The sequence below is a fragment of the Acidithiobacillus ferrooxidans ATCC 23270 genome, from assembly GCF_000021485.1.
GTDB classification, from domain to species: Bacteria; Pseudomonadota; Gammaproteobacteria; order Acidithiobacillales; family Acidithiobacillaceae; genus Acidithiobacillus; species Acidithiobacillus ferrooxidans.
Genome location: NC_011761.1, coordinates 2283910 through 2398196 on the forward strand (window position 1 = coordinate 2283910; position 114287 = coordinate 2398196).

The 114287-nt window shown below is 58.9% G+C and carries 117 protein-coding genes, 3 tRNA genes and 1 pseudogene (2 of these 121 only partly in view); 52 read left to right on the forward strand and 69 right to left on the reverse strand.

Features of this window, described 5'->3' with window-relative positions; genetic code table 11:
- The 4 genes in view from AFE_RS11765 to AFE_RS11780 are tightly spaced (at most 14 nt apart) and all read left to right on the forward strand, a layout consistent with a single transcriptional unit that may run on beyond the window.
- A protein-coding gene (locus AFE_RS11765; protein WP_012537262.1) for a YbeD family protein crosses the window boundary here: on the forward strand, positions 1 to 67 show its final stretch. 200 nt of this gene lie to the left of the window's left edge; only the last 67 of its 267 coding nucleotides appear in the window; its start codon lies beyond the left edge, outside the window; it ends in the stop codon at positions 65 to 67.
- On the forward strand, positions 64 to 702 hold the full coding sequence (lipB, locus tag AFE_RS11770) for a lipoyl(octanoyl) transferase LipB (RefSeq protein ID WP_012537263.1): 639 nt from the start codon (positions 64 to 66) through the stop codon (positions 700 to 702). The genes AFE_RS11765 and lipB overlap by 4 nt, the downstream gene beginning before the upstream one ends.
- 2 nt (positions 703 to 704) lie before the next feature.
- On the forward strand, positions 705 to 1658 hold the full coding sequence (gene lipA, locus AFE_RS11775; protein WP_012537264.1) for a lipoyl synthase: 954 nt from the start codon (positions 705 to 707) through the stop codon (positions 1656 to 1658).
- 14 nt (positions 1659 to 1672) lie between these two features.
- Positions 1673 to 2473, forward strand: a complete 801-nt coding sequence (locus tag AFE_RS11780) for a YdcF family protein (RefSeq protein ID WP_012607473.1) — start codon at positions 1673 to 1675, stop codon at positions 2471 to 2473.
- A gap of 30 nt (positions 2474 to 2503) precedes the next feature.
- Here AFE_RS11780 and AFE_RS11785 read toward each other — a convergent pair whose 3' ends face one another.
- Positions 2504 to 3589 (reverse strand): L,D-transpeptidase family protein, encoded by a 1086-nt coding sequence (locus AFE_RS11785; RefSeq protein WP_012537266.1) that lies wholly within the window; start codon positions 3587 to 3589, stop codon positions 2504 to 2506.
- Positions 3590 to 3702: 113 nt separating this feature from the next.
- On the opposite strand from AFE_RS11785, the gene AFE_RS11790 reads away from it, so the two are divergent.
- The 10 genes from AFE_RS11790 (at position 3703) to AFE_RS11835 (ending at position 12846) form a co-directional block, all read left to right on the forward strand.
- Positions 3703 to 4134, forward strand: coding sequence for a hypothetical protein (locus AFE_RS11790; protein WP_012537267.1), 432 nt, complete (start codon positions 3703 to 3705; stop codon positions 4132 to 4134).
- An 82-nt stretch (positions 4135 to 4216) separates the two neighbouring features.
- Positions 4217 to 5689 carry a type IV pilus assembly protein FimV gene (locus tag AFE_RS11795; RefSeq protein WP_012537268.1) on the forward strand — a complete coding sequence of 491 codons (1473 nt, stop codon included), beginning with the start codon at positions 4217 to 4219 and terminating at the stop codon, positions 5687 to 5689.
- Positions 5690 to 5698: 9 nt separating this feature from the next.
- Entirely contained in the window at positions 5699 to 6868 is a 1170-nt protein-coding gene (locus AFE_RS11800; protein WP_012537269.1) for a response regulator, read from the forward strand.
- Positions 6869 to 6927: 59 nt separating this feature from the next.
- A complete protein-coding gene (locus AFE_RS11805; RefSeq protein ID WP_012537270.1) occupies positions 6928 to 7494 on the forward strand; it encodes a GTP-binding protein in 567 nt (188 codons plus the stop codon).
- Positions 7491 to 8129 (forward strand): roadblock/LC7 domain-containing protein, encoded by a 639-nt coding sequence (locus tag AFE_RS11810; RefSeq protein WP_009563650.1) that lies wholly within the window; start codon positions 7491 to 7493, stop codon positions 8127 to 8129. Before AFE_RS11805 ends, AFE_RS11810 begins: the two co-directional genes overlap by 4 nt.
- 45 nt (positions 8130 to 8174) lie before the next feature.
- A complete protein-coding gene (locus AFE_RS11815; protein ID WP_012537271.1) occupies positions 8175 to 8537 on the forward strand; it encodes a roadblock/LC7 domain-containing protein in 363 nt (120 codons plus the stop codon).
- An 89-nt stretch (positions 8538 to 8626) separates the two neighbouring features.
- Positions 8627 to 9511 (forward strand): glycine--tRNA ligase subunit alpha, encoded by an 885-nt coding sequence (gene glyQ / locus AFE_RS11820; protein ID WP_012537272.1) that lies wholly within the window; start codon positions 8627 to 8629, stop codon positions 9509 to 9511.
- Positions 9498 to 11582 (forward strand): glycine--tRNA ligase subunit beta, encoded by a 2085-nt coding sequence (gene glyS / locus AFE_RS11825; protein ID WP_012537273.1) that lies wholly within the window; start codon positions 9498 to 9500, stop codon positions 11580 to 11582. The genes glyQ and glyS overlap by 14 nt, the downstream gene beginning before the upstream one ends.
- Complete coding sequence (gene gmhB / locus AFE_RS11830; RefSeq protein ID WP_009567476.1) at positions 11582 to 12121, forward strand: D-glycero-beta-D-manno-heptose 1,7-bisphosphate 7-phosphatase; 540 nt, start codon at positions 11582 to 11584, stop codon at positions 12119 to 12121. The genes glyS and gmhB overlap by 1 nt, the downstream gene beginning before the upstream one ends.
- Entirely contained in the window at positions 12118 to 12846 is a 729-nt protein-coding gene (locus AFE_RS11835) for a lysophospholipid acyltransferase family protein (RefSeq protein ID WP_009567477.1), read from the forward strand. The genes gmhB and AFE_RS11835 overlap by 4 nt, the downstream gene beginning before the upstream one ends.
- Here AFE_RS11835 and AFE_RS11840 read toward each other — a convergent pair.
- On the reverse strand, positions 12794 to 13702 hold the full coding sequence (locus tag AFE_RS11840) for an ATP-grasp domain-containing protein (RefSeq protein WP_012537274.1): 909 nt from the start codon (positions 13700 to 13702) through the stop codon (positions 12794 to 12796). The genes AFE_RS11835 and AFE_RS11840 overlap by 53 nt on opposite strands.
- 2 nt (positions 13703 to 13704) lie before the next feature.
- Positions 13705 to 14025 (reverse strand): hypothetical protein, encoded by a 321-nt coding sequence (locus AFE_RS11845; protein WP_012537275.1) that lies wholly within the window; start codon positions 14023 to 14025, stop codon positions 13705 to 13707.
- Between the two features lie 177 nt (positions 14026 to 14202).
- On the opposite strand from AFE_RS11845, the gene AFE_RS11850 reads away from it, so the two are divergent.
- The 3 genes from AFE_RS11850 (at position 14203) to AFE_RS11860 (ending at position 16974) form a co-directional block, all read left to right on the forward strand.
- Positions 14203 to 15555, forward strand: coding sequence for a heterodisulfide reductase-related iron-sulfur binding cluster (locus AFE_RS11850; RefSeq protein ID WP_012537276.1), 1353 nt, complete (start codon positions 14203 to 14205; stop codon positions 15553 to 15555).
- 177 nt (positions 15556 to 15732) lie between these two features.
- Positions 15733 to 16035, forward strand: a complete 303-nt coding sequence (locus AFE_RS11855; RefSeq protein ID WP_009567612.1) for a hypothetical protein — start codon at positions 15733 to 15735, stop codon at positions 16033 to 16035.
- 237 nt (positions 16036 to 16272) lie between these two features.
- Positions 16273 to 16974 carry an epoxyqueuosine reductase QueH gene (locus tag AFE_RS11860; protein ID WP_009567611.1) on the forward strand — a complete coding sequence of 234 codons (702 nt, stop codon included), beginning with the start codon at positions 16273 to 16275 and terminating at the stop codon, positions 16972 to 16974.
- Here the strand turns inward: AFE_RS11860 and AFE_RS11865 are convergent.
- From AFE_RS11865 to gstA, 6 genes are all read right to left on the reverse strand, one after another.
- The gene (locus AFE_RS11865) at positions 16908 to 17498 is read right to left on the reverse strand and encodes a hypothetical protein (RefSeq protein ID WP_009567610.1); all 591 of its coding nucleotides are present in this window, start codon (positions 17496 to 17498) and stop codon (positions 16908 to 16910) included. The two genes, AFE_RS11860 and AFE_RS11865, sit on opposite strands and share 67 nt — an antisense overlap.
- The gene (ampD, locus tag AFE_RS11870) at positions 17488 to 18042 is read right to left on the reverse strand and encodes a 1,6-anhydro-N-acetylmuramyl-L-alanine amidase AmpD (RefSeq protein ID WP_012537278.1); all 555 of its coding nucleotides are present in this window, start codon (positions 18040 to 18042) and stop codon (positions 17488 to 17490) included. Before ampD ends, AFE_RS11865 begins: the two co-directional genes overlap by 11 nt.
- Complete coding sequence (locus AFE_RS11875) at positions 18039 to 18374, reverse strand: thioredoxin domain-containing protein (RefSeq protein ID WP_012537279.1); 336 nt, start codon at positions 18372 to 18374, stop codon at positions 18039 to 18041. The genes ampD and AFE_RS11875 overlap by 4 nt, the downstream gene beginning before the upstream one ends.
- A gap of 260 nt (positions 18375 to 18634) precedes the next feature.
- A complete protein-coding gene (locus AFE_RS11880) occupies positions 18635 to 18859 on the reverse strand; it encodes a hypothetical protein (protein ID WP_012537280.1) in 225 nt (74 codons plus the stop codon).
- A gap of 110 nt (positions 18860 to 18969) precedes the next feature.
- Complete coding sequence (locus AFE_RS11885; protein WP_012537281.1) at positions 18970 to 19389, reverse strand: hypothetical protein; 420 nt, start codon at positions 19387 to 19389, stop codon at positions 18970 to 18972.
- A 57-nt stretch (positions 19390 to 19446) separates the two neighbouring features.
- A complete protein-coding gene (gene gstA, locus AFE_RS11890) occupies positions 19447 to 20061 on the reverse strand; it encodes a glutathione transferase GstA (protein WP_012537282.1) in 615 nt (204 codons plus the stop codon).
- Between the two features lie 228 nt (positions 20062 to 20289).
- On the opposite strand from gstA, the gene AFE_RS11895 reads away from it, so the two are divergent.
- Positions 20290 to 20664, forward strand: a complete 375-nt coding sequence (locus AFE_RS11895; protein WP_009560939.1) for a winged helix-turn-helix transcriptional regulator — start codon at positions 20290 to 20292, stop codon at positions 20662 to 20664.
- 84 nt (positions 20665 to 20748) lie between these two features.
- Here AFE_RS11895 and AFE_RS11900 read toward each other — a convergent pair whose 3' ends face one another.
- Together AFE_RS11900 and AFE_RS11905 are read right to left on the reverse strand one after the other, a co-directional pair.
- The gene (locus tag AFE_RS11900) at positions 20749 to 22290 is read right to left on the reverse strand and encodes a 2-isopropylmalate synthase (RefSeq protein ID WP_009560940.1); all 1542 of its coding nucleotides are present in this window, start codon (positions 22288 to 22290) and stop codon (positions 20749 to 20751) included.
- Between the two features lie 74 nt (positions 22291 to 22364).
- Positions 22365 to 23684, reverse strand: a complete 1320-nt coding sequence (locus AFE_RS11905) for a sigma-54 interaction domain-containing protein (RefSeq protein ID WP_009560941.1) — start codon at positions 23682 to 23684, stop codon at positions 22365 to 22367.
- Positions 23685 to 24082: 398 nt separating this feature from the next.
- Here AFE_RS11905 and AFE_RS11910 point away from each other — a divergent pair, with 398 nt between their 5' ends.
- The 8 genes from AFE_RS11910 (at position 24083) to AFE_RS11940 (ending at position 30380) form a co-directional block, all read left to right on the forward strand.
- On the forward strand, positions 24083 to 24469 hold the full coding sequence (locus AFE_RS11910) for a DsrE/DsrF/DrsH-like family protein (RefSeq protein WP_012537283.1): 387 nt from the start codon (positions 24083 to 24085) through the stop codon (positions 24467 to 24469).
- A 43-nt stretch (positions 24470 to 24512) separates the two neighbouring features.
- Positions 24513 to 24743, forward strand: a complete 231-nt coding sequence (locus tag AFE_RS11915; protein WP_009566820.1) for a sulfurtransferase TusA family protein — start codon at positions 24513 to 24515, stop codon at positions 24741 to 24743.
- 42 nt (positions 24744 to 24785) lie between these two features.
- Positions 24786 to 25925 (forward strand): NAD(P)/FAD-dependent oxidoreductase, encoded by a 1140-nt coding sequence (locus tag AFE_RS11920; protein ID WP_009566821.1) that lies wholly within the window; start codon positions 24786 to 24788, stop codon positions 25923 to 25925.
- Between the two features lie 12 nt (positions 25926 to 25937).
- Positions 25938 to 26564, forward strand: a complete 627-nt coding sequence (locus tag AFE_RS11925) for a hypothetical protein (protein WP_012537284.1) — start codon at positions 25938 to 25940, stop codon at positions 26562 to 26564.
- A 479-nt stretch (positions 26565 to 27043) separates the two neighbouring features.
- Positions 27044 to 27655, forward strand: a complete 612-nt coding sequence (locus AFE_RS11930; RefSeq protein ID WP_012537285.1) for a class I SAM-dependent methyltransferase — start codon at positions 27044 to 27046, stop codon at positions 27653 to 27655.
- Between the two features lie 147 nt (positions 27656 to 27802).
- A complete protein-coding gene (locus tag AFE_RS16390) occupies positions 27803 to 27958 on the forward strand; it encodes a hypothetical protein (protein WP_009568826.1) in 156 nt (51 codons plus the stop codon).
- An 89-nt stretch (positions 27959 to 28047) separates the two neighbouring features.
- Positions 28048 to 28947 carry an ABC transporter ATP-binding protein gene (locus tag AFE_RS11935; RefSeq protein ID WP_225487194.1) on the forward strand — a complete coding sequence of 300 codons (900 nt, stop codon included), beginning with the start codon at positions 28048 to 28050 and terminating at the stop codon, positions 28945 to 28947.
- A complete protein-coding gene (locus tag AFE_RS11940) occupies positions 28944 to 30380 on the forward strand; it encodes a hypothetical protein (protein ID WP_012537287.1) in 1437 nt (478 codons plus the stop codon). Before AFE_RS11935 ends, AFE_RS11940 begins: the two co-directional genes overlap by 4 nt.
- A 724-nt stretch (positions 30381 to 31104) precedes the next feature.
- Here the strand turns inward: AFE_RS11940 and AFE_RS11945 are convergent.
- The 31 genes from AFE_RS11945 to tldD form a co-directional block, all read right to left on the reverse strand.
- Positions 31105 to 31181, reverse strand: a tRNA-Pro gene (locus AFE_RS11945).
- A 37-nt stretch (positions 31182 to 31218) separates the two neighbouring features.
- Complete coding sequence (locus AFE_RS11950; RefSeq protein WP_009567032.1) at positions 31219 to 31671, reverse strand: MerR family transcriptional regulator; 453 nt, start codon at positions 31669 to 31671, stop codon at positions 31219 to 31221.
- Positions 31646 to 31945, reverse strand: a complete 300-nt coding sequence (locus tag AFE_RS16215; protein ID WP_012537288.1) for an integration host factor subunit alpha — start codon at positions 31943 to 31945, stop codon at positions 31646 to 31648. The genes AFE_RS11950 and AFE_RS16215 overlap by 26 nt, the downstream gene beginning before the upstream one ends.
- Before the next feature lie 9 nt (positions 31946 to 31954).
- Positions 31955 to 34354, reverse strand: a complete 2400-nt coding sequence (gene pheT / locus AFE_RS11960) for a phenylalanine--tRNA ligase subunit beta (protein ID WP_012537289.1) — start codon at positions 34352 to 34354, stop codon at positions 31955 to 31957.
- Between the two features lie 9 nt (positions 34355 to 34363).
- Positions 34364 to 35386, reverse strand: a complete 1023-nt coding sequence (pheS, locus tag AFE_RS11965; protein WP_012537290.1) for a phenylalanine--tRNA ligase subunit alpha — start codon at positions 35384 to 35386, stop codon at positions 34364 to 34366.
- A gap of 20 nt (positions 35387 to 35406) precedes the next feature.
- Positions 35407 to 35766 carry a 50S ribosomal protein L20 gene (gene rplT, locus AFE_RS11970; RefSeq protein ID WP_012537291.1) on the reverse strand — a complete coding sequence of 120 codons (360 nt, stop codon included), beginning with the start codon at positions 35764 to 35766 and terminating at the stop codon, positions 35407 to 35409.
- A gap of 18 nt (positions 35767 to 35784) precedes the next feature.
- Positions 35785 to 35982, reverse strand: coding sequence for a 50S ribosomal protein L35 (gene rpmI / locus AFE_RS11975; RefSeq protein WP_012537292.1), 198 nt, complete (start codon positions 35980 to 35982; stop codon positions 35785 to 35787).
- Positions 35983 to 35991: 9 nt separating this feature from the next.
- Positions 35992 to 36492 carry a translation initiation factor IF-3 gene (gene infC, locus AFE_RS11980; protein ID WP_012537293.1) on the reverse strand — a complete coding sequence of 167 codons (501 nt, stop codon included), beginning with the start codon at positions 36490 to 36492 and terminating at the stop codon, positions 35992 to 35994.
- Positions 36493 to 36526: 34 nt separating this feature from the next.
- Complete coding sequence (gene thrS / locus AFE_RS11985; RefSeq protein WP_012537294.1) at positions 36527 to 38461, reverse strand: threonine--tRNA ligase; 1935 nt, start codon at positions 38459 to 38461, stop codon at positions 36527 to 36529.
- A 52-nt stretch (positions 38462 to 38513) separates the two neighbouring features.
- Positions 38514 to 38588: transfer RNA gene (locus tag AFE_RS11990), tRNA-Val, on the reverse strand.
- 156 nt (positions 38589 to 38744) lie between these two features.
- Complete coding sequence (gene nuoN / locus AFE_RS12000; protein ID WP_012537295.1) at positions 38745 to 40190, reverse strand: NADH-quinone oxidoreductase subunit NuoN; 1446 nt, start codon at positions 40188 to 40190, stop codon at positions 38745 to 38747.
- 12 nt (positions 40191 to 40202) lie between these two features.
- Entirely contained in the window at positions 40203 to 41687 is a 1485-nt protein-coding gene (locus AFE_RS12005; protein WP_012537296.1) for an NADH-quinone oxidoreductase subunit M, read from the reverse strand.
- A 3-nt stretch (positions 41688 to 41690) separates the two neighbouring features.
- Positions 41691 to 43673 carry an NADH-quinone oxidoreductase subunit L gene (gene nuoL, locus AFE_RS12010; protein WP_012537297.1) on the reverse strand — a complete coding sequence of 661 codons (1983 nt, stop codon included), beginning with the start codon at positions 43671 to 43673 and terminating at the stop codon, positions 41691 to 41693.
- Between the two features lies 1 nt (position 43674).
- Positions 43675 to 43992 (reverse strand): NADH-quinone oxidoreductase subunit NuoK, encoded by a 318-nt coding sequence (gene nuoK / locus AFE_RS12015; protein WP_012607483.1) that lies wholly within the window; start codon positions 43990 to 43992, stop codon positions 43675 to 43677.
- Complete coding sequence (locus AFE_RS12020; RefSeq protein ID WP_009565427.1) at positions 43992 to 44588, reverse strand: NADH-quinone oxidoreductase subunit J; 597 nt, start codon at positions 44586 to 44588, stop codon at positions 43992 to 43994. The genes nuoK and AFE_RS12020 overlap by 1 nt, the downstream gene beginning before the upstream one ends.
- 15 nt (positions 44589 to 44603) lie before the next feature.
- On the reverse strand, positions 44604 to 45095 hold the full coding sequence (gene nuoI / locus AFE_RS12025) for an NADH-quinone oxidoreductase subunit NuoI (protein ID WP_012537299.1): 492 nt from the start codon (positions 45093 to 45095) through the stop codon (positions 44604 to 44606).
- Between the two features lie 10 nt (positions 45096 to 45105).
- Positions 45106 to 46131, reverse strand: a complete 1026-nt coding sequence (gene nuoH, locus AFE_RS12030; RefSeq protein WP_009565424.1) for an NADH-quinone oxidoreductase subunit NuoH — start codon at positions 46129 to 46131, stop codon at positions 45106 to 45108.
- An 11-nt stretch (positions 46132 to 46142) separates the two neighbouring features.
- Positions 46143 to 48491, reverse strand: coding sequence for an NADH-quinone oxidoreductase subunit NuoG (nuoG, locus tag AFE_RS12035; protein WP_012537300.1), 2349 nt, complete (start codon positions 48489 to 48491; stop codon positions 46143 to 46145).
- A complete protein-coding gene (gene nuoF, locus AFE_RS12040; protein ID WP_012537301.1) occupies positions 48491 to 49774 on the reverse strand; it encodes an NADH-quinone oxidoreductase subunit NuoF in 1284 nt (427 codons plus the stop codon). Before nuoF ends, nuoG begins: the two co-directional genes overlap by 1 nt.
- Complete coding sequence (gene nuoE / locus AFE_RS12045) at positions 49764 to 50255, reverse strand: NADH-quinone oxidoreductase subunit NuoE (protein WP_009566653.1); 492 nt, start codon at positions 50253 to 50255, stop codon at positions 49764 to 49766. The genes nuoF and nuoE overlap by 11 nt, the downstream gene beginning before the upstream one ends.
- Positions 50256 to 50258: 3 nt before the next feature.
- Positions 50259 to 51512, reverse strand: a complete 1254-nt coding sequence (locus AFE_RS12050; RefSeq protein WP_012537302.1) for an NADH-quinone oxidoreductase subunit D — start codon at positions 51510 to 51512, stop codon at positions 50259 to 50261.
- On the reverse strand, positions 51496 to 52104 hold the full coding sequence (locus AFE_RS12055) for an NADH-quinone oxidoreductase subunit C (RefSeq protein WP_009566652.1): 609 nt from the start codon (positions 52102 to 52104) through the stop codon (positions 51496 to 51498). The genes AFE_RS12050 and AFE_RS12055 overlap by 17 nt, the downstream gene beginning before the upstream one ends.
- A 3-nt stretch (positions 52105 to 52107) precedes the next feature.
- Entirely contained in the window at positions 52108 to 52584 is a 477-nt protein-coding gene (locus AFE_RS12060) for a NuoB/complex I 20 kDa subunit family protein (RefSeq protein ID WP_009566651.1), read from the reverse strand.
- Positions 52575 to 52931: an NADH-quinone oxidoreductase subunit A gene (locus tag AFE_RS12065; protein WP_009566650.1), complete on the reverse strand. Its 357-nt coding sequence runs from the start codon at positions 52929 to 52931 to the stop codon at positions 52575 to 52577. Before AFE_RS12065 ends, AFE_RS12060 begins: the two co-directional genes overlap by 10 nt.
- 130 nt (positions 52932 to 53061) lie before the next feature.
- Positions 53062 to 53146 (reverse strand) — tRNA-Leu (locus AFE_RS12070).
- Between the two features lie 40 nt (positions 53147 to 53186).
- The gene (secG, locus tag AFE_RS12075) at positions 53187 to 53588 is read right to left on the reverse strand and encodes a preprotein translocase subunit SecG (protein WP_012537303.1); all 402 of its coding nucleotides are present in this window, start codon (positions 53586 to 53588) and stop codon (positions 53187 to 53189) included.
- 4 nt (positions 53589 to 53592) lie between these two features.
- Positions 53593 to 54354, reverse strand: a complete 762-nt coding sequence (gene tpiA / locus AFE_RS12080) for a triose-phosphate isomerase (RefSeq protein WP_215905524.1) — start codon at positions 54352 to 54354, stop codon at positions 53593 to 53595.
- Between the two features lie 118 nt (positions 54355 to 54472).
- Positions 54473 to 55837, reverse strand: a complete 1365-nt coding sequence (gene glmM / locus AFE_RS12085; RefSeq protein ID WP_009566647.1) for a phosphoglucosamine mutase — start codon at positions 55835 to 55837, stop codon at positions 54473 to 54475.
- Positions 55838 to 55875: 38 nt separating this feature from the next.
- A complete protein-coding gene (gene folP / locus AFE_RS12090) occupies positions 55876 to 56652 on the reverse strand; it encodes a dihydropteroate synthase (RefSeq protein WP_012537304.1) in 777 nt (258 codons plus the stop codon).
- A gap of 53 nt (positions 56653 to 56705) precedes the next feature.
- Positions 56706 to 58631 (reverse strand): ATP-dependent zinc metalloprotease FtsH, encoded by a 1926-nt coding sequence (gene ftsH / locus AFE_RS12095; protein ID WP_009564125.1) that lies wholly within the window; start codon positions 58629 to 58631, stop codon positions 56706 to 56708.
- Between the two features lie 97 nt (positions 58632 to 58728).
- Positions 58729 to 60174, reverse strand: coding sequence for a metalloprotease TldD (tldD, locus tag AFE_RS12100; RefSeq protein ID WP_012537305.1), 1446 nt, complete (start codon positions 60172 to 60174; stop codon positions 58729 to 58731).
- Positions 60175 to 60498: 324 nt separating this feature from the next.
- On the opposite strand from tldD, the gene AFE_RS12105 reads away from it, so the two are divergent.
- From AFE_RS12105 to AFE_RS12135, 8 genes and pseudogenes are all read left to right on the forward strand, one after another.
- On the forward strand, positions 60499 to 63345 hold the full coding sequence (locus AFE_RS12105) for a ribonucleoside-diphosphate reductase subunit alpha (RefSeq protein WP_012537306.1): 2847 nt from the start codon (positions 60499 to 60501) through the stop codon (positions 63343 to 63345).
- A 126-nt stretch (positions 63346 to 63471) separates the two neighbouring features.
- Positions 63472 to 64500, forward strand: a complete 1029-nt coding sequence (locus tag AFE_RS12110; RefSeq protein WP_225487671.1) for a ribonucleotide-diphosphate reductase subunit beta — start codon at positions 63472 to 63474, stop codon at positions 64498 to 64500.
- A 357-nt stretch (positions 64501 to 64857) separates the two neighbouring features.
- Positions 64858 to 64938, forward strand: a pseudogene (locus AFE_RS17115) (alkaline phosphatase family protein); the annotation flags it as partial.
- A 53-nt stretch (positions 64939 to 64991) separates the two neighbouring features.
- The gene (locus tag AFE_RS12115) at positions 64992 to 65261 is read left to right on the forward strand and encodes a hypothetical protein (protein ID WP_009565762.1); all 270 of its coding nucleotides are present in this window, start codon (positions 64992 to 64994) and stop codon (positions 65259 to 65261) included.
- Entirely contained in the window at positions 65258 to 65614 is a 357-nt protein-coding gene (locus tag AFE_RS12120) for an ArsR/SmtB family transcription factor (protein ID WP_012537308.1), read from the forward strand. Before AFE_RS12115 ends, AFE_RS12120 begins: the two co-directional genes overlap by 4 nt.
- Entirely contained in the window at positions 65611 to 66888 is a 1278-nt protein-coding gene (locus AFE_RS12125) for an MFS transporter (RefSeq protein ID WP_012537309.1), read from the forward strand. The genes AFE_RS12120 and AFE_RS12125 overlap by 4 nt, the downstream gene beginning before the upstream one ends.
- Positions 66885 to 67226, forward strand: a complete 342-nt coding sequence (locus AFE_RS12130) for a DsrE family protein (RefSeq protein ID WP_012537310.1) — start codon at positions 66885 to 66887, stop codon at positions 67224 to 67226. Before AFE_RS12125 ends, AFE_RS12130 begins: the two co-directional genes overlap by 4 nt.
- A gap of 53 nt (positions 67227 to 67279) precedes the next feature.
- Positions 67280 to 68032 (forward strand): MBL fold metallo-hydrolase, encoded by a 753-nt coding sequence (locus tag AFE_RS12135; protein WP_009561385.1) that lies wholly within the window; start codon positions 67280 to 67282, stop codon positions 68030 to 68032.
- A gap of 215 nt (positions 68033 to 68247) precedes the next feature.
- Here AFE_RS12135 and AFE_RS17120 read toward each other — a convergent pair whose 3' ends face one another.
- From AFE_RS17120 to AFE_RS12150, 3 genes are all read right to left on the reverse strand, one after another.
- A complete protein-coding gene (locus AFE_RS17120; RefSeq protein ID WP_230959335.1) occupies positions 68248 to 68382 on the reverse strand; it encodes a hypothetical protein in 135 nt (44 codons plus the stop codon).
- Between the two features lie 29 nt (positions 68383 to 68411).
- Complete coding sequence (locus AFE_RS16400) at positions 68412 to 68699, reverse strand: hypothetical protein (protein WP_158303830.1); 288 nt, start codon at positions 68697 to 68699, stop codon at positions 68412 to 68414.
- A 1073-nt stretch (positions 68700 to 69772) separates the two neighbouring features.
- On the reverse strand, positions 69773 to 69958 hold the full coding sequence (locus tag AFE_RS12150; protein WP_012537313.1) for a hypothetical protein: 186 nt from the start codon (positions 69956 to 69958) through the stop codon (positions 69773 to 69775).
- A 770-nt stretch (positions 69959 to 70728) separates the two neighbouring features.
- Here AFE_RS12150 and AFE_RS12155 point away from each other — a divergent pair.
- The 3 genes from AFE_RS12155 to AFE_RS12165 all read left to right on the forward strand — a co-directional run bounded on the left by AFE_RS12155 (position 70729) and on the right by AFE_RS12165 (position 73072).
- A complete protein-coding gene (locus AFE_RS12155; protein ID WP_009564021.1) occupies positions 70729 to 71163 on the forward strand; it encodes a hypothetical protein in 435 nt (144 codons plus the stop codon).
- A gap of 431 nt (positions 71164 to 71594) precedes the next feature.
- The gene (locus AFE_RS12160) at positions 71595 to 71969 is read left to right on the forward strand and encodes a copper resistance CopC family protein (protein WP_012537315.1); all 375 of its coding nucleotides are present in this window, start codon (positions 71595 to 71597) and stop codon (positions 71967 to 71969) included.
- Between the two features lie 8 nt (positions 71970 to 71977).
- Entirely contained in the window at positions 71978 to 73072 is a 1095-nt protein-coding gene (locus AFE_RS12165; protein ID WP_009562049.1) for a copper resistance D family protein, read from the forward strand.
- Positions 73073 to 73690: 618 nt separating this feature from the next.
- Here the strand turns inward: AFE_RS12165 and AFE_RS12170 are convergent.
- On the reverse strand, positions 73691 to 73978 hold the full coding sequence (locus tag AFE_RS12170) for a hypothetical protein (RefSeq protein WP_012537316.1): 288 nt from the start codon (positions 73976 to 73978) through the stop codon (positions 73691 to 73693).
- Between the two features lie 408 nt (positions 73979 to 74386).
- On the opposite strand from AFE_RS12170, the gene dinB reads away from it, so the two are divergent.
- Positions 74387 to 75523 carry a DNA polymerase IV gene (gene dinB / locus AFE_RS12175; protein ID WP_012537317.1) on the forward strand — a complete coding sequence of 379 codons (1137 nt, stop codon included), beginning with the start codon at positions 74387 to 74389 and terminating at the stop codon, positions 75521 to 75523.
- A complete protein-coding gene (locus AFE_RS12180; protein ID WP_009563282.1) occupies positions 75524 to 75910 on the forward strand; it encodes a type II toxin-antitoxin system VapC family toxin in 387 nt (128 codons plus the stop codon).
- A gap of 69 nt (positions 75911 to 75979) precedes the next feature.
- Here AFE_RS12180 and AFE_RS12185 read toward each other — a convergent pair whose 3' ends face one another.
- Together AFE_RS12185 and AFE_RS16965 are read right to left on the reverse strand one after the other, a co-directional pair.
- Positions 75980 to 76717, reverse strand: coding sequence for a DUF72 domain-containing protein (locus AFE_RS12185; protein WP_009563284.1), 738 nt, complete (start codon positions 76715 to 76717; stop codon positions 75980 to 75982).
- 8 nt (positions 76718 to 76725) lie between these two features.
- Entirely contained in the window at positions 76726 to 76851 is a 126-nt protein-coding gene (locus AFE_RS16965; RefSeq protein ID WP_009563286.1) for a hypothetical protein, read from the reverse strand.
- A gap of 241 nt (positions 76852 to 77092) precedes the next feature.
- Between AFE_RS16965 and AFE_RS12190 the strand changes: the two genes are divergently transcribed.
- From AFE_RS12190 to AFE_RS12200, 3 genes are read left to right on the forward strand one after another with little or no spacing between them, the layout of a single operon-like run.
- A complete protein-coding gene (locus AFE_RS12190) occupies positions 77093 to 77296 on the forward strand; it encodes a BrnT family toxin (RefSeq protein WP_012537319.1) in 204 nt (67 codons plus the stop codon).
- Complete coding sequence (locus AFE_RS12195; protein WP_012537320.1) at positions 77265 to 77567, forward strand: BrnA antitoxin family protein; 303 nt, start codon at positions 77265 to 77267, stop codon at positions 77565 to 77567. Before AFE_RS12190 ends, AFE_RS12195 begins: the two co-directional genes overlap by 32 nt.
- A gap of 52 nt (positions 77568 to 77619) precedes the next feature.
- Positions 77620 to 79035 (forward strand): APC family permease, encoded by a 1416-nt coding sequence (locus AFE_RS12200; protein ID WP_012537321.1) that lies wholly within the window; start codon positions 77620 to 77622, stop codon positions 79033 to 79035.
- Positions 79036 to 79146: 111 nt separating this feature from the next.
- Here the strand turns inward: AFE_RS12200 and dcd are convergent, their stop codons facing one another.
- The 10 genes from dcd to rpmB form a co-directional block, all read right to left on the reverse strand.
- On the reverse strand, positions 79147 to 79713 hold the full coding sequence (gene dcd / locus AFE_RS12205) for a dCTP deaminase (protein ID WP_012537322.1): 567 nt from the start codon (positions 79711 to 79713) through the stop codon (positions 79147 to 79149).
- 29 nt (positions 79714 to 79742) lie between these two features.
- Positions 79743 to 80819 (reverse strand): iron-sulfur cluster carrier protein ApbC, encoded by a 1077-nt coding sequence (apbC, locus tag AFE_RS12210; RefSeq protein WP_009567626.1) that lies wholly within the window; start codon positions 80817 to 80819, stop codon positions 79743 to 79745.
- A gap of 14 nt (positions 80820 to 80833) precedes the next feature.
- Positions 80834 to 81148: an antibiotic biosynthesis monooxygenase family protein gene (locus AFE_RS12215; protein ID WP_009567627.1), complete on the reverse strand. Its 315-nt coding sequence runs from the start codon at positions 81146 to 81148 to the stop codon at positions 80834 to 80836.
- Positions 81149 to 81177: 29 nt separating this feature from the next.
- Complete coding sequence (gene dapB / locus AFE_RS12220; protein WP_009567628.1) at positions 81178 to 82008, reverse strand: 4-hydroxy-tetrahydrodipicolinate reductase; 831 nt, start codon at positions 82006 to 82008, stop codon at positions 81178 to 81180.
- Entirely contained in the window at positions 82008 to 83135 is a 1128-nt protein-coding gene (dnaJ, locus tag AFE_RS12225; protein ID WP_012537323.1) for a molecular chaperone DnaJ, read from the reverse strand. Before dnaJ ends, dapB begins: the two co-directional genes overlap by 1 nt.
- A 66-nt stretch (positions 83136 to 83201) precedes the next feature.
- Positions 83202 to 85106 carry a molecular chaperone DnaK gene (dnaK, locus tag AFE_RS12230; RefSeq protein WP_009563301.1) on the reverse strand — a complete coding sequence of 635 codons (1905 nt, stop codon included), beginning with the start codon at positions 85104 to 85106 and terminating at the stop codon, positions 83202 to 83204.
- A gap of 45 nt (positions 85107 to 85151) precedes the next feature.
- Positions 85152 to 85667 carry a nucleotide exchange factor GrpE gene (locus AFE_RS12235; protein ID WP_009563302.1) on the reverse strand — a complete coding sequence of 172 codons (516 nt, stop codon included), beginning with the start codon at positions 85665 to 85667 and terminating at the stop codon, positions 85152 to 85154.
- A gap of 72 nt (positions 85668 to 85739) precedes the next feature.
- Positions 85740 to 86762 carry a heat-inducible transcriptional repressor HrcA gene (gene hrcA, locus AFE_RS12240; RefSeq protein WP_012537324.1) on the reverse strand — a complete coding sequence of 341 codons (1023 nt, stop codon included), beginning with the start codon at positions 86760 to 86762 and terminating at the stop codon, positions 85740 to 85742.
- Positions 86763 to 86996: 234 nt separating this feature from the next.
- Positions 86997 to 87152, reverse strand: a complete 156-nt coding sequence (gene rpmG, locus AFE_RS12245; protein ID WP_012537325.1) for a 50S ribosomal protein L33 — start codon at positions 87150 to 87152, stop codon at positions 86997 to 86999.
- Between the two features lie 10 nt (positions 87153 to 87162).
- On the reverse strand, positions 87163 to 87399 hold the full coding sequence (gene rpmB / locus AFE_RS12250; protein ID WP_009567983.1) for a 50S ribosomal protein L28: 237 nt from the start codon (positions 87397 to 87399) through the stop codon (positions 87163 to 87165).
- 110 nt (positions 87400 to 87509) lie between these two features.
- Here rpmB and metG point away from each other — a divergent pair, with 110 nt between their 5' ends.
- Positions 87510 to 89546, forward strand: coding sequence for a methionine--tRNA ligase (gene metG, locus AFE_RS12255; protein ID WP_012537326.1), 2037 nt, complete (start codon positions 87510 to 87512; stop codon positions 89544 to 89546).
- Here the strand turns inward: metG and AFE_RS12260 are convergent.
- The 4 genes from AFE_RS12260 to AFE_RS12275 all read right to left on the reverse strand — a co-directional run bounded on the left by AFE_RS12260 (position 89539) and on the right by AFE_RS12275 (position 94397).
- On the reverse strand, positions 89539 to 90657 hold the full coding sequence (locus AFE_RS12260) for a 3-deoxy-7-phosphoheptulonate synthase (protein WP_009565771.1): 1119 nt from the start codon (positions 90655 to 90657) through the stop codon (positions 89539 to 89541). The genes metG and AFE_RS12260 overlap by 8 nt on opposite strands.
- Before the next feature lie 78 nt (positions 90658 to 90735).
- Positions 90736 to 92109, reverse strand: coding sequence for a class II fumarate hydratase (gene fumC, locus AFE_RS12265; RefSeq protein ID WP_009565770.1), 1374 nt, complete (start codon positions 92107 to 92109; stop codon positions 90736 to 90738).
- 1 nt (position 92110) lies between these two features.
- Positions 92111 to 93907 carry a M3 family oligoendopeptidase gene (locus AFE_RS12270; RefSeq protein WP_012537327.1) on the reverse strand — a complete coding sequence of 599 codons (1797 nt, stop codon included), beginning with the start codon at positions 93905 to 93907 and terminating at the stop codon, positions 92111 to 92113.
- A gap of 43 nt (positions 93908 to 93950) precedes the next feature.
- The gene (locus tag AFE_RS12275; RefSeq protein WP_012537328.1) at positions 93951 to 94397 is read right to left on the reverse strand and encodes a DUF1841 family protein; all 447 of its coding nucleotides are present in this window, start codon (positions 94395 to 94397) and stop codon (positions 93951 to 93953) included.
- 163 nt (positions 94398 to 94560) lie between these two features.
- On the opposite strand from AFE_RS12275, the gene AFE_RS12280 reads away from it, so the two are divergent.
- Positions 94561 to 96264, forward strand: a complete 1704-nt coding sequence (locus AFE_RS12280) for a hypothetical protein (protein WP_012537329.1) — start codon at positions 94561 to 94563, stop codon at positions 96262 to 96264.
- Between the two features lie 65 nt (positions 96265 to 96329).
- On the opposite strand, the gene AFE_RS12285 is transcribed toward AFE_RS12280, so the two are convergent.
- Positions 96330 to 96899, reverse strand: a complete 570-nt coding sequence (locus AFE_RS12285; protein WP_009565767.1) for a 3-deoxy-D-manno-octulosonic acid transferase — start codon at positions 96897 to 96899, stop codon at positions 96330 to 96332.
- Positions 96900 to 97056: 157 nt separating this feature from the next.
- Between AFE_RS12285 and glgA the strand changes: the two genes are divergently transcribed.
- The 4 genes from glgA (at position 97057) to nth (ending at position 101215) form a co-directional block, all read left to right on the forward strand.
- Positions 97057 to 98526: a glycogen synthase GlgA gene (gene glgA / locus AFE_RS12290; protein ID WP_009565766.1), complete on the forward strand. Its 1470-nt coding sequence runs from the start codon at positions 97057 to 97059 to the stop codon at positions 98524 to 98526.
- A gap of 40 nt (positions 98527 to 98566) precedes the next feature.
- On the forward strand, positions 98567 to 99955 hold the full coding sequence (locus AFE_RS12295; protein ID WP_012537330.1) for an MBL fold metallo-hydrolase: 1389 nt from the start codon (positions 98567 to 98569) through the stop codon (positions 99953 to 99955).
- 83 nt (positions 99956 to 100038) lie between these two features.
- Complete coding sequence (locus AFE_RS12300) at positions 100039 to 100455, forward strand: hypothetical protein (RefSeq protein WP_009560793.1); 417 nt, start codon at positions 100039 to 100041, stop codon at positions 100453 to 100455.
- A 97-nt stretch (positions 100456 to 100552) separates the two neighbouring features.
- Positions 100553 to 101215 (forward strand): endonuclease III, encoded by a 663-nt coding sequence (gene nth / locus AFE_RS12305; RefSeq protein WP_009560794.1) that lies wholly within the window; start codon positions 100553 to 100555, stop codon positions 101213 to 101215.
- Here nth and AFE_RS12310 read toward each other — a convergent pair.
- A complete protein-coding gene (locus tag AFE_RS12310) occupies positions 101195 to 103156 on the reverse strand; it encodes a DUF29 family protein (protein ID WP_009560795.1) in 1962 nt (653 codons plus the stop codon). The two genes, nth and AFE_RS12310, sit on opposite strands and share 21 nt — an antisense overlap.
- Positions 103157 to 103653: 497 nt before the next feature.
- Here AFE_RS12310 and AFE_RS12315 point away from each other — a divergent pair, with 497 nt between their 5' ends.
- Together AFE_RS12315 and AFE_RS12320 are read left to right on the forward strand one after the other, a co-directional pair.
- Positions 103654 to 105888 carry a YadA family autotransporter adhesin gene (locus tag AFE_RS12315; protein ID WP_012537331.1) on the forward strand — a complete coding sequence of 745 codons (2235 nt, stop codon included), beginning with the start codon at positions 103654 to 103656 and terminating at the stop codon, positions 105886 to 105888.
- 107 nt (positions 105889 to 105995) lie between these two features.
- Positions 105996 to 106550 carry an OmpA family protein gene (locus AFE_RS12320; RefSeq protein WP_009567000.1) on the forward strand — a complete coding sequence of 185 codons (555 nt, stop codon included), beginning with the start codon at positions 105996 to 105998 and terminating at the stop codon, positions 106548 to 106550.
- Positions 106551 to 106614: 64 nt separating this feature from the next.
- On the opposite strand, the gene AFE_RS12325 is transcribed toward AFE_RS12320, so the two are convergent.
- Complete coding sequence (locus tag AFE_RS12325) at positions 106615 to 107580, reverse strand: tetratricopeptide repeat protein (RefSeq protein WP_012537332.1); 966 nt, start codon at positions 107578 to 107580, stop codon at positions 106615 to 106617.
- A gap of 349 nt (positions 107581 to 107929) precedes the next feature.
- Here AFE_RS12325 and AFE_RS12330 point away from each other — a divergent pair, with 349 nt between their 5' ends.
- Both AFE_RS12330 and AFE_RS12335 read left to right on the forward strand, forming a co-directional pair.
- Positions 107930 to 108517 (forward strand): hypothetical protein, encoded by a 588-nt coding sequence (locus AFE_RS12330; RefSeq protein WP_009560789.1) that lies wholly within the window; start codon positions 107930 to 107932, stop codon positions 108515 to 108517.
- 99 nt (positions 108518 to 108616) lie between these two features.
- On the forward strand, positions 108617 to 109084 hold the full coding sequence (locus AFE_RS12335; protein ID WP_009560790.1) for a hypothetical protein: 468 nt from the start codon (positions 108617 to 108619) through the stop codon (positions 109082 to 109084).
- A 3-nt stretch (positions 109085 to 109087) separates the two neighbouring features.
- Here the strand turns inward: AFE_RS12335 and AFE_RS12340 are convergent, their stop codons facing one another.
- The 4 genes in view from AFE_RS12340 to AFE_RS12355 are tightly spaced (at most 29 nt apart) and all read right to left on the reverse strand, a layout consistent with a single transcriptional unit that may run on beyond the window.
- Complete coding sequence (locus AFE_RS12340; protein WP_225487196.1) at positions 109088 to 109918, reverse strand: energy transducer TonB; 831 nt, start codon at positions 109916 to 109918, stop codon at positions 109088 to 109090.
- On the reverse strand, positions 109875 to 111797 hold the full coding sequence (locus tag AFE_RS12345) for a TolC family protein (RefSeq protein ID WP_225487197.1): 1923 nt from the start codon (positions 111795 to 111797) through the stop codon (positions 109875 to 109877). Before AFE_RS12345 ends, AFE_RS12340 begins: the two co-directional genes overlap by 44 nt.
- 29 nt (positions 111798 to 111826) lie before the next feature.
- On the reverse strand, positions 111827 to 113224 hold the full coding sequence (locus AFE_RS12350; protein WP_012537335.1) for an HlyD family type I secretion periplasmic adaptor subunit: 1398 nt from the start codon (positions 113222 to 113224) through the stop codon (positions 111827 to 111829).
- A 1-nt stretch (position 113225) separates the two neighbouring features.
- Positions 113226 to 114287, reverse strand: the final stretch of a protein-coding gene (locus AFE_RS12355; RefSeq protein WP_012537336.1) for a peptidase domain-containing ABC transporter. Its footprint extends 1113 nt past the window's final position; the window shows 1062 of its 2175 coding nt (coding positions 1114-2175); the start codon falls outside the window, past its right edge; the stop codon is at positions 113226 to 113228.

Below are 114287 nucleotides of genomic sequence, written 5' to 3' on the forward strand. Positions count from 1 at the left end.
CCATGAACACCTGCTCGATATTTATACATCCGTCAGAGCGATTGACGGCGTGATTCTCTGCTTATGAATGCGCCCATACTCGTTCGTTTCTGGCCGGGGCTGCTGCCTTACTTCACGGTACTGGATGCCATGCGCGAATTCACCAGCCAGAGGGACGCCGACACTCCCGACCAAATGTGGATTCTCCAGCATCCTCCTGTCGTCACCCTCGGTCGCAACGCCGACGCGGCGGATGTCCTTGATCCGGGTCCCATTCCGGTGATTCGCAGTGATCGGGGTGGTAAAGTCACCTATCATGGACCGGGACAGTGGGTGGTCTATCTGCTTATCGACCTGCCGCGCATGGGTATCAACGTCCGTACTTTGACCACCGCCATGGAACAGTCCGTCATTCGCCTGCTCCAGCGGCGCGGCATCGAAGCCCATGCGCGTCGCGATGCCCCGGGCGTATACGTGGGTAATGCCAAAATTGCTTCCCTGGGCCTGCGTATTCAGCGCGGTCGCAGTTACCACGGTCTCAGCCTCAACACGGAGATGGATCTGAGCCCGTTCCAGCGTATTCATCCCTGTGGCATGGCGAATCTCGCGGTCACCCAGGTGCATGATCTCTGTCCGGACTGGCTGAGTCACGATGTTGCCGAAGCCCTGATGGCAGAACTGTCCGTCAGCCTGGACCGCCCCTTGAAAAAAGGAGGGGCATGAGCATGGACTCCCAACCCCAAAGCAAAAAAGCGGCTCGTGGTGCCGACAAAACCGCACGCAACCCCATACCCATCATTCCGGCACCTACAGAACGCCTCCCCAAACCACAGTGGTTGCGGGTACGATCGCCCTTATCCCCCGAAGTGGACCAACTCAAAAAGATCCTGCGTGATGCGGCTCTCCATACGGTCTGTGAAGAAGCCTCCTGCCCGAATCTGGGAGAATGCTTTGGCGGTGGAACGGCGACCTTCATGATCCTGGGAGATATCTGCACCCGCCGCTGCCCCTTCTGTGATGTGGCGCATGGCCGCCCAGAAGCACCCGATCCCCTGGAGTCCGTTCATCTTGCCCGGACCGTGGCCAGCATGAAATTACGTTTTGTCGTCATCACCTCCGTCGATCGTGATGATCTGCGTGACGGAGGTGCCCGTCATTTTGCAGAAGTCATTTCGGCACTGCGCGAACATTGCCCGGAACTGCACGTGGAAATTCTCGTACCGGATTTTCGCGGTCGGGTGGCAAATGCCCTGGCCGCATTTCGGGAGACCCCTCCCGATGTATTCAATCACAACCTGGAAACCGTGCCGCGCCTGTACCTACAGGCCAGGCCGGGTGCAGATTACCATCACTCGCTGCAACTGCTCGCCGCCTTCAAGGCACAGCATCCGCAGATCCCCACCAAATCCGGGCTGATGCTTGGTCTGGGCGAGGAAATCGATGAAATCCGCGGGGTGATGCGCGATCTGCGGCAGGCGGGATGTGAATTGCTGACCATCGGGCAGTATCTGGCACCATCCCGCCATCATCTGCCGGTGGCGCGCTTTGTTCCGCCAGAAGAATTCCAGCAGTTGCAGCGGGATGGCATGGCCATGGGATTCCGCCACGTCGCCAGCGGCCCGCTGGTGCGATCTTCCTATCATGCCGAGCGTAGTTTTCATGAAATAGGTGGCGACTGAACGGGGCCGGAGGGATGCCGTTGCGCTATACCACGTTGTTGACCCTGGTTTCGGCGCTTCTGCAACCGCCGGGTGTCCTGTTCGTTCTCGCCGCCCTGGGCTGGCTGGCGGAAATCGTGGGTTGGCGCTATCTGGGCCGGGTGCTCATGCTCCTCGCGCTGGGCACACTCTATTTTTTCTCGACTGCGATAGGCGCGCGGCTTCTCCTGCTGCCCCTGGAAGATCGCTACCCACCCTTGACCAAGCCCCTGCACGGAGCCGACACTCCCCAGGCGATTATCGTGCTAGGGGGCGGAGAGGTCATGCAATCGCCGGGCTCCAATCAGGAAACGGCGAATGCACGCACCCTCGTGCGCCTGCTGGCGGCAGCGCAACTCGCCCGGCAAACCGGACTTCCCATAATTCCCAGTGGGGGCGCCCCGCGTCTCGGCGCCCCGGCCGAGGCGCTCACCATGGAGTTCATCCTGCGCCAGGATCTGGGCGTACAAAGCACCATCTGGCCGGAAACCCAGTCCTACAATACGGCAGCCAACGCGACAGACAGCGCGGCGATATTGGCCGAACACCATGGCCACCAGGCCTACTTGGTAACCTCCGCGCTGCATATGCCGCGGGCAGTCGCATGGTTTCGCCGCGCCGGTGTGAAAGTGGTCCCCGTGCCCACCGACTATCGTCTGGACCGGGTGAACGGACTCCGGCTGGAGAGTTGGCTGCCGCGCGCGATTTATCTCGAAATCAGCAGCGAGGCGAGTCACGAGTACCTCGGACTTCTTTGGCTCTGGATTCAGGAGCAGGGAGTCGGGGGTGGCCACTAGTTCCAAAGCCCCCGAGGAGAGAACGGGATTCTATGGCTTCTGATCGGGGAAAGTCACCTGAACATGCAGATGTTCCTGATCCGCGGCACTAGCCAGAGGTAAAGGCGGCGGCACCGCGGCGCCATTCGCCGATGGGCCGTAAGGAGCATACGCGTAGGGTGTTGCGGGAAGCGCGGCAGATAGCGTTGCATAGCTCGGCGCGCCGACCCCGATGGGGAGTGCCACGGTGTTATGCTCGGTCACAATACGCCGGACCATGCCCCAGTCGATACGCTCTTCGATCCGGTTCCGCTCCATGAAAGACTTGATCGTCACCACGGCCCGCTGCAACTCCGGAATACCCTTTTTGTGGTAGGCATGCATCGGTTTATATGACTGCAGATAGACCTGCCCGTCGCGCACACCCACCAGGTTGGGCTGATCGATGATTCGTACCGGGGTGCCCACCGGAACCATCGGGAAGAGTTGTGCGACGTTTTCCGGGAACATCTGAAAACACCCCTGGCTGGCCCGCATGCCAACTCCCCAGGGGTGGTAGGTACCGTGGATGAAAATACCGGAGAGTCCGGTCTCCATCGCCAGTTCACCCATGGGGTTTTCAGGGCCGGGTGGCCAATACCAGGGGATATCCATGTGAAATTTCTTCTCGAACCACGCGTGGATATTTTTGGGCACATTCCACGCAGGCATTTTAAATTTGGCGATAATCCGCGTATCCGTCAACGCCTCCTTCCAGCCTGGCAGAAAGACACCGACGGGATAGGTGTATACCACTCGGTCATTCACCGGAAAATAGTAGATCCGTCGCGCCGGAATATCCACGATGATCCCGGTCCAGGGCTTTGGCGGTAAAATATACTCGGCGGGGATGACCACCTTGCTGGCCTGGCCAGGAAGCCAGGGATTGACACCCGGGTTGGCCGCTGTTACCTGATTATAACCGAGGTCGTAGAAACGCCCGATGTCGAGAAGGGTATCGTCTCTGTGGGTGGTTACCGCCTCGAGCGCCCCGACAATATTACCCCGGACGGGCAAGGCATAGACACTGGCATTGGCTACCGTCACACCACATCCCATGAAGGCTGCCAGAAACCAGGCACCTAACTGTTTTTGCATGACTTATTTTCCTGTTCGCGGCTCTCTGAAAAAGCATGAACGCCATCCGCCACGCACGCGCGTTGGCAGCGTCCTGTATTATCGCCATAATCATAAAGTAAAAGGAGGTCTGTATGGAATCGCCACACCTGATTTTTCTGAGAAACGCAGTGAGCGGCCAGCCCGTTGCGGTCGTGCCGTTACGCGATGCACTGCACCGTCTCGATCATATGCTCACCGGTTTGGCTGGCGATCTGCATATCCCTTATGCAGGCCCTTACGTCGGTCTGGGACAAATGACCCGGCAACACCAGTTGTGTATTGCCGAGCATCAGTGGTCGACGCAGGAGCGCGGCTGGGGTGTCGCCATCTGTGTCAGCCACCCCGTTCACGGCTGGCGCGCAGAATGGCGGCTGGCCACAGTAAGCCGCGAACGTCTCCCCATCATCGTACAGGCTTTGCCTGCGCTGTTCGCCGGCTACGCGGCGGCTGCGGACGCCTCCCCGGCGGCGCAGCGTCCCAGCACGAAGCGCATCCATGAAATTGCCGGGATCTTCGCGCATTGACAGTGCCGTTAAAACGCCTATCTACCAATCAGAATAGCGGCAAAGAAGCAACACCACGTTTACCCTGAAGCGAGAGTCCTGCATGGAATTACCCACCGGCAGCCTGATTATTATAGCCTTTCTTGTATCCCTGGTGGTGCTGACCGGGGTATGGAAGGCGTCGCGCGGACGGCAACCTCTCAGAGCCCCAGGTTTGCAGCGCGAGGGCAGCGGAAGTCCGGCACCGGCCGCATCCCCCGTCAAAAGCAGCCTGGCCGACACCGTAACAGCGGCATCCCCTGTGCAGGTCGATGAAATCAGCATTCTGGACGAGGTGGACATTTATCTTTCCTATGGCCACCTGGAACAGGCTGCCACATCCCTCAGCTGGTACGTGGATCACAACCCCGACAATACCCAGCAGAGGCGCAGGCTCCTCGCGATCTATCGTGAAATACCGGATATCGATCACTTTGCTGAACTGTTGGAACAGCTCATCGAGTCGCACACCATTCCCGATGCGGAAGCCAGGGATCTCGTTTTGCAAGGGCTGAAACTGGATCCACAGAACCTACAACTACGGGTAACTGCAGAGAATTTGGGGATGGGCGGCGCGCAAATTGCGGCTGTCCTCGCGCATGCCACCCTTGCGCCACAACCGGCGGAGTCTTCCGCGCTCGCCGGTGCGCAGAGAGAGTTGCAGCAAGCCATCGTCAACCCGGAACCACTGGATCTGTCCGGATTCATGCCTAGACCGGAGATGCGATCGGCCGGGGTATCCCAAAACGGTTCTACAGGGGAGGGCCTCATACTGCTCACCGGGCCCGATGATATCCTGCCGCTGGACGAGGAGGAATATGAGGTAGTAGCCAGCCTGGTTTCGCCGCTCCTTGCCGCGCGCCATCTGCTGGCGTGTCGCCAATATCCCGAGGCCGAGCGATTGTTACGTCGCCAACTCATTCTCGATCCCCGCAAGCTCATTCTCCATGTCACCCTGCTGGAACTGCTGTACGACCAGCAGCGCTGTGCCGCCTATGCCGAATCCCTCCTGCAGCTCTATATCACCCTGTGGGGCGCTGGTAGCGATCTGCGAACGCGATTGCTGCAACAAGGCCTGCGACTGGGTGAACACGACCTCTGGGTAGCCCTTGCCGAAAGTGACGGAAAGGAGCAGCTTCTCGCCGGGCTGGCCGAGAAATACGGGCTGTATCTGCCGATCACCGCCATACCACTGAGCAGCCCCCCACTGGTGACAGAAGAAATTCACCGTGATCACCGGCTTACCGGGAACGACGGTGAGGATGGCATTATTGAAGAGTTCAACATGCTTCTGGACTATGGGCAGGTGAACGAGGCGGTGGATCTTCTGGAGAAGGCCATATTGGCGCAACCTCGGCATGACGTTTACTACGGACCGCTTCTCGAAATGTACGAACGGATGGACGCCCGCGAGCGATTTTCCCATTTCGTCAAATCCATTCTCACGACGGACATGCAGCCCAGTGAAGATATCATGCGCCAGATGTTCAGCCTGGCTGAACGCCTCCAGCGTTACCCGCAACGACAGATCATTTAGGATTTGATCATGACGACAAACCCCTCCAACAGCGGTAATGTCTTCGTCCGCAGCATCGGGATGGATGCACGCAAAGAAGCCGTCTTCCGCATGGCTTTCAAGATGTTTACCCGGCGGCATTATCAGTTGCTGGACGCCGGTGACGCGCAAACGCCCGCAGTGGTCATTATCGATGTGGATGGTATGGACGGTATGGCCATCGCGCGGCGGTTGCATGAGGAGCAGCCGGAACAGCGTATCCTGCTGACCAGCGTTTCCGCGCACCCTGGCAGTATTTTCCCGGTACTGCAGAAACCCATACGGATGGAAACCCTGTTCCCCGCACTGGAGCTTCTGCTGAATGATAGCCCCGCTCCGGCTAAGCCAGCAGGAAGGAGCAGCGCAACCGTCATGCCCATCCGGCCCGACGTCGCGATCTCTTCGCCATTCGCGTCCGTTGCGGCACCACCTGCGGCCAACCCAGCGTCGGCCCCTGCTCCCAAACCTGTCGCACCGCCAGCCGCCGCACCACGCCCGACACCCCAGCTACGCGCTGAAGACGTACGTCATTTCAACCCTCAGGCTGGACTGCTGGGACTTTTGCAGATCGTCCGCCGCGACCAGTCGCCCGCCATCATCGTGGACGATCGGCAGCAGGTTATTCTGCGCTTGGACCCGGTGACAGATCAGGCCATTCTGCTGACGGACGACGCAACCCTCAGGTCCATGGCACAGGAGGAGCACCCACGGCTGCAAATGCGCGCCCCCGCCGACACGGATATCCCTGCCCATGCATCTGTACGGCATCTCACCCTTCCATCCCTGCTCTGGCAAGTGGCTGCGTGGACTGCTGACGGGCGCCTCATTCAGCAACTGCAGATCAACGCCCCAGTCCAACTGAAGCAATGGCCCAACCTCACGCGCCTGACCATGTTGCCTGACGCCCTGCGTCTGGCGGCGTTTCTGGCCCGTTCTCCGGCGTCTCCGGCATTGACGGTGAAGATGTTGCGCGTCGCGCCCTCCGACCTCTTCAACTTTCTTGCGGCCGCAGATAGCCTGGGGTTGTTGCGCTATAACACGGCGGAAAACCCTGACAACCGCATCCGGCCTGCGTCCGCGAATGCGCCGGAGGCTGCTGAAATACCTGCAGCAAAACGGAGCTTTCTGGGCCGTCTCCTTGCCCGTATTGCAGGGCTGTAAGACACGACCGGGATTTTTCCCCGGTAAAGATCAAAAGATCATCTGTAAGGAGCCGTGTGGTGAGAGAAGACAATAAAATCATTTTTACCGGTCCTGTTGGCGTAGGCAAAACAACGGCCATTGCGGCATTGTCGGATATTCCGATCATCTCCACCGATGCCCAGGCCTCGGATATGACACTGAATCGCAAGGGCCACACCACCGTCGCGATGGATTACGGCGTGTTGAAGCTGGATGAGGGTGCCAAAATTCACCTGTACGGCACTCCGGGCCAGGAACGTTTCGACTTCATGTGGGATATCCTCACCACCGGCGGCCTGGGCCTCATTCTGATGCTCGACAACACCCGCCCCAACCCCAGAAAAGACCTGCATTTTTTTCTTCATGCCTTCAAGGACTTCATTGTCGATGTCCCGGTCGTCATCGGGGTTTCGAAAACGGATATCCAGACGCAGCCCCAGATAGCCGACTACGTCGACATGCTCCCGGAGGCGACTGCGGACCTGCGGATGCTCAATCCCATTCCTCCAATTTTTGAAGTGGATGGCCGCAACAAGGACGACGTAAAGAATCTGGTCATGGCGCTGCTGTACTCCATTGATCCGGGCATCGGGGATCCGTTATGAGTATCGAACTGGTCGCCACGAACACGGATATTTACGGTGAGGTGACACCCGCCGGGGCTTTTTATGCCACATCCAGTCCGCGTCAGGACGAAAACCGGACCATCCTCCTCCACGTTTTACGGCAAGGACACCGGGCGCCCTTCAGCGCCAGCACCGCACAGCACTGGACTCAGGCGGCGAGCGAAGAGGCAGCCCTGCGCAGCATCTTCCGCCTGCAGCGACTGGGTATGTTGCGGGGCACGGCACGTCCGCGCCAACGGGAGGATCAGCGGCTGGAAGACGCCTTACCGCCTCTCCTCGCGCAACTTTCGGATATACAGAAAACCCTCCTCGCCGATGAAAATGGCTTTTATCTCGCGGCATCGGGCTACACCCATGAAGCCGCAGAAGAACTCGCCGGGCTTTCGGCCGATCTGCTGTCCCTGCAGTCCAGACACGACCGTCTGCTGAAAAACAACCTCCGCGTCAACACGGAAACCTGGGGGTTGATCGATCCGGCGGGGCGCTCCGAGCTGGGATTCTGGCCGCTATTTATCGGTCAGCAACATTTCATGCTCGTCATCAGCGGTACCCCTCGCCTGCAGGATCAATCCTTCGTTACACTGGTGCAGGACCTGGACACACGTTACCGCTAAAACAACATCTTTTTCACAGACCCCGATGTAATTCAGGAGAACAAAATGCGTGAAGAAATGCTCAAATCCATCCTCAGTGACCTGAACGGGTCTTCTGCGGACATCGAGGCCTCAGCCGTGATTTCCACCGACGGCCTCACCATCGCCTCACTGCTTTCTTCGACCATGGACGAAGACCGGGTAGGGGCCATGGCGGCGGCGATGCTTTCCCTGGGCGACCGCACCGCCGCAGAGCTGGCGCGGGGTGAACTGGAGCAGGTCATGATCAAGGGCGATAACGGCTACGTTCTGCTCATTCATGCCGGCCCCGATGCAGTCCTCACGGTCATAGCCCGAAAAGAAGCGAAGCTTGGGCTGGTCTTTCTCGACGCCAAGCGGGGAGCTGCGGGGATCGCCGAGCTGCTTTGAGGCCGTCGGGGCTACGCAGACTTGCAGGCGCCCTTCACAGGGCTGGCCGCGTTGGGCCATAATGCGCAAAATATCTGCCCGAGACCCCTATGACTTTTCAGGAAATCATCCAGCGGCTGCAAGGCTTCTGGGCCGATCAAGGCTGTGTTCTGCTCCAGCCCATGGATATGCCGGTAGGTGCCGGAACCTTCCACCCCGCCACCTTTTTGCGGGCCATCGGCCCAGAACCATGGCGGGCTGCTTACGTACAGCCCTCCAGGCGTCCCACGGACGGCCGTTATGGGGACAATCCCAATCGTCTCCAGCACTACTACCAGTTTCAGGCGGTGCTCAAACCAAACCCGGTGAACCTGCAGGAACTCTACCTCGAATCGCTGGCGGCCCTCGGTATTGATTCCGGGGTCCAGGATATCCGTTTCGTCGAAGACGACTGGGAGTCCCCAACCCTGGGGGCCTGGGGGCTGGGCTGGGAGGTCTGGCTGAATGGCATGGAAGTCACCCAGTTCACTTATTTCCAGCAGGTGGGCGGTCTGGATTGCCATCCCGTGATGGGCGAGGTCACCTATGGTCTGGAACGACTGGCCATGTACCTGCAGGGCGTCGAAAGCGTCTATGACCTTGTGTGGACCCCGAACGTACTCTACGGGGACGTATTCCATCAGAACGAAGTGGAACAATCGCGCTATAATTTTGAACTGGCGCCCGTGGAAGACCTCTTTCAGCGCTTCGACCAGGCGGAAAAAGACTGTCACGCATTGCTGGCAGCCGAACTCCCTTTACCCGCCTACGAACGGGTGCTGGACTGCTCCCATACCTTTAACCTGCTGGACGCACGCCATGCCATCGGCGTCAACGAGCGCGCTCGATTCATCGGCCGCGTCCGTACGCTTGCGCGAGGTGTGGCCGAGCACTACGCCGACGCCCGTGCCGCCCTCGGCCACCCCCTGCTGAGGAGCCAAGATGTCAGCGCCTGAAGATCTCCTGCTGGAACTGGGTTGTGAAGAGTTGCCCGCGCGGGAACAAATGCCCCTCCAGGACGCCGCGACCGGGATCATAGGCCAACTGCTCGATGCGGCAGGATTGCAGTTTGGGAGCATTCATGGCTATGTCACGCCGCGACGGCTCGCTCTCTGGATCAAAGACGTCTCCCGGCAGAGCCTGCCGCAGGAGACCCTACGCCGCGGCCCCCTCGTGGCGCGCGCCCGTGATGCCCAGGGCAAGCCCACGGCGGCGGCGGAGGGCTTTGCCCGTTCGTGTGGGGTCAGCCTGGACGACCTGCTCACCCTGGAGACCGAAAAAGGCCCCGTCCTGGCCTGGCGAGAGGTCGGCACGGCGCAGGACAGCCATGCGCTGTTACCCGAGATCGCCAGCAGACTGGTCACCAGTCTGCCCCTGCGCAAACGCATGCGCTGGGGAGCTGGTTCTGACAGTTTCCTGCGTCCGGTACGTTGGCTTTTGCTGCGTCAGGGCGGTCAGGTGCTGGACTGGAAGATGTTCGGTCTGGATGCCGGCGGCGAGAGCTTCGGACATCGCGTCCATCATCCCCAGGCGGTGCGGATCAGCACGCCTGCCGGTTACGCCGGATCCCTGCTGCAGGCAAAGGTGATGGTGGATTTCGCCGAGCGCCGCGCGCACATTTCCGGTAAAATGGCCGCCCTGGCAGACGAAATGGCCGTCACTCCGATCCTGCCGGAGGCCTTGCTGGACGAGATCACCGGACTCAACGAATGGCCGGTCGTTCTCGCTGGCAGCTTCGCCGCGGACTATCTGCGGGTGCCCGAGGAAGCGCTGATTACGGTCATGATGCAGCACCAGCGTTATGTCCCCCTGCGCGGTCGGAATGAGCGCCTGGTCCCCCATTATCTGTTCGCGGCCAACCTCCACAGCCGGGATACGCAGGTCGTCATCGATGGAAATAACCGGGTACTGCGTGCCCGCCTCGCGGATGCTGCCTTCTTTTGGGATCAGGATCGCCAGATCTCCCTGCAGACACGACGGGCCGCACTCGCCGGGGTGCTGTTTCAGGACGGCCTCGGCAGCATTTTGGATAAGACCGTGCGTCTGCAGGAGCTTGCCGCAGCCCTCTCACCGCAGTTCGCGGTGGATGCGGGTGACATGAACCGCGCCGCGGCACTCTGCAAAAGTGATCTGCTCAGCGGTTTGGTGGGCGAGTTTCCGGAACTGCAAGGCATCATGGGCGGCCACTACGCCCGGCATGACGGGGAAAACAACCGTGTTGCCACAGCCATCGCCCAGCATTACCTGCCCAGTGGGCGCGATGACGAAATCCCGGCGGATGCGCACGGTCAGTGCTTGGCCATCGCCGACAAGCTGGATACCCTCTGCGGTTTTTTTGCCATCGGCAAAGTACCTACCGGGGACCGCGATCCCTTTGCCCTGCGCCGCGCGGCGCTGGGGGTGCTGCGGATCGTGCTGGATGCCGGAGTGCCCCTGAACCTGGATGAAGCGGTAACCCGCACGCTGGCCGCTTATGGTGGTGCCTTCGCCAGGAATCGGACGGAGATTCGGAGCGCGATACTCGACTTTTTTCAGGATCGGATGCGGGTCTATTTCAGGGAGGAGGGCTTCCGCGCCGACCAGATCGCCGCCGTGCTCAGCCGCCAGCCCCACGAGCCACTGGACGCACGCCAGCGTCTCGAAGCCCTCGCCCTTTTCCAGGCGGAGCATGCGGCGGCAGATGCCCTCGCAGCGCTGATCAAACGGATCAACAATCTGTTACGCAAAGAAGTGATCTCCGGCGACTGGCCCATAGATCCCCAATACTTTATGGACCCGGTAGAGAACACACTCTGGGACTACTGGCAGGCCCTGGAGCAGCCCCTCCATGCGCAGCTTGCGGAACGTCGCTATACCGCGGCCCTCGGGCTGCTCGCAGGCCTGCGCCCCGCTGTCGACCAATTTTTTGATGGGGTCATGGTCCTGGCCGAAGATCCGGTGCTGCGCCAGAACCGCCTGGCGCTGCTGGCCAGGCTTCAGGAAGCGTTCCTGCGCATTGCCGACTTCTCGCAGTTGCAGGGGGCCTGATGGGGCAGATCGTCATTCTGGATCGTGACGGCGTGATTAACGAGGACAGTAACGCTTATATCAAATCGCCCGCAGAGTGGCGCCCCATCCCCGGCAGTCTGGAGGCCATAGCGCGACTGAACCGTGCCGGTTACCAGGTAGTGGTGGCCACCAACCAGTCCGGTGTGGGACGGGGGCTTTTTGATATCCGCACCCTGACCGCTATCCACCAGCGCATGCGTCAGGAACTCGCCGCCGCAGGCGGCCGGATCGATGCCATTTTTTTCTGCCCCCATGCTCCGGAGGCAGCATGCGCCTGCCGTAAACCGGCGCCGGGTCTGTTTCAGGAAATACAGGAGCGGCTGCAAATCTCGCTGGATCAGGTTCCCGCCATTGGTGACAGTATGCGCGATCTGCTCCCGGCGCAGGAAGCGGGCGCACGACCCATGCTGGTACTGACGGGGAAAGGTCAAGACGCGCGCCTCGAAGCACGGGCCGCAGGCTTTCCCATCTTCGCTGACCTTACCGCGGCGGTACACGCCATTCTCGGCTTTCCATGATACGCAGCATCCGCAGCGCATTGTTCTATGGGGGCTTTACGATCTGGACGCTGATCTGGGCGATTTTCAGTCTAGCCGTAGCACCATTGCCGCTGTCGGCGCGGGTCTGGGCCAGTCGTTTATGGGCGCGCGCTGGCGTCGGCTGGCTCCATTGGAGTTGCGGCCTGCGTTATCGGGTTTCCGGTCTCGCCAATATTCCCGCCACACCTTGCGTCATCGTCGCCAATCATCAGTCGGCGCTGGAAACCCTGCTCTTTTGGTGCATCTTCCCGCAACTCTCCTTTGTACTGAAAAAGGAACTCTTCCGCATCCCGGTGATCGGCTGGGGCCTGCGTCTGGCCTGGCCCATCGGGATCGACCGCAACGGGGGCAGAGAAGCCCTGCTGCAGGTGATTGAACAGGGAAAACTCCGGCTGGCTGCGGGCTTTCATGTGGTCATTTTCCCGGAAGGCACCCGCCACCCCTGCGGCACCGTCGGCCCCTTCAGCAGCACCGCTGCCGGGCTCGCCATCCGTGCTCAGGCCCCCCTTCTGCCGATCGCTGTGAATAGCGGGTGTTTCTGGCCGCGTACAGACTGGCGAAAATGGCCGGGGGTCGTCGAGGTGCGTATCGGCCCCGCGCTACCCCCCGCAGGTAAGGCGGGGTCCCTCAACCAGCAGGCGCACGACTGGATTACGGCTGCAATTGCGGAGATGGGGACGAGGCCTGCCGCAAAAGCGCTTTGACCAGCGTACCCGCGATATCCTGCCCCGTAACCGCTTCGATGCCTTCCAGGCTGGGGACGGGGTTCACCTCCAGCACCAGAGGCCGCTGATCTTCGGCCAGCATGATATCTACTCCGGCGAAGCCCAGGCCCAGGGCAGCCGCCGACCGGCGGGCAATGATGGCGAAATCTTCGGGCAGATCGGGCAATGCCGACGCCCGCCCCCCGCAATGCAAATTGCTGCGAAAATCCTCGGCAGATGCCTCCCTGCGCATGGCCGCAATGACCCTGCCGAACAGTACGATCACGCGGATATCCTGGCGCCCGCTGAGAAAGCGCTGCGCCATCGCCTCGTGCTGCAGATGGAGGACGGTATCCAGCATGCCCCGCGCAGCGGCAGGTGTATCTGCCAGACTGACACCCACCCCCTGCGAGCCGCTGAGTAATTTATGGACCAGCGGCATTCCCAAGAAGGAAACCGCCAGATCGCGCTGCCCCGCCTGGGTGAAGTAGGCGGTTTGCGGTACGGCAACGCCCGCCGCCGCCAGGACCTGAAGGGAGGCAAATTTATCCCGGGAAAGCTCTAACGCCTCTGCACTATTGAGGCAGCAACTTCCCTCCCCGGCAAAATAACGCAGCAGACGTGCTCCCAGGCGCGTGATTGGAGTGCCCACCCGCGGAACCACCGCCGCACAGGGTGCCAGAGGAGAGGATCCATAATAAAGCGCGGCCTGCGTGTCATGGAGCATCAGCAAACACTGTTCAGGCTGAAGCAGGACCGGTTCGGCGCCCGCAGCGACAACCGCAGCCAGCAAGCGGCGGGTCGAATAGAGCTCCGCATGGCGCGAAAGAATGGCTACGCGGGGCACCGCAACCATGCCTAGGCTACATCCTCATGGAAACTGAGCAGGGGCAACTCGCCGTGCCCGATGGATCGCTCGATGAAACCTGCCCGTCCCGGCGACCGCTGCTCCAGCGCCGTCCTTGCCAGGGCCGGCGCACCGCTGATCGCGGCAAAGAGTACCTCCAGTTCCCAGGGATCGACCCGCAGCGTCCCAAAGGGGTTATCCCGCGTGGCCGGACGCCAGAAGAGATTCGGCAACCATCCTTTGTTGCGCACTGCGGGGGCCAGATAAAACGCCCGACAACGTGCGGCTACCTCCGCTGGCGCGGGAATCGGGATCACATCCAGGTTTTCCATAATACCCCTTTCAAGTCGTTGCCGATGCGGGTCGCCACCCACGGCAACGATCATAAAGCCATTTGCTTGGCAACGGAATCATTGTGGAGCATAGTGGTCAACTATTCACATGGGGGGTACAGTTTGTTCCACGGTGTGTATTCCAGTTCAGGGGCTTGATGCCCAAGGAGTCAATCTATGAAGGACGACAACAACAGCACGCAACAGGGCGTGGCAGGTCACGGCGCCTTTTTTCAGGACACGAATCTTTCGGCGAATGAGGCGGAAACGGCTACGGCCTGGGTGCGCAGCCATGTGGACCGCCGCAGCGTCGATCTGGGCGAGCGCATGGACGATATCCGCGACCATATGTGGGAACTGGAGAAGGAAGGCGAGATCATCGTCCATCGCATCAATCCCGAACATCGTGCGGAAACGGTGCAGACCCTCTATGGTTGGGATAAAAAGATCCCCACCAACAACCTTTGGCACCACAAGAGCTGCGGACAGTGCGGCAACATCCCCGGCTATCCCACCAGCCTCATGTGGTTCATGAACAAGCTGGGCATCGACTACCTCGACGAGACCGACCAGACCTCCTGCACCGCCTGGAACTACCATGGCTCCGGCATCGGCAATGTGGAGTCCCTGGCCGCCGTCTTCCTGCGCAACTTCCATCAGGCCTACGTCTCCGGCAAGCAGCACGGCTTCGAGAACGGCCACTTCTTCCCCTTGGTGCACTGCGGCACCTCCTTCGGCAACTACAAGGAGATCCGCAAATACCTCATCGAGTCCGCCGAACTGCGGGAGAAGGTCAAGAAGATCCTCGGCAAACTGGGCCGTCTGGTGGACGGCAAGATCGTCATCCCCGAGGAAGTGGTCCACTACAGCGAATGGCTGCACGTCATGCGCAACCGCATCGCCAGCGAATTGCAGACCATCGACATGAGCAACGTCCGGGTCACCGTCCATGCCGCCTGCCACTATTACAAGATGGTGCAGGAAGACGCCGTCTACGACAACACGGTGCTGGGCGGTAATCGTACCGCTGTCGGCACCTCTGTCGCCCAGGCGCTGGGTGCCCAGGTCATCGACTACTCCACCTGGTATGACTGCTGTGGCTTCGGGTTTCGGCACATCATCTCGGAGCGCGAGTTCACCCGCAGCTTCTCCATGAACCGCAAGATCAAGGTGGCGCGGGAGGAAGCCAGGGCCGACGTCATGATCGGCATCGACACCGGCTGCATCACCACCCTGGACAAGAACCAGTGGATCGGCAAGGCCCACGACATGAACTACAGTGTTCCCATCATTGCCGACGTCCAGCTCGCGGCCCTGGCCTGTGGCGCCGATCCCTTCAAGATCGTGCAGTTGCAGTGGCATGCTTCGCCCTGTGAAGATCTGGTGGAAAAGATGGGCATCAGTTGGGACAAGGCCAAGGCCGATTTCCAGGATTATCTCAAGCAGGTGGAACAGGGCAATGTGGAATACCTCTACAACCCTGAATTGGCCATCAACCAGAACATCAATATGAAGATGGCTTCCGCCTGATTCGGTTTGATGCGCAAAATGACCCCGCCTTTGCGCGGGGTTTTTTGTTTTTACACGGAATCTATCCGGGCATGGAATACTTCAATCGACAAAAACCTCCCCTCCGGACATATTTTTCGGGTATGCTTAGGCACGCCCGCCACGACAGGCGATGGCTTTGCCCGTTTAAACAGGAGGATGACAGTGGACCCGAAGGCCCTCAATACCCGTTGTGTAGAACTTTTTCAGAGCCCGGATGTGCGCCTGCGTATGTGGAATGCGCGGATGTTCTGGCAGGTTGGCGATCAGATGAATGTCGCGCCAACCGCACTCACCGATCCCAAGGTGGATACCTGCGAACTCGAAGTCATGCTCAGCGCCGCCGCACTGACCGATTCCCAGTGTGCCGCCGAACTGGACAAACGGGAGCCTGGCCGCGCCGCCTTCATTCAGCGCCAGGTCCGGGAAGGCATGCGACCGCTTCTGCGTCCTGCACAATAGCCAAGGTCGCAGGCATTGCGTAGTTGCGGGCCCCAGCAACATGGGTGGTCGCCAGCATAGCGGCCCCCCTGTGCGGCGTACGTTGACCAGCAACGTACAGTCGGCGAGATGTCCCGGATCGGGGTGCGTGCCGTACCCAGCGTAAATCACGCCCCATTGTCGTCCGCCCTTTGGCAAGATCGGTACGGGGCGCTATTCTCGCGCCATCAATGCCGCCATTCGTCAGGGAAGTGTTCCATGTCCAAAAAGCCCGCCACGCCTCTGCAAACCCCCGATGGCAGCCGACATATCCTGCTGCACTCCTGCTGCGCCCCCTGCGCCGGACCCATCATGGACGATATCCGTGCTGCCAGCATCGACTTCACCGTCCTGTTCTACAATCCCAACATCCACCCCATGGCGGAATACGAACTGCGCAAGGAAGAGAATATCCGTTACGCGGAAAAGCTCGGCGTACCCTTCGTGGACCTGGACTACGACAAGGACCGCTGGTTTGAACGGGTCAAGGGCCTGGAATGGGAACCGGAACGGGGTGCGCGTTGCACCGCCTGTTTCGACATGCGTTTCGAGCGCTCCGCCCTCTATGCCAGAGAACACGGCTTCACGGTCTTTACCAGCACCCTGGGCATCTCCCGCTGGAAGGACATGGCCCAGATCAACGCCTGCGGCGAACGGGCCGCCGCCCGCCATGGGGGCCTGCAGTACTGGACCTACAACTGGCGCAAGGGCGGCGGCAGTCAGCGCATGATCGAGATTGCCAAAGAAGAAAGCTTCTACCAGCAGGAATATTGCGGCTGCGTCTATTCCCTGCGCGATTCCAACCGCCACCGCATCGCCCAGGGCCGCTCCAAGATCGTCCGCGGCGTCAAGTTTTACGGACGGGACGAAACGGCCGGCGCGGTACCCCCAGAGGCCGCCACCGACATCAGCAAGCGGTAACGGTCCCCGGGGCCGATGATCTCCAGCAAGGGATAGCGCGCCGGCAGCCCCCGTGCCTTCAGCCACGCCTTGAGGGCGGAGTACGCCTTGAGGGAGGCCACCGCGTGGTAGGCATTCACCTCGACGCTCACCGCCGTCTGCCGCGGCCACACCCCTTGCTGCAAGCCCACAGGCACCGGGCTGCCGGGGTTCACCAGAACTCCCACCCGCGCCGTCACGGCGGCGGATCGGCCCCCTTGCTCATGCTCGATGAGGGTCATGGCCGCAGCCGGCGTCAACCCCGCCGACAGCAAGCGCTTTTTCAGCGCATCCCGGGCCTTCACCATATCCGGATAACGGCCAGCGAATGGTTCATAAACATAGCGATAGGGACCCATTGGCGCTCTATCCACCGTTGCCTGACGGAAGACCCCCAGCCACAGCAAGGTAAACAGGAGCATGGCCAGGAAGGCCACGAAGGGCCATAACCAGCCCTTGCGCCAGTCGCGCCGCGGCGCCTTTCGCGCTATCGCCTCATCGGTCATCCGCCCACTCCTCCCAAAGGGTTTGCCAGGAAAAACAAGGGCCCGGATCCCATTTTCGCCCGGGGGCGATATCCGCGTGCCCCACCACGCGCTCCCGCGACAGAGCCGGAAACAGCGCTTGCAAATCCCGCCCCAAATGCCCCAGGGCCCGGTATTGCTCCGGTGTAAAAGGCCGCGTCGCCGTCCCTTCCAATTCTACCCCGATACTATAATCATTGCAGGCCGGACGCCCCGCCCATTGGGATTGACCGGCGTGCCAGGCGCGCTGAAAAACGCCGACATGCTGCCATAATGCTCCATCGCGGGGAATGAAAAAATGGGCCGAGACCCGCAGGTGGCGGATCCGGTCATAATAGGGGTGGCGGTCGAAATCCAGCTCGCCCAGGAAAAAGCGCTGCACGTCCCCGCTGCCGAAGGTGTCCGGCGGCAGGCTGATGGCATGAACGACCAGCAGATCCACGGCAGTGGGCGGGCGTTCGTCAAAAAACGGCGATGGCGCCCGCCGGGCCGCCCCATGCCAGCCCTGGGCGTCGAAAACGCTCACGGCTGCTCCTCGCCTGGCAGATCTTTCACCGACTCCACCAGGCGATGCAGGGCCTGGGGCCGCGCCTCCACCTGCAAGGGCCTCAGGTAGCGGCCGTCCTTGAAGAGAAAGAGCGCCGGCAGGTGATAAACCTCAAACTCCTGGGTCAGCCCCATGTCGATACCGGCATCCACCTCCCAGACGCGCAGATCCTCGCGGGTCATCTCATACTCCCGCAGCAAACCCCGCCAGATGCGGCAGGAATGGCAGCCCGCCGAGCTGAAAAAGAGGATAATCAAGCCCCGCTCCGCCGCCATCCGCTGCCAGAACCCCAATTCGGATATTTTTTCCATTGCCTTCTCCCCCTCCCTCGCTCCATCACGCCGGATCATGGCCGATGATCGCCAAGGCCCATCGCCAATAGTATGGCGCAAACGCCATGCCCTGAAGCGTTACCGACATCCAAGCCCCTCGATCCGGCTTGGATGCGGTCTACTTCTTGCGTGCGTGAACATGCAGATCTTCCTCATCCTACCATATGTACTGGCGGAATTCGGATCTGCGCCAGCCTGGAGGGAAAACCCGTCGCGCCGTCTGGTCCTGCCGTCAGGGCCTATCCATTGGCTCCGCCGCGGCGCGGGTTTTCCAGGTCCACCAGGCTGCAGCTTGTTTTCCTGCTGGCCAGACAGTCGGCGTCGCCCGGGACATAATCAAAGGAACAGGATTTCTTTTGCAGATCCAGCCAGTCCTCCGGAGGGTATTTCCCCTCCGGGAGATTCGGCGGGAAATATACGCACATACCGCATAACACTTGTGCCTTGCTTGATTCGTCACTCATGCAGGGTCGCTCCTCGCCCTATTGGGCAAAAAAATAGATATCCATTCATCCCATCGTTGCGTCCGCCGGAAGCGGCATCATGCCGGCCAGGGACCATCCGCAGTGCGCCGTCATCGTCGTTCCTGGGGATAGGAAAAATCTCCTGTCCAGCCACTCTTCCGATAATCCAGCGTTACGGCGCGGGGAATGAACGGCGTCACGCGGCGGATGGGGAAGGTCAGCAGATCCGGCACTTCGGCATCGCCGATGGCGCAGACCTTGGTGCATACCGGGTGGAAATACAGGGTCAGGCGCGGATCCGTTCCGGGTACCGGAATGGCGTCGGCATGGGGGGCGGCGGGAAAGCGCACGCGCTTGCGGATCAGGCAGCTAAAAAGCAATTCCAGTTCCACGAGCAGCGGCGTGGGATGCATCGCCAAGGCGCGCTCCGCGCCGGCCGTCAGCCGCACCTGAATGGGGTGGCGCCGGGCGCCGTGCCCTCCCCCGGACTGATTTGCCGCGCCCTTCGTGTCCTCAAGGGCTGAGATCATGTTGTTTCCTCCGGGCGTTGGGAAGCTCTGGGAAAAGCGTATAGATACCATCCGATCTCAGGTATCCTGGAGCAGACCTTCCGCCTTCAGGGCCGATTGCACCGCAGGCCGCGTGGATACCCGCCCCTGATACGCCTGGAGCACCGGCCATTGCTCCACGTCAATGCCCACATGCCGTCCCCAGCCCAATACCGTAAAGAGATAGGCGTCGGCCACCGTGAAGCCCTCGCCCAGCAACCAATCCTTGCCCTCCAGCTGCCGGCTGACCGTGCTCAGGCGCCGCCCGAGTTGGGCAGCGACCACCGTCTTCCATTCCTTGGGCGCCTGCGGATGGAATAAGGGAGAAAAACCCTTGTGCAGTTCCGTAGAGATGAAATTGAGCCACTGCATGAGCCGGTAGCGCTCCAGCGTGCCCAAGGGCGGGGCGAGCTTCTTTTCGGGCACGCGGTCGGCCAGGTACTGAATGATGGCCGGCCCCTCGGTGAGCACCTGCCCGTCGTCGAGCAGCAGGGCGGGCACGTAGCCGTCGGGGTTGATGGCGGCATAGTCGGCACCGGTTTCCGTTTTCTTGCTGGCGAGGTCCACCCTTTCCCTGTCGAAGCTGAACCCGCCTTCGTTGAGGATGATATGGGGAGAGAGGGAACACGCACCGGGGCTGTAATACAATTTCATGGCAATTCATCTCCTGACCGAGCGATTGACGGCAAAAGTGCCGGGGTTGTTGTGCATGGCTTCAGACCAGCGCGGCTGGCGCTTGGATGAGATATTAATACCCCATACAGTTCGTCTTGTGAAGTATGCACTTTCTTGTTATATATATTCGCACAAAATAGTAAGTATATTTTTGGTAAGTATGAATAAAAAGGGGAATCCCCAGTCTTGCTCATGGAGGGAAGAGAGATGGCAGAAGAAGAGCCCTGCGCTGTGGATGTCACCCTCCGCGTCATTGGTGGAAGGTGGAAGGTGCTGATTCTTCAAGATTTATTCACGGGAACCCGGAGATTCTCGGAAATCCACAGAGCCGTTCACGGCATCACCCAGAAGATGCTCGCCCAGCAATTGCGGGAGATGGAGAGGCACGGCATCGTGAACCGGCTGGTATACGCCGAGGTGCCGCCCAAGGTCGAATATTCCCTTACCCCGCTGGGGAAGAGTCTTTGGCCCGTCCTCATGTCGATGCACAGGTGGGGGCTGGAGCAATTGGCGGCGACGGGGAACTCAGCGCCAGCCACCCGGGAAAGCGGGTCGCAAGCGGCGGAGCTTCCCGGACGTTGAGGAAGGCGGGAGCCCGCTTCGAAAAAAAGGGGATCTCCTGAAGGAAAACGCCCTCAAGGGATCGGTGACGAAGGGCATGACCTCCTAGATCTGCGGATGCCGCCGCCCTTGGGGCTGTTGCAGGCGGTTCAAGGCCGAGAGATAGGCCTTGGCGCTGGCGAGGACGATGTCCGTATCCGCCCCCTGACCATTGACGATGCGGCCATCCTGCTGCAAGCGCACCGTGACCTCCCCTTGGGCGTCGGTGCCGGTCGTGATGGCATTGACCGAATACAGCAATAACTGCACACCGCTTGCCACCACCGCTTCGATGGCCTTGAAGGCGGCATCTACCGGCCCTCCGCCCACGGCCGCGGCGGTCTTGGCCACGCCTTCCACCAGGACTTCCACCCGGGCTTCGGGATGGGTGCCCATCTCCGAGCAGACACGCAGGTAACCCAGGCGATAGCGTTCCGCCTGCTCCTCCTGCAGATCCTCGTTGACGAGGGCCTGCAGATCCTCATCGAAGATTTCCGCCTTGCGGTCGGCCAACTCCTTGAAGCGCGTGAAGACCGTGTCGAGGACATCCTTGTCCAGATGGATGCCCAAGGCCTCCAGGCGCGCCCGCACCGCCGCCCGGCCCGAGAGCTTGCCCAGGGTCATGCGGTTGGCCGCCCAGCCCACGTCCTCGGCGCGCATGATCTCGTAGGTTTCCCGGTGCTTGAGGACACCGTCCTGATGGATGCCCGACTCGTGGGCAAAGGCGTTGGCCCCGACAATGGCCTTGTTGGGCTGGATCGGGAAACCGGTGATGGTGGACACCAGCTTGCTGGTGGGCACGATCTGGGTGGCGTCGATGCGGGTGTCGCAGGAGAAGACATCGGCGCGGGTGCGCACCGCCATGACGATCTCCTCCAGGGCGGCATTGCCCGCCCGTTCGCCCAGACCGTTGATGGTGCACTCCACCTGGCGGGCGCCGTGGAGGACGGCCGACAAGGAGTTGGCCACGGCCAAGCCCAGATCGTTATGACAATGCACCGAAAAGATCGCCCGGTCAGCATTGGGCACGCGCCTGCGCAAATTGGCGACGAGCTGCCCAAAGCGGTCCGGAAGGTTGTAACCCACCGTGTCCGGGATATTGATGGTGCGCGCCCCGGCGTCGATCACCGCCTCGATGACCCGGCAGAGAAAATCCTCCTCCGACCGCCCGGCATCCTCCGGCGAAAACTCCACGTCGTCGCAATACTCCCGGGCGAGCTTCACGGCCGCCACCGCCCGTTCCAGGACCTCGTCGGGGGACATGCGCAATTTAGCCTGCATGTGTACCGGACTGGTGGCGATGAAGGTATGGATGCGCCCCGCCGCCGCCCCGGCGATGGCCTCCCCGGCGCGGCGGATGTCCTCGTCCCGGGCCCGGGCCAGAGCGCAGATACGGCTGTCCTTCACCGCAGCAGCAATCGCTTGCACTGCAACAAAATCGCCGTTGCTGGCGGCGGGGAAGCCCGCCTCGATGACGTCCACGCGCAAGCGCTCCAGGGCCTTGGCGATGCGCAGTTTCTCGTCGCGCGTCATGGCCGCGCCCGGCGATTGCTCGCCATCGCGCAAGGTGGTGTCGAAAATGATCAAATGTTCTTTAGCTGGACGCATGAATCACCCTTCCCGGATTGTCGGATGGATTGTACCGCGTCGGCGGGTTTTCACGAAGGGTACGCCGGCGTCCCTTATCCAGCGGTCTGGCGCTGCAACCAGCGGTACACCGTTCGCTCACAAACACCCAGCACATCTGCCACCTGGCGCCTGTTACCATGATAGCGACGCAACAATTCGTCGAGGTTGTCAGGGTGCAGTCCAGTCTTCCCCGGCCCAGGGAGCGACGGTCGCTCTGCTGTCGGCAGGGCTGCTTTGCGCGATACCGCCCAATCCAGATGCCGAGGCTGAATGACCGGGCCATCCGCCAGCGCCGCCGCCTTTTGCAGAATATTGCGCAACTCCCGCACGTTGCCCGGAAAATCGTAGGCACACAGACGAATCTCCGCCTCCTTGGACAAGCTCCAACCCCCGCCCCAGTTCCTGCCAATGCGATCCAGCAAAACTTTGGCGATACCCGCGATATCTTCGCGACGCTCACGCAACGGCGGCAAATCAATGGTAATGGCCGCCAAACGATAATAGAGATCTTCACGAAAGGCCCGCTGCGTCGCCATCTCCAGCAGGTTGCGATTGGTGGCGGCCACTACGCGCACGTCTGCATGCAGAGTTTCCGCTCCGCCCAGACGCCGAAAGCTACCCGTTTCCAGTACCCGCAGCAGCTTGGCCTGCATGGCAAGCGGTAGTTCACCGACCTCATCCAGAAACAGAGTGCCGCCATGGGCCATTTCATACAGCCCGCATTTGCGCCCGAGACAACCGGTGAAGGCTCCCCGCTCGTGGCCCAGTATCTCGCTTTCAAAAAGGGTCTCCGGCAAGGAAGCACAATCGACGGTGATGAAAGGACCACTCGCCCGCACCGAGAACTGATGCAGAGCGTTGGCGGCCAGCTCCTTACCCACCCCGCTCTCACCGGACAGCAGGATACTGGCATCCGTCCGCCCTGCCATTTCTAGATGATGCAGACAGCGCATAAAGGCGGGTGAGCGTCCTACCATACGCAACTCACCGCAGGTGATTTCCTCCTCCTGGCGCGGGAGACGGATGATTTCCTCCCCCAGATACGCATTACCGTCCTGATCCTTGATGGCATGGCCGCGAATCCGCACATGCTCGGCATGATTCTGGTGGTCATAATGAATGTGACGCACCTCATGCGCTTCTCCGGTGTTGAACACCGCCTGATGAGGACAATCTTCTCCACACATGTGACAAGGTACCGGGGAGTGATGGGAGATTTCATGGCAACACTTCCCGACCACCTCATCCGCACGCACGCCATAGGCATCCTGATAGGCGCGGTTGGCGGCTATAATCCGATAGTCCCGATTGATCAGCACCATGGGATTCTGCTGAATATTGAGGACACTGCCGACATCCAGCCCAATGGACATGTCATTCCGCCTGGCCGTGCCTTCCGATTTCCCAGATATGGTTCTTTTCCTGTGTTTTATCATATCCAAACCCTTCGGTGTTTCAGCTACGACCGTTCTATGATACGAATTCTTCTGGCCACCGGATGCAAGAATATTCTTATCACCTCTAAATAATTACTTTTGACGACAAGTTAGAATGTTATGTTTGACTTATTTGTCATGACTGGATTGTCATGACCTGTCATGGCCATGACATGGCATATCAGCCGTCAAAACCATGCAAACTGCAGTACCATAATATTCAGGGAATGTTATTTACCAGAAATAACAATGTGGTTAAATAACCTACCATACAATATCATGATCTGGCATGCTTTCTGCTTGCTGAGATTGTCCAGTCACAGAGTGAGGTTTTCATGTCGGGGTTATATATCATCTGTTTGAGCGGGGTGAGAGAGAAGTTGCAGTTTGCGGCGATGGCGGCGTCGGTTGCGGCGGTTTCGGGGTCGGAGGTGCATGTTTTCCTGTCCATGAATGCCTTTCCCTATTTTGTGAAAGGACACGGCAAGGAGGCTCCGGCGGAAGGTGAGATGGGGCATTGGATGGCCGGACGCAAGGTGCCGCCATTCTACCAGATCTTTGAGCAGGCCGTGGAGCTGGGCGATGCCAAAATCTGGGCCTGCTCCATGGCCATGGACGTGATGGGGATCAAGGCGGATGCGCTGGAAGACATCGTCGCCGGGCCTTTGGGCCTGACCAGGTTCCTCAGCGACGCCGAAGGCGCGCAGGTCCTGACTTTTTAAAATCGCCGCGCCGGCGCGGCGCGCGCAAGCATAGGAGTGGTAGATGAGTGAAAGAATCGTAGATGCCCGCGGCAGTTTTTGCCCCGGGCCGCTGATGGAGCTGATTTCCAGCATGAAGATGATGAGTGTCGGCGACACCCTGGAACTGTTGTCCACCGACGCCGGTTCCGCTGCGGATGTACCGGAGTGGATCCAAAAGGTCGGTCACGAAATGCTGGATACCCGACAGGATGATGCGGGCACCTGGCACATCCGGGTGCGCAAGACCAAGTAGCACGACGTCCAACCAGTACACAGACCAACAAGGAGTGACACCATGAGAATTCTCGTCGTCGGTGGGGGTATGGGGGGCACCATTTTCGCCAATCATCTGGCCCGCCGTATCCACCATGAAATGAAAACCGGCAAGGCGCGCATCACCATGCTCTCGGCCAGCCACGAACACGTCTATCAGCCCGGCTGGCTTTATGTGGCCATGGGCCGGACGACCCCGGATGAACTGGTCCGCGAACAGCAGGGCCTGCTGGAGCCCGGTATCGAGTTTCATGTCGATCCCGTGGAGGAGTTTCATCTGGCTGACAATCATGTCCAGTGCAAGAGCGGCAAGGTCCATGAGTATGATGTCATCGTCATTTCCACCGGCTCCCGTCCCATGCCAGAAAACATCCCCGGCCTCAAGGAGAACTCCATCAACTGTTATACCGCGGAGAATGCGGTGGAGTTCTTCCGGCAACTCTCGGACTTCAAGGGGGGGCGCATCGTCGTCACCGTCGGTCTGCCGCACAAGTGTCCGATGATCCCGCTGGAAATCACCTTCGCCATGCACGATTTCATTCAGGATCGTGGCCTGCTGGACAAGACCGAGTTCTACTACACCTATCCCATCGGTCGGGTGCACAGCCTGGAGAATGTGGCGAAGTGGGCGGCACCGGAATTCGACCGGATGGGCATCCAGTACGAGACCCTGTTCAACATGAAGGAAGTCGATGGCAAAAATGCCCAGGTTCTCAGTGAGGAGGGGGGTGCCGTCAAGTATGACCTGTTGGTGGCGGTGCCGCCGCACAAGGGTCAGGAAGTCATCGAGAAGAATGGCCTCGGGGAGAATGGCTGGATTCCTACCAACCGCACGTCCCTGCACATGGAAGGGGAATACGGCAAGAATGTCATCATCCTGGGGGATACCACCAACCTGCCGATCAGCAAGGCCGGCTCCACCACGCATTTCGAGGCAGAGGTTGCCGCCGAAAATGTCGCGGCGGTGATCAAGATCGGGCGGCCGGTACGCAGTTACGATGGCAAGGTCTTCTGCTTCATAGAAGCGGGCAAGGATCGCGCCACGTATGCCATGTTTGATTACCAGCATCCTCCGCAGCCCAAGGCCCCGACCGGTGCGGTCCATGCCTTCAAGATGGCCTACAACCAGCTCTATTGGGCCAGTGCCCGCGGCTTGCTCTAAGGGAGGTGATCTATGACGGCTGTTATGGCGGAAACCTCCCACGAGGAGGAGCTGGCCAAGGCCCGGGAGGCCCTGGGGCATCTGGTGGAAAACGGGGATCTGGAGCGTATCGTGCATCTGGCGCGTCTGGTCGGTGCCGCGCAGGATTCCATGAGCGACGAAATGGTCGGACGGATGGCGGGTCTGGCCAGCGACGGCCTCGACCTGCTGGACCGGGTCCATCGCAGTCAGGTCGTCCATGCCCTGCCCGCCATCTCCGCGCTGGTGGAGAATGGGGATCTGGAGCGTATCGTGCACCTGGCGCGTCTGGTCGGTGCCGCGCAGGATTCCATGAGCGACGAAATCGTGACGCGCTTGGCGGGCATGGCCAGCAAGGCCCTGTGCCTGCTCGACCAGGCTACCCGCACCGGCGTCATGGAGCGGATGGTGACGGTGGCGGAAAAGATGGATCAGGAGCATATCCTGACCGATTTCCTCCGCTGCCTGGCCGGGGCTACGGAAGAAGCGGCCCATGCCCCCCCTCCCAAAGGCGGCCTCACCGGACTCTGGGAACTGATAAAACAACCGGAAACCCAGCAAACCATCCAGTTCCTCATGCTCCTCGGCAAACACTTCCGATCCTGCCGACTCAAACACTGAGGCCCCACCGCAACCATTCATTTTTAAAAGTGTTCCACTCGCCCCGCTTGTAGCTCCCTGATCTTCCGGGAGCTTTTTTCTGTGGCCCCGTATGTCAGTAACTGTAAACCAGCCCCACCGTACCACGAATATCATTGATGGCCGCATTGCCGTTCAGATTGGGGCAAATCGGCGCTTTGGGCAGGATCGATCTTCTGGAGGAAGTCGAAAGCAGAAGGTATCCGCCAGCGCCACGGATTGTGCCAACGATAGTCAAGGCACGCGGGAGGCGAACGGTTGACGACCATGGACAATCAACGTTATAAGTTGGTTGTTCGTTCAAGAACTCGCCCAGCTTGAATCGCTCCATTTCTGACACGAACAACTTAATCACCAATCAAAATGCCAGGTTGTTGCATACGTTAATCATTAGCCGACAGCATGTTATTGAGATTATGAGACGGACCCACATAAAGAGTCATGATTGATGAAAGCTAATAATGAATAATATACATTGGGATAAGATTTACACCGAGAAAGCATCGACCACGGTGAGTTGGTACTGTGACCATGATGAGACATCGTTACAACTGCTGGATGAGATGGATTTGAGGCCACAGGACGCGATTATCGATGTCGGTGGTGGCGCATCCACATGGGTCGATGACCTGATTGGGCGCGGATTTTCCAGAATCTCCATACTTGATCTCTCCGCTGCCGCACTGGCTGTGACCCAACAACGTCTTGGGAAGTATCCGGGCACCGTGAAGTGGATCGTCGGGGATGTGCTGGAAACGCCCCTGCCGCAGGCAAACTTCTCTTTATGGCATGACCGCGCCGTTTTTCATTTTCTGACGGACAAAAAACAGCGCCAACGCTACGTTCAGGTATTGAGCGACGCCTTAAAGCCAGGTGGTCATGTCATCATATCCACCTTCGCAGAAGACGGTCCTACCCAATGCAGCGAACTTCCAGTGTGTCGTTATAGCCCTGAACAATTGCGTTCTGAGTTTGGGACATTATTTACGCTTATTTCCCATAATCACGTGATACACCGCACCCCGGCAGGGAAAAACCAGGCTTTTACGTATTGCCATTTTCAGATCATTTGAACTACCTGACCATGCCGCTGACCTTTGCAAGGGGGTCCATACCTTTTGAATGCAAATTGTCATATATATGACATGCCACCTTCATCGTACTGTCACATTTCGTCTGTATGCTTAGGGATTGTTGAAAGCGAACGGCAAGGAGACGACATGGCTACATCACTTGGCTACGGCGGCTACCGGGAGCCACTGTGTGGTAACTGCCCAGAGAATGGTCAGCAACAGTTCAACCAGACGATGACGGCCTTGGTACATAAAAATTATGCCCTGTGGACCGGGAATGCTGCCCGCATTTACAAGCAGTGAACACAAGACGATGCGGCGTTCTGCAGCTGATTTATGATATGGGTGCATAGTAAGAGGGAAAAACAATGTCTGCTGGAATCCAGTCCAACATGGCAGTTAATGCTCAGGATCATCTCCTGTACTGCAATCACCTGGGCAAATGCTTTGCCAATAAAGAAGTGCTTCGTGATATTCAGTTAACGGCAGAACCGGGCGATATTGTGGCCCTATTGGGACCCAATGGCGCGGGTAAATCAACATTGATGGGCTGCCTCATCGGTCTGCTGGAACCCAGCACAGGGCAGGCCCTGGTTTTTGGCAAACCCGCGACCGAACTTTCGGAAGAAGATCGATCCAGAATGGGGTATGTCCCGCAGAGTTTTCAAGGATTTTCTTGGTTGCGGGTGCAAGAATTGATCGAGTATCTGGGACAATTCTATCCCAAGGCTAGGCGCGCTCTGTCACCCACATTGCACGCGTGGGCTGACCTGGATCCCAAGACGCGCATCAAAAATCTCTCTGGCGGCCAGCGACAACGCCTGTCTATCCTGCTTGCGCTGCGCCATCAGCCGGACCTCCTCATTCTGGATGAACCGGTCGCCAGCCTCGATCCCGTTGGACGGCGTGACTTTCTCCAATTGCTGCGCGACTACCTTCGCGATCGACAAGCCACAGCGTTGATTTCATCCCATATTCTTTCAGATCTGGAACCGGTCGCCACGCAGACGGTGATCATGCTCAATGGCGCGATGCATGCGCAGCTGTCCATGGTTCAATTCCGGGAACAGACGCGCTGGATCCGGCGCGATGATGCTGAACCATGGTCTCGGCCGCTACCCGAGGGGCTGCAGGTACTGGCTACCGGCGGGGATCAGTACGCCGTGTTAGTTGCCAATTGGAATAGCGCTTGGGCATCCCGTCTCGCCAACCAGGAGTCATCGGAAATTGTGGTTACCGCTCCGGCAACCCTCGAATCTGCGTTCCTGGCTATGGTAGGTACCGCAGCATGAATAAGAATCCGAGCCTGCGCAGCTATATCGGCATGCCTCTGTTTCGCGATAACCCTTTGGCTGCCATTAGCGCGCTATTTCTCATCCCATTTGGGGTGCTGCTGGCACTTCCTGCCCATACTATCGATCCCCACCATCCCCAACATGCCTGGGCCCAGCATGGTTTCCGTTTCGTCCTGATTATGTTCTGTGTGTATCTGTATGGCGGACTATTGCTCCACTACTGGCGCCAAGTCACGGAGCCTCTGGCCGTGACCGTACCGGGATTCATTCGCCTGCATCGCCAGACGGCACGATGGCTTATTTTGGGTGCGAGTACGTTGCTCTTCCTAGCACTGCTGAGCTTCCATGCACCGTGGCCGGGAGCCTTGGTTTTGACGGGTCTTTTTACGCTCCTCGGTACCGGATTTGGCGGACTTCGCGTCCCCTGGAAGAAGCGGCGGTGGTTGCAATACGTCCTACTCGGATTGTTGCTGCTTTTTTATATACCGCTGCTGATCAGCGGATCACTCTACTGGGATATTGGCACACTACCGCCGCTCTGGGCGTTACCCATAACGGTGATTCTTTGGTCGTCGATCATGGCTACCCTGTTCTTCCGGCCCGAGCGGTTACGCTCCTTGGCTGAAACGCAGGAGACACGATTCGATGCGCAGACACACGATCAGCCTGCCAACACACGCTGGTCCGTCTCCCGGAATTGGCGGGCATTGGCCCGATGGACACCACAGACGTGGAGAAACCCGCTTGTTTTGTACCCCATGGGGGTTCCCAGCGTCCTTCTGATAGGGACGGCGGGGGTGCTGGTGACATTACTCACTTCGGTGATCGGCGAACAAATGACGCATCCCAACCTCTCTGCCGTTTTTATGCATCATGCCGCTATTCTGAGTGTGGGTATGGGCGGGACATTAACCGTTTTGCTCGTCAGTATGGCGAACGGTCATTGGATTCAGCAGGACGCAGACTGGCGAACGGTTTTCCTGACCGGGCTATGGGGAAGCAAAACACGATTCTGCCAGCAAGCCATGCGCCATCATGCACGTCAGAGCATTTTCCTGGCCGGAGTGCTTGCGCTGACGATACTCGTCCTATCGATTTCGCTTCTGTCGTTACAGATTCTACAGGGCATAGCGCTCATGGCATTTCTATTTACGACGACACTCTGGTTGAGCTACGCCTTTTTCTTCGCCTATATGTTCGGCTTGCGCATTGCTGCTCAAAAAAAGATCATCCAATCGCTGGTATTCGGATCATCCTACTTTCTGGTAAACCTCGGCCTGCTAGCGCTGCTGCAGTCGTCAACCGGTTTCATGCTTTGGTTCCTGGGACTTTGCATGCCCTTGTTACTGGTTATCTGGGTGTTTTTCACCCATCGACAGGCAGCTCGCAAAATGGGGCGGGAAGACTGGAAGCTTGATGCCACCGCTTAATGGCATTTGCATTTATTAACAAGAACTCGCGTAGGATCACCGCCAATACCATCTCGCACCCTGCTCTTCCATTGGCAACAGACAATCTGGACTCTGTTGGAATTAACGAGCTTCCGTCAGGAAAAGAGGACGGTTCGGCGGAGCAAGCAATGGATATCCAAGAGAACTGATAAAGGCTAATTACCCCCTCGGTGCCATTGTAATGCCAGTGGACCGAGATATTCCAGATATTTTAACACGAAAATGATAATTGTTCGCACTGAATACTAGCGTACGATTAGCTCCTTCCTGGTTCACGTATAATCTTGCGTTCTGCTGATCGATCGCAGAATAAGCGGATCGCGCCGGAGCACCAGGGTTCTCGAGCTTCTTCACCGTTACCAGCCGATCCTGGACACCGTCCTTGTGCACTATGCGTTCAAAGGCGCGAGGGTTGCGGTGCAGGATAGGATCCCTCTCGTTGTTTGCATCCCAAGATGGGACACCTTATACCGTCAGCGGATGGAACGCGCATGGCGTCGGTTGTTGACAAAGTCGGAGGTAGATGACTGCCATTTTCATGACGTATGCGCAAGCCCTGGCCGGCCATGCCCGCGGCGATATCACCGAGGCACATATCAGCGTCAGAAAAGCGGAGAGGATCCCCCGCTGAGCAGAATTGTAGAAAAATACGATGATTGTAGAAAAAGGAATCAGGACAAAACATCCTAACCCATTGAATTATTGGTCGGGGCGAGAGGATTTGAACCTCCGACCACCTGAACCCCATTCAGGTGCGCTACCAGGCTGCGCTACGCCCCGCAAGAGGTCGTAATGTACTGCGGAAACGCTGCTTGGGTCAATGCCTGCGACCGCATAAATCCAACAATTCCGATAACTCCTGGCGCAGGTAGTGCCAGCGTTTGCGGACCTCGATAACACTGATGGACGAGCCCACGACGTCCAGACTCAGTTGCAGCTGATTTTTATCCGGGGACTCGCGGTGCGGAAAGCGCGCCAGCCCCTGCAAACGCTCCCGCGCTCCGTGGATGGTGTACCCTTCTCCATAGAGAAGGGTACGAATCTGTCTCGCCAACAACAGATCGTGGCGCTGGTAATAACGCCGGTTACCCTTTCTTTTGAGTGGACTAAGCTGAGGAAACTCCTGTTCCCAGTAACGCAGCACATGTGCCTTCACCCCGCAGAGCAGGGCGGCCTCGCTGATGGAGAAATACCGTTTTTCCGGTATATCCGGGAGCGGAGCGAGGTCTTTGCTCGCCTTTTCCCTATGCGTTGTCTGGTTCGCTACCATTCACGTAGGCTTTGAGCTTCTGGCTCGGATGGAACGTCACCACACGCCGCGCCGTGATGGTAATCTCCACACCGGTCTTCGGGTTACGTCCGGGGCGGGGGTTCTTATCACGTAACGTAAAATTGCCAAATCCGGACAGCTTCACCTCTTCGCCTTTGGCCAGATTCTCACGGATACCGTCGAATAGGGCCTCAACGATACCTTTGGCTTCCCGCTTGTTCAGGCCCATACTCTCAAACAGCATGTCTACAATTTCAGCTTTGGTAACGGCCACATTATTCTCCTATGCCCTGAGTTCGATGGAACCGAGTTGCCGCACGGCAACCAGCAACCGGTCCATTTCTGCTTGTACCTCTGTATCCGTCAGCGTCCGCCCCACGTCCTGAAGGAGCAGTGCAAAAGCCAGACTGTACGTTCCCGCCACCAGGGAAGAACCCTGATAGCGATCAAAAATGGTGATGCTCCGCACAATACCCGATGCAGCGGCCCGCATGGTATCAAGTACCGTTCCTGCCAGTATGTCATTCGGGATAACCAACGCGATATCCCGCCGCAACGCCGGAAATGGCGACAGGGATGAAAACCTGGAAATGCTCGTCAGATTACCCAGCCACTCCACATCCAAGTAGAAGAAAAACGGTGACTTGTCAAGGTCATACTCTGCGACCAGGGTTGGATGAAGCGCACCGAGCACGCCCACCCGCCGATCTTCCACACAAATTTCTGCAGCCTGTCCCGGATGCAGGGCCGGGTAGGCGTCCAGCGGCCGGAAGCTAAAGTCCGTACCCGGCCAAAGCGCGAGCAAAGCACTCACGTCGCCTTTCAGATCATAGAAATCAACCGCGCGCAGGGGTTCCGCCCAGCTTTCCCGATCCGCTGTCCCGACTATACAGCCGCCCAGGACGAGGCGCTGTCCGTTGGCGGAAAATACGCGCCCCAGTTCAAAAATGCGTACTCGTTCCTGCTGCCGTTTCATGTTGAATTGAAGCACCTGCATCAAACCCGGCCAAAGACTGGCGCGCATGACAGCCAAATCTGCGGATAGTGGGTTGAGCAGCGCTGGCGCGTCGGCATCCGGCGTGAACAGATGTTGCGCCTGACGGGAGATAAAACTGTAGGTGATCACCTCATGATAATCACGCGCCTGCAAAACACTGCGTAAAGTGGCTGCCTGCGGTCCCCGCGTCATGGGCAGGGGTTGCAGGATGCCCTCAGGGCGGTGGGCGGGCAATCGCTCATAACCATAGATCCGTCCCACCTCTTCGATCAGATCCACCTCGATGCGCAGATCAAAGCGGTGACTCGGGGGAATCGCCTGCCAGCCATCGGGGACCCTGTTGACATGCAGCCCCAGACGAGTGAGCGCCGTTTCGACCACGTCATCCTCGTAATCCATTCCCAGGATGCGTGCCAGTCGGGCACGGCGCAAGGGGATCGGCCGATGCTCCGGCAACTGACCCAGAACGGTGCAGGATCGTTCTGTTCGCAAACGCGCCGTACCTAACGTGACGAAAAGCTGCAAGGTACGGGTGGCCATCACCGGCCCCAAGGTGAAATCGACGCCGCGTTCAAAGCGCATGGCAGCATCCGTCTGCAGGCCCAGGCGGCGTGCGCGCCCCTGGATAGCCCCGGGCTGGAAGAAAGCGGACTCCAGGACAATGGAACGCGTCTGTGCTGTCACCGCAGTGCGCCGCCCACCAATAATACCCGCCAAAGCCACCGGGCCCGCGTCGTCCGCAATCACCAACATATCGGATTCCAGCGGCAAGTCGCGGCCATCCAGAGCATCGAGAGTCTCCCCAATCTGCGCCCAGCGCACGGTGAGATTCCCTTGCAGAGCTTCTGCGTCAAAGGCATGTAGAGGCTGTCCCGTTTCGAGCATTTGCAGATTCAGTAGATCCACTACGGGATGGATACAACGCTGCCCTGCCCGACGCAGACGCTCACGCAAATAGTCCGGCAACCGTTCCGGAACACCCTCTATCCATAGGACGGTGTAGGAACGACAGGCGTTTTGCGCGTCTGCGGCAATATGCGGGGCAAAGCCTCCATTACCGGGAACCACTTCGCCCGGGCGCACGATCGCCCATGCCGGTTCCGGGATAGCCGCCGTGGGGAGGGACAACGCTTCCGCCCCGAGGGCAAACAAGTCCCTGGCGACGCCAGCGACGGACAGCGCATCGCCACGATTCGGAGTAATCCCCAGGGTCAGTATCTGGTCATCCAGACCGAGGTAAGCGCGCAGGTCGGCTCCCACCGGCGCATCCGCATCCAGAACCAGCAAACCGCTGCTGCCGTCATCGATCCCCAGCTCCGCAGCCGCACAAAGCATTCCTTCCGAGGATACCCCGCGCAGCACAGATGTGGCGATGCAGTGTTCTCCAGGGAGCAATGCACCGGGGAGGGCCAGAGGCACCCGCTGACCTGCTGCCAGGTTGTCCGCCCCACAGACAATCGTGCGTAGCCGTCCGTCCCCCGCATCCACCTCTGCCACCCGCAGCTTATCGGCCTGCGGATGGGGTGCCACGGATCGCACGGCGGCGACGACCACTCCGCGAAAAGACGGCGCGGCATCCTCAATCGCCTCCACCTCGATACCGCCCATGGTCAGACGCCGGGCGGTCTCCTCCGTATCCCAGGAAATTTGGAGCAATTCACGAAGCCACTGAACACTGACACGCATGGCGGGTCCTCAGGAAAACTGTTTGAGGAAGCGCAGATCGTTCTCGAAGAAGAGACGCAGATCATTCACCCCGTAACGCAGCATGGTGAGACGCTCGACACCCATCCCGAAGGCAAAGCCGCTGAAACGCTCGCCATCGACACCGGCACCGGCCAACACCGCCGGATGCACCATACCGCAGCCCAGCACCTCCAGCCAGCCGGTCTGCTTGCAGACCCGGCAGCCGGAACCGCCGCAGATGACGCAGCCGATATCAATTTCAGCGGAAGGCTCCGTGAAAGGAAAGTAAGAGGGACGGAAGCGTACCGGGAGATCCGGCTTTGCGAAAAACCCGTGAAGAAAATCGGAGAGCAAACCGCGCAAATCGGCGAAACTGGCCCGTTCGTCCAGCAGCAAGCCCTCCACCTGGTGGAACATCGGCGTATGGGTGATATCTGAGTCGCGCCGGTATACCCTGCCGGTGGCGATCATGCGCAGGGGCGGTTGATGGGATTCCAGAAACCGGATCTGAACTGTCGACGTCTGGGTGCGCAAAAGACGTGTTGCGTCCAGATAAAAGGTGTCATGCATCGCCCGTGCAGGGTGGTCTTCCGGAATATTGAGTGCGGCGAAGTTGTGATAATCGTCTTCGATTTCGGGGCCATCGCTGGTTTCAAAACCCAATCCGAAAAAATAATGCTCTATCCACTCCAGAGTCTGACGAATGGGATGCGCACTACCACACGCTTCCCGCCGTCCCGGCAGCGTCACATCCAGCCGTTCCTGCTGCAGACGTGCATGAATAGCCGCAGCTTCAAGCTCTGCCTTGCGTTCCTGCAAAAGCGACTGTATCTCGGACTTGCGCTCGTTGAGCAACTGCCCTGCTTCCCGCCGCGTTTCGGGCGACAACTGCCCGAGTTGCTGCATTGCCTCGGTAAGAACGCCCTTCCTACCGAGCCACCGCAGACGGATCTGTTCCAGGGTGTTCAGGTCGGAGGCCGCCGCGACTTCCCGGGCGGCCTCCGCGATGGAGGCCATGGATTGAAAAGACATCGCCACAGCCTCCGCCACCGTCAGGCTGCCAACTGGCCCTTGACCACCTCAACGAGACGGGAGAAGGCCGCCTTGTCACGTACGGCTATGTCGGCCAGCACCTTGCGGTCAAGCTGGATACCCGCGCGCAACAAGCCATTCATGAAACGGCTGTAGGTCACGCCCTCGGAACGTGCCGCGGCATTGATACGCACAATCCACAAACTGCGAAAATCGCGTTTCTTGGTCCGGCGATCACGATACTCATAGGTCAGAGCCTTCATCACCGCCTGATGGGCAATGCGATAATTGCTCTTGCGCTGGCCACGAAAGCCCTTGGCACGGGCCAGAACTTTCTTGTGCCGTGCATGGGCGGTTACGCCACGTTTTACTCTAGACATGGTATTGTTCCTTTATCATCAACCGTAGGGAAGCATGCGCCGCAATGCGGCCTGGTCGCTACCCGAAGTAACCAGCGTATGGCGCAGGTGGCGCTTCCGCTTGGTCGTTTTCTTGGTCAGGATGTGGTTCAAAAACGCCTGACGATGCTTGAATTTACCGGAACCGGTGCGCTTGAAACGCTTGGCCGCCCCACGATTGCTCTTCATTTTTGGCACGATTGTCTCCTATTTTTTCCGCGGCGCGACAATCATCACCATTTGTCGCCCTTCCATGCGTGGCCGTTGTTCAACCACACCCACTTCCGTTAAATCCCTTTCTACCCGATTGAGCAACTCCATACCCAATTCGGGATGCGACATTTCACGACCGCGAAAGCGCAACGTAATTTTCGCACGATCTCCATCTTCAATAAAACGCAAAATATTGCGCAACTTGATCTGGTAGTCGGCGTCATCCGTACGCGGGCGGAATTTAATTTCCTTCACCTGTGTCTGTTTCTGCCGGCGTTTTGCATCATGCTGGCGCTTACTTTCCTGAAAACGAAACTTTCCGTAGTCCATGATCCGGCATACGGGAGGATCGGCTTGCGGAGCGATCTCGACGAGATCCAGTTCAGCCTCTTCTGCAGCCGCGATGGCTTCCATAAAGGATAACACACCTAACTGTTCTCCCTCGACACCTATCAACCGGACCCGCGCTGCGGTAATTTCCCGATTGATATTCACTTCTTTCTCTGTCGCGATCGCCTTGTCCTCCTCGCTAGCCTTGCCACTCCAGGGTATTCACCCGCGCCTGGTCCATTTTCTGCAGGGTAGCGCCCACGGCGTCTATGGAAAGCGTGCCGAGATCCTGGCCATTTCGATCCCGCACCGCCACCGTACCCGCTTCTTTTTCCCGTTCCCCGACCACCAGCAGGTAGGGCACCCTACGCAAAGTATGGGCGCGTATCTTATAACCTATCTTCTCGTTTCTCAAGTCCGTTTCTGCCCGAATGCCGCGTTTCACCAATACGTCACTTACCGACTCGGCGTATTCCGAGTAATGCTCGCTGATAGGCAGCACCACGGCCTGTACCGGAGCGAGCCAGACTGGAAACTTGCCCTCATAGTGCTCGATGAGTACACCGAAGAAGCGTTCGATGGAACCGAAGATGGCGCGATGCACCATGATGGGCACCTTGCGCGCACCGTCTTCCGCCACATATTCCATGGCGAAGCGCTCCGGCAGATTGAAGTCGAGCTGCACGGTGCTGCATTGCCACTTACGACCGATGGCGTCCTGAATCTTCAGATCGATTTTAGGTCCGTAGAACGCGCCACCACCTGCATCCACCTGATATTCCAGGCCCGCACGCTCCAGGGCATTGCGCAGGGCCTGGGTGGCGGCATCCCAGATCTCGTCACTGCCCACCGAATGCCCGGGACGGGTGGACAGATTGATTTCATACTGGTCGAAGCCGAAGGTGCCGAGAATTTTTCGCACCAGTACCAGCACCGCACCGATTTCTGCCTCTATCTGGTCGGGTCGACAAAAGACGTGGGCATCATCCTGGGTAAAGCCCCGCACCCGCATCAGTCCGTGCAGGGCACCCGACATTTCGTGGCGGTAAACCGTACCCAGTTCCGCCCAGCGAATCGGCAGGTCCCGGTAGGAATGCAGCTTGTCCTTATAAATGAGAATATGGAATGGACAGTTCATGGGTTTGAGCTGGTAGGCCTGCCCCTCGTCCTGCATCGGGTCGAACATGGACTCACTGTAGAAATCCTTGTGCCCCGAGGTATACCACAGCTGCTCATGGGCAATATGCGGCGTATAGAGCAGATCGTAACCTGCCTCCACGTGGGCCTCCTTCCAAAAATCCTCGATGACGCGTCGCACGCGCGAGCCCATGGGATGCCAGAACACCAGGCCGCCACCGGCATCTTCCTGAATGGAGAAGAGCTCCAGTTCAGTGCCGATACGCCGGTGATCCCGCTTTTCGGCCTCCGCCAGTTGCTGGAGATAGGCGTCAAGGTCTTTCTGCTGCGCCCAGGCCGTGCCATAAATACGCTGCAACATGGGATTGCGGGAATCCCCGCGCCAATAGGCGCCCGCCACTCGCTGCAATTTGAATGCCCCGAGAACGCCAGTCGATGGCACATGGGGACCGCGGCACAGGTCCACGAAATCCCCCTGCCGATACAGGCTCAGTGGTTCACCTCGGGGAATGGCGCGGATAATTTCGACCTTGTAGTCTTCGCCCATCTTTTCAAACAGAGCGATGGCATCTTCGCGGGAGAGCATCTCGCGTTGCACCGGAAGATTTTCTTTGACCAGTGCGTGCATCCGCGCTTCGATCGCTTCCAGATCTTCTGGCGTGAAGCCACGCGGAAAAGCAAAGTCATAGTAGAAACCGTTATCGATGACCGGCCCGATGGTGACCTGAGCCTCCGGATAGAGGGACTGCACCGCCTGCGCCAGCAAATGCGCGGTGGAATGGCGGATCACCTCCAGACCATCTGCGCTGTCGCGGGTGACAATCGCCACTTCCGCATCCTGATCCAGCACCGCCGAAAGATCCTTGAGGATGCCGTCGACCCGCATGGCTACCGCCGCCCTAGCGAGGCCGCTGCCGATCGCTCGCGCCAGCGTCAGCCCGGTCACGGGCTCCGCAAACTGACGATGACTACCGTCCGGCAACTGGATATCTGGCATAGCCCCTCCAAAGAAAAAGCACCAGCGAGCATTGCCCCTCTGGTGCGGGATTTGGTAGGCGCGGGCGGTTTCGAACCGCCGACCTCTACCGTGTCAAGGTAGCGCTCTCCCCCTGAGCTACGCGCCTGCAGCCCGAAATGTACCGGCTGGCGGGCTATACGTCAAGAACTGCGCGTCGGACCTGTACCAGGCCGGCGGCCGATCAAAGCGCGGGGCCGGAGGAAACAGACCCGATCACGGCCATTGCGGTGCAAGGCCAGCGCCCCGCCCGCATAGGCCTCGGTCAGATTACCCCCCGCATGGCGTAGAAACAAAAAGCCATCAACGGCCCCGGCAGGATACCCAGCACCAGCAGCGCCAGACTGTTGATGCTTAATGCCATACTGGCCAGGTCATCGCGTACGATCAAACCCGCATCCGGCGCCGGCTTATCAAAATACATCACCTTGACGACACGCAGATAATAAAATGCTCCAATCACCGCCAGCAGGACGCCGACCACGGCCAACCACACATATCCCGCCGCCACCACCGCCTGAAACACCGCGAGCTTGGCATAAAAGCCCACCGTCGGCGGCACACCCGCCATGGAAAACATGACGATCATCATCAAAAAAGCATACCAGGGCTTGCGCTGCGCCAAGCCCTTGAAGTCATCGATACGCTCCGCCTCAAAACCCGCCCGGCTCACGAGCAGAATCATGCCAAAACCCGCCAGAGACATCAGCGTATAGACTACGGTATAAAAAAATGCACTGGCCAGCCCGGCCTCCGTCCCCGCCACGATCCCCAACAACATAAATCCGACATGACCGATAGTGGAATACGCCAGCATCCGTTTGATGTTCTGCTGGGCAATGGCGATCACGTTACCCACCACCAGCGATACCACGGTCAGCGCGACAAAAATCTGCTGCCAAGATTCCTGCATGCCGTAGCCACCATCCACCAGCAGGCGGATGATCAGGGCAAAGGCGCCGATTTTGGGCGCCGAAGCAAGAAAGGCGGTCACCACCGTAGGCGCGCCCTGATATACGTCGGGTAACCACATATGAAAGGGCGCCGCGCCCAATTTGAAGGCAATACCCGCGGCAATAAATACGATGGCAAAGACCAGTACCAGATTGCCTGCGGTCATATTCACCAGATCAGCGGCAATATCCCGCACATCCAGGGTGCCCGTCAGCCCGTAAAGAAGCGACATCCCATAAAGCAGCAAACCCGAGGCCAGCGCTCCGAGAACGAAATATTTCAGCCCTGCTTCCGTCGCCATCACACTGTCGCGGTAAAAGGCAACCAGGGCATATTGGCTCAGCGCCAGCAGCTCCAGCCCGAGGTAGACACTCAGCAGACTGCCACCGGAAACCATGACCATGATTCCCAGCAGGGCGAAAAGCAACAGCACAAACACCTCGCCTCGGTAAATACCCCGGTCCACCAGATAGCGCCGGGAGTAGAGCACCACCATTAGCACGGCCAGATAGCTGAACAGCTCTGCAACGTTGGTGAAGCGGTCCAGCACGAAAAGGCCCGCAAAGGCGGTACCGCTCTGCCCCATCTCAAAAACGGTCAGCACGGCCGCACCGCTGAGGGTCAGCACGGTCAGCACCGCAGCAAGATCACGCAGGCCGTCGCCCCAGAACAAGTCTGCCAGCAAAACGACGCAGGCCATCGTCAGCACCCAAATTTCCGGGATGGCGTAAGTCCAGTGCATAAGGAATGAATTCATAGGCAAGGTCCTTTACGCCGGAATCTTGGAGAGAGACACCTGGGTCACCAGGTGCTGTACCGAGCTGTGCACGATATCGAGGAAGGGCGCTGGCCAGAGGCCGAGCAGCAGGGTAAAGGCCGCCAGGGTACCGAGCACCAACACCTCCCGGCCATCGAGGTCTTTCAGTCTGGCCACTTCGGGCTGGACAACACTGCCGAAAATCACCCGCTTGAAAAGCCAGAGGGTATATCCAGCGCCGGTAATCAGGCTGGTGGCCGCCAGAATCGCCAACCAGGGGTTTACCTGATAGGTCCCGAGCACCACCATGAATTCGCCGACAAAACCCGACGTCCCCGGTAGGCCGACATTACCCATGGCAAAGAGCATCATCAGCGCAGCAAAAACCGGCATGACATTGGCCACCCCTCCGTAAGCTTTGATACTGCGGGTATGCATCCGATCATAGAGTACGCCGACACAGAGGAACATGGCTGCACTGACAAAGCCGTGCGATAACATTTGAATGATACCGCCCTCGATCGCCACGCTATTGAACACAAAAAATCCCAGCGTCACGAAACCCATATGAGCGATGGAGGAATAGGCGATCAGCTTTTTCATATCCTCCTGCACGATCGCCACCAGCGCGACATAGATAATGGCGATGAGGGACAGGACAATCATCAGCCAGGCCAATTTGTGACTCGCGTCGGGCACAATCGGCAGGCTCAGGCGCAGGAAGCCGTAGGCGCCCATCTTGAGCATTACCGCTGCCAGGATGACGGAGCCCCCAGTAGGAGCCTCGACATGGGCGTCCGGCAACCACGTATGCACCGGCCACATGGGAATTTTTACCGCGAAGGCAAAGAAAAAGGCCAAGAAGATAAGCGTCTGCGCGCTCATGCCCAAAGGGGTTTTCTGAAACTCCAACAAACTGAAACTATCCCCACTATGGAAGTACAGATAGAGCAGCGCTACCAGCATCAGTACCGATCCGAGAAAGGTATAGAGAAAGAACTTGATGGTCGCGTAGACCCGCCGCGGACCACCCCAGACCCCGATGATCAGGAACATGGGGATGAGCATGGCTTCCCAGAACACATAGAACAGAATGGCGTCCAGCGCACAGAAGACACCAATCATCAGACCCTCCATGATCAGGAAAGCCGCCATGAATTGTGCCACCCGCTCCTGCACGTTTTTCCAGGAACTGATGACCACCAACACCGTCAGGAAACTGGTGAGCAGGATAAACCACAGGGAAATTCCGTCGATCCCGAGGTGATAAAAGATGTTCAGGGAGGGAATCCAGGCGACCCGTTCGCTGTACTGCATCGCCGCCGTATGGGTATCGAATCCGGTAAAGAGGGGAATGGTCACGGCGAAAGCAACCAGCGAGGCCACCAGTGCCAGCCAGCGCGCGGCCTCGGGACGGCGATCGCCCACCGCAAGGACCAGCAGACCACCGATGATCGGCACCCAGATGGCGTAACTGAGGAGAGGGGAGTGCGTCATGCCTTATCCTCTCCAGACCACAAAATAACTCATGAGCAGAATCAACCCGATAATCATTGCGAAAGCATAGTGGTAAATATAACCCGTCTGGACACGTCGCCAGGATAATGCCGCCTTACCGATTTCACGGGCCGTACCGTTGACCATGATGCCGTCGATCAGGCGTTCGTCGCCCACGTGCCAGAACAAAGCGCCAAGCTGTAAGACGCCGCGTACCAGTACCGTCTGGTTGAAGGCATCAAACCCGTATTTGCGCTGCAGCGCCCAGACAATGGGACTGAGAAACCGGGTCAGCGCTTCAGGCAGGCCCGGCCGCAACCAGTAGAACCAGGCAGCGACGGCAATACCCAAGAGCGCCAACCAGAACGGTACGGTCTCCACACTGTGCAGCACGAACGCGCCCGCACCCTGCCAGTGGGCACGAATCTCCCCAATGGTATTCCACTGCGGGGCAACGACCAGGGAGGAATCCAGGAAGTGCCCCAGGCCGACGGGCCCAATATATGCCCAACCCGCGTAAACCGCGGGAATCGCCAGCGCAATCAGGGGCACGGTAATCACCCAGGGTGACTCGTGCAGATGTGCGCGGGTGTGGGCATCCATGCGCGGGGCGCCATGGAAGACCAGGAAAAACATCCGGAAGGTATAGAGCGCCGTGACGAAGGCGCCAGCCACCAGCATCCATTCCGCCCAGCCCGCTCCGGGAAGGGTAGAGAGCCCTACTGCCTCGATAATGAGGTCCTTGCTGAAGAATCCGGCAAAGGGCGGAATACCGGACAACGACAGGCTGCCGATCAGAAAGGTGATATAGGTGATGGGCATGACCTTGCGCAGCCCGCCCATTTTGCGGATATCCTGCTCGTTGGACATCGCATGGATCACTGAACCTGCGGCCAGAAATAGCAAGGCCTTGAAGAAGGCGTGAGTCATCAGGTGAAAAATTGCCGCGGAGAAGGCGGAAGCACCCAGCGCCGCCGTCATGTAACCCAGCTGGGAAATGGTCGAGTAAGCGATGATACGCTTGATATCATTCTGCACCAGACCGACGAGCCCCATAAAGAACGCCGTTACCGCGCCGATGATCAGCACCACCGAAAGGGCCGTCGCGGACTGTTCAAAAATCGGCGACATCCGTGCGACCATAAAAATACCCGCCGTGACCATGGTCGCCGCATGGATCAGGGCGGAGATGGGGGTCGGGCCCTCCATGGATTCCGGCAACCAAACATGTAAAGGCACTTGCGCGGATTTGCCCATGGCGCCGACAAACAGCAGCAGGGCAATCCAGGTCAGCACACTCCAGGGATGTCCCGGTATGATTTCCAGTGTTTGTCCGATCAGATGAGGTACGGCCGCGAATACCGTACGATAATCCAGACTGCCACAATAGTGGTATACTGCGGCAATACCGATCAAAAAGCCGAAATCACCGACACGGTTGACGATAAATGCCTTGATCGCGGCGACATTGGCACTTTCACGCTGAAACCAGAAGCCGATGAGCAGGTAGGAAACCAGACCCACCGCTTCCCAGCCAAAAAAGAGCTGGAGAAAATTATTGCTCATCACCAGCATGATCATACTGAACGTGAACAAGGCAATATAGCTGAAAAAACGCGCGTAACCCGGATCGCCGTGCATATAACCAACGGTATACAGATGCACGCTCAGAGATACAAAAGTGACAACGACCAGCATCAATGCCGTCAGGCTGTCGATGTCAAATCCGACGGATACCGGCAGATGACCCAATACCGCCCAGGTATAGACATCTCCGTAAAAGGTTATACCGTGACCGGTTTGCCAGAGCACGGCCAACGAGAGATAGAAAGCAATGGCCACCCCGATGATCGGCGCCCAATGCGCATGATCCCGGAGCCTCCAGCCCCAGAAACCGGCCACGAGTGCACCCACCAGTGGCGCCACGGGGATAACCAGATACACGGCGAGGGGAGGGAAGGCGTTCAACCAGTCAAAAAACCACATATCAGCCCCTCAACTCATCGATATCATCCACATTGATGCTATGGCGATTGCGGAAATAGGCGACCAGTATCGCCAAACCAATCGCCGCCTCTGCCGCCGCCACCGTAAGAATAAAAAATACAAATACCTGCCCATCGAGATTGCCGAGATAACGGGAAAATGCGACCAGATTGATATTTACCGCCAGCAGCAGCAACTCGATGGCCATCAGCAGAATGATGACATTCTTGCGATTGAGGAAAACACCAACCACACCGATAGAAAAGAGCATCGCTCCGAGAATCAGGTAGGCCGCCAGGGTCGGTTGTCCAGCATTCATCATTCAGGCTCCCGCAAATCCACGAGTTGTACCCGGTCTTTGGCCCGCACCGCCATCTGCGCGGCAATGTTCTGGGTTTTGGTGCCAGTCCGGCGCCGCAAGGTCAGGGCGATGGCGGCGATAATCGCCACGAGCAGAATTACTGCTGCTATTTCAAATGGATACAGATATTTGGTATACAGTAGGATCCCCAGTGCCCGGGTATTGTCGGTATCCGCCGGGAGTGCGGCGGGCGCAGGGATATGGCCCAGGGAAGACGTCCAGAAAACGACCGCCAGCTCCAGAACACCGAGGATGGCAATAGCAAGACCCAATGGCAGATAACTGAGAAAGCCTTCCTTGATACGTGCCAGGTTGATATCCAGCATCATCACCACAAAGAGGAAAAGCACCATCACCGCGCCCACATAGACCAGAATCAGAATCAACCCCAGGAATTCAGCTCCCAGCAGGATGAACAGGGCGGCAGCATTAAAAAACGCCAGCACCAGATACAGGGTCGCGTACACCGGATTACGCGCCGTGATCACCAGCGTTGCAGAGCCCAGCAATATAGCGGAGAAGATATAAAACAGAATCGTGGTTACTGGCAGCATGGCATCCGTTCTCCGTCAGCGGTAAGCGCGGTCAGCATCGCGATCGGCAGCCAGCTCCGCTTCCAGACGATCGCCATTGGCCAGCAGCATGTCTTTGGTATATATCAGGTCGCCGCGAATTTCTCCATGATAAGAGAGCACCCGGCTTTCGACGATGGAGTCTACCGGACAGGATTCTTCGCAGAGTCCACAAAAAATACACTTGCTGAGATCGATGTCGTAGCGCGTCGTCCGCCGCGTTCCATCGCTACGGACGTCGCTTTCGATGGTAATGGCCAGCGCCGGACATACCGCCTCACAGAGTTTGCAGGCAATGCAGCGTTCCTCACCGTTGGCATAGCGGCGCAAGGCGTGCAGGCCGCGAAAACGGGGCGATTGCGGCGTCTGTTCTTCGGGGTATTGCACGGTGATCTTCCGCGCAAAAAAATAACGGCCGGTAAGCTGCATACCGCGCAGCATCTCCGTCAGGAAAAAAGTGTTGAACCATTGCCTTGGGCGAAATTGCATATGATTCTCCTCAGCGCAAAATGACGCGCAGGGGCGTTTCCAGAGCAACGCCGACTACGACGATCCAGGCAATGGTCACCGGGATAAACACCTTCCAGCCCAAACGCATGATCTGGTCATAGCGATAACGGGGAAAAGTGGCGCGAATCCATAAAAACACATACAGCAGGAAAGCGGTTTTCAGCAATAACCAGACGACACCCGGTATCCAGGTGAGCCATGGTGTATTGATCGGCGCATACCAGCCACCGAGAAAGAGCACCGTCGTCAACATGGAGACAAAAATCATATTGGCATATTCCGCCAGAAAGAACAGCGCGAAGGCCATCCCGGAATACTCCACATGAAATCCCGCCACAATTTCCGACTCGCCTTCCGCTACGTCAAAAGGTGCGCGGTTGGTTTCGGCCACGCCGGAAATAAAGTACACCAGAAAGAACGGAAATAACGGCAGCCAATACCAGGACCAGAAACCGCCTCCCGCCTGGGCTTCCACGATTTTGGTGAGATTCAGGGTCTGGGCAGCCATCAACAATCCCACCAGAGCAAAGCCCATGGCAATTTCGTAAGCCACCAACTGAGCCGCCGCCCGCATGGCCCCCAGAAAGGCATATTTGGAATTGGACGCCCAGCCCGCAACGATGATGCCGTATACCCCCAGGCCGGCGATGGCCAGCACATAAAGGAGACCGGCGTTCATATGGGAGATGGCCATATCCGGGCCGAAAGGAATGGCCGCCCAGACCAGCATTGCCGGCACGAAAGCCAGCACCGGTGCCGCCAGAAACAGAAACCGATTAGCGTTGGTCGGGATGATCACTTCCTTGAACATCAGCTTGACCGCATCGGCGATCGGCTGCAACGAGCCCTTGAAGCCCACGCGATTGGGGCCCAGACGTACCTGTATATAACCAATCACCTTGCGCTCGGCCAGGGTCAGATAGGCCACACCCAACAGTAGTGGCACCAAGACGACGACAATCTTGATGATCGACCAGAGGATCGCCCACCACGCCGTACTCTGAAAATCATGCATGGTGTCGCCTCCTAAGTACCGGTCGCGGTGGCGGGCGGCGTCGCCGTGCTCACCGAGCAGGCCGTGTAGGCTGCACCCAATGTCGCCGTCTCGGCATATCCCATAGGCACCCAGACGGTACCCATCGGAATCCGGGCATCCACTACCAGAGGCAGGCAGGCCTTGCCGCCAGGGGTGCTGATTTCCACGAAATCCCCCTGCAGGGCCAGCGCCCCGACCTGATCCGGATGCATTTTCACCACAGCGGGCTGGGTGAGGGGTATGGCACGCCGCACCAGCGGGTCGCCCCGGAAAAGGGGCCAATCGCCCAGACGGCGCAATCCGTCGTCTGCATACGGGGACACCGGAACTGGTTCCAAGACCGGGAAGGTACGGAAAGGCGGCACATCCAGGGCATACTCGCCGATTTCACGCTGCCAGGTGGCCGTTACTTCGCTCAGTTCATTAAACTGGAATCCTGGCAGATTAAGGCCGTCACCGAGTACACGCAGTATCTTCCAGGCCGGACGTGCCTCCTCCGGCGTTTTTACCGCGGCGCGGAAGGTTTGCAGACGCCCTTCGTTATTGATGAAGGATCCGGCCCCCTCGGCAAAGGCCGCCATGGGCAGAATCACATCGGCATACTGTTTCGCCTCGCCCGCAAACTGCGCGATGCTCAGCACAAACTCCGCTTTTTGCAATGCCGCCAGTGCGGCCACGCCGCGCATCGCGTCCACGCCCGGCTCTATACCCAGGAGTATGAAGCCCTGCATATCCGCATCCCAAAGCGCATCGGCAGGTAACCCCATCGTCTGCGCCCGATGCCCCCCCGGCAGACGGTGCGGCACACAACCACTCAGCCAGGCACCGGCGCTATTGGCGTCTTGCGCCAGCCAGCCCACCCGTGCGCCCGCCAACCCGGCAAGCGACTCGATCTGTGCGATCATCGCCGCCGCCTGCGGGTGATGCAGCAAGGCACTGCCAATGAGGATCAGGGGGTTATCCGCCGCCAGCAGATCACTCGCGACATCGGCCAGAGACTCCGCGCCGGTTTTCCCGGCGTGACCGGACAACTGGCTGCAGAGCGCCGCATAGAGGGCCAGGTCGGCGCCTGCTTCCGCCACCAGCTGGGTGACGGGGTAGTTGAAATCCTGCCGCAGGCTGTCGATGGCAATCACCTTGCCGCCCTGCAACACCGACTTGCGCAAACGATGGTTGGTCAGCGGCTGCTGTTGCCGCGGAAAGGCATGGCAGAGCAATATGAGCGGCTCGCGCTCCAGATCTTCCAGAGCCATGTTCAGCGCCGGATAGACCGGCATTGCGGCATCCGCGCGGAAATCCTGCTGACGCAAACGATGGTCCACATGAGGGCTGCCCATGCCGCGCAGCAAGGCCTGGAAAAGGAACAGTTCTTCATTGCCGGACTGCGCCGAAATGAGTCCGGCCAGCCGTTCCGCACCATGCCGGGCAATCACCTGCTCCAGTCCCGACAAGGCGACATCCAACGCTTCCGCCCACGAAGCCTCACGCCATACGCCGTCGACACGCAGCAAAGGCCGCGTCACGCGGTCTTCCGCTTGTAGGCCGGTATAGGCATAACGTCCCTTGTCACAAATCCACTCTTCATTCACCGCCTGATTGACACGCGGCAGAACCCGCAACACTTCGCGGCCCAGGCTCTGCACGTCGGTATTACAGCCCGTCGAACAATGCGGGCAAAGCCCCGGCGTGTGCTTCAGTTCCCAGGAACGGGCCTTGAAACGAAAAGGTTTGCTGGTCAACGCGCCTACCGGACAGAGATCAATCATGTTGCCGGATAATTCAGACTGCACAGCCTTGGCGACGTAGGTGCCAATAGCCATATGTTCGCCACGCCCCGTCGCTCCCAGTTCCATGATTCCGCCGATTTCCTGACCGAAGCGCACGCAACGGGTGCACTGGATGCAGCGCGTCATTTCCGTGGCGATGAGCGGCCCGATGTTGGGGTCCTGCACGACCCGCTTCTCTTCGGCGTACTGGCTGTGCGGGTTGGCAAAGCCCATGGTGATGTCCTGCAGGGGACATTCGCCGCCCTGATCGCAGATGGGGCAATCCAGGGGATGGTTGATGAGCAGAAACTCCAGCACACCCTGCTGCGCCATCTTCGCCTTGCGCGACGCTGTGGCGACCTTCATGCCGTCTGCGACGGGCGTCGCGCAGGCCGGCAATGGCTTGGGAGCCTTTTCCACATCTACCAGACACATGCGGCAATTGGCCGCTACCGACAGTTTGGGGTGATAACAAAAGAAGGGGATATAGATCCCCAAAGCCTGGGCCGCCTCCATGATGGTGGTCCCTGGTACGACCTCGATGGACTGTCCGTCGATCTCGATATGCGGCATCAGACAGCCCCCCCATCCACCAAACAGTGCTTATGCCGAATGTGGTATTCATATTCTTCACGAAACAGGCGCACAGAGCTGACTACCGGAGCCACACCACCATCCGCCAGGGCACAGATGGTGCGGCCCTCGATGCGTGATCCCACATCCAGCAGCAGTTGCAGGTCTTCTTCGCGGCCCTGGCCATTTTCGAGACGATGCATCACCCGCCACAACCAGCCCATACCCTCCCGGCACGGGGTACATTGGCCACAGGACTCGTGCATGTAAAAACGGGCGATGCGTTCCACCACCTTGACAATGCAAACACTATCGTCGATGACGATGACCGACCCCGCCCCAAGGGCGGATCCTGACTTGGCGATGGAGTCATAATCCATGGTGACCGCCATCATGGCCTCGCCTCCCACCATGGGAGTACTGGTGCCGCCGGGAATCACCGCCTTGAGCTGACGCCCCGGTCGCAGCCCTCCGGCCATTTCCAGGAGTTCTTTGAAAGGGGTACCCATGGGAACTTCGTAGTTACCCGGCCGCTGCACGTGGCCGGTCACCGAAAAGATCTTGGTGCCACCATTGTTGGGTTTTCCCAGATTGAGGAACCACTCGCCGCCCTTGGCGATGATGCTCGGCACCGAAGCAAAGGTTTCCACATTGTTGATGGTGGTGGGCTGACCATAGAGACCATAGCTGGCGGGGAATGGCGGCTTGAAACGTGGCTGCCCTTTCTTCCCCTCCAACGCCTCCATCAACGCCGTTTCCTCACCGCAAATATACGCACCCGCCCCCCGATGTACATACAGATCGAAGGAGAAATCGGTGCCAAGGATATTCTGCCCCAGATACCCCTTTGCGTAGGCCTCTTCCAGCGCCCCCTCCACAATGTGGATCGGCTCCACGAACTCGCCGCGGATAAAAATATATCCGGTACTCGCCCCCATGGCGTAGGCACCGATAATCATGCCCTCGATCAGGCGATGGGGTTCATAACGCATGATGTCCCGGTCTTTGCAGGTGCCGGGTTCACCCTCGTCGGCATTGCAGAGCAGGTATTTGGTACCGGTCACGCCCTTGGGCATGAAACTCCACTTCAGCCCGGTAGGGAAACCGGCGCCCCCCCGGCCACGCAGTGCGGATTTTTTTATCTCGCTGATGATCTGATCCGGCGCCATGGAGTCCAGCAGCACCCTGCGCAGTGCATCGTAGCCGCCGGTCCCCGCATACACCGAAAGGCGGTGGGAGTCAGGCAACCCACGGTTCTGCAACGTAACACCGTTAACGAACATCGTCGGACTCCCCCCGTAATTTCGCCAGCAAGGCATCCAGACTTTCCTGCGTCAGATTCTCGTAATAGTGATCACCGACCTGCAGCATCGGTGCGTCTTTACAGGCACCCAGGCACTCCACTTCCTGCAGGGTAAAGAGACCGTCCGCGGTCGTCTCACCAGGGCTCACACCCAGGCGCTCGCTCAGGTGTTGAAGTATCGCGTCGGATCCATTCAGAAAGCAGGAGACGCTACCACAGACGCAGAGTTTATGCCGCCCCACCGGCTGGAGATCGTACATGCTGTAAAAAGTTGCCGCCTCATAGACCTGAATCGCCGGGATGCCGAGCAGACCGGCGATATGCTCCATCACCGCGTCACTCAGATAGCCGTGCTCCTCCTGGGCGATGCGCAGCGCCGCCAACAGGACGGAACGCGCCTGATCCGCCGGATATTTAGCCCGCTCACGAGCAATTTCTGCCAGAGACTTTTCCGATAACATGGCTTACCTGTCGATCTCGCCAAAAACAATGTCCATGGTGGACAAAATAGCCACCACGTCCGCGATCATATGTCCCCGGGCCATCTCGTCCATAGCGGCGAGATGCGGGAATCCGGGTGCCCGGATTTTCATCCGGTAGGGTTTGTTGGCACCATCCGAAATCATATAAATGCCAAATTCCCCCTTGGGAGCCTCCACCGCGGCATAGACTTCACCCGCAGGAACCGCCATCCCTTCGGAGAATAGCTTGAAGTGATGAATCAACGCCTCCATGCTGGTTTTCATCTCTTCGCGGGACGGCGCGGCAATCTTGAAATCATCGGTAATCACCGGGCCAGGATTCTTGCGCAGCCAATCCACACACTGGACAATGATCCGGTTGCTCTGCCGCATCTCCGCGACGCGGACCAGATAGCGATCATAACAGTCCCCGGTTTTACCCACCGGGATATCAAAATCCAGATCGGCATACGCTGCGTAGGGTTGGGTACGCCGCAGATCCCAAGCCACACCGGAAGAGCGCAGCATGGGGCCAGTGAAGCCCAGTTGAATGGCCCGTTCCGGCCCCACCACACCGATACCCACCGTGCGCTGCTTCCAGATCCGGTTGTCCGTCAGCAGGGTTTCATACTCGTCCACGTAGGTGGGGAAACGGCGCGCGAAGTCCTCTATGAAATCCAGCATGCTGCCCTGACGGTTGGCATTGAGCTCTTGCAGGCGCCGGGCGTCACGGTAAGGAGACGGCTGGTACTGTGGCATCTGGGCAGGTAGGTCGCGGTACACCCCCCCCGGGCGATAGTAGGCGGCATGCATGCGCGCACCGGATACCGCTTCATAGACATCCATGAGGTCTTCCCGCTCGCGGAAGCAGTAAAGAAAGACGCTCATGGCACCGACGTCCAGGGCATAGGCACCCAACCAGAGCAGATGATTGAGAATGCGGGTAATCTCGTCGAACAGGGTACGGATATACTGGGCACGAACCGGCACTTCAACGCCGAGCAGTTTCTCTACCGCCAGACAGTACGCGTGTTCGTTGCACAGCATCGACACATAATCGAGCCGATCCATATAAGGCAGGTTCTGCAGATAGGTCTTGTTTTCCGCCAACTTCTCGGTAGCCCTGTGCAGCAGACCGATGTGGGGATCGGCGCGCTCGATCACTTCACCGTCCAGTTCCAGTACCAGACGCAGCACACCGTGGGCAGACGGATGCTGCGGCCCGAAGTTCATGGTGAAGTTATTGATTTCGGGCATTGTAGCGACCCTCCCCTGCTTCACGGATGATACGTGGTACCACCACGCGCTCCTCGGTGCGCGTCGGCTCGTAAACCACCCGGCCCTGGTCCGCGTCGTAACGCATTTCCACCGTACCGACCAGGGGAAAATCCTTACGGAAGGGATGGCCGACAAAGCCGTAGTCCGTAAGGATGCGCCGCAAATCGGGGTGGCCATCAAAAAGAATCCCGTAAAGATCAAAGGCCTCACGCTCAAACCAGTTAGCGGCAGCCCAGACCTCCACTACGGAGGGCACGATGGGCAGATCGTCATCGGCAAAAATACGCACCCGCAGGCGCTGGCGGTGCTTCAGGGAGAGCAGATGATAGACCACGGCAAAGCGCGGCCCCTCCCAAAGCCCTTCGCCATAGGCGGAGTAGTCCACTCCGCAGACATCTACCAGCAAATCAAAGGCGCAGGCCACATCATCCCGAAGCAGGAGACATGCCGCAGGGAAGCCCTCACGGGACAATTCCACGGTCAGTTCGCCGCGATCCAGGTGCGCAGTTCGCAATGTCGCGCCCAGTTCATCACTGAGATGCTGGCGCAGATTTTCGAGTGCGTCAGTCATGTCTCACCGGGCAATGGTATTGGTGCGGCGGATTTTTTTCTGCAACTGGACCAGGCCGAAAAGCAAGGCCTCAGCAGTAGGCGGACAACCCGGTACGTAGATATCCACGGGCACGATGCGGTCACAGCCCCGCACGATGCTGTAGGAATAGTGATAATAGCCGCCGCCGTTGGCACAGGAGCCCATGGAGACCACCCAGCGCGGCTCCGGCATCTGGTCATAGACCTTGCGCAAGGCAGGGGCCATCTTGTTGACCAACGTTCCCGCCACGATCATCACGTCGGACTGGCGCGGACTGGGACGGAAGACAATACCGAAACGATCCAGGTCGTAACGCGCGGCCCCGGCGTGCATCATCTCCACTGCACAGCAGGCGAGGCCGAACGTCATGGGCCAGAGGGAACCGGTACGGCCCCAGTTGACTACCGTGTCGATGGTCGTGGTGACGAAACCCTTTTCGAGAAGGCCCTCTATTCCCATTCCAGCGCCCCCTTCTTCCATTCATAAATGAAACCGACCACGAGAATGGCGAGGAATAGCATCATGGCCAGAAAACCTGTCATCCCGATCTGATCAAAGACCACCGCCCAAGGGAAGAGGAAGGCAATTTCCAGATCAAAGAGGATGAAAAGAATGGCAACGAGATAGTAGCGCACGTCGAATTTCATGCGCGCATCTTCAAAGGCCTCGAACCCGCATTCGTAGGGCGAGAGCTTTTCGCTGTCCGGCCTGTGTGGCCCCAGCGAAGACCCCATCAGCAGTGGGGCTACGCCAACCACCAATGCGACGAGCAGAAATATGAGCACTGGCAAATAGTGGTTCAACATCTCCAACCCCTCCACCCGATACGGGCTCCGGAAAACACATCCAAAGCCACTGATAAATTATTTTTTTAGTATATAAATCATATCTCTGGATGAGATCAGAGATAAAAAAACAGCCCGTAGGGCTGCAATTTGGTGCCGAAGACCGGACTCGAACCGGTATAGCTTGCGCCGCCGCCCCCTCAAGACGGTGTGTCTACCAATTTCACCACTTCGGCCTGATAACTATTAAAACTCTCTCATGATGCGCTGGCGACGTCAAGGCTTGACGGGGGTCTTTCCTGCGACAACAGATGAAGCCGCACTGGTCACCGGGCTCGCTGCGCTTGCTACCGACTGTGCCGGAGCAGCAACGATGGGAGCTACGGGTGCCGACGTCGTCACCGGCGCCTTGCTGGGCAGGGCGATGCCGGAAAAAACACTGCTGCTGGAGTGATCGGAAAGATAGGCCAACCCGAGGCTGTTCAAAAAAAACAGCGCGCCGATCACGGCCGTAGTATGGCTCAGAAAATTCCCCGCACCACGCGCTCCGAAAATCGTCTGCGAGCCACCGCCCCCGAAGACGGCGCCAATATCAGCACCCTGCCCTTTCTGAATCAGGACAAGCCCCACCAGAACGATACAAATAATGATCTGGACCACCAGCAACACCGTGTACATCGATTCAGCCTCCTCGTCCTGCCGACTCGGCAGCACGACAAATTTGGATAAACTCACCCGCCTGCAGGGACGCGCCACCCACCAGGGCCCCGTCAATGTCCGCCTGGTCAAAAAGCGCGGCGGCGTTGTTGCCTTTAACACTTCCGCCATAAAGCAGCAACAGACGCCTGGCAAGCTGCGCCGAATAAGCGGCTGCCAACTCGCGGATGAACACATGGACCGCCTGTGCCTGTTCAGGGCTGGCACTCAGACCTGTGCCAATGGCCCAAACAGGTTCATAGGCAATGATCAGGTTGGGTTGGCTCGCCTCGAGATTCAGCAGGGGCAGCACGGCTTCGAGCTGACGGCGTAATACCGCATCTGTGAGACCCTGCGCACGCTCCGCCTCTGTTTCACCCACGCAAACCACGGGGATGAGACCTGACAGCAATGCTGCTTTAATCTTCTGGACAATCTGCGCGTCGCTCTCCGCAAAAATCTGCCGCCGCTCGGAATGCCCGATCAGCACATAACGGCAACCCATATCACGGAGCATGGCCCCGGATATTTCTCCGGTATAGGCGCCGCTTGCTTCCCAGAAAAGGTTTTGCCCCCCCCAACGCAAGGCGCTGCTTTTGGCCTCCTGAGACACTGCGTGGAGCAGGGTAAAAGGCGGGAAGATCACCACCTCCGGGCGCATCGGCTCCAGCCCTGCGTGAAGAATGGCCTGAGTGAGATGCACGGCATCCCCACTCAGGCCGTTCATCTTCCAATTTCCTGCTACCATAGTGGGACGCACGGCGATTCTTCCTTATGCTCAGTGTCTGCGACAACCTCACCGTCCCCTGGGGGTGGCCGACAGCCCAGTAATGTAGGCGCCAGTGTAAAGATTCAGCTTCGAATGGTCAATTTCGTGGTCTTGGGACAGCACCGGCAAGAGCCAGCTTGGTTAAACCACTGGTCAGCGCTGCGGCTACATCGGCCGCCATATCAGCGGATGCGGCCTCGACCATGATCCGTAATACCGGTTCCGTACCGGATGGGCGCACCAGCAGGCGCCCGCTTCCCCCGAGACGATCCTCCGCATCAGCAATGAGCTGGTGTGCCGATGACTGGTCGAGCAGTGTTTGCGCCCCGGCCATGCGCACGCTTTTCAGCACCTGGGGGAAAGCGCTATAGCCTTCCCGCAGGGCTGCCAGCGTCACCCCGCTGCGGCGCAGAATGGCCAGTATCCGCAACGCGGCAAGGATGCCATCGCCGGTAGTGTTCGCGGGCGTGATGATGTGCCCCGACGACTCGCCGCCCAGCGGATAGCCATGGCGGCGCATGGCTTCCAGTACGTAACGGTCACCTACGGGCGTGCGCAGCATGGGCACACCACAGCCAGCCAGCGCCTGCTCCAGGGCAAGGTTGCTCATGACCGTACCCACCACGCCGGAGAGCCCACCGTTCTGGCACATATTCCGCGCCAGCAGCCAAAGGATTTCGTCACCGTCGAGCAACTCACCCCGACCGTCCACCAGGAGCAGGCGATCACCGTCGCCATCAAACGCAATGCCCACATCGGCGCCGGTGCGTAGCACCGCGGCACGCAGCGCTTCCGGGTGAGTGGAACCCACCTGATCATTGATGTTGACGCCGTTGGGCTCCGCTCCCAGCAATTCCAGTGTGGCTCCCAACTCCCCGAAAATCATGGGCGCCACTTTGTAGTTGGCGCCGTGCGCACAATCCAGCACCAGATGTATTCCGCGCAGATCGAGGTCGGCGGGAAAGGTGGTTTTACAGAACTCCACATAACGGCCCGCCGCATCATCCACCCGCCGGGCCTTGCCCAGCCGCTCCGAGGCCGAGAGAGCCATCGGCCGGTCCATCCATGCTTCGATGGCCTCCTCCTGGGCATCCGGCAACTTGTAGCCGTCTCCGGAGAAGAATTTTATGCCGTTATCCTGATAAGGGTTGTGCGACGCGCTGATCACAATACCGGCATCCGCGCGCAGGGTACGGGTCAGATAGGCGATGGCCGGCGTCGGTAAGGGGCCAACCAGTAGAACATCGACGCCTGCCGCCGCCAACCCGGACTCCAAGGCAGACTCCAGCATGTATCCGGACAGACGGGTGTCCTTGCCGATAACTACCCGGGGCCGACCTGGCGCGTCGGCGGTGAGCACGTGCCCCGCAGCCCAGCCCAGGCGGAGCACCCATTCCGGGTGAATAACAGAATCACCGACCTGACCACGCACTCCGTCGGTCCCAAACCACTTTCTGGTCATCGTTTGCCTAACTCCACATAGGAACAGCGGTCTTCAAATCAAGCCAATCCGCGCCAGACCCCCAATGCCTGCACCGTTTCTGCGACATCGTGGACACGTACGATGCTGGCGCCGCGCGACACGGCCCAAAGTGCCGCGGCAACACTGCCCGCCACACGCTCAGAAGCCGATTCTACACCAGAGAGCTCACCGATCATGCGTTTGCGGGAAAGACCCACAAGCAGCGGCAGCTCCAGGGACGCAAGGTCATCCAGATGGCGCAGCAAAGTACGGTTTGCTTCCAGATCCTTGGCAAAACCAAAGCCGGGATCTACCAGCAGATGGTGCCGGGGAATGCCTGCGGCGACACACTGTGCTACACGCTCGGACAGAAAATCCTTCACCTCTGCCACGACATCGCGGTAATGGGTGTTCTCCTGCATATTCTGCGGGGTACCCCGCATGTGCATCAGACAGACGGGAACACCCAACCCTGCGATGGTCTCCAGTGACAGCGGATCAGCACGCAACGCGGTCACATCATTCATGAGCCCCGCGCCCAGAGACCAGGCTGCACGCATAACAGCGGCTTTGCTGGTGTCAATGGAAATGGGCAGCGGCACCTCTGCCGCCACCGCCTCCAACACCGGCAGAAGTCGCCGCAACTCTTCCTCCTGCGTCACCGCCGGCGCCCCGGGGCGGGTGGATTCCGCCCCGATATCGATGATATCGGCACCCTCCTCCCACATCCGTTTGGCGCGCACGAGGGCGGCATCCGCAGACAGATAGGTACCGCCATCCGAAAAGGAATCAGGAGTGATATTAAGCACTCCCATAACACAAGGGCGCCCGAGAACCAGGGGGCGCCCATTGCAATCCAGCGTCAGGGTCAAACCGGGTGTTCGCCGGGGTTGAGGCTGGGCAACGACTGTCCGCCGGATTTGTCGGCCGTTGTGACATTGCCGTCGGGAGTGGAAGGATAGCTTCCCGTTCCCCCTTCCACCGGCGGCTGCGGATCATGCCCCGCCATGATAGCGCTCACCTGTTTTGCGTCCAATGTCTCATACTTCAGCAGAGCCCGGGCCATGGCCTCGACCTTGTCGCGATTTTCTTCGATCAGTTTACGGGCAATACCGTAACGCTCCTGAATAATATCGCGTACCTCTCCGTCCACGGTCCTCGCCGTCTGCTCCGAGATATTGCTGTGCTTGGTCATTTCCCGGCCAATGAATACCTCTTCCTCTTTTTCACCAATGACCATCGGCCCGATGCCGGACATGCCCCACTGGGTCACCATGCGCCGCGCCAGGTCGGTGGCACGCTCGATGTCATTACCTGCGCCGGTCGTCATCTGGTTGAGGAATACTTCTTCAGCGATGCGTCCACCCATGAGAATGGAGATATTGTTGAGAATTTCCTGACGCTCGTAGTTGAAGCGATCCTCCGTCGGCAACTGCATGGTGAGCCCCAAGGCCCGGCCACGCGGGATAATGGTGACTTTATGCACGGGGTCCGTGCCCGGAAGCAGCTTGGCCACCACGGCATGACCGGACTCGTGATAGGCCGTGGTCTCACGCTGTTTGTCGCTCATCACCACCGACTTGCGTTCGGCGCCCATCATGACCTTGTCCTTGGCATCTTCAAAGTCAATCATGTCCACCAGACGCTTGCTTCTACGAGCCGCCATCAGCGCCGCTTCATTGACCAGGTTGGCCAGATCGGCGCCGGAGAAGCCAGGGGTACCGCGGGCAATGACCTTGGCGTCCACGTCAGGGGCAACCGGCACCTTGCGCATGTGTACCTGCAGAATCTGCTCGCGCCCGCGAATGTCCGGCAACGGAACGGTGACCTGCCGGTCGAAGCGGCCGGGCCGCAACAACGCCGGATCCAGCACATCCGGACGGTTGGTAGCCGCGACGACAATGATGCCCTCGGTGCCCTCGAACCCATCCATTTCCACCAGCAACTGATTCAGGGTCTGCTCGCGTTCATCATTACCGCCACCCAGGCCGGCGCCACGCTGACGACCCACTGCGTCGATTTCGTCAATGAAGATAATGCAGGGGGCATGCTTTTTGGCCTGCTCAAACATGTCGCGAACCCGCGATGCACCCACGCCAACAAACATTTCCACGAAGTCGGAGCCGGAGATGGAGAAGAATGGTACCCGCGCCTCTCCGGCGATGGCACGCGCCAGCAGGGTCTTACCGGAACCCGGCGAACCCATGAGCAGCACACCCTTGGGAATACGTCCGCCGAGGCGTTGAAATTTCTGCGGATCGCGCAGGAATTCAACAATCTCGGCCAGTTCGTCCTTGGCTTCTTCAATACCTGCCACATCGGCAAAAGTGACCTTGTTGTTTTCCTCGGTCAGCATCCGCGCCTTGCTGCGGCCAAAGGTCATCGCGCCGCGACCACCGGCACCACCACCACCCATCTGGCGCATGAAGAATATCCACACGCCGATCAGCAGCAACATCGGGAACCATGAGATGAGGATGGAGAGCAGCAGCGACTGCCCCTCCGGGGGCTTGACCGAGATCTTCACTCCTGCGGCCAACAGTTGGGGAACAACCTGGGTGTCGTTCGCCGGGGTGTAGACGCTGAAATGCTGCCCCGAATTCAGGCTGCCTTCCACATGATTACCGTTGATGGTGACATCCGCGACCTGACCTTGCTTGATACTACTCACGAAGGTCGAAAAATCCATGGCCTGGGCCGGGGTAGAACTGCTCGTATTGAGGTTCTGGAACACCAGCATCAGGATAACGCCGATCGCCACCCACAATAGTACATTTTTTAAGACATTATTCATTAGCTCACCCCCCGACCGGGAGAATTTAGACTGATTATAAGACCAATATATCGTTCGATCTTAACCTTCTCAAGACCGCCTGACAAGAGCAGCTTCCTCAACCCTGCGTTCCCCCCACCGTCAGATCACGGATTTTCAGCGTCGGCTGTCCAACACCTACGGGTACACTCTGGCCATCCTTACCACAAGTGCCCACTCCCGTATCCATCTGGAGGTCGTTGCCGATCATTTCAACCCTGGTGAGCACATCCGGGCCGTTGCCGATCAGGGTCGCGCCTTTGACAGGCCTGGTTATCTTACCGTTTTCAATCAGATATGCTTCCGATGCGGAAAAAACGAATTTGCCGTTGGTGATGTCCACCTGACCGCCCCCAAAGTTGACGGCGTAGAGCCCGCGTTTGACGCTGGCGATGATTTCCCGGGGATCGCGGTCCCCGGCCCGCATATAGGTATTGGTCATCCGCGGCATCGGCAAGTGCGCGTAAGACTCGCGGCGTCCATTACCGGTCGAACGCGTCCCGGTCAAACGCGCGTTCAGGGTGTCCTGCAGATAACCTTTGAGAATGCCATCCTCGATCAGTGTCGTGCACTGAGTCGGAGTCCCTTCGTCATCGACATTCAGACTCCCGCGGCGCCCATCGAGCGTGCCGTCATCCACGACGGTGACGCCCGGCGCGGCGACCCGCTGGCCGACCCGGCCGCTGAAGGCGCTGGTGCCCTTGCGATTGAAGTCCCCCTCCAGTCCGTGGCCAATTGCCTCATGCAGCAGCACGCCCGGCCATCCCGGCCCGAGGACCACTTCCATGGTGCCGGCAGGGGCCGCCTCCGCCTCCAGATTGACGAGCGCCTGACGCGCGGCTTCCCGGGCGAAGCCTTCGGCCATGTCGCCCTGAAGAAAGGCCTGATAATCGTAACGGCCGCCGCCGCCGGCGCTGCCTTGCTCACGCCGCCCGCCCTGCTCGGCGATGGCGGAGACGTTGAGGCGCACCAAAGGACGCACATCGGCAGCCATCGTACCGTCGAGACGCGCCACCAGCACCGCCTCGAAGCGGGCATTGAGGCTGGCCATCACCTGGACGATGCGCGGATCACAGGCCCGGGCGGCCCGTTCCACCCGTTCCAGCAGGGCGATTTTCTCGCTATTGGAAATGGAAGCCAGAGGATCGACCGGCGGATATAGTGCCAGCCCCGGACGCTGCTGCCAGACCAGTCCTTTCGTCTGACCCGGACGATGGACAATGGCGCGCGCCGCATCCGCCGCCGTCAACAAGGCATCAACCGCGATTTCGTCAGAATAGGCCAACCCCTGACGCTCACCGCTCACCGCCCGCACACCCACTCCCTGTTCAATGGAGTGACTGCCTGACTTCACGACCCCTTCTTCCAGGCTAAAGCCCTCGCTGCGGCTGTACTGAAAATACAGATCCGCATCATCCAGGGCGCGATGGGAGAGGCGACCGAACACCTTTTCCAACGCCCCTTCGCTGATTCCGCCAGGTGCAAAAAGGGTAGCGCGGGCAATTTCCAGGGCTGAGGCAGTCATGACGTTCCTTTCTGACAGATTAAGACAGTCAGTATGCGCCCAACCCATGGTTTAGAACAAGTCCAAACCGTCTGCTGCGCCTGCTACAGACCAAGGTTGTCGGCAGCCAGGCCCGAACCGCCATCCGCCCGCCGAGCGGGATAAAATTTCGTCGTGAAATGATACCGCTGGTTCGGTTATCCACATCTTTTGCACCATTTGCGCACCATATTATGCACAAGATGTAGTTGACACCAACAGAAACAAGTCTATATTTAGTATTCAGCTGCCATGCTTTCCGCTGTCACTGCTTGTACTCACCACCGCCCTGATCTGGAGTCGCCCATGTCTAAACCTACCACCCAGGCCGTCATCGGTAACCCTGCCTACGACCCTTCCGAAGCCAGTCATTACAAAGTCATTCGTCGCAACAACGCGATGGTCAATTTTGACGCCAGCAAGATTCATATCGCTGTGACGAAGGCCTTCCTGGCCGTGGAAGGCGGCAGCGGGGCGGCAAGCGCGCGCGTTCGTGACCTCGTCAGCCGCCTGACGGAACAGGTGATTGAAGCACTGAAACGGCGCCAGCCGGGGGGCGGCACCTTTCACATCGAAGACATTCAGGATCAGGTGGAACTGGCGCTCATGCGTGCCGGCGAACACGAAGTCGCCAGGGCCTATGTACTTTATCGCGAGGAGCGCGCGCGGGAACGCCGCCAGCAAGCTGCGGCGGAAACCCCAGCCGACGTCCCGGTTATTCGGGTCAGCTATCCGAACGGCAGCCAGCGGGCACTGGACATGGTACGATTGCGCGCCGTCATCGACGAAGCCTGCAGCGGCCTGGGCACCGCCGTGTCGATAGACGCCATTCTCGGCAACACCGTCAAAAATCTCTACGACGGTATCAGTGAGGATGAGTTGTTTCAGGCCCCCATTCTGGCCAGCCGGGTGCTGATCGAGCGCGATCCCGCCTACGCCTACGCCTCGGCACGTCTGCTTCTCGACCGCGTGCGCTGGGAAGTGCTCGGTGAAGCCGCGACGCAGGCGGAGATGACCGCACGTTATCCCCAGTATTTCCGCGACTATCTGCAAACCGGCATCCAGAATGAGCTGATCGACCCGCGCCTGGGACAGTATGATCTGGAACGCATCACCGCCGCGCTCCGGCCGGAGCGGGATCTGGACTTCCAGTATCTGGGCATGCAGATTCTGTATGACCGCTACTTCTTGCATGTACGGGAGCGCCGCATCGAGTTGCCGCAAGCCTTCTGGATGCGGGTGGCCATGGGTCTGGCGATGAATGAAGTCGACCGCGAAACCCACGCCATCGCCTTTTACGAAGTGCTGTCCAGCTTCGACTTCGTCAGTTCGACGCCCACCCTGTTCAACGCCGGAACCTTGCGCCCGCAGTTGTCCAGTTGCTTCCTGACCACCGTGGGTGACGACCTGGATGACATCTACGAAGCCATCAAAGAAAACGCCATGCTCTCCAAGTTCAGCGGCGGGCTGGGGAACGACTGGACGCCGGTGCGTGCGCTGGGCTCCTTCATCAAAGGCACCAATGGCAAGTCGCAGGGCGTCGTTCCCTTCCTCAAAGTGGTCAACGACACGGCGGTGGCGGTCAATCAGGGCGGCAAGCGCAAAGGCGCGGTCTGCGCCTATCTGGAAACCTGGCACATGGATATCGAGGAATTCCTCGAACTGCGCAAGAATACCGGCGACGACCGCCGCCGCACCCACGATATGAATACCGCCAACTGGATCCCCGACCTCTTCATGGAACGCGTCGAGAACAACGCCATGTGGACGCTGTTCAGCCCCAACGAAACACCGGATTTGCACGACCTCACCGGGTCGGCGTTTCGGGAGCGCTATGAGCACTATGAGCGCATGGCGGATGCGGGCGGCATCGAGTTGTTCAAGCGCATACCAGCCATTCATCTCTGGCGCAAAATGCTGACCATGCTCTTCGAGACCGGCCATCCCTGGATCACCTTCAAGGACCCCTGCAACCTGCGCAGCCCGCAGCAGCACGTTGGGGTGGTGCACAGCTCCAACCTCTGCACCGAAATCACCCTCAATACCAACGCCAAAGAGATTGCCGTCTGCAACCTGGGGTCCGTCAACCTGGTATCCCATTTACGGGCAGTGGCGGACGCCGGCGCATTGCGCGAGGACAGCACGCCGGAAGAACTGCTCGCCATGATGGATGGGGAAAAGTTGCACCACACCATCCGCGTTGCCATGCGGATGCTGGATAATGTCATCGACATGAACTACTACGCCGTCGCCAAGGCGCGCAACAGCAATCTGCGGCACCGGCCGGTGGGCCTGGGGCTGATGGGCTTCTCCGATGCCCTGTTACAGATGCGGATTCCTTACGCTTCGGCAGCAGCCCTCGCCTTTGCCGACATCAGCCAGGAAGTCATTTCCTACCATGCCATCGATGCATCGGCCGATCTCGCCCGGGAACGGGGCAGCTATCAGAGCTTCCCAGGGTCCCTGTGGAGTCAGGGTATCCTGCCCATCGACAGCATCGACCTGCTCGCGGCCGGCCGTGAGCACGGCGTGGACGTGGACCGCAGCCAGCATCTGGACTGGGCAACACTGCGTAGCAAGGTACGGGGCGGCATGCGCAACAGCAATTGCCTGGCCATTGCGCCCACCGCCACCATCTCCAATATTGTCGGTGTCAGCCAGGGTATTGAACCGATTTACCAGAACCTCTATGTCAAATCCAACCTGTCCGGCGAGTTTACGGTGGTGAACAGCTATCTGGTTCACGACCTGAAACGCCTGGAACTCTGGGATGAGGTCATGGTCAATGATCTGAAATACTTCGATGGCTCGGTCATGCCCGTAGACCGCATTCCGGCCAGCATCAAGCCCCTGTATGCCAACGCTTTTGAAACCGACCCGGAATGGCTGGTGGAAGCGGCGGCGCGGCGGCAGAAATGGCTGGATCAGGCCCAGAGTCTCAACCTCTATTTCGGCCAGCCTTCCGGCAAGAAAATTGACGAGATCTACCGGCTGGCCTGGAAACGCGGCCTGAAGACCACCTACTACCTGCGCTCACTGGGCGCCACGGCAGCGGAAAAATCGACGGTGCAGACGGGCACCCTCAATGCGGTCGTATCAGGTCAACCCAAAGCCTGCGCGATCGACGATCCGACTTGTGAGGCCTGTCAGTGATACGGGAATTGTTTGAAAAAGGAAAACATCATGTTAAGTTTTGAAGAAAATCTTCGTAAAGAATCCATTCTCAATGGACCGTTAGCGACGCGTCCGGAGCATGTTGGTGGCATCGAGGAGACTGGCATGACCAGTTTTGAACGGGTGCGCGCCGAAGACAAGCGCATCATTAACGGCCACGCCGATGTCAACCAACTGGTGCCTTTTAAATATCAATGGGCCTGGGATAAATACCTCGCCGCCTGCGCCAACCACTGGATGCCCCAGGAAATTCAGATGTCCAGGGACATCGCCCTGTGGAAAGACCCCAAGGGGCTGACCGAGGACGAGCGGCGTATCGTGAAGCGCAATCTAGGCTTTTTTGTGACGGCGGACAGCCTGGCGGCCAACAACATCGTGCTGGGCACGTATCGTCATATCACCGCCCCGGAATGCCGCCAGTATATGCTGCGCCAAGCCTTTGAAGAGGCCATTCATACCCACGCCTATCAGTACATTGTCGAATCCATCGGCCTCGATGAGGGCGAGATATTCAACATGTACCACGAGGTGCCTTCGGTACGGGATAAAGATCAGTTTCTGATGCCCTTTATCGACGTTCTGGCGGACCCCCATTTCAAAACCGGCACCCTGGAAAATGACCAGAAATTATTACGCTCACTGATCGTGTTTGCGGCGATTATGGAAGGCACCTTTTTCTATGTGGGTTTCAGCCAGATTCTGGCGATGGGCCGGCAGAACAAAATGGTAGGCGCGGCGGAGCAGTATCAGTACATCCTGCGCGATGAATCCATGCACTGCAATTTCGGTATCGATATGGCCAACCAGATCAAGGTGGAAAATCCGCAACTCTGGACGGAGGCTTTCCAGCAGGAAATCATCGACCTGATCCGCCGTGGCGTAGAGTTGGAATGTGCTTACGCCGACGATACCATGCCCCGCGGGGTGCTCGGTCTGAATGCACCGGTCTTCAGGGAATACGTCAAATATATCGGCAATCGCCGTCTGGTGCAGCTTGGTTTGCCGCAGCAGTATCCGGGCGTACAGAATCCCTTCCCGTGGATGAGCGAAATGATGGATCTCAAGAAAGAGAAGAACTTTTTTGAGACGCGGGTCACCGAGTATCAGACCGGCGGGGCGCTGAGCTGGGAATAAGCGGGCTGCTCCGTTGGACGACACATAAAGTGAGATCAAGCGAGACTAGGCAGCCAAACGTAGGCTGCCACTTCTTAATGAAGAGGCAGCAAAAGACAAAAACCTCTTCTCGCGCGTAATGTCCAACCATAATTCGAATGTCCACAGTGCAGCGATTCCGGTCATTCGTTATTGGGCGTGTCACGGTCGGCAAATATGCCGACATTCCAGGGTCGGCGTAATGGAGCCATCCCGCTGTCCCGGGCCAAACCTCCACAAAAGATCGAGGTTGAAATGCCCCACAACTCCCACGCAGCCTGCTACACTTCAGTAGACCAAATAGAAAAATTTGCTTGAGGACTGCTGGGAGGGTCGGGTATGAGCGGATATTCCGGAAAGATTGATCATATCGTGGTCCTCATGCTGGAAAACCGGTCCTTCGATAATATACTCGGCCAGTTGTATCCCAAGTCCAGTCGGCAGGCCCGATTTGGGGGGGAACGCCGGAGGAGATGGCCGGCCGGATCTTCGACAGCATCCACGCCAAACTCCTCACCCTGCCCGACGATCTGGAGATCTTCCCCGGCCATGCGGCAGGCAGCGTTTGCGGTGCCGACCTGTCCGGCAAGCCCTCCTCCACCATCGGCTTCGAGAAGCGCTGGGACCCCTATCTGTCCATGACCGACCGCGACGCCTTCATCCGCGAACTCACGGCCAACATCCCGGAGCGGCCGGCGGAGATGGCGCGCATCGTGGCGGCCAATCTGGGTGCGGCGGCATGAGCGCGGAGACGGTGCGTTTCGCCCTCTTTGCCGAGGTCTTTGCGGCGCTGACCCATCCCAAGCGCCTGGAGATGATCCATTACCTGGGAGAACGGCAGCATACGGCGGGGGAGTTGACCGAGCTGACCGGGCTGTCCAAGGCCAATGTCTCGCAACACCTCAACGTGCTCAAGGCACGTGGCTTGGTCCATTGCGACAAGTGCGGCACCTTCTGCCATTACCGTCTCACCAGCCCTGCCGTGCTGGAGACCTGCGAGATCGTGCGGAAGTTGATTCTTGACCAGATGGATATTACCACCGCCTGCCGTCAGCAACTGGCGGAAGTCGTGCCGCTGCGCAAGACGCCTTCATGAACCCGGTGCAGGCAGCCGCCGGGGCCTATCAGCGGGGAATTGCCCGCAACCGTGGCCAGTTTCTGCTGCAAACCTCGCAGGTCTTTTTTGTCGGTTTGATCATCGGCATGGAGCGCACGGTCTTGCCGTCCCTCGCCCAGGACTTTGGGGTGGCCAAGGGGGCTTTTCTCTTCCTGGCGTCCTTTGTCATCTCCTTCGGTCTGGTGAAAGGAGCCCTCAACCTGGTGGCGGGCTCCCTTTCCGATCGTGTCGGGCGTAAGCGTGTCCTGTTGATCGGCTGGATTGCCGGCATTCCCATCCCGTTGCTGATCTTCTTTGCCGCCAACTGGTGGTGGATCGTCGCCGCCAACGTCTTTCTCGGCATCAACCAGGCCTTCACCTGGACCATGACGGTGACCAGTCAGATCGACTTGGCGGGCAGCCGACAGCGCGGTCTGGCAGTGGGAATCAATGAGGCGGTGGGTTATTTGGGCATGGGCGTGGCGGGGCTGGCCACGGGCTATCTGGCCGTGCTCTATGGCCCCCGTTGGGCGTTGCTGCTCTTCGGCCTAGGGGTGGTCCTGCTGGCCCTGGTGCTGCTGTTACGCGTGCGCGATACCATCGCCTGGGTTCACGCCGAGCACGCCGCGGGCCCCATATCCTCCCCCCCGCCAAAGCGGAGCTGGATGCAGAGCTTTCTCGAAGTCTCTTTCCAGAATCCGCGCTACCGCGCCTTTTGCCAGGCGGGGGTGGCCAACAAGGTGGCCGACACCCTCGTCTGGGTGCTCTTTCCGCTCTACTTCCTGGAGCACGCCATGGGAGTGGTGGCCATCGGTTGGATCACCGGCGTTTACGGTGCCGTCTGGGGGCTTTCGCAACTCTGGACCGGCTATCTGGCCGATCGCATCGGCCGCAAGATCCCCATTGTCAGCGGCTTTTTTCTGTTGTCTGCGGGCTTGGCGGCCACTGCCTTGGTGCAAGGCTTTGTTTTGTGGATGTCGACGGCGCTCATCATGGGTCTAGGCATGGCGCTCCTGTACCCGAACCTGGTCGCCGCCATGTCCGACACGGCCCCACCGCTGGAGCGAGGGCGTATCCTCGGTGTCTATCGGTACTGGCGCGATACCGGTTATGCCATCGGCGGATTGCTGCTGGGGCTGGTGGCGCAATGGAGTAACGAAATTCTCCCCGCCGTCTGGGCTACGGCCGGTATTGTCGCCCTGTCGGGGCTGTGGGTGGCCCTGACCGTGAAAGAAACCCATCCTCGTCCTGTTCAAAAAAAGGGTAATGTATGACCATCGCGTTGATTGTTTTGCATGCCGCTCCCGAGGCGGATAATCCCCGCGCCGATACGGCGGTGCGTCTTGCCGGCGCCATGCTGGCCGAGGGCAAGGAGGTGCGCCTTTTCCTGGCTGGACAGGGGATTGGGCTGCTGGCGCCCGCAAGGGAATTCGCGAAGTCTACCCGTGCGCTCTTTCTGGAACTGCTGGATCTGGGTTTGACCGTGCAGTGTTGTGGCACTTCCCTCAAAAGCCAGGGATGGGCAGGGTCTTTACCAGACGGTGTTACAAAAAGTTCCATGAAGGGTCTGTCCGACTGGATCAGCGCCGCGGATGAGGTCGTCTGTTTCTGAAGTATCGCCTGTGCGCCGCCGATTCACCTGCCATCACGAAGGAGTGCAACCCGATGATCTTCCGTCAGCTCTTCGAAACAGAATCCGCTACCTATACCTATCTCTTCGGCTGTACCCAGACAGGGCAGGCAGTACTCCTCGATCCGGTGCTGGAGACCGTGGAGCGGGATCTGCAAGTCCTGCATGATCTCGGGCTGCGCCTGAGCTATACCCTGGAGACGCATATCCATGCCGACCATGTGAGTAGCGCCCGCAAGCTCAAGGCCCGCGTCGGCAGCCGGATTGCAGGGCCGGCCATGGATGGCCTGCCCTGCACCGATTTCGGGGTGGCCGAAGAACGGCCTCTGAGCCTGGGTTCGCTCCATTTTCAAGCCCTTTTTACCCCTGGACATACCGATACCCACCACGCTTATCTGGTGGTGGACGGCGACACTTGGCGGGTTTTCACCGGAGATGCCCTGCTCATTGATGGCTGCGGGCGCACCGATTTCCAGAATGGCGACGCCGCCACCCTGTACCGCTCCGTTCAGGAAAAGCTGTTTGTCCTGCCCGACGCCACCCTGGTTTATCCGGCCCATGATTATCAGCACCGGCATGTCTCGTCCATTGCCCAGGAAAAGGAGCGGAACCCGCGCCTGGCCGGCAAAAGCTCGGCGGAGTTCCAGGCCATCATGGCTGATCTGAAACTGGCCCATCCGCAAAAGATGGCATACGCTGTCCCTGCCAATCTTGCCTGCGGGCAATGTCCGGAGGACATTCCAGAAACGCTCCGCCGTCTTTGCGACCCATCCTTCCAGGGAGGGTGAGCACTTTCCGGCTGGCGAAACCCCTACCCTGAGCGCGAGAAGCCCTTCTTCACCACTTGCTAAGTGATTTACCGTGACCGTCCGCTTTGGCCGAACTCCGCGTGCTGAAGATGCTCATCCTGAATGGCCGCTTTGGTTAATTTGCTTTCCGCAGCACGCCTTGATAGCGATTACTAGACATGAACATATGGGCACGTTGATTGACAAGTTCAGTGTCAGAATTGGTCCCAAAAATGGCAAAACATGAAGTTTTGATTACACGTTCTTTTTAAGCGAGAGAGAGCCAATATACACACTGCCAGGAGCTTTTGCTTGGGATCAGCATAGGCAAAGGCGTGTTCCAGTTCCACCTCCAGGCTACGGCGATTGGGCAATCCGGTCAGCGTGTCAGAAAGCGATTGCCGGACAACTCCTGACGATGACGCCGTTGTATGGCATCGGAGGCAGCAATGGCCCCGATGAGAAATATCGCGATAATCAGGTAAGGGAGTTCTTTCCGCCAGAAGATTCGGTTCAGTGTCGCCGCAGTCCAAACGACATGGACGACGAGTGACAGTCCAGGCACAGGGACTTCGATAGTGCTTACGGAAACTGGCAGAGAGGTGCCGGGCGGCGCCCAATGGCCACCATCCCAGACAGATATCCGCTTGCCTCCCCTGAAACTCAAGACTATTTCCTGGATTGATGGAGTGGTACGGATAGTATTCAGGGACGAAAGCAGAAATGGAGAATAGATAAATCCTTTCGTTTGGCCTTCCATATTTATGATATGCACAAGCATGGGTAGCACCCAGGAATGAATACTGCGGCAGTCAAATGGTGCCCCGATAAGGCGGTCTTTGTCACCATTAATACGAAAGTAATTTTTTGAGATGGGTCGAAAACATAGTTCTTTGCTATTTCCGGAGGCAAAATTACCCTAAGGCTCTATAAGATTTATGGATATGTTATTATGGTGGGTTTGTTGAAACGTTTTTAAATCAGCCTTGATTTTTATGTTATGGATATGAACGTTTTAATCTTTCGGAAAGTTAACAAAATCGATAAAGAAGTCCAGGCCATCAAACTTGGCGTTAAACTTTTCCTGCACGCCGCTCGCTATGACGAGCCCAACCATTAAAGCCTGATTATGCAGCTCGGAGCGAGCGTCGTTTCTGGATTTTATCGTTTCGTATGTGAATATAGCGATAATAATAAGAACGGCTGTCGGGAAGAATGCATGGATCGCCAGATCCTGGCATTTAGGAAAAACGAGTTTCAATGAAGTATGGGCTCAGAATAATGAAGGGCCGTCCGCGCCTAACGATATGGTGGCGGTCCCCCTCAGGCGGAACGAGTCGCAGCCCAAGCGGTTTTTTATCAGTGAAAACCGCTGTCTAAACATAGCCCTGCTCCGGTTGTTTACTGCCGCCCCGCACTCCTGCCGGGGTGTGGTGAATTCCGACTAACTCCCATAGCCAGGGCGCCGCCAAAGTCTTCGGCAACCCTCTGATTTTAAAAATACCCATGCTCTCAGGCTACGCCACGACCGACAGAATCTATTGACAAATTACAGACAGAATCTGCATAGAGTGTTGAAATATGGCTATATATGATTACAATCAGCAGGTTATATTCATGCGTAACGTAGCCCGGGGTCCCCCGTATTAGGGACGTTACGTCAATCTTACTTGCCGTACGGCTTCCATGTCTCATTAAAGTGGAATCCGCCTCATAATTTGCGCTATATTCAGCGATACATCAGGTCTCTCCAAGCACCAGAATACCAACAATAAGTGCTAACACAAGTAAAACAAAGGCTAAGACGAAAATCAACCCCACCAAGAATAAGGCCACCTTACTAAATAGAGGTATGGTACCTAGAACCAAAAAGGCAGCCACTACTGCCAAGGTAATCGCAAGAGCTCTCGCCTGTTTTTTAGACATGATGACCACCCCCAAAATAATAGTCAGATAGCGCTACCATACGGCCAAAGTGTAGCACGCCCCAGAAGATTTGCACGCTTGCTGCCCTGTCCAGAAGGACAGGGTGGGCGCTCGGCGGGCTCCACAACAGAAGTGTGAGTGGGTTGGGTTACGGGTCAGGCATACCAACTCCTTAAGGTCTCGATTAGAAACCGGAAAAATCCTCGAGTTCTCGATCCCCATCGCGTCCGGTTGACACCCACTCACACCACCATTGTACATGCTTAAGGGATAGATCCTAAACCCCACAGTTGGGATTCTACGCCAAAACCAGTGGGGTGTTCGGCAAGGGTCGCGTACACGAAGGTTTGCGTGCCACTCGGAATCCGTGCTTATCCGGTTGTCACAGCCATCCGCTAGTATAGTTGGCGGTAATTTTTCTATGCAGATATCGGCATAGGCTTGTGCGGTGACACGGATAGTAACGACGCCTGAAATGAAACCTGAACTCGCCAAGGTACGCCTGTAGGTGCTGCGGACCGGTGCCATGATCGCATTAAGGCAGAGGCTCAACATACTACTGTCACTAGTTGCCTATGGCTACCGGACAAGTACGCCAGAATCTTCTTGAAAACAGCTAAAGCGTCATCGCATTGCCCATCAGGTGATGACCATCTGGCGCAGCTTCTATCCTATTGTGCTTCGACCCACTATACTGAAACAGGGCTGAGAAACTTGGTCAGCCAAACGCACATTTCGCTACTGGACCGACGTATATCTGGAGGTGCCTCATGAGCCAAAATATTTTCCGCATCCTATGGGTGCTTACCGCCGTGGTGTTGAGCATGGTGATAGCGCCGGTCGGCGCAGCGGTGGACCACCCGCTGCAGCTTGCCATGAACAATTACAGTATGGCCAAAATGGCTAGTGGTAGCGGAACTTCCGTTTCCGGAAAGAAATATATAAAAATATTATCACCAGCTAACGGTTCAAGAATCAACGCTAGGACTCCCGTTGTCATATCGTATGACGTTACCCTGGCCCCTGGCGGAAACCACATTCATTTCTATGTCGACAACCACTTTAAAGGCCTTACGCACGAGTTGAAAGGCAGTTTTTCTCTGGGTACCATGGCTCCTGGGATACATACTATTTGCATTAAGGAAGCCACGGTGGCACATGTCCTTATTGGGGTAAACCGATGCATCACCGTTACAGTGAAGTAAATATGTTTAGCTGCAGCGCAAGGGACCCGTCATTGCCCAGTGTATAATTTTGGGAGATTGCGCAGGGTTACTTGTACAGCAATCTTACTGCGGGGAACTGCCGAAATAGCAGCATTGGTGTTATCTTTATGTAACCAGGATGAAGGTTGGGCCAACCTTATGGAAATCCACCGCGCTGATTTGAATGAGTTGCGCGATAGGTTGGTGCAGGGTCATCGAGGTCAGAGCATGGGCAGTGATATGCACATTGTTAGCCTGCTATGATACGGCAAATTATGGGAAAGACAGATGGCGCTCGGAAAATAAGACAAAGCGCTTTGGCCTGAATGACTTTTACTGCGCAAATATGAAATAATGGAAAGTGGCAAGGTAAGAGTCACGTAACGCCCCAATAATATGGGAATAATAAAATCATCAAGGAGCCGCAAACCATGACCAAGAAAGCCATTCTGAAGAATATGTTGAGTAGGTTAACCATATTGGCAGCATTTACACTGGTGCCGAACGCGGCTTACGCTCATGCCTTTCCAGACAAGTCATCTCCAACTGTTGGTTCAACCTTGGCAACCGCGCCGAAAAAAGTAACCATTTGGTATGATGCTTCCATTGATCGCTTATTCTCAAAACTCACGGTCAAGAATGCCCAAGGTGCGGTGGTCAGTCTGACAAGCCATGTGTCCCGAAACCGAATTGAGCTTTCTGCGCCACTGAAGCCACTTGTGGCTGGTAAATATTTCGTGTACTGGAGCGTCGTGGCCAGTGACGGGCACCATACTCATGGCCACTGGTCATTTGCGGTGAAGTAAGCTACTACATGAAACCACTGTTTGTTTTTGCCACCTTGCTTGATATATTAGCAATAGCAGCATGCGTGGGATTGCTGGTTTGTTACGGATGGGTGATTTTCCGTCCAGATGTTCATCGGTTGTTACCCAACCTTTGGGCATGGTTCGGTGGCGCCGTGGTTTTGCTGTCTGCGAGTAGCTTTTTGATACTGATATCTCGCACTCTTGAGCTAAGTCGGGCACCAATTGCAGATTTGATGCAATTTTTGCCCGTGGTTGTGGAAAAAACCGACTTTGGGAGAATCTGGCAGGTTCGGATTTTGGCGCTGGTCGTGCTGTGGGTCGCATGGTACGTAGGAAGACTGCGCATGGATCGTGGTCTTTCCGTCCCGGTGTCAGCCGTTATGCTGGCCGTAATTGCGTTCACGCGCAGTACGACAGGCCATGCCGGGGACCACGGTCATTTTGCACTTGCAGCCTGGGTGGACTGGTTACATGTCCTCAGTAGTGGGATTTGGGTTGGGGGTATCTTTGTCTGGGCATTCATTATTTTTCCGATGCTGCTCAAATGCCAGCATCTGAACAGAAGCGTTGCAACTGATACCTTTGGCCGTTTTTCGAGCGTCGCGGCTACGGGCTTGACTGTAATCGTTCTTACGGGGATTTACCAAGCGTGGGAAGGGCTTGGGAAGGCTGATGCCCTCTGGCAAAGCGCTTTCGGTCAAATACTTCTCGTCAAGTTAGCGCTCATTGTGTGCTTGGTCTATTTGGGGGCTTACAATCGCTATACGAATCTTCCGACACTGGACATCTGGAGCGGTCGGAAAAGGGCTCCACATCCATTCTCCAGGTTGCCGGGTTTTCGGATGCGCAATTTTCCAAATATGGATGATGCCGGAAATCTCCCCCTGAGGTACTGCGCCCGCACTGTGACTATACAAAGCGCGTTGGGGGCGGCGATCTTTATCGTGTCGGCCATTCTCCACCATGCCATGCCCCCAACTGATATACGGAACCTCGTGTTATCGCAGACAAACCTGCACATAGTCCACGACAGAATCCTGACAATAAATACCATAAATGCACAGTTATTTAAAAATAACGTGACTATTCACCAGGGGTAAGTTATCCCATGGCGGGTTGTGGGGGTTCTCCGTGAACAACAGGATCGGATCGTGCAGAAAGGCGGTTGCCCCATCAAAGGTCCGGAAATAGCCGGAAATGCGCTGGAACGGGATACCATAGATTTACAGCGGGCTTCAATATTGAAACGTAACATCACAACATAACCGGCCGATATTGAGACAATATCGCACCGCGTTATAGCGCCAAGCGCCGCTGGGTAAAAACCGTCATCCAGGAAATCATGACCCTGGCGGCTCACTGACTACACCTTGCCCGCCGGAAGATTCTGTCTTTTCCGGTTCATACCCCGGCCTTCGCTTCTTTCCAACACCTCTATGCGTCCTGGGTGCCGCCCTGAAATCCGGTATGGAGTCCTCACACCCGCTTTTCCAGGCCTCCACAGCCATTGAGGGAAGGAGGACTATCGTTTTCCCGCTGAAAAAACCCCTCAAAATACGCACAACATCATAACCAAAGAGGCTCGTCCTTTCTTTTCCTTTCTCGGAATGACCTATTCCCTTAGCCTTACGGCCCACTCAGGCCATTTGGTGGCCGCCCGGTTACCAAGTCACAGATTCAGTTAATATAAGCATGCCGTTTTGAACGAAAACTGCTAGCTAGGCGGCTTGCACCTCAATGCGTGGCATAGTGACCTGCTGGCATATCTGACGCGCCATCATGTTAACATATTGCTCAATAGTTTCGAGCGAGAGCCTTTCCACTTCGTTGCAGCGTGCCGCTATCCAACAACCCGCCTTGTAGCCGTTGCCGATTTTCAGGCTTAGATCATCGAAGAGGGTGAGGGGCACACGAATACGCAGGTGTTTACCCGAAGTAGTGGTGAAATCCATGGTAATGTCACGATGCGGAGAGGCGTATGCCAACTCATTGTTTGATTTATCCATGTTATGGTTAGCTCCCATGTAATTGGCACTTGGCATATGTTAATTAACAACCGGCCCCTTGCAAATGATATTTTTTTTGACCATATAAATAGTTTCCTAATAACACATAAATTAGCTTATATAATTATAGCGTTAAAATTTAATAATATGTAACAATTACTATACAGAAACTGTAACTTTAATGAAACAATAAAGCGGCTTAGAAATCCCCTGATGATGAGGCGGTGATCGATCTCAAGCTGAGACGACAGATCGTTGGCCTTTTGGCAGAGTATCGGCATCAACATCTCTTCCGCCTCTGCCGGCGCGGCGTATAAGCCCGTCCCGTTACTCTGCCGAATGACATTCCCAGGGCATCGCTCCCAAGCCGGTTCCTGGTAGAATCGGAGCAGTCGAGGAGACTGTCCATTGCCGGATCCACATTCAGAACACGGTGCCGAACTCCGCAAGATCATCCATGTGGACATGGATGCCTTCTTTGCGGCGGTGGAGCAGCGGGACCATCCCGAACTGCGCGGTCAGCCCGTCATCGTCGGCGGTGATCCCGCCGGCCGAGGCGTCGTGGCGACCTGCAGCTATGAGGCCCGCCGTTTTGGCATTCACTCCGCCATGACGGCGGCCCGTGCCCGGTCGCTCTGTCCCCAGGCGGTTTTCGTCCGCCCGCGCATGGACGCCTATCGGGAGGCTTCCCGCCAGGTCATGGGAATCCTGCGGTGCTATACGCCCCTCGTGGAACCCCTGTCGCTGGACGAGGCGTTTCTGGACGTGACCGCAGCCACCGCCGATGGGGTCCTGGCCGTCCGGATCGCCCGGGAGATCCGGGCGCGCATCGAGCGGGAAACGGGATTGACCGCTTCGGCGGGGGTATCCTACAACAAGTTGCTTGCCAAGCTCGCCTCCGAGTGGCGCAAGCCCAACGGGCTTTTTGTGGTTCCACCCGAACACGGGTTGGCCTTCCTGGCGCCCCTCCCCGTCGGCAAGCTCCACGGCGTGGGTCCGGCCACCGTGAAAAAGCTGTCCGCGATGGGGATCCATACGGTCCTGGATCTCCGGAATGCGTCACGGGAGGTCTTGATCGCGCAGTTCGGCAAGGCCGGTCTCTGGTTTTATGAGGTCGCCAGGGGAATCGACAGCCGTCCCGTTCAAACGAGCCGCCAGCGGAAATCCGTGGGCTATGAGCGTACCTTCCCGCAGAATCTGGAAGACCCGAAAGTCATGCTGTCCACCCTGCGGCAGATGGCGGGGCAGGTGTCCGCCCGTCTCCAGGCGCTGGGGCTGGCGGGGCGTACCGTAAGCATCAAGGCACGTTTCCCGGATTTCGAGACGGTCACCCGGGCGCATACCGACGCGCAGGCGATCTGGCGCACAGAAGCCATCATTGCCTGCCTGCCCGGGCTATTGGCCAAGGCCATCCCTGCCAGCTTGCCTATGCACGCATCTGTCCGATTGCTTGGCGTGACCGTGAGCGGCCTGGTCAATGTCGAGGCGGTTCCGCCGGAAGCTGGCCAGATGAACCTGCTGGAGGAGCCCGTCGACCTTCGCTGATTGAACACCAATATTCTGTCGGATCTGATCAGGCATCCACAAGGCATGGTGGCACAGAGAATTGGCGTTGTCGGCGAGGCGGCCGTGTATACCTCCATTGTGGTGGCTTGCGAACTGCGCTTTGGCGCAGCGAAGAAAAATTCTCCCAGACTCACAAAACAGGTGAATGTCGTTATCGCGGCCATGGATGTGCTCCCCTATGACGCACCGGCCGATCAGACTTATGCGGCCATCCGGCAACACCTTGCCGCCTGCGGCAAGCCCATTGGTCCGAATGACTTGTTCATTGCCTCCCATGCACTGGCACTCAACGCCATATTGGTGAGCGCCAATGTGGACAAGTTATCCCGAGTGCCCGGGCTCACAGTGCACAATTGGCTGCATTGATCAAAAATCTCTACGGCACGGCCTGCATCTTGAAAAGCTGCTGTTCGTCGGGCCGGCAATCCATATAAGCTACAGCCCGAGTATTCCCATGAGTTCCAAAGCATTGTGGGTGGCGTAGGCGGCCTGGTCATTGTCGAAGTAGACATAAACGGTGCGCAGACCCCAAGTCCGGATGCGCGCCGCCCAAGCCCTAAGGGCCTCAGTCGTGTAACGGCCGGCATAGGCGGCGAAGCTGGGGCCGTGCAGCCGGATATAGGCGAAATCGGTCGTCAGTTGGATGGGAGATTGAAAACCCGCGATGTCGAAGATGCAAAAGGCGGCGTTATAGGCATTGAGTAACGCGTAGATCTCTGGATGATGCCAGCTTGGGTCGCGTATCTCGAAGGCGTAGCGATGTCCGGAAGGCAGCACCCGTAAAAATCCCTCCAGGCGCTTGGCATTCCGTCTCCAGTGGGGTGGCAGTTGAAAGAGCACGGGTCCCAGTTTCTCCCCCAGGTTTTCCGCGCGCCCCAGGAGCCGAGCCAGTGACGCCTCGGAATCCTTGAGTTTTTTCATGTGGGTGATGAAGCGGCTAGCCTTGAGGGCGAAGAGGAAGCCTGCGGGCGTGCCGTCATGCCAGGCGCGCAGGCACTTCTCGCTGGGCAATCGATAGAAGCTGCTGTTGATCTCCACCGTATGAAAGCGCCCGGCGTAAAAGGCCAGCCGACCTGTGGAAGGCAGGCCAGGCGGATAAAACGCCCCGACCCAATGGGCGTAATGCCAGCCGGAGCAGCCGATGTAGTAAGGCGATGAAACCGGCTTTCCCACGCCGCGGCCTAGCCGTTCATGGTCGCCGCCAGCGGTGGCCGCAACTCCGTATGAGGTCCATGGGCCACGTCACTCACGGGGACGCTTCCGATGCCGACCACGGGCCAGCCGATACCGGCGATGATGTGATCCACAGGGTATGCAGCTTGCGCTCTCCGGCCGATGACACCGATGTCGGCGTCGTGATCAACTAGGAAAATACCGTCAATGGCGATGCTCCATCCTCACACTCGCCTCACGGACGACGAGGTCGGATCTTCAGGCCCTTGAAAGTATAGGACAGATGGATGGCGATCAACGGCCATTGACCGCCAGCATTTATGTTACTACACTAAATCCAGTGACAACAGGCTGGATTTTCGCGATGCGGATTGGGTGCTGGAGTCCCGCTATCGTATCGATGTGCCGGTGGTACGAAATGACGAAATGCGCCTTCAGTCCCTTGCCCAGGTGCTCGCCGCGCTTTCTTTGGCGCATGCCGAGCGCGGCAAGGAATCCCGTCTCATCAGCGTTCGGAAAGCCAGCGCGGGAAAACGGGAGATGTCCCATGAGTGGCTTGAAAACGACTTCACAGACTGATTTGGCACGGCTCCGGGCCACCGGCGACTTCGCTTGGGATGGAACCGACGAAGACGACCGCCCGCTTTCGCGGGAAGAGATGCAGGCTGGCATCGATGCCAATTACAAGAAGCGGGGGCGACCCGTGGGAGCGCTCAAGGAGTCCACGACGATCCGTTTCGATCGCGATGTGTTGGAAATGTTTCGCGCCTCCGGCCCCGGCTGGCAGACCCGCATGAATGCCGCCTTGCGCGACTGGCTCAAAAGCCATTCTCCGACGCGGAACTCATGATCATGTCATCGGCTGGGTATGGCTCGATCGTGCCACGCTCCGCCGTGGCCTGATGACCGAGGTGCGCAAGGGCGGCGGCGTGACGCTTGGCCGGACCAGCGGTGACCGCATAAACGTCAGCGAACTCTGGGGTCATGCCGTCGCCAATATCACGCCGTCGGCCATGCCAGCCGTCACGATTTCTCTGGTGGCCATACACGGCGGCTCCTTTACCTGGCTGGCCTATGCCCTCATCGGCGTGCTGATGACCCTGGTGGCCTTGCAGGTGGGCATTCTGGCCAGACATTTTCCCTCCCCCGGCTCGCTGTTCTTTTACCTGAGCAAGGCCCTGCATCCGATTGCCGGCATGGTCGCGGGTTTCACCATGATGGCCGGGTATTTAGGCGCCTTGGCGGCGGCCCCGCTGCTGGGCGGGCTTTTTGTGGAGCAGGCACTGCGGTTCTTCTGGCCGGTTTCCGGGGTGGGCTGGATTGCGGGGATTGGGGTGCTCTATCTGCTCGTGGCGTGGCGACTGGCCCTGCGCGGCATCGAAATTTCCGCGCGCTGGGGGCTCTGGGTAGAAATCTTTTCTATCCTCTGCATCGTCTTCATTGCGGCGGCGACGCTCTGGCATTTTGGCTGGCGCGATCCAGCCCAGTGGAATTTCCATCGCTTGCACACGGCACCGCTGGCGCAGGCGTTGATTCTCTCGTTGCTGGCTTACGGCGGCTTTGAGACGGCGGGTAATCTAGCGGGTGAAACCAGCGCGTCACGCACCGCCATCCCGCGCGTCATGGTGCTTTCCGTGCTGATGGTCGGCGGATTTTTCGTTGCCATGGCATATATCGAGGTGCTGGCTTTTGCCCAGATCCCTACCCCTCTGGGCGACAGTGCGGCCCCCCTCAATGCCATCGCCAAGGCCATCGGGCATCCCTGGCTCGGCATTTTCTCCGATCTCGCCATGGCGACGGCGGCATTTTCCGCCACTATCGCCACCCTCAACAGCATCTCGCGGATTCTTTATAGTATGGCCGGACACGGGGTCATCCCGCGTTTCTTCCATCACCGGGACGTACGCCATGGCACCCCGGCGCGAGCGTTGCGGGTACTCGCCGCCATCGTGCTCATCGGTATGGCGGTGGTTACCCTGTGGAAAATCCCCATATTATCGGTGGTCGGCACCTTTGGCACCTTTACCGGGCTGGCCTTTCTGCTGATATATGGACTGGCCAACGTCGCCACACCCTGGTTCCTGTTCCGCCAGCGCCATGCCTGGCGCTGGATCAGCCTGATCATCGCCTGCATCAGCCTGCCGCTCCTGATCAAAGTGACGGCGGTCAGCCTCTGGCCCTTGCCCGTCGGCGGTGAAGGCGCGGCCTCCCTGCTTTTTATCGCGCTGGTGATGGTTATTTTTTTCTGGGGACTCTACTGGGCGGCGTTTCGGCCGGAGCATTTGCGGCATATCCTTGTTGCCGTGGACGAACCATAAGCCTGCCTCCCCACTGGGTAGATGATCTGCGCGCCCACAAAAGGATGGATGCCTGCTCCTCCGAGCAGGCCAATATCGCCTACACCAAAAAGCCTTTACCCTGACCCACTGTCAAGCCTTCGGCAGGGTTACGCCACTCTGGCCCTGATACTTGCCGCCGCGGTCGGCATAAGACACTTCGCAGACCTCGTCCGACTCCAAAAAGAGCACCTGCGCCACGCCTTCATTTGCATAGATTTTCGCGGGTAAGGGCGTCGTGTTGGAGAATTCCAGGGTCACATAGCCTTCCCACTCCGGCTCAAAAGGCGTGACATTGACGATGATACCGCAACGGGCATAGGTGGATTTACCCAGACAAATGGTCAGCACATTACGCGGGATACGAAAGTATTCCAAGGTGCGCGCCAGGGCGAAAGAATTCGGTGGGATAATGCAGGTATCCCCAGTAAAATCGACAAAAGAATGTTCACTGAAATTCTTCGGGTCGACAATCACGCTACGGACATTGGTGAAGACTTTGAACTCTCCGGCGCAACGGATATCGTAACCATAGGAAGACAGGCCGTAGGAGATAATGGAATTTCCCTCGACGTGCCGCACCTGCCGCGGTGAAAAGGGTTCGATCATCCCGTGTTCTTCCGCCATGTGACGGATCCAGCGATCGGATTTGATGCTCATGGCGGAAACTTCCTGTAAGCAGCTGGGAATCAGCGGTTCTGGACGACGATGTTGGGGAACTTATGGCTGTGATCGACCGCCTGGATCGCCACCCGTCCGGCCACATGGCGCGCCAATTCCAGATAGATTTTGGCGAGACGGGAATCCGGCTCCGCCACCACCGTCGGCGCGCCATTATCGGCTTCGTTGCGAATGCTGCGGTCGAGCGGTATCGCCCCCAGAAATTCCACCCCGTCCTGCTCTGCCATGGCCGCACCACCGCCATGTCCGAAAATATCGTCCTCGTTACCGCACTTCGGGCAGATATAAAAACTCATGTTCTCGATGATACCGAGAATGGGTACGCCCACTTTCTCGAACATCTTCAGCCCCTTACGGGCGTCCAGCAAGGCAATGTCCTGTGGCGTCGTGACGATCACCGCACCGGAAACCGGCACCTTCTGCGCCAGGGTGAGCTGGGTATCGCCGGTACCCGGCGGCAGATCCACCACCAGATAATCCAGCTCGCCCCAGCGGGTATCGGAGAGCAACTGCTCCAGCGCCTGCATGACCATGGGGCCGCGCCAGACCATGGGCGTTTCGTCGTCGATGAGAAACCCGATGGACATCGCCTTGATGCCGTGCCCTTCCATGGGCTCCATCTTCTTGCCATCTTTACTGGTCGGTTTGCCGGAAATGCCCAGCATGCGCGGCTGACTGGGGCCATAGATGTCGGCGTCCAGCATGCCCACCTTGGCGCCCTCCTTGGCCAGCGCCAGCGCCAGGTTGACGGCGGTGGTGGACTTACCGACCCCACCCTTGCCCGAGGCAACGGCAATGATGTTTTTGATGCCTTCCATCAGCTTGACACCGCGTTGCACCTGATGCGAAAGAATGCGGTGCCCGACGGTGACCTGCGCGCTGATGCCGTGATCATTCTGGATTTGGCGGGCCACCTCCTCGCTCAAACTGATGGCCACTCCCAGACTGGGGTAAGGCAATTCCAGTTTGACGGCAGAGTCATCGACCCCCTTGAGGACCCCTGCTGCTGCCAGATCTTTGCCCAGATAAGGGTCCTGCATCGCGCGCAGTGACTGCTCGACCTGTTCCCGCGTCAACCCTGTCATGGCCTTCTCCGCTCTCAGCGCGATACTTCAGAATGGATGATCACCTCGTGACGCTCGATACCACCGCCCTCACCAAAAGCTTCTTTGGGCAGCGGGTTGGTGTGGGCGGTCTTGAAGTCGGCACTTTTCATCCATGCCTCGAAGGCCGCCTGATCGACCCAGTGGGTCAGCACCACATACAGACCGTCATCGCTCACCGGACGCAGGATCTCCATACGCACGAAGCCCGGCTGTTTGTCCACCTCGCCCGCCCGGCGCCGAAAGCGCTCCTCAAACTCTGCACGATACTCCGCCTTGACAGGAACCCGGTTCGCTACGACGTATTGCATGATGATGCTCCTCGTATATCAGATGATGTTCATTGTAGGGCAGTCAAACCTTTCAAGCCAAGAACATCCTGCATATCATACAGGCCGGGTGCCCTGCCCCGCAGCCAACTGGCGGCACGCAAGGCTCCCTCCGCAAAATTGAGACGACTGGACGCACGATGGGTCAGCTCCAGCCGCTCCCCGGTTCCCGCCATCCATACCGTATGTTCACCGACCACGTCCGCACCGCGCAGCGTCGCAAAGCCGATACTGCCCGCCATCCGAGGGCCGGGAATGCCATTGCGATCCAGACACTGGACCTCATCCAGCCGCTGGCCACGTCCCTTCGCCACCGCCCGCCCCAGAGCCAGGGCAGTACCGGAAGGCGCGTCCATCTTGTGACGATGATGGGCCTCGACGATCTCCACATCGTAGCCATCGCCGAGGGCTGCGGTGATGGCGGGCAGAAAGGCCAGCAATACATTGACGCCAACACTCATATTCGGGGCCAGCACCAGCGGAATATGTCGGCTGGCGTTTTCCAGTTCCGCACGCTGGTTCATGGAAAACCCCGTCGTGCCCACCACGACCGGTTTCGCTACCGCCACACAGGCCGCGACATGCGCCAAAGCGGCCTCTACCGGACCAAATTCAATCAGCACGTCCAGATCCGCCAGCGCACCCCCGAGATCGGCGGTAACCGGCAGACCCAAGGCCTGAACACCAGCCAGACGGCCGGCGTCCTCCCCCAGATAAGCAGCCCCGCTGCGTCCTATGGCTGCCACCAATTGCAGTTCAGGATGAGCGACAATGGCCTGCACCAAGGCCCGCCCCATTCGGCCCGCCACCGCAGTGACGCCGACGCGCCATACCCCCGCCATCAGAGGCCCATCCGGTCGAAAAAGTCTTTGGCCTTGTTCCACCAGCTTTCCTGCTGGGGATGCTGGATATTATCGCCGCCTTCCCGGGCGAACTCCTCCAGCAACTCCTTTTGCCGGGCAGAGAGATGTACCGGCACCTCCACCTGGAGCTGGCAATGCAGATCGCCATTGAGCTTGCTGCGCACCCCCTTGATGCCCTTGCCGCGCAGACGGAATACTGCGCCCGACTGGGTACCCGGAGCAATCTGCACCTTGGCACGCCCGGTCAGGGTCGGCACTTCCAGTTCACCGCCCATGGCCATGGTCGTAAACTGTACCGGCACCGCACAGTGCAGATCGTCGCCGTCCCGCTCAAAGAGCGCATGGGGCAACACCCGCACCTGAATATACAGGTCTCCCGCCGGACCACCCCGCTCGCCCGCTTCGCCCTCACCATTCAGACGGATACGATCCCCCGTATCCACTCCAGCGGGGACTTTGACCTGCAGATCGCGGTTCCTGCGAACCCGACCATGACCATGGCAGTTCGTGCAGGGCTCCTTGATGACCTTGCCGCTACCGTTGCACTGCGGGCAGGGACGGGTAACGGAAAAGAAGCCCTGTACCATCCGGACCTGACCACGGCCGCCACAGGTGGCGCAATCCTCCACCGCGCTGCCCGGTTTGGCGCCACTGCCGCGACACACCTCGCAAGTCGCCGAACTGGGAATCTGAATGGTGACTTCTTTACCCAGAGCCGCCTCTTCCAGCGTAAGCTCCAGTTCGTAACGCAGATCGGCGCCACGCCCCGAATCCTGGCCGCGAAAACCGCCGCCGAAAGCCTGTTCGAAGAGATCGCTGAAAACGTCGCCGAACCCCCCACCGCCTCCACCAAAGCCGGCACCCGGCCCACCGCCGCCGCCATTCACTCCGGCATGGCCAAATCGATCATAGGCCTGCCGTTTCTGCGGGTCGGAGAGCACCTCGTAGGCTGCGCTGATTTCTTTGAAGCGCTCTTCTGCGCTCGCATCATCCGGATTGCGATCCGGGTGATAACGCATCGCCAGACGCCGGTAAGACTTCTTGATCTCGCCGTCGTCTGCCGTGCGGGAAATTTCCAGTACTTCGTAGTAATCCCGTGTGGCCATCTTCTTTCCTGAAACGGGCAAGGGGACAGGATAACAAATCCCGCCCCCTTGCGACCGATGGTAATTTTACTTCTTGTCGACTTCTTCGAACTCGGCATCCACCACGTCGTCCGGCTTGGCATTGCCCTGGGCACCCGCACCGGATTCTGCCTGGGCCTGACCGGCAGCGGCACTCTGCAACAATGCCGACATGGCGGCCATCAGAGTGGCGACAGCCCCCTTGATCGCTTCCACGTCCTCACCCTTGGCGGCGTTTTCCACCGCGGAGATCGCTTCCGTCACCTTGGTCTTGTCGTGCTCAGGTGCCGCGGCATGTTCCTCCACCGCCTTGCGCGCGCCGTGCACGCTGGCGTCCGCCTCGTTACGTGCCTCGATCAGCGCACGCGCCTTCTTGTCATCCGCAGCGTGGGCCTCGGCCTCCTGAATCATCCGCTTGATTTCTTCCTCGGACAGACCAGAGCTTGCGGTGATCTTGATGGACTGCTCCTTGCCGGTCTGATTGTCCTTGGCCGAGACATGGAGGATACCGTTGGCGTCGATGTCGAAGGTCACTTCGATCTGCGGCATGCCCCGTGGGGCGTTGGCAATATCGGTCAGATCAAAACGCGCCAGGGACTTGTTATCCCGCGCCAGTTCGCGCTCACCCTGCAACACATGCACCGTCACCGCCGACTGGTTATCTTCCGCCGTCGAGAAAATCTGCGACTTGCGGGTCGGGATGGTGGTGTTCTTCTCGATCAGCTTGGTCATCACGCCACCCAGGGTCTCGATGCCAAGGGACAACGGCGTCACATCCATCAACAGCACGTCTTTCTTTTCACCGGACAACACCGCGCCCTGGATGGCCGCACCGATGGCCACTGCCTCGTCAGGGTTCACATCCTTACGCGGATCCTGACCGAAGAAGTCTTTGACCTTCTCCTGCACCTTGGGCATCCGGCTCTGGCCGCCCACCAGAATCACGTCGGTGATCCGGCTCGTCGCCAGATTGGCGTCCTTCATGGCCACTCGGCAGGGCGCCATGCTGCGGTCGATCAAATCTTCCACCAGCGACTCCAGTTTGGCGCGGGTCAGCTTCATGTTCAGATGCTTCGGCCCGCTCTGATCCGCCGTGATAAAGGGCAGATTGACGTCGGTCTGCTGCGCCGAAGACAACTCGATCTTCGCCTTCTCCGCAGCTTCCTTCAGGCGCTGCATGGCCAGACGGTCGCCGCGCAGATCGATACCCGATTCCGCTTTGAAGGAATCTGCCAGGTAGTTGATGACGCGGGAGTCAAAATCACCGCCACCGAGGAAGGTGTCACCATTGGTGGAGAGCACTTCAAACTGGTGTTCACCCTCCATTTCAGCGATCTCGATGATGGAGATGTCGAAGGTGCCGCCACCCAGGTCATACACCGCAATTTTGCTGTCGCCGGGCTTCTTGTCTTCGCCAAAGGCCAGCGCCGCCGCAGTGGGTTCATTGATGATGCGCTTGACCTCCAGACCAGCGATACGGCCCGCATCCTTGGTCGCCTGACGCTGTGCATCGTTGAAGTAGGCGGGTACGGTGATGACCGCTTCGGTGACTTTTTCACCAAGATAATCTTCGGCCGTCTTCTTCATCTTCTGCAGGATGAAGGCAGAAATCTGCTGCGCGGAATACTTCTTATCGCGCACTTCCACCCAGGCGTCGCCGTTGTCGGCCTTGATGACCTTGTAAGGCACATGCTTGAGATCCTTCTGGACCTCGGCATCGTCGAACTTGCGGCCGATCAGGCGTTTGACCTCATAAACGGTATTTTCCGGATTGGTGACGGCCTGGCGCTTGGCCGCTTCACCCACCAACACTTCGCCCTCTTCGGTGATGGCGACGATAGACGGCGTGGTGCGCTTGCCTTCGCTGTTCTCGATCACCTTGACCTTGTCGCCTTCCATCACGGCAACGCAGGAGTTGGTGGTTCCCAAATCAATTCCGATCACTTTAGCCATTCTATCATCTCCTCGATATGCAAAATTTGTCTGCCCTGCGTGGTATCATTGTGCCGCTTTGGGTGCCTTGGACACCGACACCATGGACGGTCGCAACAGCCGGTCATGCATCACATAACCTTTCTGATGCACCGCCAGAACCCGGTTTGCTTCCCCTTCCGTTTCCACCATGGCAATCGCCTGATGCAGGTGGGGGTCAAAACGGCCTTCGCCCATCTCTATGGGGGCGATGCCGGCCTTTCCCAAGGCCTTGGCGAACAGCGTCAACGTGTTTTCCAAACCCTGCCGCAATAGCGCGATGCTCTCCGCGCCCTCCACCGGGCTGGCCAGCGCCAGTTCCAGACTGTCCACCACCGGCAGCAGTTCGCGGGCAAAGCGGTCCACCGCATAATTACGGGCATCTTCCACCTGCTTTTCATGACGTTTGCGCAGATTTTCGATATCCGCCAGGGCGCGCAAATAATCGTTGCGGTAGGTTTCCGCCCGCTCTTCCCAGTTCACCACTTCCGCACCGGCACCTTCCGCTTCGGTAGACGGCGATTCCTCTTTTTCTTCATTCATGTGCAATCAACCCCTGAAAGTTTGAGTCCAAGACCATATGGGGAAAGGACCAGGGTATTTCAAGACCCGGCGCTAGCCGGATTGCGACAGGGCGCGGCCGAGCAGTTGCGCCGTGCCGTCGACCAGCGGAATGATCTGCTGGTAAGGCATCCGCATCGGTCCGATCACCCCCAGCACTCCCACCACCTCCCCGTCGACGCTGTAAGGCGCCGACACCACGCTGCAATCACTGAGCGGCGCGTAGCCTGACTCCTCACCGATAAAGAGGCGCACTTCACTACCGCGCATACTCTCATCCAGCAAATGTACCAGATCCCGTTTCTGCCGCACGGCGGCCAGGAGTTCACGCAGGCGTTCGCTCCCCGCCAGTTCCGGCAGGTCCAGCCATTGGAATTCGCCTTCGATGAGCATGCGCTGCTGGTCTTCCTCCAGCATTTCCTCACCCAGCTCCATGGCGCTGCGCAGTATGCGATCCATCTCGTGGCGGGACTGCCGCAGATCCCGCTGCAGGTTATGGATGACATCCTGCAGTGGGCGACCGCCGTATGTGGCATTGAAGCAATTGGCCGCCTGAGCCAACTCCGCCGCCGCGAAGGGTTGCTCGGTGCGGATCAGGCGGTTCTCCACATCCCCCCTGTCGGTGACGAAGATGGCCAACACCTCACGCTCATGCAAGGCGATGAAGTCCACATGCCGCAAAATGCGGGTTGCCCGCCGCGGCACCCGCACAAAGCCCGCCATATGCGTCAGTTCAGAAAGGATACCGGTGGCGGCGTGCAGCACCTGTTCCGCATCCGGAGCGCGAAAACCGATGCGATGGATGAGCAGGCGGTTGGATTCCGCCGACAGCGGCACCACCCGCAGCAGTGCATCGACAAAAAAACGATAGCCGACATGGGTAGGAATGCGCCCGGCGGAAGTGTGGGGGGAGATCAGGTAGCCCTCGTCCTCCAGGTCCGCCATGACATTACGTACCGTGGCGGGACTGATGTTGAGGCCAGCATCACGGGCCAACTGGCGACTGCCGACCGGCACACCTTTGGCGATATGCTGTTCGATGAGGGATTTGAGCAGGTGACGGGCACGTTCATCCATGGCCGTCTACCACCCCTGCCAACATGCGCAGCGCGGCTCACCCCGTGCAATGGGTGAAGACAGCGGCTGCATGGCGCAGATAAAGAAATAAAACATGGCGGGAGAAATCATCCTTGGCACTCAACCATCATGAGTGCTAGTAATTTAGCAAAAAATGATGGCGGAGCAAAGGAATAGTCCGGCCCCTCCCGAAGATTCAGGGCAGACCACCGGGAGGCAGACCGATAAAAGGTGTTACTTGATCTTGTCTTCCCGGTACATGACATGCTTCCGGACCTTGGGATCGAACTTCTTCATTTCCAGCTTATCGGGCGTGGTCTTCTTGTTCTTGGTAGTGGTGTAGAAATGACCGGTACCGGCCGTGGAAACGAGCTTAATCTTGTCACGCATGATTCATTCCTCAGATCTTTTCGCCGGCGGCGCGCAGGTCAGCCAGAACGACGTCAATTCCTTTCTTGTCAATGGTACGGATACCCTTGGTGCTTACCCGCATACGCACCCAGCGGTTCTCGCTCTCCACCCAGAAACGGTGGTACTGCAGATTGGGCAGAAAACGGCGGCGGGTCTTGTTGTGGGCGTGGGAAACATTATTCCCCGCCATGGGCTTCTTGCCCGTCACCTTGCATACTCTGGACATCGGTTAATCTCCCTGAAAAAAGGCGCTCTTTATACCATAGATGAAAGCGACCTGCCAGTAGTCGCGGTGGCATTGCCTGCAAAGCTCATCCCCTGTAATTTATCCGCACCATGAAACGACGCATACTGATCACCAGCGCCCTCCCCTACGCCAACGGCCCCATCCATCTCGGGCATCTGGTGGAGTACACCCAAACCGACATCTGGGCCCGCTATCAGCGCCTGCGGGGCCACGACTGCGTCTATGTCTGCGCCGATGATGCCCATGGCACGCCGATCATGCTCCGTGCCCAGAGCGAGGGCATCACGCCAGAAGAACTCATCACCCGCATGCACGGCGATCATCTGCGCGACTTTACCGGCTTCGGCATTCGGTTCGATCTGTATCACAGCACCCACTCGCCGGAAAACTTTGAAATTTCTCAGAGTATCTATCGTGCCCTGCGGGCGGCGGATTACATCAACGTCCGCGAAATCGAACAGGCCTACGATCCCGTCGCCGGCATTTTCCTGCCCGACCGCTTCATTCGCGGCACTTGCCCGCGCTGCGGCGCAGCGGATCAGTATGGGGATAGCTGCGAGGTCTGCGGCGCCACCTACAGCCCCACCGACCTTATCAACCCTGTTTCCGCGGTCTCCGGCGCCGTACCCGAGCGCCGCAACTCGGAGCACTACTTTTTTCAGCTCGGGGATTTCAGCGACTTCCTCCGGCGGTGGATTCACAGTGGTACCTTGCAGGAAGAAGTCGCCCACAAGCTGGATGAATGGTTCAGCATCGGCCTATCCGACTGGGACATCAGCCGCGACGCCCCCTACTTCGGCATTCCCATTCCCGACGCGCCGGGCAAATTCTTTTACGTCTGGCTGGATGCATTACCCGGCTACATGGCCGCCACCCAGCACTGGTGCGCGGCCCACGGCCGCAATTTGGCCGATTACTGGGGCCCGGATTCCGCTGCCGAGATCTACCATTTTATCGGCAAGGACATCATTTATTTTCACGGCCTGTTCTGGCCGGCCATGCTCAAGGGCTCCGGACACCGCCTGCCGACGGGTATATTCGCCCACGGGCACCTGACGGTAAATGGCGCCAAAATGAGCAAGTCGCGCGGCACCTCCATTACCGCCAGGCAGTATCTCCAACATCTGAATCCCGAGTTCCTGCGCTATTACATCGCCACCAAGCTCAACAGCCATGTGGAAGACATCGACCTCAATCTCGAAGATTTCCTGCTCAGGGGCAACGGCGACCTGGTCGGCAAGGTAGTCAATCTGGCCTCGCGCGCGGCGGGGTTCATCCATCGCAGCTTTGCGGGCCGACTGGCCGCTTCCCTGGGCAAGGATCAGGCCTTTTATGACGGGCTGCTGCAGACCCAGGAGGCCATCGGCGAGGCCTACGCCGGACGGGAATATGGCAAGGCCATGCGCGACATCATGGCGCTGGCCGATCAGATCAACGCCTATGTGGACCAGAACGCCCCCTGGACTTTGGCCAAAGACCCGGCCCAGCACGAGTCCCTGCACCGGGTCGTTACGGTCACCCTGAACGGCTTTCGGGTGCTGATCACCCTCCTCAGCCCGGTGCTGCCGGAGCTGTCGCGCAAGGCGCTGGAATTCCTGCAGTGCGAACTGGACTGGGCGGGCCTGAGCAAGCCGCTTCTCGATCACCAGATCCTGCCCTACAGCCATCTTCTACAACGTATGGAAAAAACCCAGGTGGACGCCTTGATCCAGAATCCTGCAGAAAGCCCCGCGACAGCCCCAGGCACGGCGGCGGCGCCAGTGCCCACGCCCGTACCTGCCGAGGCCAGGGAGGAGAATCCCTTTATCGGCATCGACGACTTCAGCAAGGTGGATTTGCGCATTGCGCGGATTGTTGCCGCGACCAACGTGGACGGCGCGGACAAACTACTGCACCTCACCCTGGACATCGGCGAGGGCACCCGCTCGGTCTTTGCCGGCATCAAGAGTGCTTACGATCCGGCCAGCCTCGTCGGCAGACTGACCGTGATGGTCGCCAATCTGGCGCCCAGAAAGATGCGCTTTGGCCTGTCCGAGGGCATGGTGCTCGCCGCCAGCGGCCCGGAGGGCGGCCCTTTCCTGCTCTCTCCCGACAGCGGAGCCCAACCCGGCATGCGGGTTAAATAGAGATCTGCGCGGCCGCCAGCAACCTGCGTTCTTCATAGGCTTCCCGGGCCAAACGCACGTCTTCCAGGAACCACGGTAGTTCTTCCAGCAGCAGGGCCTGCGGGCCATCCACCAGCGCCGTCGCCGGGTCCGGATGAAAGTCCACCAGGATCATGTTGGCGCCGGCCACCACGCCCTGCGCGGTCACATGGAATACATCCATGATGCCATCCGGCCCCGCATCGCGGCTGCCCACCGAGTGGGACGGATCGATGCAGACGGGCATCCGGGTCAGCCGCTTCACGACCGGCACCTGGGCGAAATCCACGAAGTTGCGGTGCGGGTCACCCAGATTCGTCTTCATGCCGCGCAACCCGAAGATCACTTTCGTGTTCCCCTCCGAGGCCAGATACTCGGCGGCATTGAGGGATTCTTCCAGGGTAATGCCGAAACCACGCTTGAGCAGAACGGGAAGTTCCTGCTGCCGCCCCACCGCCTTCAGCAACTCGAAGTTCTGGGTATTGCGGGTACCGATCTGCAGCATGACCCCGGTCGGATGGCCGGTCTTCTCCAGCGCCTCGCGGATCTCATCCATATGCGACTCGTGGAGGATCTCCATGGCGATGACGCGCATACCATATTTGCCGGCCAGTTCAAAAACCCAGGGCAGGCAGTCCTTGCCGTGCCCCTGAAAGGCGTAAGGACTGGTACGGGGTTTGTAGGCACCCATGCGGGTGCACACCTGGCCATTTTCCTGCAGCGCGCGCAGCATCTGCTCGACGTGTTCCGGAGTATCCACGGCGCAGAGCCCGGCAAATACGTGGAGATTTTCCTGGCTGAAACGCACCCCGTTGTAATCAAAGCCATGGGTACGCTGATCGCCGGTATGGCGGCCCAGCAGCCGATATTCCCGGGACACGCGAACGGCCCGTTCGACACCGGGCAGGGCTTCCATGTCTTCTATCCGCAACGACTTGGTATCACCGATCAGGTAGATTTCACTGAGCACCTGCTCCGCACCCTGTTCCTGATGGACCCGAAAGTGAATACCGGAGAAACCACGCAGACGAGTCAGCAGTTGTTGGAAGATCGGCGATTGTTCGCCGAGGTCGGCCTCTAAAATCAAAATCATGATCGATCTCCTTCTGGTGTCTGCATGAACTCTGGCATTCTGGTGGCAGTTTACTCAGGCAAACCGGAGACACAAGCACTAAAGCATCGCCTCCGGACGCAGATGACGGTCGACATCTTCGCCGGAAAGATAACCTAGCGCCAAGATGGCTTCTCGCAAGGTGCAGCCCTCGCGATAGGCATGCTGGGCGACAGTAGCAGCTTTTTCATAACCGATCACAGGTGTCAGAGCCGTGACCAGCATCAGCGACTCTTCCATGTTCCGGCGGAGCTGGCCTTCTACGGGCTGCAAATCGCGCAGACAGTGATCGCTGAAGGAACGGGCAGCATCGCCCAGCAGTGCGATGGATTGCAGGATATTATAGGCAATCAGCGGCTTGTAGACATTCAGCTCAAAGTTACCCTGGGAGGCGGCAAAGGCAATGGCCGCGTCGTTGCCATAAATCTGCACGCAGACCATGGTCAAGGCCTCGGCTTGCGTGGGATTCACCTTGCCGGGCATGATGGAGGAACCGGGTTCGTTTTCCGGGAGATGCAGTTCGCCCAGGCCGGCCCGTGGGCCGGAGGCCATCCAGCGGATATCGTTGGCGATCTTCATCAGGGACATGGCCAGCCCACGTAGCGCCGCACTCAATTGCAGTAGCGCTTCATGTCCCGCCAGGGCCGCAAACGCATTGGCCGCTGGGCGAAAAGGCAGGCCCAGCTCGGCATGCAGACGCGTAGCCACTGCACCGGCAAAATCCGGGTGGCAGTTGAGTCCCGTACCGACCGCCGTGCCGCCCACTGCCAGGGCATAAAGACCGGGCAGGGTCTGCTCCAGGCTGCGAACACCCTGCTGCAATTGCGCCAGATAACCGGAGAACTCCTGCCCCAGAGTCAGTGGCACCGCATCCATCAGATGGGTACGCCCGACCTTGATGAGGTGGGCAAAATCCTCCGTCTTGCGCTTCAGTGTCCCTTCCAGGTGCGCCAAGGCGGGCAAAAGTCCCTGATGCACCGCCAAAGCCACCGCAATATGCATGGCCGACGGAAAAACATCATTGGAAGACTGGCCCAGATTGACGTGATCATTGGGGTGTACCGGCACCTTGCTGCCCCGGGGCTGCCCCGCCATTTCATTGGCCCGGTTGGCGATGACTTCGTTGACGTTCATGTTGCTCTGGGTGCCGCTGCCCGTCTGCCAGACCCGCAGGGGAAACTGCGCATCCCAGCGCCCCGCGACGATTTCCGCCGCAGCGTCGCTGATCTTTTCGGCCAGCGTCGCATCCAGCAGACCCAGTTCGGCGTTCACCGAGGCCGCCGCCCGCTTGATCCGCGCCAGGGCGTGGATCACCGGCAGGGGCATCTGCTCCGCACCGATGGCGAAATAACGCAGAGAGCGCTGGGTCTGGGCGCCCCAGAGGGCATCGTCCTCCACCTCCATCACCCCCATGCTGTCCGTTTCCTGACGCATCTCAGCGTACCCCCGCCAGCTTCTCGGCTTCATCCACCATCCCGGACATGTAATCCAGCGCCCGCGACCAGATTTCCGGATCTTCCAGATCGATGCCCGTTGTCGCCACCACCTCGGCGGGCGCCTTGCTCCCACCGAGTTTCAGCATGGCGGTATAACCGGGCACAAAGTCGGCGGGAGCCGCCCGATAGCGCTGAATCAGCGCCAGCGTCAGCAGTTCCCCAAAGGCATAGGCATACACATAGCCCGGTGAGCCGATGAAGTGGGGAATATAGCTCCACCACCAGCGATAACCAGGGCTGAACTGGATACTGTCAGCAAACTGCTCCGTCTGGGTTTGCATCCACAGCTCCGCCAGGCGATCTTTGCTCAGCTCGCCCTCGGCACGGCGAGCGCCATGCATCACCACCTCAAAGCGGTGCATGGCCATCTGCCGGAACACCGTGGCGAAGGTATCCTCGATCTTGCCGCAGAGCAGGCCGAGACGCCGTCGGGGATCCTGCTCCTCACGCATCAACTGCTCGAAGGTCAGCATTTCACCAAAAACGGAGGCCGTTTCCGCGGTGGTCAGGGGGGTATCGGCGTTCAGGTAACCCTGCCCGCGGGCGAGATACTGGTGGATACCGTGCCCCAATTCGTGGGCCACCGTCATCACATCCCGCACCGTGCCGGTATAGTTGACCATGAGGTAGGGATGCACGTCGGGAGTCACCGGATGGGCGAAGGCACCGCCCCGCTTGCCCGGCGCCAATGCTGCATCGATCCAGCCCTCGTCGAAGAAGCGCTGGCCGATGCCCCCCAGTTCCGGCGAAAAATCCGTCACCGCCGCCAGCACGATGCGTCGGCACTCCGCCCAGTCGTAGCGCCGGTCACCGCCGGGCAACGGCGCATAGCGGTCATAATCCATCAAGGGCGAGAGGTTCAGCAATTTGGCCTTGAGCCGGTAATAGCGGGCCACCAGGCCGTAGCGTCCGACCACGGCCTGTTCCAGCGCCTCAACCATGCCGTCGGAGATTTCATTGCTGAGATTGCGTTCGCTCAGCCAGTGGGGATAGCGGCGCAGGCGGTCATCCAGGGACTTGTCGGCAAGGACGGCGTTGAAACAGGTGGTGAGGGTATGCAAACGCCCTTCCAGCCCTTTGCTGAGGGATTCTGCCGCATCCCGGCGCAACTCCCGGTCGGGATTGGACAACAGTGTCAACACCTCCTGCTCGCTCATCTGCTTGCCGCGCAGAGGAAAGCGCATTTCCGTCAATGTCTCATCAAAAAGCCGCTCCCAGAGCCCCCGTCCGGTCACCCGTTTTTCCGACAGGATCTGCTCTTCGCTTTCACTGCGCAGGTGATCACGGTACTTGCGCCAGTTGCGCAGCAGATGCGTCCAGTGTGCCAGCGCGGGATCGGCCAGCAGGGCACCGGCCCTCGCATCGTCCACGGCGTTCCAGGCGATATCGAAGAAGATCAGTTGATTCTGAATGGCCGTAGCCGCCTCCTCGTAGGCTTGCAGGGCGGCGCCATACGCCGGCTGATCGGCATGGGTCACATAGCTGAGGTAACGAAAGGTACCCACCCGGCCGATGCGTTGGCGGATGGCTTCCAACTGCTCCAAGGCCGCCGCCAGTTGCGCGGCATTCAGCCCCCCCAGACCGGGACGATAGGCTTCGGCAAAGCGCGTCGCTGCGCCATTCGCCCAGCGCATGTCCTCGGCCAGCCGCGGATCATCCACCCCGGCATAGAGATCTTCCAGACGCCAATGTACCTGCTCCGCGCCCGTCGTCGTTTGATTTACGCCCTCCATCATGCTGTTGTTCTCCATCCGAGTAATGTTCGATTGGTGCCGCCGTTCAGCCCGCCATCTCCGGTAAACCCAGACTACGGCGCACACAAGACAACAACGTCGTCAGTTCCGGGGCGCGTCCTGCGCGTTGGGCCTGCCACATCATCTCTCCCAGACAGTCCACGAAAAGATGTTCGGCGCCGGCTTCACCCAGCTTGCGGCGCGCCCTGTCGAAGAGGTCCACGATACCCGCAGGCTGTCCCAATGCCAACATCTCCTCCAGCCCTAGATGCAGGGACATGTGCATATAGGGGTTGGTCCGTCCCTGCTCGGGCGGGAAATCCTGTTCCAGTCCCTGCTGTGCATCGCCGAGCAGGGCATGATATTCCGGATGGCGGAGAATGATGGCGACAATCCGCGTCTGCACCCCTTCCAGCGCCCGGCCCTCCTGATAGGCCCGCCAACTGTCCAGAAAGACCTGTCGATATGTTTCTCGTTTAGTGCCATAAAGCATAATGATTAGCCTGTCAGAACATACCGGAAGATCATAGGGCACACCGGCACGGGTAGGAAAGAGGGGTCTTTTGTGATAAACAGGTCAGATTCCGGAGGCCTGACCCGGCTTGACCAAAAGCATTCATCGCGACATTCATTTTCGGCGGGAGAGCAGCGCAAACATGGCTAATGCAAATGCAGTATCGACAGCAGCAGTAATCACCCTCAATGAGCGCCAGTGGGAGGGGCTCGGCAAAGTCGGCGACGCCGCCCTGCAGGTGCAGAACCTGCTACAGATGCTGCGTGACATCCTCAATGAACTGCCCCAGGCCATCGATACCGACAAGCTCATGGAGACCATGAAGCCCTATCTGGAACAACTGCAGCGGGTTTCGGAGTCACTGCAGGCCTTCATCAAAGGGGATTCCGATGAGGAACCCCTGGATCGCCTGCGCACCATGCTCACCGAGGCCCAGAACGCCGAACTCGACAAAACCCTGAAAGAAGTTCTGCAACTGCTCGGCAACCTGCAGCGCGCCGGTTTCTTCAGCTCTGTCACCGCCCTCAGTGCGGAACTGAAATGCCCCATCATCGGCGAAAACCCCGAAGACATGGTGCAGAAAATTCACGCTGCCACCGCAAGCCTGCAATACTGGATGGAGAGCGCACGGCAAGGTGCCGGGGTCATCGGCAACATGGTCGGTCAACTCGACCTGCCCGATCGTCTCGACGAGATTCAGGAAATGGCTGACCAGTGGATGCAGATGGCCCGGCGGGCGCAGCGCCTGGTGCAGGGCGACGCGCCCAGCCTGCAGGCCCGCCTGAGCGCCATGCTCGATATGGCGGAGATCCTTGGCGGACAAATGAACATTGCCATTGGCACCCTGCGCGACACCATGCCGGAAGTGTTGGAAAGCGCTGACATGAGCGGCGCGCTCGCCACGATCGGTGCCGGTGGCAGCCGCTGGATGCACATCGCATTGCGGGTCAAGGCCCTGGCACAGGGTAACTCCGAAAATCTCGCCCAGCGGGTGGAAGGACTGCTGGATCAGATCGACCACCTCGCGGGCTATGCCGCGAGCGCGGGCTTCTTCATTCAGGCGGGCAAAGACGGCGTGGGTGCGGTCCGCAACATGCTCACGGATATCGACCTTCCGGAAAAACTGGATGACCTCGCGGAAGAAGCGGAAAAGTGGCTGAAAATCGCGAAGCGTGCCAAGCTGCTGGCGCAAGGTGATGCAGGAAGTCTGGCTGACCGTGTCGGCAGCCTGCTGGGCATGGCGGAAACCGTCAGCGGCTCACTACAGGCCGCGGCCAAGGCCTTGGAGGACCGGGGCATCCATCTTCAGGAACTGATCACTCCGCACGGCGACCTCAGTGTCGCGTTTGGTACGGTTGCGGATATGATGGGCGAATTCTGGCAGGATGGTACCATCCGCCGCATCATCATCACCGTCAGCCAGGGCGCCATAGCGTGGCTGGAAATCGCGCAAATTGCCACCGCCACTGTAAAAGGCGACGCGGAAAGCATCAACGCCCGGATCAAGGAAATCGTCCAGGGCCTGCACGATGCCCACCTCATGGAGATGCTGCCCGACGTCTTCGCACTGCTCGGCAACCTGCAAAAGGCTGGCCTGATCAGCAAGGTGAACATGGTGATGACTCAGGTCGTCCCCATGATCCCCTCTGACGAGGTCTTTGCCAGCGGCGTGAACAAGGCCATGCAGGCGCTGGAGCAGACCCGTGCCGGAATGAAGGACGAGAACAACAAGGGTGGAGGCATCTTCGGCCTGATGAAGATTTTCTTCGCCAAAGACACCCAGTTCGTGCTGAAGTTTGCCGTGCGCTTCGCCTCCATTTTCCTGAAGGCGCTGAAGCAGGGCTGATTTTTCACGCCCGCAAAAAGGCCCCGGTCCTTGTGGTCCGGGGCCTTTGCGTCGTAGAGCAGGTACTAAGCCCCACGCTGTCCCAACCAGGTCTTCGCCTTCTCCGCTGCCGCCCTGGCCGCTGCCGGATCGTTCAGCCAGGCCTTCGCCAGATCGACAATCTCCGCGTTATCCTGCGCCCATACCGCAGCGCCGGCGGCCAACAAGCCCTGACGTACGGCGTCATCCGGCATTTTCGGACCGAGGATGAGGGGACAACCACCCGCGATGGCTTTGGCGAGATCCACCGTGCCGCCCGTCAGGGTGCCGCCGGGCACACAAAAATCCGCACAACCGTAGAAGGCATCGCGCTGCTCCGCCGTTTCCACAAAGTAGACGCGCGTCTTGATGGGCACGAAGCTGGTGAACAGTCGGCTGTGGCGAATGGTCTGCAGGTGGTATTTCAGCGCATCCCGATAAACGGGTTCGTAGCGTTCTTCCCGATCCGGCGCCAGCACCATGATCCCCATCTTCACCCGCATCAGGGAGAGAAAAATCCCATAGGCCTCTGCATCTTCGCCCTCGTGCAGGTTGGGGAAGTACACTATGCAACGGTTCCGGTCCCGGAACTCCTTAAAACGTTCGCACCAATCCATGCATCTCACTCCGTGGCGGTAGTTGTGGGTTTTTCCATCCGCCGATGATAGGCGACGCCGGGACATCATTCAAAATTTGCGTAGCGTCGGCGCTTGTGAATCATGCTGCGCATGTGTGTTATATTAGCAACATCGTTTGCCCAAGAAGAACATACCCATGTTGCGAACACTTTTCGTATTTTCGGAGATGGCGCCCTATTCCAAGACGGGCGGCCTCGCGGATGTCGGCGGTGCCCTACCCGTGGCGTTGGGGCAGTTGGGCGTCGATACTCGCGTGCTGGTGCCTTACTACGGGTGTCCCGCCATGGGCGAGATGGACTGGCGTTGCACGGTCAGCGTGCCCTATACCGATGAAACGGCCGAGTTATGGTCGCTGACGGAGCGGCCGCAGATTCTTTTCCTACGCTATCCCCCTTACTATGAACGCGACGGCGGCCCTTACCAGAATGCGCAGGGCGAAGACTGGCCGGACAATGACCGGCGCTTTGCCCTGCTCAACCGGGTAGCCGTGGAAATTGCCCAGGGACGCGTGTCGGGGCTCGACTGGCGTCCGGACATTGTTCATGCCAACGACTGGCAGACCGGGCTGATACCTTACCTCCTCGATCTTGAAGCGCGCATCGGCGCCGCGCGGCCGCCGGTCCTTTTCACCATTCACAATCTGGCCTATCAGGGCCGCTTCCCGCCCCGCGCCATGGCGTCGCTGCACCTTCCCGCCGCGGATTTTCACTGGCTCGGCACCGAACACTACGGAGCCTTTTCCTTCATGAAGGCGGGCTTGGCGTTCAGCGACCAGATCACCACCGTCAGCCCCACCTATGCCGCAGAGATTCAGACCAGCGCCTTCGGTATGGGACTGGATGGTCTGCTCCGGTCCCGGTCTGAGCGTCTGTCGGGTATTCTCAACGGGATCGATACCATCCACTGGAACCCTGGGGCGGACCCCTATCTGGCCGCCCATTATTCGCCGCAGCACCGGCTGCCGGGCAAGGCCCTGTGCAAATCGCAACTGCAGAGCAGTCTCGGCCTCTATCCCGAACCCGGCGTATTCCTCCTCGGCATGATCAGCCGTCTGGTGGAACAGAAGGGGACGGATATGGTGCTCGACATTCTCCCGGACCTGTTACGCCGCGGCATGCAGGTGGTGGTGCTAGGCAGCGGCGACAAGTCCTTCGAGCGGCAACTGCTGGAGATGGCAGCGGCCCACCCCGCGCAAATGGCGACGCGCATTGCCTTCGACGAGGGGCTGTCCCATCGTATAGAGGCAGGCGTAGATGCCTTTCTCATGCCTTCCCGTTTCGAACCCTGCGGCCTGAACCAGATGTATAGCCTGCGCTACGGTACCATTCCTATCGTCCACCGCACCGGCGGGCTGGCCGACACGGTCACCGATGCCGACGACTTCCGCCACCCGCTGCAACGCAACGGCTTTGTGTTCGACAGCCCGCAAAGCGACGCCCTGCACCATGCCGTGCTGCGCGCGGAGGCGCTGTTCCGCCAGCCCGCGCTCTGGTCGCACCTGCAGGACCAGGCCATGGCGGGCGACTATAGCTGGCAGCATTCGGCACGCGCCTATCTCCAGCTATATTACGAGGTGCTGGTGCGGCACAGCGGCGGCGGCCACTGAGTCTCCCGATCGATTCGCTCTACGAAAAAAGGAGAACCACATGGAAATGCAATTTTATGGTGCGGCGGGAGGGGTTACCGGGTCCTGTCATTTTCTTCGCGTGGGCGATAAAAAGCTGCTCATCGACTGCGGCATGTTTCAGGGCGGGCATGACCTGGAAGAAGAAAATCGCACCGAATTCGGCTTTGACGCCAAGGATATCGACTATCTGCTGCTGACCCATGCCCATCTCGATCACTGCGGGCGCATTCCGTTGCTGGTCAAACGCGGCTTTCGCGGCGAGATCATCACCACGTCAGCCACCCGCGAACTGGCGCGGCTGGTGCTCATGGATGCGGCGGGGCTGGCGGCGGAAGAGGCGCGGCGCTCCAACCGACGTCACCTGCGTCAGGGGGGGGCCGAATCGGCGCCCATCTATGACATCACCGACGTCCTCGATACCATGGATCGCTTCGGACGCAGCGCGGATTACGGACAAAAAATGGAGGTCTGCCCCGGCGTCAACGCGACTTTCGGAGATGCAGGTCATATCCTTGGCTCCGCCTGGATACTGGTAGAAGCCAGCGAAGCGGGCAGGCAGCAGCGCATCGTCTACTCCGGCGATCTGGGCAACCGCGGCAAGCCGATCATCAACCCGCCCACCCCCGCCCCCCAAGCGGACGTCATCGTCATGGAAACCACCTATGGCGACCGCCTGCACAAGGCCATCGGACCCTCGGTGGACGAGTTGCGCGATGCCATCCTCGACACCCTGAAACGTGGTGGCAATGCCATCATCCCCACCTTCGCCCTGGAGCGCGCGCAGGATTTGCTGTATTACCTGCGGGAAATGATGAATGACAACCAGATTCCCGCCAACCTGCCGGTTTTTCTCGATTCGCCCATGGCCATTTCGGCTACGGAGATTTTTCGCCGTCACCCGGAGTGCTTCAACCCCGGTACCCGCGAAGGCCTGCAGCACGGCGCCGACCCCTTCGCCCTGCGCAACCTCCATTTCACCCGCGAAACCAGCGAATCCATGGGCATCAACCTGATCAAGGGCGGTGCCCTGATCATGGCGGGATCGGGCATGGCGACCGGAGGGCGGGTCACCCACCATCTCCGGCATAACATCTGGCGTGAGGACAGCAGCGTGATCTTCGTCGGTTATGCCGCCCAGGGGACGCTGGCGCGACGCATCATCGACGGGGCCAAAACCGTGCGGATATTTGGTGAAGAAGTGCATGTCGCCGCCAGCATCTACACCATCGGCGGTTTCTCGGCCCATGCCGACCACGATGAACTTCTCGCCTGGTATGGTGACCAACGCCCGACACGCACCGTTCTCGTCCATGGTGAGGACAACGGCCGGGAGGGCATCGCCAAGGTACTGCGGGCGCGGGGTTTGCAGGTGGATTGTCCGGTCATTGGCGATCGTTATTCCCTCTAAAAAAGCTTTTGCGTTGCGCCGGGACCATAAACGGCTACAATGCCCCGAAGGCTTTTACACCCGCATGCAGGAGGAGTCGTACGATGTCAGGTCACTTTCCTTTTTCCGGCAAGGCCAACCGCGTTTCGGTCTACGCCTTTTTTGAGGCCCACGACTGGAGCCTTGAAGCGCAAGAGAAATATTTTGAGGCGTGGTACCAGTGGACGAAAGACTACGTCATGAATGACGCCGACCTGAAAGCCGCCAAAGGCGTACTGTTCAGCGGCGACCATTTTGGAACGCACGCCGACCATGATTTCCATCTGCACGGTTACGCGGTCGCCACGCGCATGCTGGATCTCGGGGAGCTCATCAAGGGCAGTATCCTGCCGCGGCTGGACCACGACATGCTCCACGCTCTGGAACATGACCATGAAGAGTGGATTGCGGCGGCCAACGCCGTTGCGACAGAACATCCCCGCCCTCAGGCGCCGGAGATCGGCCGTTATCGTCACGTCTGAATGCCCGGCTGCGGTGCCGGGGCGGGTCGTATACCCGATCTCCGACACCGCAGCCCTGCATCCCGGCAGCCCCCATCGTCGCCGTGGATGACGCAGCGTGGACCCACAGAATATTCGTCGCTGTTTTGCAGCCCTGCGCGCCGCCATTCCCGAACCCAAAACCGAGCTGATCTACGGCTCCCCCTTTCAGCTTCTGGTCGCCGTGGTGCTCTCCGCGCAAAGTACGGACAAAGCCGTCAACGCCTGCACCCGGACGCTCTTTGCGGTGGCACCGAATCCCGAGGCGATGGTGTCCCTCGGTGAAGACGGCATCAAGGCCCACATCCATCGTCTGGGACTGTTCAACGCCAAGGCCCGGCATGTGCATGCCCTGGCCCGGCAACTGCTGGCCCTGCATGATGGCGAGGTGCCCGCAGACCGGAAGGCGCTGGAAGCGCTCCCCGGCGTCGGCCGTAAAACCGCCAATGTCGTCCTCAATACCGAGTTCGGGCAACCCACCATTGCGGTGGATACCCACATCTTCCGGGTCGGCAACCGGACCGGCATCGCCCCCGGCAAGACGCCCCTGGCCGTAGAACAGGCCCTGCTCGCGGCGGTGCCCGCCGAATACCGGCAGGACGCCCACCATCTCCTGATCCTCCATGGCCGCTATACCTGCACGGCGAGGCGGCCGCACTGCGGCCACTGCCCGATTTTTCAGTGCTGCGAATGGCCGGACAAGCACCGGTGGGCGGCGAAGTCATCTCCTGGCGGCGCTTAAAGATCGGACAGACTCCGCCACCGAGGCGAGCACATCATCCCATACGCCCGCCTTGGCCTGCCGGAACAGACGCATACCCGGATACCAGGGGGTGTCGTCCCGGTCAAGCAACCAGCGCCAGTCCGGCGAATTCGGCAACAGCAGATAGGTGTTGACGCCCAGGGCGCCGGCCAGATGCGCCACCGAGGTGTCCACTGAAATCAGTACATCGAGTTGCTGGAGGATGGCGCCACTGTCGGCAAAGTCCTGAACCTGGTCGCCAAACGGGGTGACGGCAAAAGAAACCTCCTGTAGTTGCCGTTCACCATGGCCCTTTTGCAGCGACAGCAGACTGACTCCCGGAATCTCCGCCAGGGGCGCCAGCGCCGCCAACGGCAGTGACCGGCTTTCGTCATTTTTGTGCAAAGGATTCCCCGCCCAGACGATGCCGACCCGCAGGCCACCGATCTGCGCAAGCTTCTCGCGCCACGACTCCTGCAGTTCCACCGGCACGCGGAGATAGGGCACCCGGCCCGGCACCGTGTCCAGGCTGGTGCCCATGACGTGGGGCAGACTCATGATGGGGCAGTAGGTGTCATGGGCAGGATACGGCTCGCCCCGCACGAACACCTCATCCGCGCCGTCCACTTGCTGGAAAAGCCGCAGCACTTCCGGTCTCGCCTCCAGAATGACCCTTCCGCCACGGGCTTTTATCAAAGGAACATAGCGCACACACTGAAACAGATCGCCGAAGCCCTGCTCCGTATAGATCAGGATACGCCTTCCGTCCAGCGGTGAACCGTCCCACTGCGCTTCCGAAAAACGCCGCACGTTATTATTGGAGCGCACATCGAAACGGCTCTCATATAATGCGAATCCCTCCTGATAATGACCATATAAAAGCAGATAGGATGACAGATCGAAGGCCGCTTCCGGTGCGCCGCCGGAGACTTCATAAGCGCGCCGTAACCAGACCTCGGATTCCGCAGGTCGGCCCTGATGAAATAAAAATATCCCCAGTTTGCTCATCGCCTCCGAAGATCCCGGATTATCCGTGATGAATCGGCGCAGGAACGCCTCTGCCTCGACATGTTTTTCCAGCCCGTATAAACAGACAAAAAGATTGAGCGCGGCTTCTTCATAATGGGGATCAATATTCATCGCCCTCCGCAAAAACTGCTCGGATTCCGCAAAGTCCTTGCGTTTATGCAGTGGTAGAGAAATGTTCAGCAATGCTACCGTATAGTCGGGATTAATCTCCAAAGCGCGCCGCAGCATCACCTCGGCTTCTTCATACCGCTCCAACTGGTTAAGCACATAACCGAGATTGGTAAATGCCTTGTAGTAATCCGGGCGGATTTCCACGGCACGGCGCAGTGCCTTTTCGGCCTCGTCCCGGCGTTCGAGATTCTCCAGCAGTACGGCGTAATTCAGCAGGCCCTCAGGATAGTCCGGGTCTATCGCGAGAGATTGCTTAAACAGGCGTTCTGCTTCCGCATTGCGTTGTCTGCCCATATACATCACCGCGAGATTGCACCAGGCCTGGGCGTGTCGCGGATCGGACGCCAACAGGTTGCGCAACACCTGCTCGTCTTCCGGATAGTCCCCATCCGTACCATTCATATCCCGCACGCCGATCACGCGCTGAACCATCGACCAGCGCGGCAGCCAGTTGGATAATATCTGTTCCAGACTCCACGGACAGCGGTTCATATCCAGGGATATGCTATCATCGTGTTCCAGCAGGAAATCCGTTATTGCGTCATTCCAGATGGCGGACACCAGCGCCGGGATTTCACTCCGTAAGTCTGGTAGCATTTCCTGGAGGTCGTGAATCTTCCGCCGCGCCGCCTGAATGGCGGCAATGGTTTCAGGGGTGTCGAAACGGCTGTCAACGTACATTTTCAGCAACTGCATGATGAGCGCACGCAGCGCGCTTTTAAGCATAAACCGATTCAACATTATTCCTCCAGAGTCTGTTTCAGATTACAACAGTCCGTTCTGCATTTTCACGGTATTGACGGCATACATCATCGGTTCGACACCCGTACCGGCTCCGCAGGGTGTGGGAAAACGTTACAGTATGTGCGGTCTGCTCACAAGGGGAAACGCCCGGGGCGGCGATAGACAGGAGAAAGGCACCGTTTACGGCGTTCCCGATGTCGTAACATGCTGATACTCTGTTTGACACGAATAAACCTCCTCCATATCTCGATCATCCACATATTCTGCATAAAATCCGCCATCCGGTTTATCGCTCAGGATAATCTAAACAAAGCGGTAACATCGTTTTTGATATCGGACCGCAAGGTCTCATACATCGTGGCATAGATCGTGCTAGTGCTCAAATCGGTAATGTAAGACGGATCGGTGCGCGGCGCCGATCCGGTGTGCAACCGGAGCAGTACGTTTCCACGAACAGTGAGCATCTGCGCAACCCATAATATAAGGAGCAATACATGTCGACTTTCAGAAAAAAAATCCTATTCGTGGCCGTATCCGGCACCTTTGCAATATCCATGGCGGGGGGGGGCACGGCGGATGCAAGCACCGTCCAAGGTGGTGTCGGCCTGGTGGCGGCCCTCACCCAAACCCTGGGACTCGGTTCGGCGGTCACCCAGTACGGTGACAGCAACAATATCGCATCGGGACCCGGCAGTGCCGCCGGTACCAATGATACGGCCGTGGGCGTGAATGCGACGTCCACCGGCACCAACTCCGTGGCCCTCGGCTACAACAGCAGCGATGGTGGGCAAAACAACGTCGTAGCGGTGGGTAGCGCCACCCAGCAGCGCAAGATCATCAACGTGGCGCCGGGCACCCTGAGCCAGACCAGCACGGATGCGGTCAACGGCAGCCAGTTGTATGCCACAGACCAACAGCAACTGACCAATACCAGCAATATCAGCAATCTCCAGAATCAGCAGAAGATCGATCAAACCAATATTTCCCACTTGCAATCGACGGTCAGCAATATCAGCAACCTGACCTCGGTGGCCGGTGACCTCACCGCCATCAAGCAGCAGCAGCAGACGGATATGAGCAATATTGCCGTCAACACTTCCGACATCAGCAACCTCAAGGGTCAGCAGGGCACCGACGTCACCAACATCAGCAACCTGCAGAAACAGCAGGCCACCGACGTCAGCAATATCGCCAACAATACCAGCAACATTGCCAGCAATACCTCCAATATTGCCGTCAACACTTCCGACATCAGCAACCTCAAGGGTCAGCAGGGCACCGACGTCACCAACATCAGCAACCTGCAGAAACAGCAGGCCACCGACGTCAGCAACATCGCCAACAATACCAGCAACATCAGCAATCTGAGCAACGTGGTCGGGGGCTTGACGTCAACGGCAGTCGATCTCACCAAAATCAAAAAACAGCAAGCCACCGATGTCACCAATATCGCCAGCAACACCAGCAACATCGCCAGCAATACCTCGGACATCAGCAACCTGAAAAATCAGCAGGGCACCGACGTCACCAACATCAGCAACCTGCAGAAACAACAGGCCACCGACGTCAGCAACATCGCCGGCAACACCACCAATATCGCCAGCAACACCTCCGACATCAGCAACCTGAAAAATCAGCAGGGCACCGACGTCACCAACATCAGCAACCTGCAGAAACAACAGGCCACCGACGTCAGCAACATCGCCGGCAACACCACCAATATCGCCAGCAACACCTCCGACATCAGCAACCTGAAAAATCAGCAGGGCACCGACGTCACCAATATCGCCAGCAACACCAAAGACATCAAGAACATCAAGACGCAACAGGCTACCGACGTCAGCAACATCGCCAGTAACACCACCAATATCGCCAGCAACACCTCCGACATCAGCAACCTGAAAACCCAGCAGGGTACCGACGTCACCAATATCGCCAGCAACACCAACGACATCAAGAACGTCAAGACGCAACAGGCTACCGACGTCAGCAACATCGCCATGAACACCAGCAATATCAGCCAGTTGCAAACCATCGTCAACGGCAAAGTCGCCACCTGTCAGGTCGTCAACGGCGGCCTGCAGTGCACCTACGCCCAGGCCAAGGGTACGAACGACGTGGCAGCAGGAAACGGGGCGCTCGCCAACGGCACCAGCAGTATCGCCATCGGTACCAACGCCACGGCAACCTACAACGGCGCGGTAGCCATCGGTGATGGTGCCCGGGCGGTGGCCGATCCCGCGACAGCCATTGGTGCCAACGCTCAGGCCAATGCCAACAATAGTACGGCTATCGGTGCCAACAGCACGGCCAACGGGATCAATTCCGTTGCCCTGGGACAAGGTTCCACCGCCAATCGCGCCAATTCCGTTTCCGTGGGCAACGCCTCTACCGGGCTGACGCGACAGATCACCAATGTGGCCCCCGGCACCACACCCAATGATGTGGCCACCGTCGGTCAGTTGCAGGGTGCCGTCGGGCAGGCGCAGCATTACGCGGCCCAAGTGGGCTCCGTCAATGCCGCAGCCCTGAACGCCGCCGCATCCGCCGCATCCGGTCAGGGACCCAACACGGTGGCCGGCGGTTATGGTGAGTACGATGGACAGAGCGCATTCGCGTTTACATATCAGCACCGCTTCAACTGCAACTGGCAGGCGCTGTTGACGGTGGGCAGCAACGGTTCGGGCAAAAATACCGAAGTGGGCGCGGGAGCGTCCTACAGTTGGTAAGTCTCGCAGGATAAACACCGGGCGGGAGGGGTGGTCGCGACATATCCATGCTGCCGCACCCCCGCCCGATTTATCGCGTTCTCACAAGATCATGAACCAAGGTGCTTATGATGAAAAAGTCTGCTTACCAACTGCTGTTGCTGGCGGGCGCGAGCTTCGGGCTGGCTGCCTGCGCGCCGGTACATTACCATTACTGCGATCTGAATTGCTGGCATAAGCCCAAGCCCGTGCCAGTCAAACCGGTCGCGCCGCCCCCGCCCGCGAAAATCATCGCGCCGGTCGAACATTTCGTTCTGCAAAGCAAGCCGGTCACCATTCGCGGCGTAAATTTCACCACCAACTCGTCCAAACTGATGACAGCCGATATTGCGGTATTGGACAGCGCCGCCCGGTTTGCGCTGAAACACCCCACCGCGATTCTTCTGGTGAAGGGATATTGCAGCAAGACAGGCAGCTACAAATATAACCTGGGACTTTCTCAGGAGCGTGCAGCCAGTGTCGCCCATTATCTCATGGGACGGGGCGTCCCCAATTATCGGATCATCACCCGGGGTTATTCCTGGGAAGATCCCGTGGCCAGTAACGCGACCCGTGAAGGGCGTTTCCTCAACCAGCGCGTGGTCATCGACACCAGCATCAAGGTCAGGAAATCCGTGCCCTGACCATAGGACCGACCAAGACTCTGGTTCCTGCGCCGGCAGGAACCAGGGTTCCGGCAGGTGGCTTTCAGGACTGCGGCAACTTCCCGATCAACTGTGAGGCCAGCCGAGCGGCGCTACCGCCGTGCGAACGGGCCTTATCCCACCAGAACCGCGCGCGCTCATCGCTTTGCGCAACGCCGTTGCCGTGTGCATAGGCGATCCCCAGCAGCAATTCCGCATCCGGGTCATTTTGCAATGCTGCGTCCCTCCACCAGGACACCGCCTCCGGATAATTCCGGGCCACGCCCTTCCCCTGATACAACAGACCGCCCAGATGGAGCTCAGCCTTGACGTTGCCATGTTCCGCGGCGCGTAAAAACCAGGTGTAGGCAGCCTGGTCGTTGCGCGCCGTTCCATAGCCGTGGGCATAATCATTTCCCAGGGCGAACTCCGCCAGGGCGTTGCCTTGCTTGGCGGCCAGGCGGAAGTAAGCGTTGGCCTGCTCGTAGCCCATTGGCACCCCCCGGCCGTAGTAATACGCCAGTCCCAGCAGGAGCTCCGCATGCGCGTCGCCAGCATCGGCGGCCCGTTTCCACCAGAAAACCGCACGCTCCGGATTTTGCGGAACACCCTCACCGTGGGCATAGGCATATCCCAGATTGTTGGCGGCCCGAGCGTTTCCCTGCAACGCCGATTTCTCCCACCAGGAAGCGGCCTGTTGGTGATTGCGAACGATACCTTGTCCGGCGTAGCAGGCGTCACCCATATTGAACTCCGCCGCGGCGTCACCGGCGACGGCGGCTTTTCGCCAGTACGCAACCGCCTTCCGGGCATCGCCCTTTGCCGTCCAGTAGATTCCGCGCCAGTAATCTGCGCGGGCGGCGGCATGTCGGGCGAGCGCAGCGGGGTCGGTCTGTTCTTCCTGAAAACTCTGCGACGGTACCGCCATGCTGGCCGTCGCTGCCCGGACTTCCGGATACGCCGACATGCAGAAAAGACCGACAACACCGCAAATGAATACGCGGTTCTTCCGAAAATGGTCTACGCACATATCCCTTCCCTTTCCATCGCTTTTTGAACGGTTCGCCGAGTTGACACACACTTTTGCTAACCGTCGATATTGTCGCTCTACGTATATCCCGGCGTCCAGCCTTGCCCTCAAAACGCTTTGCCCGCAATACATCGATCCCCGGTCGACAATGTTACTTACTCCGTTACGTGACAGCACCAGATAAGTATCACTTTTGATTGCCTGATGCTTATAAACAGACACTTATCTTCTTAATTCCATGGCATGGATATTGCCTCCTACATGGTGCCGAGGGACAACCGTCCTTTTGGGACTATACCGCCTTGGCAATGATACCAATTTTCAACCATCTAATTTAGGAGTGATTATTATGGGACTTAATGTTGGCGGTCTTCTTAGCACGGTAACCGGTTTGTTGGGCGGCCTCTTGGGTGGCGGCGCTCCCGCCGGCCTTTCCATCAGCGATGTCAACACCCTGATGACGAACGGCGTTACTGCTGCCACCAATCTGGACAAAGCGGTTACCACCGATGCGTCCACCCTCGCAGCCAATATGACCAACGATATCACCACCGCCGCGCAGGGTACCCTGTCCATGGCCGTAAATGGTGCCGCAGCACTCAGCAAAAGCTTTCTGTCTGACTCTGCGAAGACCATTACGTCCCTGAACACGGCCGTAGGCGGTACCCTTGCCGGTGCGTACACCGCAGATGTGGCTGGTCCTTTGGCCGCAGGTGTGGGCGGTGGTATCAGTGGCATGCTGAGCGGTGTAGGCACGGGCGTGGGCAACGCCATGGCGAACATGGCCACCAGCATCCCGGCGGCCACCGCCTCCATCGTCGGCTCCCTGGGTGCGTCCACCCTGACCGCAACGGGCCTGAGTGCTATGTTGGGCAACGCCACGGTGGTGGGCAGCAGTTCCGCCCCCACCGGCCTGCTGGGCGGCCTGCTCGGATAATCGGCGTACAACGCAAAGCCGATTTAAGTAACGCGACAGCGCGGGGAAACTCGCGCTGTTGTCTTATCATCAGGTGAGTTGATTACAAGGAGTCCACAGATGGGCGTATTAAGCAGCCTCCTTTCGGGAGTATTGGCCGCGCTGGGCTTGGGCGGTTCGGGTGGGAGCAGTCAACCCGTTGCGACGGTGGAGACGGTGGCCAGCGCCACCGCGGCAATGAACCAGGCGGTAGCCGCATCCATCAACCAGGCGGCCGGGCTGACCAGCGGCGGTGTCGGTTATGCCAACGGCGAACTGACCAGCACCTTGACGCAGGCAACATCGAAGCTGATGAATGGCATTTTGACCACGCAAACGGCGATCCCCGCCATACTGCAGGGCGTCAGTGCCATCAGTCCCACGGGTATCCTCAATACCCTCAGCGCCGATGGCGCACAGGCCGGAATGATGGTGGCCAGTTATGCCAGCCAGATGCCGGCGAACGTCGCCAAAAGTATCGCCGACGCGGTCGGTAATTATCCGACTGTGGTCATGCCGACCGGCATTTCCGGCCAACTCTTTTACTGAATTTCAGGAATCGGAACCCAACAAGGCCTGGGATAAGCTCCCTGACAATCCTTGGGTGGGCATGATGCCTGCGCCGCCCGACGCAGAGGGCCGAGATTGGGCTCCGACATCGCCGTTCAGGAAGTTCATCGTACAACGGATTACCAGTTTATTGGCCTGCCGGGCCAGATCCTCGGGGAAAGGGGCGAACGGAGAAGCCGTGCGGATCATGCGAACCGCTTTACTGGATGCGCTGGCCGGCAGGGTCGACCGGACCACGGACAACTGCGCCAGATTGCCGTTGCGGAATACGGTAACCCGCACCTGGATCTCGCCCCCTCTTTCTATGGGCCCCTCGCGCGCGCCCGTACTCTCCACCTGCCGTATCCAGTACGTCACGTAACGGCTGATGAGATTCGCCTTATGGGGCGTGGAAACCGTCCATGCCGGCGGTAGATAGGCCGCATGAGTCATGGCCGGCGACGCTACTGGCCGGGAGGGCGGGGGCTTTGGCAGACCATGTTTTGCCGGATGCGTCCCGGCCTGGCGGGCGGAGGGACCACCGGACAACGGCCGGGATGCCTTTCCATGCAGGTCGACAGGGGCCATTTTTGCCGGAGGCACCGTCGCGACGGGAGCCGGAGGCGACGGCGGCATCCTGACCATACGGAAGGCCGAGGGTGCCGCAACGGTCCTGGTGACCTCATGACGGATGGTGCGATAGATTAGAAAGGTGAGCGAGGCGACGCAGGCCGCCGCGCCGATCAGCCACAAGGTCAACCGGTCCCTGGAAAAAACCACGCCGAACCGTTCAAGCATGTTCAGCGCCCGCTCCCGAAGACGACGGCGCGGCATTGTCGACCCCTTCAGCCTGTGTTTTCTGGAGCAGGCTGTCGGCAACATGCCGCGGATCCACCATGGCGTACAACATCCAGCGGGCCACGTGCAGTTGCGCACGGGCGTCCCGACACGCATCCCCGGCATTCATGGTCTTGATTTGCGCGGCGTGCAGATCGGTTTTACTGATACGCCCGTGTGCGTAAAGATCTTCCATCAGTTTCTGATTTTGCCGGGCACGGGCATAGACGCTCTCCAGCGCGGCCAAGCGGGCGGTATCGGCTCGCACTTCCTCCTGATTCACTCGCAGTTCCTGACGCCCTTCCTGCAGCGCCCGCTGATAACGAATCAGCGCCGCTTCCGACTGCGCCTCCGCGGTATCCAGCTTGGCCATATGGCCGGTGAACGGTGCGAGAGTCTGGGTAATGGAAATGCCCACCGTATAATTACTGGGCGACGTGGAGCCGATCGCTCGGCCAAACCCCTGACTGGAGGTGCCGATCCAGTTGTACCCTGCCTGCAGATTCACATTCGGGAGAAAGGAGCCGCGCACCGCATCCACCCGGTCCCGCGCCTTGTGCAGTGCGGCACGGGCGACCTGCACGCTCGGCAGGTTGTCCACGGCGACACCCTCCACGGCGGCGGCATCGAATTCCGGCGGGGTGGGTATGCGGTCATGCACGCCTGATTGCAACAGATCGAAAGCTCCGGTTTTGCCCATGAGCAGGGCGAGATTCGTTTGCGCCTTGAGCAGTCGCTTTTCCGTATCCTGGCGCTGCGCTTCCAGATTCGCGACCTGACTCCGCATCTGGTTCAAATCGATCCGGCTTTCGTTTCCCTGCCGCACGCGCTGCTCGGCCAGGGCGAGGTCCTGACGCATGAACACCAGAGACCGCTTGATCGCCCGCAATTGCCACTGCAGACTCTGTAACCCTTCGTAGCCAGCCAGCACATTCAGAGCGGTGCGCATGCGCCGCTCGGACACCTGTTCGTGACCGGCATGGACACCCTGACGGGAAGCCGCCAGATTGGCAATCCCCTGTCCGCCTTCGAACAGATTCAGGCTGGCCATCACGCTGAGATAATTGGAATAGTTATTGCCCTGGGTCACCACGATGGTGGAACCGATCAGCGACACCGAAGGTTGGTTGGTCTGATTGCCGTATAACTGGGTTTGCGTCTGAAAATTCAGATGCGGTAAAAACTGCCCGAAGGCATCCAGCGACTCGGCCTGCGCCTCGCGCAGCGACTGATCGGCCAGCCGGATATCGGAATTGTTGGCCAGGGCGGTAGCCAGCAACTCGTGCAGTTTGTTACCGCCACCCGCCGCCAAGGCTCCCGCAGGCGCCGCTGACGAATGGGCGGTGGCATGGAGGTCCGGCAGAGCAGGTGCGGGTGGTGCCGTAATGGTTACGGCGGCCCCATGATCCGCCGGACGGGTACCCGCGTTCGCGGCGGAGTTTCGGGCTTTGGTTGCCCCATGCCCGGAGGACAGCGCCGACGCAACGCTTGCCGTGGGGGGCGGTGCCGCTGGTGTCCGGATCGCTGTCGACGCCGGAGACATTGGCGCGGGTCCGACCGGCGAACGCTTTTTTACCGCCCGCCGAGCCTGTGCCTGTGCCTGTGCCTGTGCCTGTGCCTGTGCCTGAGCCTGAGCCTGAGCCTGAGCCTGAGCCTGAGCCTGTGCCTGTGCCTGTGCCTGTGGTCGCGCTGGTGGCGGTGGGAGCAGGCCAGGGGCGACGGTTTCCGGTGATGCCGGCAATGCGTTCATCAGCGCTGAACCCAGTCCGGCGCCATCCGCATCATTCTGCGTCAGCGATCCCGCGCATGCCCCCGGCAGGATACCGATCAGCATCCAGCAGGCCAGTACCCAACGGGTATTCCCCGGATGCCGCACAGGGGTCCGCCAGCATGATCTCCGCTTCTTCATCGAACCGATAGTCCTTCATCCCAGTCGCGGAATAAGGGACCCAGGAAAAACTGGATGATCCGACGCCTGCCGGTGTTGATGTTGGCGGATACGGTCATGCCCGGACGCATTTTCACGGAAACCCCATGTACCATCAGATAAGGGTGGGGGACGGTGATGCGCACCCGGTAGGATAATCCCTCACCAGTCAGGGCCTTACCGGACCCGCTCGGAGAAACGGCATCGGGGCTGATTTTCTGGACAACCCCTTGCAGGGCGCCGTACTGCTCGAAAGGATAGGCGGAGACTTTTACCCGCGCTGTCTGACCGACATGCACGAAAGCCATGTGGGCATCGGGCAGATACGCCTCCACCACCAGCGGTGTACCGCTGGGGACGATACTGACGACCGGTTGTGCGGCGGTCACCACCTCGCCCACGTTGCGTACCGCGAGATCCTGCACGATGCCGTCCACCGGCGAGCGTAATTCGTGCAGGGATAAATCATGGCTGGCGTGGGTTTGTTGCGCCTGCAACGAAATCAGCGACTGGGCATTTTCTCCGAGACTATGCAACAGGGTGGCGTGATAGTTCGCCTTGATGCCTTCGATGTCCTGGCGGTATTCCACCTGCCTTTGCAGATAACGAGCGATATCTCCCTGGTTCTGGGCGATCCGGCTTTGCAGGCCAAGTTCCTTTTGCCGCGCATTTTCGTACTCCATGCGGGGGATGGCGCCGCTTTGCGCAAGAGAGGCATCGGCGACGACCTGGGGGTGCAACAGCGCCTCCTGATTCTGCAGACTCTGGGCCAATGCCCGTGCCGAGTTCAGCGCCGTGGCATTCTGGTCTGCACGCGACTGCGCCGCCTGCAGACGGCTTTGATAATCGGCCTCCTGGGCGGCCTGTAACGCCTTCTCCATCCGTATGTATTCAGGGTTGGTGCCCGATGCGGGTGCAATGGCGCTTCGCCCGCTCAGTTGCGCGTGGATACGCGCCTGCTGCAGATTCCGGAAGGCCAGCTCCTGCTGGGTGGCCTGCAGATTCGCCTGGGTTATCGCCGGATTGAGCGACACCAGAAGTTGCCCCTTGTGCACCGTCTCGCCGTCATGCACATAGATGCGTTCGACGGTGGCCGTGGACAGGGGCTGTACCACCTTGACCCGCCCGTCGGGGATGAACTGCCCGGTCGCCGTTGCCACGATATTGATCTTGCCCAGATAAGACCACAGCAACGCGACGAAGAGCAGCGCCAGCAGTGTCCAGAGTATCCAGTGCTGCCAGGGTGCCGGCGGTCGTTCCTGAATTTCCAGCAATGGCGGCAGAAACTCGTTTTCGAGCTTTTTCAGGGCCGCCTGGCGGTTCCGTTCCCGAGCCTCCGCCAGACTGCCGCGCAGGTTGTTGCTGAGCTGTCCCATATCAGGCCCCCTCCTCTGCTTCGTCGCGGGCCAACAGGGCATAGATCCCTTTCTGGGCCATCAACGCCTGATGCGCGCCATATTCCGCCAATCGGCCATCATCCAGGACGAGGACGATATCCGCCGAGCGAATGGACGCCAGGCGGTGCGCCGCCATGAACACCGTCCGCCCCTGGCAGATTTTGGAGAGGTTTTTCCAGATGATGCGCTCGGATTCATAATCCAGCGCACTGGTGGCTTCATCAAAAATCAATATCCGCGGATCGCCCAGCAGCGCGCGGGCGATGGCGATGCGTTGCCTCTGGCCTCCCGACAGCGAATCCCCCCGTTCGCCTACCTTGGTGTCGTAGGCGTCGGGGAGCTTGCTGATGAACTCGTGGGCACCAGCGAGTTCCGCCGCGGCAATGATCCTGTCCAGGGGCGCCTCGGGATAAACCATCGCTATATTTTCCCGGATGGTTCCCGAAAACAGAAAGTTATCCTGAAGCACCACGCCGATCTGGCGGCGCAGCCAATTGGGCTCCACATGGCGCAGATCGATGCCGTCGATCAGCACATTGCCCGAATCCGGCAGATACAAACGCTGCAACATCTTCGCCAGGGTGCTCTTGCCGGAACCGCTGCGCCCGACGATGCCGACAAAGGAGCCCGCGGGAATATCAAAGCTGATGCCCTTGAGCACCTCGTCACCATCCGCCGTATAACGAAAGTGCACATTTTCCAGGGTGACCCGGCCATGCAGCGAACCCGGCGAGGCCTTGCCGATGTCGATTACCGGCTCCGCCGGCGTATTCATCAAATCGCCCATACGGCTCACGGAAACCCCGACCTGCTGAAAATGCTGCCACAACTGCGCCAGACGGAGGATGGGGCCGGTCACCTGGCCGGAGATCATCTGAAAGGCGATCAGTTCGCCGACGCTGATGTCTCCGGACAAGGTGAGTTTGACCCCCACCCAGAGAATCGCCAGCGTCCCCATCCGTTGAATCATTTGGGTCAGGGAGCCGGTGACTCCGGCCAGACGGTCGACGCGGTAGGAAGCCATCACATAGCGCGACAGACT

Coding starts and splice junctions, on each gene's coding strand:
- AFE_RS12110 (WP_225487671.1), top strand. CDS start 63,472: ATGACCAGTTTTGAACGGGTGCGCGCCGAAGACAAGCGCATCATTAAC.
- AFE_RS12315 (WP_012537331.1), top strand. CDS start 103,654: ATGTCGACTTTCAGAAAAAAAATCCTATTCGTGGCCGTATCCGGCACC.
- nuoL (WP_012537297.1), bottom strand. CDS start 43,673: ATGTGGTTTTTTGACTGGTTGAACGCCTTCCCTCCCCTCGCCGTGTAT.
- glmM (WP_009566647.1), bottom strand. CDS start 55,837: ATGACCAGAAAGTGGTTTGGGACCGACGGAGTGCGTGGTCAGGTCGGT.
- nuoF (WP_012537301.1), bottom strand. CDS start 49,774: ATGTTCGTTAACGGTGTTACGTTGCAGAACCGTGGGTTGCCTGACTCC.
- nuoN (WP_012537295.1), bottom strand. CDS start 40,190: ATGAATTCATTCCTTATGCACTGGACTTACGCCATCCCGGAAATTTGG.
- AFE_RS12200 (WP_012537321.1), top strand. CDS start 77,620: ATGACCGAGGTGCGCAAGGGCGGCGGCGTGACGCTTGGCCGGACCAGC.
- nuoG (WP_012537300.1), bottom strand. CDS start 48,491: ATGCCGCATATCGAGATCGACGGACAGTCCATCGAGGTCGTACCAGGG.
- gmhB (WP_009567476.1), top strand. CDS start 11,582: ATGGGGCAGATCGTCATTCTGGATCGTGACGGCGTGATTAACGAGGAC.
- thrS (WP_012537294.1), bottom strand. CDS start 38,461: ATGCCAGATATCCAGTTGCCGGACGGTAGTCATCGTCAGTTTGCGGAG.
- AFE_RS12160 (WP_012537315.1), top strand. CDS start 71,595: ATGACCAAGAAAGCCATTCTGAAGAATATGTTGAGTAGGTTAACCATA.
- AFE_RS12340 (WP_225487196.1), bottom strand. CDS start 109,918: ATGCCGCGCCGTCGTCTTCGGGAGCGGGCGCTGAACATGCTTGAACGG.
- AFE_RS12325 (WP_012537332.1), bottom strand. CDS start 107,580: ATGTGCGTAGACCATTTTCGGAAGAACCGCGTATTCATTTGCGGTGTT.
- AFE_RS11840 (WP_012537274.1), bottom strand. CDS start 13,702: ATGGTTGCGGTGCCCCGCGTAGCCATTCTTTCGCGCCATGCGGAGCTC.
- AFE_RS12005 (WP_012537296.1), bottom strand. CDS start 41,687: ATGACGCACTCCCCTCTCCTCAGTTACGCCATCTGGGTGCCGATCATC.
- AFE_RS12275 (WP_012537328.1), bottom strand. CDS start 94,397: ATGCTTTATGGCACTAAACGAGAAACATATCGACAGGTCTTTCTGGAC.
- AFE_RS12120 (WP_012537308.1), top strand. CDS start 65,258: ATGAGCGCGGAGACGGTGCGTTTCGCCCTCTTTGCCGAGGTCTTTGCG.
- AFE_RS11850 (WP_012537276.1), top strand. CDS start 14,203: ATGAAGGACGACAACAACAGCACGCAACAGGGCGTGGCAGGTCACGGC.
- AFE_RS12130 (WP_012537310.1), top strand. CDS start 66,885: ATGACCATCGCGTTGATTGTTTTGCATGCCGCTCCCGAGGCGGATAAT.
- hrcA (WP_012537324.1), bottom strand. CDS start 86,762: ATGGATGAACGTGCCCGTCACCTGCTCAAATCCCTCATCGAACAGCAT.
- lipB (WP_012537263.1), top strand. CDS start 64: ATGAATGCGCCCATACTCGTTCGTTTCTGGCCGGGGCTGCTGCCTTAC.
- AFE_RS11910 (WP_012537283.1), top strand. CDS start 24,083: ATGTCGGGGTTATATATCATCTGTTTGAGCGGGGTGAGAGAGAAGTTG.
- AFE_RS12260 (WP_009565771.1), bottom strand. CDS start 90,657: ATGATTTTGATTTTAGAGGCCGACCTCGGCGAACAATCGCCGATCTTC.
- gstA (WP_012537282.1), bottom strand. CDS start 20,061: ATGAAATTGTATTACAGCCCCGGTGCGTGTTCCCTCTCTCCCCATATC.
- AFE_RS12350 (WP_012537335.1), bottom strand. CDS start 113,224: ATGGGACAGCTCAGCAACAACCTGCGCGGCAGTCTGGCGGAGGCTCGG.
- AFE_RS11915 (WP_009566820.1), top strand. CDS start 24,513: ATGAGTGAAAGAATCGTAGATGCCCGCGGCAGTTTTTGCCCCGGGCCG.
- AFE_RS16390 (WP_009568826.1), top strand. CDS start 27,803: ATGGCTACATCACTTGGCTACGGCGGCTACCGGGAGCCACTGTGTGGT.
- AFE_RS12195 (WP_012537320.1), top strand. CDS start 77,265: ATGAGTGGCTTGAAAACGACTTCACAGACTGATTTGGCACGGCTCCGG.
- pheT (WP_012537289.1), bottom strand. CDS start 34,354: ATGCGTGTCAGTGTTCAGTGGCTTCGTGAATTGCTCCAAATTTCCTGG.
- AFE_RS11795 (WP_012537268.1), top strand. CDS start 4,217: ATGGAATTACCCACCGGCAGCCTGATTATTATAGCCTTTCTTGTATCC.
- AFE_RS12155 (WP_009564021.1), top strand. CDS start 70,729: ATGAGCCAAAATATTTTCCGCATCCTATGGGTGCTTACCGCCGTGGTG.
- apbC (WP_009567626.1), bottom strand. CDS start 80,819: ATGACAGGGTTGACGCGGGAACAGGTCGAGCAGTCACTGCGCGCGATG.
- AFE_RS11940 (WP_012537287.1), top strand. CDS start 28,944: ATGAATAAGAATCCGAGCCTGCGCAGCTATATCGGCATGCCTCTGTTT.
- AFE_RS11800 (WP_012537269.1), top strand. CDS start 5,699: ATGACGACAAACCCCTCCAACAGCGGTAATGTCTTCGTCCGCAGCATC.
- AFE_RS12065 (WP_009566650.1), bottom strand. CDS start 52,931: ATGTTGAACCACTATTTGCCAGTGCTCATATTTCTGCTCGTCGCATTG.
- AFE_RS11950 (WP_009567032.1), bottom strand. CDS start 31,671: ATGGTAGCGAACCAGACAACGCATAGGGAAAAGGCGAGCAAAGACCTC.
- AFE_RS12285 (WP_009565767.1), bottom strand. CDS start 96,899: ATGGATTGGTGCGAACGTTTTAAGGAGTTCCGGGACCGGAACCGTTGC.
- AFE_RS12105 (WP_012537306.1), top strand. CDS start 60,499: ATGTCTAAACCTACCACCCAGGCCGTCATCGGTAACCCTGCCTACGAC.
- AFE_RS11900 (WP_009560940.1), bottom strand. CDS start 22,290: ATGCGTCCAGCTAAAGAACATTTGATCATTTTCGACACCACCTTGCGC.
- AFE_RS12335 (WP_009560790.1), top strand. CDS start 108,617: ATGGGCGTATTAAGCAGCCTCCTTTCGGGAGTATTGGCCGCGCTGGGC.
- AFE_RS11865 (WP_009567610.1), bottom strand. CDS start 17,498: ATGACCGATGAGGCGATAGCGCGAAAGGCGCCGCGGCGCGACTGGCGC.
- AFE_RS11935 (WP_225487194.1), top strand. CDS start 28,048: ATGGCAGTTAATGCTCAGGATCATCTCCTGTACTGCAATCACCTGGGC.
- AFE_RS11855 (WP_009567612.1), top strand. CDS start 15,733: ATGACAGTGGACCCGAAGGCCCTCAATACCCGTTGTGTAGAACTTTTT.
- AFE_RS11810 (WP_009563650.1), top strand. CDS start 7,491: ATGAGTATCGAACTGGTCGCCACGAACACGGATATTTACGGTGAGGTG.
- dnaJ (WP_012537323.1), bottom strand. CDS start 83,135: ATGGCCACACGGGATTACTACGAAGTACTGGAAATTTCCCGCACGGCA.
- AFE_RS12165 (WP_009562049.1), top strand. CDS start 71,978: ATGAAACCACTGTTTGTTTTTGCCACCTTGCTTGATATATTAGCAATA.
- AFE_RS11860 (WP_009567611.1), top strand. CDS start 16,273: ATGTCCAAAAAGCCCGCCACGCCTCTGCAAACCCCCGATGGCAGCCGA.
- AFE_RS12060 (WP_009566651.1), bottom strand. CDS start 52,584: ATGGGAATAGAGGGCCTTCTCGAAAAGGGTTTCGTCACCACGACCATC.
- tpiA (WP_215905524.1), bottom strand. CDS start 54,354: ATGGTAGCAGGAAATTGGAAGATGAACGGCCTGAGTGGGGATGCCGTG.
- AFE_RS11835 (WP_009567477.1), top strand. CDS start 12,118: ATGATACGCAGCATCCGCAGCGCATTGTTCTATGGGGGCTTTACGATC.
- rplT (WP_012537291.1), bottom strand. CDS start 35,766: ATGTCTAGAGTAAAACGTGGCGTAACCGCCCATGCACGGCACAAGAAA.
- AFE_RS11790 (WP_012537267.1), top strand. CDS start 3,703: ATGGAATCGCCACACCTGATTTTTCTGAGAAACGCAGTGAGCGGCCAG.
- AFE_RS12235 (WP_009563302.1), bottom strand. CDS start 85,667: ATGAATGAAGAAAAAGAGGAATCGCCGTCTACCGAAGCGGAAGGTGCC.
- AFE_RS11875 (WP_012537279.1), bottom strand. CDS start 18,374: ATGGAAAAAATATCCGAATTGGGGTTCTGGCAGCGGATGGCGGCGGAG.
- lipA (WP_012537264.1), top strand. CDS start 705: ATGGACTCCCAACCCCAAAGCAAAAAAGCGGCTCGTGGTGCCGACAAA.
- folP (WP_012537304.1), bottom strand. CDS start 56,652: ATGGGAGTGCTTAATATCACTCCTGATTCCTTTTCGGATGGCGGTACC.
- glgA (WP_009565766.1), top strand. CDS start 97,057: ATGTTGCGAACACTTTTCGTATTTTCGGAGATGGCGCCCTATTCCAAG.
- AFE_RS12215 (WP_009567627.1), bottom strand. CDS start 81,148: ATGCAATACGTCGTAGCGAACCGGGTTCCTGTCAAGGCGGAGTATCGT.
- rpmB (WP_009567983.1), bottom strand. CDS start 87,399: ATGTCCAGAGTATGCAAGGTGACGGGCAAGAAGCCCATGGCGGGGAAT.
- AFE_RS12170 (WP_012537316.1), bottom strand. CDS start 73,978: ATGGATAAATCAAACAATGAGTTGGCATACGCCTCTCCGCATCGTGAC.
- AFE_RS11880 (WP_012537280.1), bottom strand. CDS start 18,859: ATGAGTGACGAATCAAGCAAGGCACAAGTGTTATGCGGTATGTGCGTA.
- dnaK (WP_009563301.1), bottom strand. CDS start 85,106: ATGGCTAAAGTGATCGGAATTGATTTGGGAACCACCAACTCCTGCGTT.
- AFE_RS11895 (WP_009560939.1), top strand. CDS start 20,290: ATGGCAGAAGAAGAGCCCTGCGCTGTGGATGTCACCCTCCGCGTCATT.
- AFE_RS12270 (WP_012537327.1), bottom strand. CDS start 93,907: ATGATGGAGGGCGTAAATCAAACGACGACGGGCGCGGAGCAGGTACAT.
- AFE_RS12320 (WP_009567000.1), top strand. CDS start 105,996: ATGATGAAAAAGTCTGCTTACCAACTGCTGTTGCTGGCGGGCGCGAGC.
- AFE_RS12050 (WP_012537302.1), bottom strand. CDS start 51,512: ATGCCCGAAATCAATAACTTCACCATGAACTTCGGGCCGCAGCATCCG.
- nuoK (WP_012607483.1), bottom strand. CDS start 43,992: ATGAATGCTGGACAACCGACCCTGGCGGCCTACCTGATTCTCGGAGCG.
- AFE_RS11785 (WP_012537266.1), bottom strand. CDS start 3,589: ATGCAAAAACAGTTAGGTGCCTGGTTTCTGGCAGCCTTCATGGGATGT.
- AFE_RS12150 (WP_012537313.1), bottom strand. CDS start 69,958: ATGTCTAAAAAACAGGCGAGAGCTCTTGCGATTACCTTGGCAGTAGTG.
- AFE_RS11905 (WP_009560941.1), bottom strand. CDS start 23,684: ATGTCCATTGGGCTGGATGTCGGCAGTGTCCTCAATATTCAGCAGAAT.
- AFE_RS12115 (WP_009565762.1), top strand. CDS start 64,992: ATGGCCGGCCGGATCTTCGACAGCATCCACGCCAAACTCCTCACCCTG.
- glyQ (WP_012537272.1), top strand. CDS start 8,627: ATGACTTTTCAGGAAATCATCCAGCGGCTGCAAGGCTTCTGGGCCGAT.
- pheS (WP_012537290.1), bottom strand. CDS start 35,386: ATGTCTTTTCAATCCATGGCCTCCATCGCGGAGGCCGCCCGGGAAGTC.
- fumC (WP_009565770.1), bottom strand. CDS start 92,109: ATGCGTCAGGAAACGGACAGCATGGGGGTGATGGAGGTGGAGGACGAT.
- dcd (WP_012537322.1), bottom strand. CDS start 79,713: ATGAGCATCAAATCCGATCGCTGGATCCGTCACATGGCGGAAGAACAC.
- AFE_RS11780 (WP_012607473.1), top strand. CDS start 1,673: ATGCCGTTGCGCTATACCACGTTGTTGACCCTGGTTTCGGCGCTTCTG.
- AFE_RS11920 (WP_009566821.1), top strand. CDS start 24,786: ATGAGAATTCTCGTCGTCGGTGGGGGTATGGGGGGCACCATTTTCGCC.
- AFE_RS12330 (WP_009560789.1), top strand. CDS start 107,930: ATGGGACTTAATGTTGGCGGTCTTCTTAGCACGGTAACCGGTTTGTTG.
- rpmG (WP_012537325.1), bottom strand. CDS start 87,152: ATGCGTGACAAGATTAAGCTCGTTTCCACGGCCGGTACCGGTCATTTC.
- nuoI (WP_012537299.1), bottom strand. CDS start 45,095: ATGCAATTTCGCCCAAGGCAATGGTTCAACACTTTTTTCCTGACGGAG.
- AFE_RS11815 (WP_012537271.1), top strand. CDS start 8,175: ATGCGTGAAGAAATGCTCAAATCCATCCTCAGTGACCTGAACGGGTCT.
- nuoH (WP_009565424.1), bottom strand. CDS start 46,131: ATGCATGATTTTCAGAGTACGGCGTGGTGGGCGATCCTCTGGTCGATC.
- tldD (WP_012537305.1), bottom strand. CDS start 60,174: ATGACTGCCTCAGCCCTGGAAATTGCCCGCGCTACCCTTTTTGCACCT.
- dapB (WP_009567628.1), bottom strand. CDS start 82,008: ATGGCGGGGGTATGGCGCGTCGGCGTCACTGCGGTGGCGGGCCGAATG.
- AFE_RS12135 (WP_009561385.1), top strand. CDS start 67,280: ATGATCTTCCGTCAGCTCTTCGAAACAGAATCCGCTACCTATACCTAT.
- AFE_RS12020 (WP_009565427.1), bottom strand. CDS start 44,588: ATGCTGCCAGTAACCACGATTCTGTTTTATATCTTCTCCGCTATATTG.
- AFE_RS12280 (WP_012537329.1), top strand. CDS start 94,561: ATGGCTAATGCAAATGCAGTATCGACAGCAGCAGTAATCACCCTCAAT.
- AFE_RS12310 (WP_009560795.1), bottom strand. CDS start 103,156: ATGTTGAATCGGTTTATGCTTAAAAGCGCGCTGCGTGCGCTCATCATG.
- AFE_RS12055 (WP_009566652.1), bottom strand. CDS start 52,104: ATGACTGACGCACTCGAAAATCTGCGCCAGCATCTCAGTGATGAACTG.
- AFE_RS11925 (WP_012537284.1), top strand. CDS start 25,938: ATGACGGCTGTTATGGCGGAAACCTCCCACGAGGAGGAGCTGGCCAAG.
- AFE_RS11845 (WP_012537275.1), bottom strand. CDS start 14,025: ATGGAAAACCTGGATGTGATCCCGATTCCCGCGCCAGCGGAGGTAGCC.
- metG (WP_012537326.1), top strand. CDS start 87,510: ATGAAACGACGCATACTGATCACCAGCGCCCTCCCCTACGCCAACGGC.
- AFE_RS12300 (WP_009560793.1), top strand. CDS start 100,039: ATGTCAGGTCACTTTCCTTTTTCCGGCAAGGCCAACCGCGTTTCGGTC.
- AFE_RS11930 (WP_012537285.1), top strand. CDS start 27,044: ATGAATAATATACATTGGGATAAGATTTACACCGAGAAAGCATCGACC.
- ftsH (WP_009564125.1), bottom strand. CDS start 58,631: ATGAATAATGTCTTAAAAAATGTACTATTGTGGGTGGCGATCGGCGTT.
- AFE_RS12125 (WP_012537309.1), top strand. CDS start 65,611: ATGAACCCGGTGCAGGCAGCCGCCGGGGCCTATCAGCGGGGAATTGCC.
- AFE_RS11885 (WP_012537281.1), bottom strand. CDS start 19,389: ATGATCTCAGCCCTTGAGGACACGAAGGGCGCGGCAAATCAGTCCGGG.
- AFE_RS12295 (WP_012537330.1), top strand. CDS start 98,567: ATGGAAATGCAATTTTATGGTGCGGCGGGAGGGGTTACCGGGTCCTGT.
- secG (WP_012537303.1), bottom strand. CDS start 53,588: ATGTACACGGTGTTGCTGGTGGTCCAGATCATTATTTGTATCGTTCTG.
- nuoE (WP_009566653.1), bottom strand. CDS start 50,255: ATGTTATCGGAAAAGTCTCTGGCAGAAATTGCTCGTGAGCGGGCTAAA.
- glyS (WP_012537273.1), top strand. CDS start 9,498: ATGTCAGCGCCTGAAGATCTCCTGCTGGAACTGGGTTGTGAAGAGTTG.